We start from the raw sequence: 100,545 nt of genomic DNA on the forward strand, positions 1-100,545 counted from the left end.
CGGTGGAGGCGTACCAGTAGAAGCGGTCGCCGGGACCGACGTCGCCGTGCAGGGCGAGCTGCTTGCGCTCCTCGAGGGTGATCGCCCCGTGGCCGTGCACGATGCCCTTGGGCAGGCCGGTCGTCCCCGAGGAGTAGACGATCCACAGCGGGTGGTCGAACGGCACCTGCTCGAACTGCGGCTCCTGCTCGTCGGCGACGGCGTCGGCCCAGGGGAGGACGTCGTCCGGCAGCGCGTCGGGGTGCAGCCGCGGGACCGCGATCGTCGTCCGCACGGTGGGCAGCGCGGCGCGCAACTCGCGGACGACGTCGCGGCGGTCGTACTCCTTGCCGTTGAAGTGGTAGCCGTCGACGGCCACCAGCACGGTGGGCTCGATCTGGGCGAACCGGTCGAGGACGGCGCGGGTGCCGAAGTCGGGGGCGCAGGAGGACCACACCGCGCCGATGGCGGCCGTGCCGAGGAAGGCCACGACCGCCTCGGGCACGTTGGGCAGGTATCCGGCGACGCGGTCCCCGCGCCGGACGCCGAGCCGGCGCAGGGTGGCGGCGAACGCGCCGACCCGGGCGCGCAGGGCGGCCCAGCTGACCTCGACCGGGTCGCGGTCCTCCGCGACGGCGACCAGCGCCGGGGAGTCGGCGGGCACCGTGCCGTCGGCGCCGGCCCGCAACGCCTGCTCGGCGTAGTTCAGCGTGGTGCCCGGGAACCACTCGGCCCCGGGCATCTCCCGCCGGGTGAGGACCCGGTCGTCGGGGACGCCGGGGAGCACACCCGACCAGGTAGCGATGTCGCCCCAGAACTGGTCGAGGTGCTCGACCGACCAGCGCCAGATGGCGTCGTAGTCGAGCGGGTCGCCGAAGTCCAGGCCGCGCCGCTCGGCCACCCAGTCGGCGAACCGCCCGAGCTGCGTCGCGCGCGCCGACTCCGGGGTGGGACGCCACAGGACCGGTGGCTCGTTCGTCGTGTCGGCGCTCAGCTCGCTCACGGGGACCTCCTCGCTGGCGCTCGTCGGCCGCGTTCGCGGCGCTGCTCCGTCAACGGTGAGCTCGCCAGCTCGCTCACTGTGCGACCTTGCCACTGACCGGTGCTCGGCCGCTGCCGGTCCGGCTCCGGGCAGCGCCGTTCGGGACGGGCCCGCAAGATGGGCGGGTGAGCCGCTGCGCACCTCGCACGGGGATGGGGACCGCATGAGCGAGCCCGGCAACGTCGAGCGGAACGTCCTCGGCGGCCCGCTCGAGCCCTGCAGCACCGACCCGATGACCGGCTTCTACCGCACGGGCTCCTGCAGCAGCGGGCCCGAGGACATCGGCAGCCACACCGTCTGCACGGTGGTGTCGGCGGAGTTCCTCGCGCTGCAGCGCGAGCTCGGCAACGACCTGTCGACCCCGCGCCCCGAGTACGGCTTCCCCGGCCTGCGTCCCGGCGACCGCTGGTGCGTGGTCGCCGCCCGGTGGCTGCAGGCCTACCAGGCGGGCGTGGCGGCCGGCGTCGTCCTCGCGGCGACCAACGCCCGCGCGCTCGACGTCGTCCCCCTCGAGGCCCTGCGCCAGCACGCGGTCGACGTCCCCGACGACCTCACCGGCCTCGACTGAGCCCGGACCCCACGGAGGAGACCCATGAGCGACCTGCTGGACCTGCCGGTGACCACCCTCCAGGGCGAACAGACCACCGTCGGCGCCCTGACCGGGGGCGGCCCGGCGCTGGTGGTGAACGTCGCCAGCCGCTGCGGCCTCACCCCCCAGTACACCCAGCTCGAGGCGCTGCACCGGGAGTACGGCCCCCGCGGGCTCACCGTCCTCGGCGCGCCGTGCAACCAGTTCATGGGCCAGGAACCGGGCACCGCCGAGGAGATCGCCGGCTTCTGCTCGGCCACCTACGGCGTGACCTTCCCGATGACCGGCAAGCTCGAGGTCAACGGGCCCGGCGCGCACCCCCTCTTCCAGCGCCTGACCGAGGCTGCCGACGCCACCGGTGCGGCCGGCGAGGTGCAGTGGAACTTCGAGAAGTGGGTGGTCTCGGCCGACGGCGAGGTGGTCGCCCGGTTCCGCCCGCGGACGCAGCCCGACGCCCCCGAGGTCCGGCACGCCATCGAGCAGGTCCTGGGCCGGTGAGCGCCCCCGCGGAGCTGTCCTTCTGGTTCGACCCGGTCTGCCCGTTCGCCTGGATGACCAGCACGTGGGTCCGCCAGGTGTCCGCCCAGCGCGAGGTCGCGGTCGAGTGGCGGCTGATCTCGCTCCGGCTGCTCAATCGGCACGTCGACTACGACAGCCGGTTCCCGCCCGACTACGAGGCCGGCCACACCGCCGGCCTGTGCCTGCTGCGGGTCGCCGCGCGAGCCCGCGCCGAGCACGGCCCCGCCGTCCTGGGTCCGCTCTACGCCGCCATGGGCGAGCGGGTCTTCGAGGACCCCACCGGCCAGCCGGCTCCCGAGCGCGCCACGAGCCGGGCCTTCGTCGGGGAGGTCCTGGCATCCGCCGGGCTGCCGGACGACCTCGCCGGCGCCCTGGACGACGAGTCGTGGGACGCCGGGATCCAGGCGGAGACCGACGAGGCGCTGCGGCTGACCGGGAAGGACGTCGGGACGCCGATCCTCCAGTTCGGCCCGCCCGACGGTCCGGCCTTCTTCGGCCCGGTCATCAGCCGCCGGCCCAGCGACGCCGACGCCGTCGAGCTCTGGGACCACGTCGTCGCCCTCGCCCGCTTCCCGGGCTTCGCCGAGCTCAAGCGCAGCCTGCGCGAGCGTCCCCAGCTGCCCGCCTTCGGCGTCAGCCCGGGCGAGGTGGGCGCGCAGGAGGACTGGCACGGCGGCAGCCGCCGCCAGCACCGCTGAGCCGCCGGCGGCAGGCGCCCCCCGGCTACTCTCGTCGCCGGTGGCGACTCTGCGGCTAAGGTGAGGCTCACCTATCCCCTGCCGTCCGCCTCCGGGAGCCGCTCGTGTCCTCGACGACCGACGCCGCTCCCCCGGCGCCCGGCGGACTTGCCCCTCCCCGCCGTCGTGGGCTGCTGCGCGGGCCGGGCGGCCGGTCGCTCGCCGTCCTCGTGCTGCTGGTCCTGGTCGTGCTGGCCGCCGCCCTGAGCATCGCCGTCGGCACCCGCTCGATCGGCCTGGCCACCGTGTGGGAGGCCCTCACCCACCCGGGGCTGGCCACCGAGGAGGCGGTGATCGTCCACGAGCTGCGGCTGCCACGCACCGCGCTCGGGCTGATGGTCGGCCTGGCCCTCGGCGTCGCGGGCGCCCTCACCCAGGGCCACACGCGCAACCCGCTCGGCGACCCGGGGCTGCTCGGCGTCACCGCGGGGGCCTCGCTCGGCGTCGTCCTGGCGATCTGGCTGCTGGGCATCACCACGCCGGCCGGCTACGTGTGGTTCGCCTTCGCCGGGGCGCTCGCCGGCACGGTCCTGGTCTTCGCCCTCGGCTCCGTCGGCCGCGGCGGCGCCACACCGGTCACCCTGGCGTTGGCCGGCGCCGCGCTCTCGGCGCTGCTGTACGCGCTGGTCCGGGCGATCCTGGTCAGCGACTCCGACAGCCTCGACAGCTTCCGGTTCTGGGTCGTCGGGGCGCTGGCCGGCCGTGGCGCGGACATCGCCTGGCAGGTCGCGCCGTTCCTCGCCGCCGGGCTGGTCCTCGCGCTGCTCAACGCCCCCGCGCTGGACCTGCTGGGGCTCGGGGAGGACGTCGCCCGCGGGCTCGGCCAGCGGATCTGGCTGGCCCGCCTGGTCGGCCTGGCCGCGGTGACCCTGCTCTGCGGGGCGGCCACCGCCGCCTGCGGGCCCATCGCCTTCGTCGGGCTGGTCGTCCCCCACGTGGTGCGCGCCTTCACCGGCCCGGCCCACCGCTGGCTCATCCCCTGCTCCGGCCTGCTCGGGGCCGCCTTCCTGCTGCTCGCCGACGTGCTCGGGCGGGTGGTGGCGCGACCGGGCGAGGTGCAGGTCGGCATCGTCCTCGCCCTGCTGGGCGCGCCGTTCTTCATCGCGCTCATCCGCCGCCGCCGGCTGGCCGGACCGTGACCGAGCTCGCGAGGTCCCGCACGGGCACGGCACGGCCCGGCTCGGGGACGGCGAGCGCCGGCGAGGAGACACCGTGACGGCGACCCTCGAGCGGCCCGGGCAGACCGTCGTCCGCCTGGGCCCGGTGTCCGGCCGCATCCGCTGGCGGCAGCTGGCCGTGCCCGCCGCGGCCGCGGGCGTCGTCGTCCTGTTCGGCGCGCTGAGCCTGGGTCGCGGCGACTTCCCCATCGGCGTCGTGGACGTGCTGCGCACCCTCGTCGGCCTGGGCGAGGAGCGGCAGGAGTTCATCGTCCTGCAGCTGCGGGCGCCCCGGATCGTCGTCGGCGCACTCGTCGGGATCGCGTTCGGGGTGGCCGGCGCGCTGTTCCAGACCTTCGCCCGCAACCCGCTGGCCTCGCCCGACGTCCTCGGCATCACCCAGGGCGCCTCGGTCGGGGCGGTGGCGGCGATCGTGCTCGGTGGCAGCGCCGGCGCGTCGGGGCTGCTCGGCGGGCTGGGGGTCCCGCTGGCCGCCCTGCTCGGCGCCCTGGCCACCGGCGTCCTGCTGTTCGTCCTGGCCTGGCGCCGCGGCGTCGACGGCTACCGCCTGGTCCTCGTCGGCATCGCACTGTGGGCCGTCGCCTCGGCGCTCACCGACTGGCTGCTCACCCGCGCGGAGATCTACGACGCGGCGGCCGCCTACGTCTGGATCACCGGCTCGCTCAACGCCCGCACCTGGGGCCAGGCCGTGCCGCTCGCCGTCGCCCTCGCCGTCCTGCTGCCACTGGCCCTGGCCACCAGCCGGGCGCTGGGTGTGCTGCAGTTCGGCGACGACACCGCCCGCGGCCTCGGGCTGCGGCTGGGCGCCACGCAGGCCGGGGTCGTCCTCGTCGCCGTGGCGCTCACCGCGGCCGCCGTCTCCGCCGCCGGCCCCATCTCCTACGTCGCGCTGGTCGTGCCGCAGATCGCCGTCCGGCTCACCGGGGACTCGCGCCCGCCGCTGCTCGCCTCGGGGCTGCTGGGCGCGGCCCTGGTCGTGGGGGCGGACCTGCTCACCCGCACCGTCCTGCCCGACGCCCTGCCCGTCGGCATCCTCACCGCCATCGTCGGCGCGCCCTACCTGCTCTGGCTCCTCGTCCGCGGAAGGCGGCGATCCACGCTGTGACCACCGTCGAGCACCCCCCGGCCACCGAGGCCGGACCGGTCCGTCTCGCCGCCGAGTCGGTCAGCCTCGCCTACGACGACCGGGTCGTCGTCCGCGACCTGGACCTGGAGCTCACCGACGGCTCGTTCACGGCGATCGTCGGCCCCAACGGCTGCGGCAAGTCCACCCTGCTGCGGGCCCTGGGCCGGCTGCTGCGGCCGGCCCGGGGCCAGGTCCTGCTCGACGGGCACGCCATCGCGAGGACCCCGACCCGCGAGGTCGCCAAGGTGCTCGGCCTGCTGCCCCAGACGCCCGTCGCACCCGAGGGGCTCACCGTGGCCGACCTGGTCGCCCGCGGCCGCCACCCGCACCAGTCGTGGCTCAGGCAGTGGTCGCGGGACGACGAGGCCGCCGTCGCCGAGGCCCTGGCCTGGACCGACATGAGCGACCTGGCCGACCGCCCGGTCGACGCCCTCTCCGGCGGTCAGCGCCAGCGCGCCTGGATCTCCATGGCGCTCGCGCAGGGCACCGACCTGCTGCTGCTCGACGAGCCCACCACGTACCTGGACCTCTCCCACCAGATCGACGTCCTGGAGCTGGTCGGCCGGCTGCACACCGAGCGGGGCCGCACGGTCGCGGTCGTGCTGCACGACCTCAACCTGGCGGCGCGGTACGCCCAGCGGCTGGTGGCCATGAAGGACGGCGTCCTCGTGGCCTCGGGCACGCCGGCGGAGGTGCTCACCGAGCAGCTGCTCGCCGACGTCTTCGACTTGGAGTCGCGGATCGTGCCCGACCCGGTGGCCGGGACGCCGATGGTGGTGCCGGTCCGCCGCCTGCGCTGAGGGCCCCTCCCAGCCGCCGGCCCCCTCCAGAGGCTCGCCGCGAGCGTGCGAGCGGTGAGGAGGACGGGGCCCTCCTTCAGCCCGCGACGCCCTGCCGCCAGTAGCCCATGAACGCCACCGCGTTGCGGGGGACACCCAGATCGCCGACCAGGTGGCGGCGCAGCTGCTTGACGACGCCCGCCTCCCCGGCGAGCCACGCGTAGCAGCTGCTGGCGGCGCCCCCCTCCGGGACCTCCCACAGCAGCTCGGAGTCGACGTCGACGTCCTCCAGGTCGGCCGCGGGCCGCCCGGAGGCCACGCCCAGCTCGCACAGGGCGGCGTGCACCGCCGGCACCAGCAGCGAGCCCCGGGCCGCGCCCTCACGCGGCAGCCAGCGCACGGTGCCCCCGGCGGGGAGGGCGAGGTTCATCGCGTCCCCGGCGGTCGGCACCTCCAGCAGCGCGGTCACCGACCGCGGACCGTCGCCGAGCGCCTCCAGGATCGCGCAGACCGCGGGGACGGCGGTCTCGTCGCCGGCCAGCAGCAGCGTGCGGGCCGTGGCGGGCGGCGCCCACTCCACGCCCCACATCCGGCCGCGGCCGGGCCGGTCGGGGCCCAGCAGGACCACGCGGTCCCCCGGGACGGCCGAGGCCGCCCAGCGGGCGGCCGGGCCGGCGTGCCCGTCCTCGATGCCGTGCAGGACGAGGTCGACGTCGACCTCGCCGCGGTCGGGCCGGGCGGCGCGCACCGTGTAGGTGCGGATGTGCGGCCGCTGCTCCTCCGGCATGGCGCAGTACTCGGGGTACCAGGCCGACCCGCAGTCCATGAGCCGGCGCAGGCCGGCCGGGTCCTGGGCGAGCACCAGCTTGATCCGCTGGTCGTCGCCGGCGACGCCGAAGCCGGTGAGGTCCGGGCCGGCGAGGGTCAGCCGCACGAAGCTGGGCCCGAGCCGCCGCACGGCGGCGACGGAGGCCTGGAAGAAGGCCCACCCCGGGGCGGTCACGACCTCCTGCTGCGCGGTCACCGTCACGGCCGGCCCTCCGATCTGCGGCGGGCCAGCCCCTTGCGGCACCCGACTAAGGCAAGGCTAACCTGAGCCCCCGTTCCGGGGGAACACCCCCGGTCCGACCTGCGAGGAGAACCGTTGCCCCGTACGCCGCGCCGCCTGATCGGCGCCTCCCTCACCCTGGCCGCGCTCCTCGCCGCCACCGGCTGCGCGGGCGAGGACCCCGCCGGCACCAGCGCCTCGGGGGAGGGCGGCTGGGAGTTCACCGACGACCTGGGCACCACCGTCGAGCTCGACGAGGCCCCGACCCGCGTCGCCGGGCTCAACGACGTCGTCTCCTCGCTGTGGAACTACGGCGTCGAGCCGGTCGCCTCCTGGGGGCAGACCTCCGCCGCGGAGGACGTCGCCTTCGAGGGCAAGGACCTCGGCGACCTGGCGATCGTCGGCACCAGCTACGGCCAGATCGACCTCGAGGCGCTGGCCGCCGCCGACCCCGACCTCGTCGTGACCTCGGTGTACCCGGTGGACTCCGCCGGCACCATCGACGAGACCCAGCCCCTGTACGGCTTCGAGTCCATCGAGCAGCAGGAGCAGGTCGCCGCGATCGCGCCGGTCGTGGCCATCACCTGGGGCGGGTCGGCGGCCGACGTCATCGACCGCACCCTCGAGCTGGCCGAGTCCCTCGGCGCCGACGACGCGCTGGTCAGCGCCGCGCGCGAGGACTACGAGGCGGCGTCCACCGCCCTGACCGAGGCCGCGGCGAGCGGCGTCACCGTGCTGCCGGTGTACGCCACCCCCAGCGACGGCTGGTGGATGGGCAAGGCCGCCGACGACCCCTCCCTGCACCTCTACCAGGATCTCGGCGTGCAGTTCGTCGACCCCGGCGGCGACGGCTACTTCTGGCACAGCGTGGGCTGGGAGGAGGTCCCGAACCACCCCAGCGACGTCATCCTGTACTCGCTGCGGCTGAGCATGGCGCCGGAGGAGTTCGCGGCCCAGCCGACCGCCGCGCTGCTGCCCGCCGTCCAGAACGGACAGCTCTACCCGTGGAAGTACCTCGGCATGGACCACGCCGCCCAGGCCGAGTACATGCAGGAGCTGGCCGGCTACCTCTCCGAGGCCCGCAAGCTCACCTGAGCGACGGGGCGGAGGGGAACTGCGCGGGTGACCGGCACAGGTCCCCTCCGCTCAGGACGGGACGACGGTCTCGGGGACCGGAGCCCGGGCAGGCGCCGGGGCCGGGGACGCGGCGCCCCGGGCGGTCTGCGCCAGCCCGATGCCCACCAGGACGACGAACCCGCCGAGCACCTGCCACCCCGAGAGCACCTGCTCGACCCACAGCCAGGCCACGACCGAGGCGAACACCGGCTCGACGGTCGCCACCAGCCCGGCCGTCGTCGGCGACAGGTGGCGCAGTGCGGCGACCGAGAGCCAGAACGGCACCATCGCCCCGAGGACGACGATCCAGACGACCAGCACCCACAGCGGGACCTCGAGCGCGCCGACCGACACCGGGACCGGCTCGGCCAGCACGCCGGCCTCGAACGACCACCACGGCGCCGCGACCGACCAGAACAGCGCCGCGGCCACGAAGCTCCAGCAGGTCAGCGCCACCGGGTCGCGCGTGGCCGTCCCCCGCTCGCCCATCAGGTAGTACGTCGCCAGGCACACCGCCGCGGTCAGCGCCGCCGCGACCCCCAACGGGTCCAGCCCGCCACCGCCCTGCCACACCTCCGCCACGAAGACCAGCCCGGACAGCGACAGCAGCAGGGCCAGCCACAGCCGGCCACGCACCCGCTCGCCGCGGACCAGCCAGACGTACAGGGCGATCAGCACCGGCGCGGTCATCTCGAACACGAGCGCGATGCCCACCGGCAGCCGGCCGATCGCCACGTAGTACAGGAACTGGGTGAGCGCGACGCCGACCACGCCGAACCCGGCGAGGAAGGGGACCTCGCGCCAGGAGACCCGCAGCCGCCGCGGGGCCACGACGGCCAGGACGGCGAGCAGGCCGAGGGCCGCACCGGCGCAGCGCAGCGCGGTCAGCCGGGTCGGCGGGATGCCCGCCTGCAGCGCGAGCGTGGACACCGTGCCGTTGACCGCGAACAACCCCGCGGCGGCGACGGTGGCGGCGTATCCGAGGGCAGGCCGGCGCACGGACGCCCAATGTAGTCCCCGTCGGGGCTCGTGCCCCCTACCGACCCCCGGCGGCGGCGCGCGTCGCCTCGAAGCGCTGCCGCACGCGGAACCCGCGGCCGCCCTCGTCCTCCTCCGCGCGCCAGCGGAAGGAGCCCGGGCCGACCTCGGAGAAGACCCAGCGCAGCCGCGTCCCGTCCCGCTCCCCCTCCAGGGCCAGCCCGTCGGCGGTCGGGCGGGCGGTGAACGGGATGACCCACCCGCGCGCCGGGCCGTGCCAGGTGGAGCGGTAGGCGCCCAGCGCCGCGTCCCAGAACCGCAGGCTCAGCCCCCACTCGCCGTCGGGCGCACCGGCGGCGCGGGATGCCCGGGACGGGCTGATCCAGACGTCGGCCAGCGCCCGCCCGTCGAGCGCCCAGCCGAAGTGCCACTCGCCGTCCCGGACGCTCTCGGTGCCGTCCGGGGCGATGTCGACGACCCGCAGGTCCCAGCTGCCGACCAGCGGGGCGAACACCCCGAGCCGGTCGGCGAGCTCCGGCCGGGGCCCGGCCGCCGTGAAGACCCCGGCCAGCGCCTCCGCGGGGCTCACTGCACGGACGCCGGGTCCATCCACACGACCTCCCAGACGTGACCGTCCGGGTCGGTGAAGCTGGCGCCGTACATGAACCCGTGGTCCTGGGCCGGCAGCCATGGCTTGCCGCCGGAGGCGAGGGCGCGCTCGACGAGCTGGTCGACCTCCTCGCGGCTGCCGGCCGACAGCGCGGCCAGCTGCGTGGTCGCCGCGGACGGGTCGCCGACCTCCCCCGCCACGAAGTCCGCGAAGCGGTCCCGGGCGAGCAGCATCACGACGATGTTCTCCTCGATCACGACCGAGGCGGTCTTCTCGTCGGAGAACTGCTCGTTGAAGGAGAACCCGAGGCCGCCGTAGAAGGCCTTCGCGGCGGCCAGGTCGCTCACGGGCAGGTTCACGAAGATCATCCGCACGGTGGTCTCCCGTCGTCCGGGGGGCCCGGCCGGCCCCGTCGCGAGTAGGACGGGGCCGGCCGGCGGAACTCATCGCCCGGTGCGCTCGGGTACCGGGGAGCCGACGTCGCGCACGCCGCGGTCGCCGTCCTCCGCCCGGTGCTCGACGGTCCGCACCGGGCTGTCCGGCACGCCGTCCCCGTCGAGGTCCGGCGCCGGCTCGACGACGAGCACGAAGTCCTCGCCGTGCCGGGTGATGCCCTCGACGACGGCCTGCTCGACCGCCTCGACCGCGACCGTGCGGCGCAGCACCAGCGGGTCGGAGCGCACGTCCTTGGCCAAGGACACCGCGAGCCCGACCATCACCAGGGCGAAGGGCAGCGCGGCGATGATGGTCAGGTTCTGCAGGCCGGTGAGCGCCTCGTCCCCGCCGACCAGCAGCATGATCGCGGCCACCGCCCCCATGACGACGCCCCAGAACACCACGATGGTCCGGCTCGGCTCGATCGTCCCCCTCTCGGAGAGCGACCCCATGACGATCGACGCGGCGTCGGCGCCGGACACGAAGAAGATCGCCACGAGCAGCATGACCAGCACGGTCATCACCGTGGCCAGGGGGAAGGTCTCCAGGACGCCGAACAGCTGGCCCTCCGCCGTGGTCTGCCCGGCGACGTCGGCCCCACCGCGCTGCGCGGCGATGCCGGCGCCGCCGAAGACGGCGAACCACAGCAGGCTGACCACGCTGGGCACCAGCAGCACCCCGGTGACGAACTGCCGGATGGTGCGGCCGCGGCTGATCCGGGCGATGAACAGCCCGACGAAGGGCGTCCAGCTGATCCACCAGGCCCAGTAGAAGACCGTCCAGCCGCGCAGCCAGGCGGCCGTGGCGTCCCCGCCGCTGGCCTCGGTCCGGGCGGCCATCTGCCCCAGGTCGGAGAAGTAGTTGCCGATCGTGGCCGGCAGCAGGTTGAGGATGAACACCGTCGGGCCGACGACGAACACGAACGCGGCCAGGACGAGGGCCAGCACCATGTTGGTGTTGGCCAGCCACTGGATGCCCTTGGCGATGCCGGAGACCGCCGACACGACGAAGGCGGCGGTGAGGACCGCGATGATCACCACCAGGGCGCCGTTGCCCACGCTCCCCGCCCAGCCGAGGATCTCCACGCCGCTGCCGATCTGCAGCGCGCCCAGGCCGAGCGAGGCCGCCGAGCCGAAGAGCGTGGCGAAGATGGCCAGCACGTCGATGACCTTCCCGGCCCACCCCTCGGTTCGGCGGGTGCCGAACAGCGGGGCGAAGGCCGCGCTGATCAGCTGCCGGCGCCCGCGACGGAACGTGCCGTAGGCGATGGCCAGCCCGACCACGGCGTAGATCGCCCAGGGGTGCAGCGACCAGTGGAACAGCGTGGTGGCCATGGCCGTCTGCGCGGCCTCGGGCGTCTCGGCGGCCACGGTCCGCGGCGGCGGGGAGACGTAGTGGCTCAGCGGTTCGCTGACGCCGAAGAACATCAGCCCGATCCCCATGCCGGCGCTGAACATCATCGCGACCCAGGAGACCGTGCGGAACTCCGGCGCCTCGTCGTCCCGGCCCAGCGGGATCCGGCCGTACTTCCCGGCCGCCAGCCACAGCACGAAGACGACGAAGGCCGACGCGAGCAGCACGAACAGCCAGCCGAGGTTGGTCTCCACCCACTCCAGGGCGGTGCCGCTGGCCGTGCCGAGCCCCTGCGGGCTCCAGAAGCCCCAGGCGACGAAGGCCAGGGCGAGGACGGCGGCGACGCCGAACACGAGGCGGTCCAGGGAGCCACCGCGGTCGGCGGCCAGCGGGGGCGGTGGGGCGACGGCCGGGTGGGTCCCGGTGTCGGCGGACTGGCGTGGTGGTGCGGGTGTTCTCGTCACGGTGTGCGCGGCGCCGGGTTCGGCGCTCCTCCTCTGGATCGACGACGGACGTGCCGCCGCCCCCCGAGGAGGCAGTCGGCAACCCCTCCACCGTCCGCACGCGGGTCGGTGGGTGCAAACTCGCCGTGATCTGAGCGACGCCGCCACAGGGCGGTCAGCGGCTGTGTGCCCCCTCCGCCGCCCGGGCACACCCCCGAGGTGCCGCTGATGGAGCCGGGGAGGACAGCACCGTGACCGAGACCCGGCCCCCGTGGTCGTCCCGACGCCGGAAACTGCTGGTCTGGCTGGGGGTGGGCGCCGTCCTCGGCGTCCTGGGCTCGCTCGTGCTGCCCGCCCAGTACGGGGTCACGGCACTGTTCCTCGGCGGGCTCTGCGGCTTCCTGCTCGTCGCGGCGATCGTGGTGTTCCTCACCATCCCCGGTCCGGACACGCTCGCGCAGCTGTTGCGCCTGCCACCCCTGGCCGGCGCGGTGTTCGTCGTCGCGGTCCTGCTGGCGCTCTCCAACCCCGCCGGCGACCTGCGCTGGCTGTGGATCGTCACCGCGGGCGCGGCCGCGGCGTGGGCGGCCTTCGCCGTCTGGGAGACCCGCCGCACCGGCAGCTGACGGCCGCGCGGGCGCCGGCGGGCGAGGCGCGGCCGGCCGCCCGGGCGCACCGCCGCCGGGGCCGGCGGCGACACTGCCCGCATGGACCTGCCGACGCCGGACCTGCCCGCAGCGCTGTACGAGCCCGTCGACGGCGGGTACCGGGCCACCGCCCTGACCATCGGCCCCTGGGACCCCGGCCTGCAGCACGCCGGCCCGCCCGCGGCGCTGCTGGCCCGCGAGGCCGAGCGGGCCGGCGGGATCGCCGGCGGCCAGACCGTGCGGCTGGCCTTCGACATCCTCGCCCCGGTCCCGGTGGGGCCGGTCGCGGTGAGCGCGCGGGTGCTGCGCCCGGGACGGCGGATCGAGCTGGTGGAGGCCGCGCTGACCGCCGGTGACCCGACCCGGCCGCTCATGCGCCTGACCGCCTGGCGGATGCGCGCCGGGGAGTCCGCCGCCACGCCCCAGCCCGCCCCCGCCATCCCGGGCCCGGAGGCGAGCCGCGCGGAGACCGCGGACTTCTTCGCCACCGACGTCGCCTACCACCGGGCCCTGGAGTGGCGGTTCGCCTCGGGCTCGTTCAACGCCCCCGGCCCTGCGGCGGCGTGGACCCGGCCGCTGTGCACGCTGGTCGACGGCGAGCCGATGACGCCGCTGCAGCACCTGCTGGTGATGACCGACGCGGCCAGCGGCGTCTCCGCCGTCCTGGACTGGACCCGGGCCACGTTCGCCAACGTCGACCTCACCGTCGCGCTGGTCCGCCCGCCGTCCGGCGACTGGCTGGGCCTGGACGCGGCCACGACGATCGGGCCGGCCGGCGCGGCGCAGTGCTTCGCCGACCTCTACGACACCACCGGCCCGATCGGCCGCTCCGCGCAGTCACTGTTCGTCGAGTCACGTTGAGCGGGGGCGGGTTGGCGCGGCCGCCCGCGCTTGGGGAGGCTGGAGCCTGATGGCACCACTCGACACACTGCTCACCTGGCTCGCCGGCCGCGGGCTGGAGATCGTCCTCATCGTCCTCGGCTCGGTGCTGATGGCCCGCTTCGTCGCCTGGGTCGGGGAGCGGATCACCTCCCAGATCGACGCCCGGGCCACCGGCGGCGACGCGCTGGTCCGCTCCGAGGCGGCCAAGCACCGGCACTCGCTGACCCAGGTGATCACCTGGACGCTGATCGTGCTGATCTACGCGATCGCGGTGTTCTTCGTCCTGGACCGCGCCGGCATCCCCATCGGCGGCCTCGTCGCCCCCGCGACCGTGCTCGGCGTCGGGCTGGGCTTCGGCGCCCAGCGGATCGTCGGGGACGTGCTGGCGGGCTTCTTCATCATCACCGAGCGGCAGTACGGCTTCGGGGACGTCGTCGCGATCCAGGTGGTCGGCGGCGGCGACGAGGCCACCGGGACCATCGAGGACGTCACCCTCCGCGTCACCCGGCTGCGCTCCCCCAACGGCGAGGTGATCACCCTGCCGAACGGGCAGATCGTCAAGGTCACGAACCTCTCGCGCGACTGGGCCCGCGCGGTCATCGACGTCCCGGTGCCGACGTCCATGGACGTCAACCGGGTCAACGAGATCCTCCGCGAGGTGGGCGCCGAGGCCTTCCGCGACCAGCGGATGCGCCCCCTGCTGCTCGACCCGCCCAGCGTCATGGGCGTGGAGACCCTCGACCTCGAGCAGGTCAACGTCCGGATGGTCGCCCGCACGCTGCCCGGCAAGCAGTTCGAGGTCGGCCGCGACCTGCGCGCCCGCATCGTGCTGGCGTTCCACCGCGAGGGCATGAACCTGCCCGCACCGACCGCGAGCGCACCGTCGGGCGAGCTCTCCGGCGCCGGTGGGGACGGTGTCCGATGACCCCGCGGCACAGCGACGGCCAGGAGGGCACCCGCCAGATGCCCACGCTGAGCACGGGGCAGGCGCCCGCGGTGAGCACGGCACCGCCCCCGGGGCTCCGGCAGCGGTGGTGGTCGGCGGTGCCCCACCACCTCGGCCGGGCGCGCACCTCGACCGCCGTCCTCGCCGTCCTGTTCCTCGCGATCGGCACGCTGTACCTCTACGTGCGGCCCGAGACGACCGCCTCGACCTCCGTCGACCCGGCCGGCGGCACCAGCGTGCCGGCACCGGAGGAGTCCCGGCCCACCGAGACCACCGAGACCACGGTGCCGACGGAGACCTCCGAGCCGACGGAGACCAGCGAGCCCACTCCCGAGCCGGACACCCCGACCACGACCCCGTCCCGGACCCCCTCGGCACCGGCCACGACGTCGCAGCAGGCGCCGCGGCAGCAGCAGGAGGAGGAGCCCGAGCCGACGACCGAGGAGGACGAGCCGACGACGGCCCCGGACGAACCGGAGACCACGGAGGCGCCCGCCCCGACGGGCCGCCCGGTCCCGACCGCCACCACCGGGCCGTGACCGGGCCCACGCACCGTCCTCCGCAAGGGGCCTCGCCGCGCCACGCCCGCGCCGAGCAGGGCAGGATCAGCACCCCGCACCTCGAACACCCCGCACCTCGAACAGCCCCGCACCTCGATCAGCCCGCACCTCGAACACCCAGGTGCCCGTGGAGGGAGACACCCCGTGGCCATCCGACACCTGTCCCGGCGCGGACGGGCGGCAGTCGCTGCCGCCGCCGGCCTCACGCTCGTCCTCGCCGGGTGCGGGGACGACTCCGGCGGTGACGCCGGGAGCGGCGGAGGCGGCGGGAGCGGGGACGCGGCGGCGACCAGCGAGCCCCTGCCCAGCGTCGAGGCCGACCAGGCGCTGGCCGACCGGGTGCCCCCGGCGGTCGCGGAGGACGGCGTGATCACCGTGGGCAGCGACACGAGCTACGCACCCAACGAGTTCATCGCCGAGGACGGCGAGACGATCATCGGCTTCGACGTCGACCTGTTCACCCTCGTCGCGCAGAAGCTGGGCCTGGAGGCGCAGTTCGAGACCGCCCCCTTCGACTCGATCATCGCCGGGGTGGGTTCGGGCCGCTACGAGGCGGGCGTCTCGTCGTTCACGATCAACCCCGAGCGGCTGCAGCAGGCCAACATGGTCAGCTACTACGAGGCCGGCACCCAGTGGGCGACCAAGGCCGGCAACCCCGAGGGGGTCGACCCGGACAACGCCTGCGGGCTGACCATCGCCGTCCAGAAGGCCACCGTGCAGGTCGAGGACCTCACCGCCCGGTCGGACGCCTGCGAGGCCGCCGGCGAGGAGCCGATCACGATCAACCAGTACGACCTGCAGAGCGACGCCACCGCGGCGATCGTCTCCGGCGCCGCGGTCGCCGGCCTCGCCGACTCCCCGATCATGGCCTACGCCGTGCAGCAGACCAACGGCCAGCTCGAACTGCTCGGCGACATCTACGACGCCGCCCCCTACGGCTACGTGGTGGCCCAGGACCAGGCCGACTTCGCCCAGGCGGTCGCCGACGCCGTCCAGGCGCTCATCGACGACGGCACCTACACCGAGGTGCTCTCGCGGTGGGGCGTCGAGGACGGCGCCATCGACGACCCGACGGTGAACCCCACCGTCGGCTGACCCGGAGCCCCCGTCATGGCCGCCGACACGACGGCCCGGCCGGCACCGCCCGAGCAGATCCGGGCGGTGCCGGTCCGGCACCCCGGCCGCTGGATCGCCACCGCCGTCATCGCGGTGCTGGCGGCGATGTTCGTCCACATGCTGGTCACCAACCCGGTGTTCCAGTGGGGCTTCATGTTCGACAACATGTTCAGCCCGCCGGTGCTCCGCGGGGCCCGGACGACGCTGGTCATGACCGTGCTGGCGATGCTGCTGGGCGTCGTGCTGGGCATCGTCCTGGCGGTCATGCGGCTCTCGCCGAACCCGGTCGTGTCCGGCGCGGCCTGGACCTACATCTGGATCTTCCGCGCCATCCCGCGGATCGTGCTGCTGTTCTTCGTCGCCAACCTCGGCGCCCTCTACGCGACCTACGAGTTCGGTTTCCCCTTCGACCGGCAGCTGATGGACCTGTTCGGCTTCGACGCGGACCTGCGGCTGTTCGGCCTGGACGGCAACCAGATCTTCACCGGCTTCGTGGCCGGCCTGATCGGGCTGGCGCTGTCCGAGGGCGCCTACATGGCCGAGATCGTGCGGGCCGGCATCCAGTCGGTCGACCCCGGCCAGGCCGAGGCGGCCAGCGCGCTGGGCATGAGCCGGAGCACGACCCTGCGCCGGATCGTGCTGCCGCAGGCGATGCGGGTGATCATCCCGCCGACCGGCAACGAGACGATCGCCATGCTCAAGGACACCTCCCTGCTCATCGCCGTCCCGGTGAGCGCGGAGCTGAACTTCCAGCTGCGGGCCATCGGCAGCCGCACCTTCCAGATCATCCCGATGGCCGTCGCCTCGATCCTCTGGTACGTGGCCCTGGCCAGCCTGCTCATGGTCGGCCAGTACTTCCTGGAGCGGCGGTTCAGCCGGGGCGTCGGCTCGCGGGAGACCCGGGCACAGCGCGCCGCCCGCCGGGCGGCCGACGTGGGGAGCTCGAAGTGACCGGCGACGGGCAGGCCATGGTCCGGGCCGAGGGGGTGCACAAGTCCTTCGGCTCCGTCGAGGTGCTCCGGGGCATCGACCTCGAGGTCGCCCCGGGCGAGGTGGTCTGCGTCATCGGCCCGTCCGGCTCGGGCAAGTCGACGTTCCTGCGCTGCATCAACCACCTGGAGAAGATCGACGCCGGACGGCTGTGGGTCGACGGTCAGCTCGTGGGCTACCGCGAGCGCGGCGGCAAGCTGCACGAGCTCCGGGACAGGGAGGTCGCCGCGCAGCGCCGGGACATCGGCATGGTGTTCCAGCGGTTCAACCTCTTCCCGCACATGACGGCGCTGGAGAACGTCGTCGAGGCGCCGACGCGGGTGAAGGGCGTGCGCAAGGAGACGGCGCGGCAGCGGGGCATCGAGCTGCTGGAGCGGGTCGGGCTCGGCGAGCGGGTGCACAACTACCCGAACCAGCTCTCCGGCGGGCAGCAGCAGCGGGTGGCGATCGCCCGGGCGCTGGCGATGGAGCCCAAGCTCATGCTCTTCGACGAGCCGACGTCCGCGCTGGACCCGGAGCTGGTGGGGGAGGTCCTCGACGTCATGCGCGGCCTGGCCGAGTCGGGGATGACGATGGTCGTCGTCACCCACGAGATGGGCTTCGCGCGCGAGGTCGGCGACACGCTGGTCTTCATGGACGAGGGCGTGGTGCTGGAGGCCGGCGACCCCCGGCGGGTGCTCACCGACCCGCGGCACCCGCGCTGCCAGGCGTTCCTGTCCAAGGTGCTCTGAGCCACGGCCTCACCACGACGTCACCACCGCGACGCCGGGGGTGCGGCCGACCTCGGCCAGCGCCGCCCCGGCGTCGTCGAGGGTCAGCTCCCGGGTGACCAGCCGCTGCGGGGCCAGCCGCCCGGCCGCGATGAGGCCCAGCAGCCCGGGGTAGGCGTGCGCGGCCATGCCGTGGCTGCCCAGAACCTGCAGCTCCAGGGCGATCACCCGCTCCATCGGCACCGCGGGCCTCCCCTGGGCCGGTGGCAGCAGCCCGACCTGCACGTGCCGGCCCCGCGGGCGCAGGCAGCGGACCGAGTTCTCGCAGGTGACCGCGGCGCCGAGCGCGTCGAGGGAGACGTGCGCCCCGCCGCCGGTCAGCTCCGCGACCGCCGCCACGACGTCCCCTCCGCCGTCCACCGCGGACTCCGCGCCCAGCTGGAGCGCGAGCTCCAGGGCTCCCGCGGAGACGTCGACGGCGACCACGCGGGCACCCGCGGCGGCGGCGACCTGGACCGCGGAGAGCCCCACGCCGCCGCAGCCGTGCACGGCCACCCACTCGCCGGGGCGCACCGCGCCGACCTGCACGACCGCCCGGAAGGCCGTGGCGTACCGGCAGCCCAGGCTCGCCGCGGTCGCCTCGTCGAGCGCGTCGGGCAGTCCCACCAGGTTGACGTCGGCGGCGTCCAGCGCGACGTGCTCGGCCAGCGAGCCCCAGGAGGTGGAGCCGGGCTGGGTCTGGCGCGGGCAGACCTGGTGGTCCCCGGCGGCGCACTGGGCGCACCGGCCGCAGGCGTTGACGAAGGGCACGGTGACCCGGTCCCCCACCCGCCACCGGCGGACGCCGGCACCGACCGCGGCCACCGTGCCGGCCAGCTCGTGCCCGGGCACGTGCGGCAGGACGACGTCGGGGTCGTGGCCCTGCCAGGCGTGCCAGTCGCTGCGGCAGATCCCGCTGGCACCGACCCGGACGACGACGCCGTCCGGGGCTGGGTCGGGATCGGGCACCTCCCGCACGGTCAGCGGGCCGCCGAAGGTGTCGAAGACGAGTGCGCGCACGGCGCCAGCCTGCCGGACCGCCGCGGGACCGCCCTGGTGGCCGGGGGCCGGCCGGGCGCTCGCACAGGTGGGGGGCGTCTCCCCCGCCGACGCGACCTGCCTAGGATCACGCCTGGCTCACGAGAGGCAGTGCAAAGCACCTGGCTGGCTGCCCGGCAACCTCGACTCCGTCCGAGGTGCTCCAGGGGAAGAGCCGGCCGGACGGCGCCCGCCGTCCGGCAAGGACGGAGGTCCCCGTGCGCCGCGGGGTCTCCCGACGAGAGGAGACCGGCGCATGACCGACCCGCAGAGCTGGAGCTTCGAGACCCGGCAGATCCACGCCGGTACGAGCCCGGACCCGACGACCGGCGCCCGCGCCCTGCCGATCTACGCGACGACGAGCTACCAGTTCCGCGACGCCCAGCACGCCGCCGACCTGTTCGCGCTGGCCGAGATGGGCAACATCTACACCCGGATCATGAACCCGACGCAGGACGCGCTGGAGCAGCGCGTCGCCTCGCTGGAGGGCGGCGTCGCGGCGCTGGCCGTCTCCAGCGGGCAGGCCGCCGAGACCCTCGCGATCCTCAACATCGCCGAGGCCGGCAGCCACGTCGTCGCCTCCGCCTCCCTGTACGGCGGCACGTACAACCTGCTGCACCACTCGCTGCCGAAGCTCGGGGTCAGCGTCTCCTTCGTCGAGGACCCCGACGACCCGGAGAACTGGCAGTCGCTGGTGCAGGAGAACACCAAGGCCTTCTACGCCGAGTCGATCGGCAACCCGAAGGGCGACGTGCTCGACACCAGCGCGGTGGCGGAGGTGGCCCACCGCAACGGCGTCCCGCTGATCGTCGACAACACCATCGCCACGCCCTACCTGATCCGGCCGATCGAGTTCGGCGCCGACGTCGTCGTCCACTCGGCGACCAAGTACCTGGGCGGTCACGGCACCGCGATCGCCGGCCTGATCGTCGACTCGGGCAACTTCGACTGGCGGAACGGGAAGTTCCCCGGCTTCACCGAGCCCGACCCCACCTACCACGGCGTCGTCTACGCCGACCTGGGCGCCCCGGCCTACGCGCTCAAGGCGCGCGTGCAGCTGCTGCGCGACCTCGGCCCGGCCATCTCCCCGTTCAACGCCTTCCTGGTGGTCCAGGGCATCGAGACCCTGTCGCTGCGCATGGAGCGGCACGTGGCCAACGCCCAGCGGGTCGCGGAGTTCCTCGAGGGCCACGACGCGGTCGACCGGGTGAACTACCCCGGGCTGCCGTCGTCCCCCTGGCACGCGGCGCAGCAGAAGTACGCACCGCGTGGCGCCGGCGCCGTCCTCACCTTCGAGCTGCGCGGCGGGGTGGAGGCCGGCAAGCGCTTCGTCGACGCGCTGGAGCTGCACAGCCACGTGGCCAACATCGGCGACGTCCGCAGCCTGGTGATCCACCCGGCGTCGACGACGCACTCCCAGCTGACCCCCGAGGAGCAGCTGACCACCGGCGTCACCCCCGGACTGGTGCGGCTGGCCGTCGGCCTCGAGGGGATCGACGACATCCTCGCCGACCTGGAGGCCGGCTTCCGCGCGGCCAAGGAGGCCTGAGGTGGGCGGGGCCCGGGTCGCGTCCTGGGCCCCGCTCCGCCCCGGGGGCTGGCGGGAGGGGGACCCGGTCGGCGACCGGCTCTTCCTCTCCCTGCCCGGGCCGTTCCTGCTGGAACACGGCGGGCAGCTGCCGGCGGTGCGGGTCGCCTACGAGACCTGGGGGACGCTCGCGCCCGACGGCGGCAACGCCGTCCTGGTGGAGCACGCGCTCACCGGCGACAGCCACGTCGCCGGCCCCGCCGGGCCCGGCCACCCGACGCCGGGGTGGTGGGACGGGCTGGTCGGGCCCGGGGCGCCGCTGGACACCGACCGGTTCTTCGTCGTCTGCGCCAACGTGCTCGGCGGCTGCCAGGGGACGACGGGACCCTCGTCCCCCGCGCCGGACGGCGCCCCCCACGGCTCCCGCTTCCCGGCCGTCACCGTGCACGACCAGGTGCGGGTGGAGGCGGCGCTCGCCGACTCCCTGGGCATCGACCGCTGGGCGGCGGTGCTCGGCGGCTCGATGGGCGGGATGCGGGCGCTGGAGTGGGCCGTGGCGCTGCCCGAGCGGGTGGACGCGCTGTTCTTCCTCGCCTCGGCCGCCGCGGTGAGCGCCGACCAGCTGGGCACGCAGACCACCCAGCAGGCGGCGATCCTCGCCGACCCGGCCTGGGCCGGCGGGGACTACCTGCCCGGTCCCGGCCCCGTGGCGGGGCTGGGGGTGGCCCGCCGGATCGCCCACCTCACCTACCGCAGCCCCGGGGAGCTCGACGAGCGGTTCGGCACGGTCGTCCAGGACGACGGCCGCTACGCCGTCGCCTCCTACCTCGACCACCACGCGACCAAGCTGGCCCGCCGGTTCGACCCGGGCAGCTACGTGGTGCTGACCGAGGCCATGAACTCCTGGGACGTCGGCCGGGGACGCGGCGGGATCGCGGCCGCGCTGTCGCGGGTGACCGCACGCGCTGTCGTCGCCGGCGTCGACAGCGACCGGCTCTACCCACTGGGGCAGCAGGAGGAGGTGGCCGAGGGGCTGGGCGTGCCGCTGCGGGTCCTCTCCTCGCCGTACGGGCACGACGGGTTCCTCATCGAGATCGACGCCGTCGGCGCGCTCGTGCGGGAACTCCTGCGGACCTGATCACCCGACAGTGCGCGACCGATCGGACCGGCGCTCGTTGCGCCAGGTCGTGGGGACCCGCATCCGACCCTGGTGGGGGCTCCTCGTCGGGGCCACGGTCGGGGCCACGGTCGGCGCCGCCGTGCTGACCGCCGCGACGGGCGACGCACCCGAGCGCACCGAGCCCCTCGCCTTCGGGGTCACCACACCCGGCGGGGCGCGGGCGACCGGCGAGCTGGACGCGGTCGAGGCCGCCACCGGGGAACGACCCTCCCTGGTCGTGGTCTACGTCGACTTCACCGCTGCACCCCCGGTCGGCGACCTGGACGCCATCGCCGCACGAGGGGCCACTCCCGTCGTCACCTGGGAGCCGTGGGACGCCGACGATCCCGGGAACCGGGTCTTCTCGATGGCCGACATCGCAGCGGGTGCCCATGACGCGTACCTCCGGCAGTGGGCCGACGCGCTGCGCGACTGGGGACGCCCGGTGCTGCTGCGCTTCGCCCACGAACAGAACGGGGACTGGTACCCGTGGGCGGTCGGGGTGGGTGGCACCACCGCGGCCGACCACATCGCAGCGTTCCGTCACGTCACGGAGGTGTTCGAGGCCCGTCGGGCGGGAAACGTGCAGTTCGTGTGGAACCCGAACGTCTCTTTTGCGGGGTCGTCGCCACTGTCCGTGACCTGGCCGGGGGCTCGCTACGTCGACCAGGTGGCTCTGGACGGCTACAACTGGGGGACGAGCAGACCCGGCCACGCCTGGCAGGAGCCCGAGGAGCTCTTCGCCGACAGCGTCGAGGAACTGCGTGGCCTCGCACCGGGGGTCCCCATCACCATCGCGGAGGTGGCCTCGGCCGAAGAGGGCGGGGACAAGGCCGCCTGGATCCGCGACCTGGTCGCCTGGCTCGACGAGCAGCCCGACGTCGCGGCGTTCGTGTGGTTCGACCACGCCAAGGAGGCCGACTGGCGGATCGCCAGCAGCCCGGCCGGCGCGGACGCCATGCGGAGCGCCCTCGCCGGACGCCGGCTGGCGGGCCGGTGACCGCCGCGCCGACCCGCTCCGACGCCCGGGCGGCCCAGCCGACCGATCCCGCGGAGGCCCGGCGCCTGCGGGCGCTGGAGCGGCTGCAGCTGCTCGGGACCGGCCCCGAGGAGCGCTTCGACCGCATCACCCGGCTGGCGCAGCGGGTCTTCGACGTCCCCATCGCGACCATCACGCTCATCGACGAGCACTCGCTGTGGTTCAAGTCCGCGCAGGGGTTCCCCGGCGGGCGCGCGGACCGACAGGCGTCCTTCTGCGACCGCACGATGGCCCTCGGGAGGGTGCACGTCGTCCCCGACGCCGCCCTCGACCCGCGGTTCGCCGGCAGTCCGGCGGTCGTCGGTCCGCCGCACGTGCGCTTCTACGCCGGGCAGCCGCTGACCGGACCCGGCGGGCTCACCGTGGGCACCCTCTGCCTGTTCGACGTCCGCCCCCGGGCCTTCACCGACGAGCAGGTCGCCGCTCTCGAGGAGCTGGCGGGGTGGACCGAGTTCGAGCTCGCCCGCTCGGTCGAGATGGACCGCGCCCGGGAGGTCCAGCGGGCACTGCTGCCGGCCCGGCCGCCGGACGTCCCGGGCTACGCGGTGGCCGGCTCCTGCCAGCCCGCCTCCGCCGTCGGCGGTGACCTCTTCGACCACGACGTGGTCGACGGCGACCTCGTCCTGACCGTCGCCGACGTCATGGGCAAGGGCGCCGGCGCCGCCATCCTCATGGCGAGCGTCCGGGCGGTGCTGCGTTCGGTCGTGTGCGAGGCCGCACCGCCGGGCGGCCACCGCTCGGAGGGCGAGCTCCTCACCGCGGCGAACCGGGTGCTGCTCCCCGACCTGACCCGCACGGGTTCCTTCGTCACGGCCTTCCACGCCCGTCTCGACGCCGCGAGCGGGCGGGTCCGGTACGGCGACGCCGGCCACGGGATGACCCTGCTGCGGCGCGCGGGTGGCGGTGTCGTGCGCCTGGCCGGTGCCGACCTCCCCCTCGGCATCGACGCCGAACAGGAGTGGGCTGAGCACGAGGTGGTGCTGGAGCCGGGTGACAGCCTCCTGTGCTTCAGCGACGGGCTCCTCGACGTCCTCGGCGGCACCCACGAGGCCCTCGGCGAGGTGGGCCGACTGCTCGAGGACCACCCCGAACCGGACGACCTGTTGCGGGCCGTCCGGGCGCTGGCGTCGGCGGCCGCGCCCCTGGACGACGTGACGGCGGTGGCCGTGCGACGGCAGGCGGCGCCGTGAGCCGCCACCGCCGGACGGCCTGGACCGGGCCGGGTGCCAGCTCGGTCCGCCCGCTGGCCGACCGCGAGGTCGCCGCCGCGCTGTCCCCCCGCGTGCCGCTGACCCCGCGGCTGTTCGGCCTCCGGGTGCTGGTCCTGCTCACCGCGGTCCTCGGCGTGGACTACGTGGTGTGGCGGTGGCTGGAGAGCGTCAACTGGTCGGCCTGGTGGATCGCCGTGCCCCTGGTCCTCGCGGAGACCTACAGCCTCGTCGACTCGCTGCTCTTCGGCCTCACCATGTGGCGGCTGCGCCGGCGGCGCGAGCCTCCGCCGCCGCCCGACGGCGCGACCGTCGACGTCTTCATCACCACCTACAACGAACCCCTCGACCTGGTGATGGCCACGGCGGAGGCGGCGCAGCGGATCCGCCACCCGCACCGGACGTGGATCCTCGACGACGGCGCCCGCCCCGAGCTGCGTGAGCGGGCCGAGGCCGCCGGCATCGGGGTCATCACCCGCTCGGCGGAGTGGGCGGGCCGCCAGCGGCACGCCAAGGCGGGGAACCTGAACAACGCCCTGATGAGCACCGACGGCGAGTTCATCCTGGTCCTCGACGCCGACCAGGTCCCCGACCCGGCGATCCTCGACCGCACCCTCGGCTACTTCCGCGACCCGCAGACGGCCCTCGTGCAGACGCCGCAGGTGTTCGTCAACGTGCCCGACGACGACCCGTTCGGCAGCCAGGCGCCGCTGTTCTACGGCCCGATCCAGCAGGGCAAGGACGGCTGGAACGCCGCCTTCTTCTGCGGCTCGAACGCGGTCCTCCGCCGCGAGGCGCTCATGCAGCTGGGCGTCTCCCGGTACGTGACCGAGGTGGAGGTGGCTGTCGCCCGCACGCTCCGGACCGCGGACCGGGTGCTCGCCCGGGCCCGCAGGCGCCTCGACCCGACGCAGGTCGCCGCGCGCGCGGCCCTCGACGCGGTCGCCGAGGCCGTGGCCCAGGCCCGCGCGGAGCTGCGCGCCGGCGCGGCCCTGGCCGATGTGACGTACGGGTTCCAGAAGCGCGTCGACGAGGCCGGCCGCCGCCTGGTCGACGCGGACGTCACCGCGCTGGAGACCGACCTCGCCGAGATCGCCGCCCTCTCCGCGGAGCTGGACGCGGAGGAGGGCGGCCCGGCCGAGCTGGACCGGGCGGCGCTGAGCCGGCTGGCGCACCGGGACTGGTCACCACTCGGTGCCGTCGAGACGGTGCGCACGCTGGTGCGGGCCATCGACGTGGACCGGGACGACGAGGCCCAGCCGCTCATGCCGATGGCGACCATCTCGGTGACCGAGGACATGGCGACCTGCATGCGGCTGCACGCGCTGGGCTGGCGCACCGTCTACCACCACGAGACGCTGGCCCTGGGACTGGCGCCGGAGGACCTCGGCACCATGCTCACCCAGCGGCTGCGGTGGGCCCAGGGCACGGTCCAGGTGATGCTGCGGGAGAACCCGCTGGTGCAGCGCGGCCTCACCGTGGCCCAGCGGCTCATGTACTGGGCCACGATGTGGAGCTACCTGTCCGGCTTCGCGGCCGTGGTCTACTTCGCCGCCCCGGTCGTCTACCTGGTCAGCGGGGTCCTGCCGGTGCAGGCCCTGTCGGCCGACTTCTTCCTCCGCCTTCTGCCGTTCCTGGCGGTCAACCAGCTGCTCTTCTACCTGATCGGCCGGGGCAAGCGGAGCTGGCGCGGGCAGCAGTACTCCCTCGCGCTGTTCCCGGTGTGGATCCGCTCGGTGACCACGGCCGTCGGCAACGTGGTCCTCGGCCGGAGCCTGGGCTTCGCGGTGACGCCGAAGGAGCGGCAGTCGGTCGCCCGGCGCCCGTGGCACCTCGTCCGGCCGCAGCTGGCCGTCATGGGGCTGCTGTCGGCCGCCGCGGTCGTGGGGACCGTCCGGATGGCCACCGGTGCCGCGTCGGGGCTGGGCACGGCCGTCAACCTGGTGTGGGTCGCCTTCGACCTCGCCGTCCTCAGTGTGATCATCAAGGCCGTCCGCCACCGCGGACCCGAGGAGCGACCCGCGGAGGCGGCCGCATGACCGAGTTCGAGACCGAGACCACCGACAGCGGCATCGGCGTGGTGCGGCCCGTGGGCCGGCTCAACATGGTGGCTGCGCCCCGGCTGCGGTCGCTGGTGGGCGAGCTCGTTGCCGGGGGGACGCCGCGGATCGTCGTGGACCTCTCCCGGACCGAGTCGATGGACTCGTCGGGGCTGGGAGCGCTGATCGCGGGACTCAAGACCGCCCGTCAGGCCGGTGGCGACCTGCGCATCGCCGCGGCCGGCGAGCAGGTCGAGGCCGTGCTGGAGCTGACCAACCTCCGGAAGGTGCTGCGGCCCCGCCCGGACGTCGCCAGCGCCTTCGCCGGCGACTGAGGTGAGGGGCGGGGCGAGCCACCAGCTCCGGTCCACGGCCGGCCCGGAGCTGCTCGAGCCCGTGCACGCGCTGCTGGCCCGGTTGTGGGCCGACGAGCCGGACGTCGGGACGCGGGACCGGATCCGCTTCGAGACGGCGGTGGCCGAGGTCGCGGCGAACATCGCCGAGCACGCGGTGGCTGCCGGCGCCGCTCGGGTGTCCCTCCGGCTGTCCAGCAGCCCGCAGCGGCTGCGGGCCGTGTTCGAGGACGACGGCGCCCCGGTCGACCCCAGCGCCCTCGAGCGCCCGGCACCCGCCGGAGGAGCCGAGCGCGGCCGGGGGCTGTCGCTGGTCCGTGCCGCGGTGGACGAGGTCCGCTACGAGCGACAGGGGCCGATCAACCGCTGGGTCCTCGTCCTCGGCACCTGACCGCCGGGCCCTCAGTCGGCGAAGTCGTCCCCCGGCACCGCGCCCGCCGGCGGCAGCGGCTGGCGCACCACCGGCCGGACCCTCCGCGCCGCGGGCAGCCGCTCGGTGTAGCTGGCCGCGTTGCCGCGGATGTGGGCCATGTCCTCGTCGGTGGTCTGCCGGACCACCTTCGCCGGGATGCCGGCGACCAGCGAGCCCGGCGGCACCCGGGTGCCCTGGGTGACGACCGCACCCGCGGCGACGATCGACCCGGCGCCGATGTGCGCGCCGTTCATGACGACGCTGCCCATGCCGACCAGGACGTCGTCGTCAACCCGGGCGCCGTGCAGCACCACGCGGTGGCCGACGGTCACGCCGCGGCCGACGATCAGCGGGAAGCCCGGATCGGAGTGCAGGGTGCTGCCGTCCTGCACGTTGGACCCCTCACCGATCTCGATGACCTCGTGGTCGGCCCGGGCGACCGCGCCGTACCAGATGCTCGACCGCGGCCCCATCGTGACCGCCCCGACGACCACCGCCGTGGGGGCGACGAACGCGTCGTCGTCGATCTTCGGGGAGCCGAACTCCAGTTGCGCGATGTAGTTCTCGGCCACGAGGTCAGCACAGCACAGGAGGGGCCCGGGCGCACCGGTGCGGCGCACGGCAGACTCCTCGGCATGTCCGCGTCCCTGCCGCTGCTGCCCACCTCGATCGTCGGGAGCCTCCCCCAGCCGGACTGGCTGATCGACCGCGACCGGCTGGCCCATCAGTTCCCCCCGCGGGTCCGCGCGAAGGAGCTGTGGCGGGTGGCCCCGGAGTTCCTCGCCGAGGCGCAGGACGACGCCACGCTGCTGGCCATCCGGTCGCAGGAGGAGGCGGGGCTGGACATCCTCACCGACGGCGAGATCCGCCGGGAGTCCTACTCCAACCACTTCGCCACCGCGCTCGACGGGCTCGACCTCGACAGCCCGGGTCACGTGACGAACCGGTCCGGCAAGCAGATCCCGGTGCCGCGGGTGGTCGGGGACGTCGCCCGCCGGGAGCCGGTGCAGGTCGACGACGTCCGCTTCCTGCGCGCGCACACCGACCGGACGGTCAAGATCACCGTTCCGGGGCCGTTCACCATGGCGCAGCAGGCGCAGAACGACCACTACGCCGACGACCGGGCCCTCGCCCTGGCCTACGCCGACGTCGTCCGCGCCGAGATCGCCGACCTGTTCGCCGCCGGGGCCGACATCGTGCAGATCGACGAGCCGTGGCTGCAGGCGCGGCCCGAGGTCGCCCGCCAGTACGGCGCGGAGGCGGTCACGCGGGCCGTGGAGGGCGCTCCCGGGCCGGTGCACCTGCACCTGTGCTTCGGGTACGCCGCGATGGTGTCCGAGCGGCCGGAGGGCTACTCCTTCCTCCCGGAGCTGGCCGACACCCCGGTCGACACCGTCTCGGTGGAGACCGCCCAGTCGCACCTCGACCCGGCCCAGCTGCGGCCGCTGCGGGGCAAGGGCATCGCCCTCGGCGTCCTCGACCTGTCCACGCCGGAGGTCGAGACGCCGGAGGTCGTGGCCGACCGGGTGCGCCGCGCCCTGGACGACGTGGACGTCGCGCGGCTGGTGCTCACCAGCGACTGCGGCCTGAAGTACCTGCCGCGGGGGTCGGCCGCGGGCAAGATGCGCTCCCTCGCCCTGGCCGCCGAGGCGCTGCGCGCCGAGGTCTGAGCCCGACGCGGCGGGCCCCGTGCAAGGGCCCGCCGCGAGCCTGGTGACGTACTGGAACGGCCCCCATCCGGGCCCCGCCCTGAGCGTGCGAAGGGCGGGGAGGAAGGGGGGCCTCCTCAGATCAGCCCGTGGGCGTGGACGGCCTCCGCGACCTGGAGGAAGCCGGCCACGTTGGCCCCGAGGACCAGGTCGCCGGGCGACCCGTACTCCTCGGCCGTGGCGTGGCAGCGGGCGTGGATGTCCCGCATGATCTCCTCCAGCCGGGCCTCGGTGTGCTCGAAGGTCCAGCGGTCGCGCGACGCGTTCTGCTGCATCTCCAGCGCCGAGGTCGCCACCCCGCCAGCGTTGGCGGCCTTGCCTGGGGCGAAGGCGGTCCCGGCGTCCCGGAACACGCGCACCGCCTCGGGGGTCGTGGGCATGTTGGCGCCCTCCACCACGTACCGGCAGCCGTTGCGGACGAGGACGGCGGCGGCATCGCCGTCCAGCTCGTTCTGCGTGGCGCTCGGGATGGCGACGTCACAGGGGACGTCCCAGACGCTGCCCCCGGGCACGTACTCGGCCGACGGCACCCGGTCGGCGTAGTCGGCCACCCGGCCCCGCTCGACCTCCTTGACCTGCTTGAGGACGTCGAGGTCGATGCCCTTCTCGTCGACGACGTAGCCGGCGGAGTCGGAGCAGGCCACCACCGTGCCGCCGCGCTGGTGGACCTTCTCGATGCCGTAGACGGCGACGTTGCCCGAGCCGCTGACGACCACGCGCTTGCCGTCGAACGACTCCCCGGCCGCCGCCATCATCGCCTCGGCGAAGAAGGCCGCTCCGTAGCCGGTGGCCTCGGTGCGGACCAGCGCGCCACCCCAGCCCAGCCCCTTGCCGGTGACGACGCCGGACTCGTAGCGGTTGGTGATCCGCTTGTACTGGCCGAAGAGGTACCCGATCTCCCGCGTGCCCACCCCGATGTCCCCGGCCGGGACGTCGGTGTACTCGCCGAGGTGGCGGTAGAGCTCGGTCATGAACGACTGGCAGAAGCGCATGACCTCGGCGTCCGACCGCCCCTTGGGGTCGAAGTCGGAGCCGCCCTTGCCGCCGCCGATGGGCATGCCGGTCAGCGCGTTCTTGAACACCTGCTCGAAGCCGAGGAACTTGACGATCCCCAGGTTGACCGAGGGGTGGAAACGCAGGCCGCCCTTGTAGGGGCCGAGCGCGGAGTTGAACTCGACGCGGAAACCGCGGTTGATGTGCACCTCGCCGCGGTCGTCCTGCCACGGCACGCGGAAGATGATCTGCCGCTCCGGCTCGCAGATGCGCTGGACGGTCTTCATCTCGGTGTACTCGGTGTGCCGGTCGAGCACGACGGCGAGGGACTCGAGGACCTCCCGCACCGCCTGCAGGAACTCCGTCTCCCCGCGGTTGCGCCGCAGCACCTCGTCGTAGATGCCCTGCACCGTCGCAGGAACCTCGCCGCTCATCCCGGCACCTCCTCGTGCACGTCGATCACCGAACGCTACGGAACCGGATCGACTGCCCTGGACGGCGGGGGCCCCCGGAGGCACCATGCCCGCCGTGACGCTGCCGACCGACCTGCCCGTGCTGCGCTTCCCCGACCAGGCCGCCCTGGAGGCCTGGCTCGAGGCCGAGCACGCCACGGCGCCGGGTCTGTACGTGGAGCTGGCCAAGAAGGGCGCCGGCGTGCCGTCGGTGACCTACGCCGAGCTGGTCGAGTCGGTGCTGTGCTTCGGCTGGATCGACGGGCGCTCGCAGCGGCTCGACGACACGTCCTACCTGCAGCGGATCACCCCACGCCGGCCGCGCAGCATCTGGTCGCAGAAGAACGTCGCGGCGGTCGAGTCACTGACCGCGGCCGGCCGGATGCGCCCGGCGGGCCTGGCCGCGGTCGAGGCGGCGAAGGCCGATGGTCGCTGGGAGCGGGCCTACGCGGGGCCGGCCTCGGCGACGGTGCCCGACGACCTCGCCGCCGCGCTCGCCGCCGAGCCGGCCGCGCAGGCGCAGTTCGACGCGCTCGACGGGCGCAACCGCTACGCCGTCCTCCACCGCGTGGCGACGGCCGCGACGCCGGCCACCCGCGCGAAGCGGATCGGCGCCCTGGTGCAACTGCTCGCCGAGGGCCGCCGGCTCCACTGAGGGAGGGCCCTCCTGCCCCCCACCAGAGCAGGACCCCGTCCTCCTCGTCTCTCGCAGGCGCGGGACGAGCCTCTGGACGGGGCCGGCGGCGGGACCCTGCAGGAGGGCCGCAGGCCCTACTGGCCCAGGATGCGGCGGGCGCCGGAGTAGCCGCCCATGTCGACGCTGGTCACCGCGACCGGCTGGCCGAAGGTGCGCGCGTGGACCATCTTGCCGCCGCCGACGTAGATGCCCACGTGGTAGACGGGCGAGCCGAAGAAGACCAGGTCACCGGGCTGGAGCTGGCTGCGGGAGACCGCCGCCCCCATGCCCGACTGGGCGCGGCTGGAGTGCGGCAGGGAGACCCCCGCCGCCCGGAAGGCGAAGCTGGTCAGCCCGGAGCAGTCGAACCCGTTGGGGCCGGTCCCGCCCCAGACGTAGTCGTCGCCGACCTGGGCGAGCGCGGCCTCGAGCACCTCCGCGACCTGCGCGCTCGGCGCGGCGGCCACCACCGACGCCGTGGACGGCGCCGCCAGCGACGGCCCGGCCAGCCGGGTGGTCACCGCGGCCTGCTCGGCGGCGGTCAGGCGGCTGAAGTCGGCCTCGTAGGCGTCCACCCGGGCCTGCACCTCGCCCTGCTGGCGCTCCAGCTCCGCGAGCGCGGCGGTGGCCTGGGTCGCCGCGGCGTCCGCCTCGGCCTGGGCCCGCTCGGCGGCGTCCTGGACGGCGGCGACCTCGGAGATCAGCCCCTCGGTGTGGGCGGCGATGACGTCGAGCGTGGTCATCTGCTGGACGACGTCGTCCGCCGAGTCCCCGGTGAGGAAGGCCGCCATGCGCGACTGGGTGGTCCCCGCGCTCTGCGCGATCGCGCGCAGCTGCGGCTCGTAGGCGGCCAGGGCGGCCTGGGCCCGGGCTGCGTCGGCCGCGGCGTCCTCCGCGGCCCGCTGCTGCTCGGCCACGGTGACCTCGGCCTGGTGGACCTGCTCGTCGAGAACGCTCAGCTGTTGGCCGGTCTCGGCGACCAGTCGCGCGGCCTCGGCGGCGGTCGTGGGCCCGGCGGTCGTGGGCTCGGCGCTCGCGGGAGCCGGGGTGAGGAGGACGACCCCCGCGGCGGGCAGGGAGAGCGCGGCGCCGAGCCAGCGTCGCCTCGTCGTCCGGTCGCGCCGCATCGCCGGCCCCCTCTCGCCGCGCCCCGCCCCGGGAAGTGGGCGGTGTTCCGAGCGCGTCTGCACGCACCGTAAGGAGGCGTTTGCGGCTCGTAGGGGGCGGCGCGCGGGGGTCGAGGCGGGGGTGACGCCTCAGCAGTCACACCCGTCCCAGCGGGCTCCGGTGTCCCGGGGAGGTGTCGGTCCTGTCGGACCCGGGGGCTAACGGCGGCGCGGCGGGGCCGAGCCGGACGGGGTGCGGTCCGGCGCGAGGGGGACCAGCCGGTCGGCGACCGCGCCCGTGACGAAGGAGTAGAGGGCCTTGGCGGCGATGTCGACGGCCTGGTCCTGCCGGGACCAGGTCCACGGCGGCGCGCCGACGCCGGTGGCGTTCTCCAGGGTCTGGTCGGTGGCCAGCCGCACCGAGGTGTGCCAGGCCGAGGCGCGCCAGCCACGCAGACCACTGGCCGCCCAGATGCCGCGCAGCGCTCCGACGGCCGCGCCGGTCCCCCAGTGCATGAGGTGGTTGCGCACCGGGGGGCGTGCGGACTCGGGGAGCCGGCGTCGCGTGGTGAGCGCGGTGAGGGTGCGCGCGGGTACGTAGGAGTCCGGCCGGTGGGTGACGGACTGCTCGACCTTCTCGCCGAGGGTCATGGCCGCGGTGCCGGCCAGCCCGGCGAGGGCTCCGCGGAGGGCGGCTCGTCCCAGCATGGGGGCAGCCCTACCCGGAGTACGACCCCCGGCAACCGCGCGGCGGCGGTCCCCGTGCAGGGACCCGCCGCGAGCCGGTGGCTGGCGGGAGGCGCGGGGTCCCCCGTCAGCCGGCGAGGGGCTCCTGGGCGTCGAGGCCGGAGACCATCTCCAGGTCGCGGAGGATGCCGGAGAGCTCGTCGGCGGTCCACGGCTCGCAGCAGTCGCAGCCGCCGTCGCGGTGGCTGACCAGGCCCAGCAGACCGTGGGCGTGGTCCTCGTCGATGGTGAGGTGCCCGGCCACGGGATCGCGGTGGCAGGCGCAGGCGGAGGCGCACAGGCCCAGGCCCCAGCCGGACACGACGACCGTGCTCCCGTCGTCCCAGATCTGGCCCACCTGGAACACCGACGGCTTCTGACCCCTGGTCATCGGACTCCCCCTCACCCGCCCTGGCCGGGCCTGCGTGCGGCCGGGCGAGCGGTTCCGCTCGGGCCACGTCTCGGTCGTACGGCGACCGGGTAGTCGTGGATGCTTCCCGTTCGCTGCACCCACGGTAGGGGGCTGGACGCGGAGCGTCACGGGAATCAAATGACAACGATGTGACGAACCGGTTGGCACACCGCCACGGACGGGGGTGTGCACCGGCGCGTCGCGGCGCGGGGCGGAGCGGTCGATGCTCCCGGCGGGCGTCAGCTGGCGGGCGACACGCTGCTCATGTTGAAGTCCGGCACCCGCACCGGGGGCATCGCCGCCCGGGTGAACCAGTCGTTCCACTCCCGCGGCAGCGTGCGCCCGGTGCGGCCGGCCTGGGTGATCCGCGCCAGCAGGTCGACCGGGGACTCGTTGAACCGGAAGTTGTTCACCGCGCCGGTCACCTCCCCGCCCTCGACGAGGAAGACGCCGTCACGGGTCAGGCCGGTGAGCAGCAGCGTCTGCGGGTCGACCTCGCGGATGTACCAGAGCGTGGTGAGCAGCAGCCCGCGCTCGGTGGCGGCCACCATCTCCTCCTGGGTCGCGGTCGCCTCCGGGACCTCGAGGACGAGGTTGTCCACCGCGGCGGTGGCCGGCGCGGTGGTCTTGAGGGCCCACGCCCGCGGACGGATGAGGTTGGTCAGGACGCCGTCCCGGATCCAGTCCACCGCGGGCGTGGCCATGCCGTTGTCGAAGACCGAGGCGGCGCCGGAGGAGCCGCTCACCACCTGGAACGGGCAGGCCTCGAGGCCGGGCTCGAACGGGTCGCTACGCAGGGTCAGCGGCAGCGCCGCGAGGCGCTCGCCGATCCGGTTGCCGCCGCCGGCCTTGGCGTAGACGTTGCGACCCTCGTCGGCGTCGCGGGCCTCCATGGTCCAGTAGGCGTAGATCATCAGGTCGCTGACCGCGGACGGCGGCAGCAGCGTCTCGTACCGCCCGGCCGGCAGGTCGACCCGGCGGCGGGACCAGCCGAGCTTGCGCTCCACCTCCGCGGCCAGCGCCTCCACCGAGACGTCGGTGAAGTCACGGGTGCCGGTGCCGGCCCACACCGAGCGGCTCATGTCGGCGCTCTTGCCGTTGAGCTCGACGCGGCCGGACGGCTGGTCGTGCCGCAGCCGCAGCCCGGTCGAGGTGCCCAGGTAGGTGCTGGTCATGGCGTGCTCGACGTAGCCGAACAGCAGCTCGTCGCGGCCGCGCGCCTCGCCGAAGGCCTGCCCCAGCGCGGGGGCGAAGTCGGCGAACACGCCGATCGAGGTCTCGGCGGGGTCGGCGTCCCAGTCCCCCGAGCCGGGCGGGGTCTCGGCGACCAGCGGGACGGCGTCCTCGGCCGGGCCCGCGTCGCGGGCGGCCTGCTCGCTCGCCGCGACGAGCTCCTCGACGTCCGGGTTGCCGGTGCGCGCGACGGTGCCGGCCGCCATGCCCGCGCCGCCGTCGACGAAGGAGACGACGACGACCTGCCGCGAGCGCATGGACCCGTTCGTGGTCAGGCTGTTGCCCGCCCAGCGGAGGTTGGCCTGCGAGCTCTCCACCACGAAGGCGACCTGCCCGTCGGCGGTGGAGGCGGCCAGCGCCTTCTCGACGACGTCCTGCGGTGTCGGGTAGCTCATCGGCCGGCCTCCTGCACCGTGTTGAGGATGTTGACGTTCTCGAACAGGGCGACCGGGCAGCCGTGGCTCACCGGGGCCACCTGACCGGGCTGGCCCTTGCCGCAGTTGAGGGCACCGCCGAGCACGTAGGTCTGGGGACCACCGACCACGGCCATCGACCCCCAGAAGTCCGTCGTGGTCGCCTGGTAGGCCACGTCGCGGAGCTGCCCGGCGAGGCGGCCGTTCTCGATCTTGTAGAACCGCTGGCCGGTGAACTGGAAGTTGTACCGCTGCATGTCGATCGACCAGCTCTTGTCACCGACGACGTAGATGCCGCGCTCGACGCCGGCGACGACCTGCTCGGTGGAGGGCCCCCCGGGCGCCGGCTGCAGCGAGACGTTGGCCATCCGCTGGATCGGCACGTGCTGGGAGGAGTCGGCGAAGGCGCAGCCGTTGGACCGCGGCAGGCCCCGCAGGCGCGCCATGTTCCGGTCGACCTGGTAGCCGACCAGCACGCCGTCCCGGACGACGTCCCAGCGCTGGCCGGCGACGCCCTCGTCGTCCCACCCGACCGTGGACAGCCCGTGCGGCGCGGTCCGGTCGCCGGTGACGTGCATGACCGGTGAGCCGTACTGCAGCGTGCCGAGCTTGTCGACGGTGGCGAAGGAGGTCCCGGCGTAGGCGGCCTCGTAGCCGAGCGCCCGGTCCAGCTCGGTGGCGTGGCCGATCGACTCGTGGATGGTCAGCCACAGGTTCGACGGGTCGACCACCAGGTCGTAGCGGCCGGCCTGCACCGACGGGGCCTTGGTCTTCTCCCGCAGCAGCTCGGGGATCTCGGCCAGCTCGCCGCGCCAGTCCCAGCCGGTGCCGGTCAGGTACTCCCAGCCCCGCCCGACCGGCGGCGCCAGGGTGCGCATGCTCTCGAAGGCACCGGTGGTCCGGTCGACGGTGAGCGCGGTGAGGTCGGCCTGCAGGCGCACCCGCTGCTGCCGCGTGCGGGTGCCGGCCGTGTCGGCGTAGTACTTCTGCTCCTTGACCACCGTGCAGCCGGTCTGCACGTGCTCGACCCCGTCGGCGGCCAGCAGCTGCTCGGACAGCTCGGTGAGCAGCCCGGTCTTCTCGGCGTCGGGCACCGCGAACGGGTCGACGTCGTAGTCGGAGACGTAGACGGCGTCGGCGTACACCGGCTCGGGGGCGAGCTCCACGCGGTCGCTGTTCACCGCGGCGGACACCTGCGCCACCGCGACGGCCTCCTCCGCCAGCCGCACGGCCTCCGCGGCGGTGAGGACGACGCCGGCGGCGAAGCCCCAGGTCCCCTCGTGGACCACGCGCACGGCGAGCCCGAGGTCCTCACCGTCGGCCAGGGACTCCAGGCGGGCGTCGCGGAGACTGATCGTCTGGGTGCGGATCCGCTCCACCCGCAGGTCGGCGTGCTCGCAACCGAGGTCGAGCGCGCGGGTGAGCGCCGCGTCGGTCAGTGCGGAGAGCGGGAGGGCGAGGAAGGACGCGTCCACGTCGCGGGAGGCAGCCACCCGCCCTGTCTACCAGCCGGGCGGGGCACACTCCTCCGGGCGACCGACCGCCGCGGCACGCACCGAGTCCTGCGCACTCGTGGCGATCGGCCGCGGATGGCCACGAGTTCGCAGGTCTCACGGCGGCGTCACCGGTCGGCGGGATAGGTCCCGGCACCGGCCGGGTAGTCGCCCGGCATGGCCGTCGACCAGCCCGCTCCCGCCGACGTCACGCTCACCTTCGGCGGGAACGCCACCACCCTGCTGCGCATCGGCGGGTTCACCCTGCTCACCGACCCGAACTTCCTGCACCGCGGGCAGCGCGCCTACCTCGGCAAGGGGCTGTGGACCAAGCGGCTCACCGAGCCGGCACTGCTGCCCACCCAGCTGCCCGCGCTCGACGCGATCGTCCTGTCGCACCTGCACGCCGACCACTGGGACCGCATCGCCACCCGCACCCTCGACAAGGACACGCCGGTGGTGACCACGCAGGCGGCGGCCAAGGCCCTGGACCGCCGCGGCTTCCGGGAGACCCTCGACCTGGAGCCCTGGCAGCGACACGAGCTCACCGGGGACGGCGAGGCGCTGCGGATCACCTCCGTCCCCGGCGTCCACGGTCCCGGACCGCTGGCGAAGGTGCTGCCGCCGGTGATGGGCAGCGTGCTGGAGCTGGTCCGCGGCGGCGAGGTGTCGTGGCGCGGCTACATCAGTGGCGACACCCTCTACCGCCCGTGGCTCGGCGAGGTGCTGCAGCGCTGCGGCCCGCTCGACGTCCTCATCCCGCACCTCGGCGGCACCAAGGCGCTCGGCGTCACCGTCACCATGGACGGCCGCCAGGGCGCCGACCTCGTCGAGCTGTTGAAGCCGCCGGTCACCGTGCCGGTCCACTACGACGACTACGACCGGTTCGCCTCGCCCCTGGGGGACTTCGTCCGGGAGGTCGCCGAGCGCAAGGTGCCGGGGGAGCTCCGCCCCGTGGTGCGCGGCGAGACCATCAGCCTGCGCCCCTGAGGGGAGGAGATCCGCCCGCGTGACCGGACGGATCTCCTCCCCTCAGCGGGCGGGCGGCGACCAGCCGGCCCGCACGGACCGGCCGGCGCGCTCGGGGTCGTCCCCGGCGGCGACGCACAGGGCGGCGACCATGGCCGGCGCGTGCGCGTCCAGCGCCTCGGCCGGCAGCGGGCCGGTGAGCACCAGCATGGCCAGCCCGTGCCCGGCCGCCCAGACCCGCGTCGCGACGGCCTCGGGGTCGCTGTCGGCCGCGAACCGCCCCTCGCGGCGGGCCCGCGCCGCGCTCTCCACGAGCGACTGGAAGGAGGCGTCCGCGGCCGCCGGGTCCTCGAGGTCGGCCGCGGCGTCGAACATCGCGCGGTAGAGGGCCGGGCCGGCCAGGGCGTTGGCGACGTAGGCCGCCCCGAGCGCGGCGAGGTCCCGGACCGGGTCCTCGGTCCTGGGCACGGTCGCCAGCCGGGCGGCCAGCCGGGTGAAGCCCTCCTGGCGCACCGCCCGCCACAGCCCGGGCATCCCGCCGAAGTGCGTGTAGACGGCCATCGTCGACGCGCCGGTGCCCTCGACCAGCGCCCGCAGGGTGACCGGCTCGCGACGGGCCAGCATCTCCGCCGCCCGCTCGACGAGGGCGGCGCGCACGGCAGGGGAGGCGGTACGCGGCACTTGCCCAGGATGCCATGGCAGCGCTATACATAGCAGCGTCATGGGACGATGGAGGAGGACGGGATGAGCGTCGAACTGATCGACCCCGCGGGCCTGCTGGCGCCGCAGATGTACCGCCACATGGCCGTGGCGTCGGGGAGCCGCACGGTCCATCTGTCGGGGCAGGTGGCCCGGGACGCCGAGGGGCGCCCGGTCGGGGCCGGGGACCTCGCCGCACAGGTCGAGCAGGCCTACCGGAACGTCGCCACCGCCCTCGCCGCGGTCGGCGCCACCTTCGACGACGTGGCGAAGCTGACCGTGTACGTCGTCGACTGGTCGCCGGAGAAGCTCGCCGACCTCGGTGCCGGCGTCGGCCGGGCCGCCGACGCCATCCAGGGCGACCCGGTGCGCCCGACCACCCTGCTGGGCGTGGCGGCGCTCGGCGAACCGGACCTGCTGGTGGAGGTCGAGGCGGTCGCCGTCCTCGACTGACCGGTCCGGTGGCCGGCCGGGCTCAGGCGGTCGCCAGCCGCCGCGCGCGCTCGGCGACGTCGGCCCGCAGCGCCTCGGCGTCGACCGTCGTGCAGACGCCGTCGCGCACGACCTGCCGGCCGCCCACCCAGGTGTCCCGCACCAGCCGGGAGACGCCGGACCACACCAGGTGGGTGAGCACGTCGGGCGGGCTGAGCACCGGCTCGAACAGCAGGTCGGTCATGTCGACGTGCACCAGGTCCGCGCGCCGGCCGGGCGCCAGCTGCCCGAGGTCGGGCCGGCCGATGGCGTCCGCGGCACCGCCGGTGGCCAGCCAGAACGCCTCGGCCGCGGTCAGCGCGGTCGCCGAGGACCCGCGCAGCCGGGCCAGCTGCGCGGCCAGCCGGACGTCGGCGAGCAGGTCCAGCCCGTCGTTGGACGCCGGCCCGTCGGTGCCCAGCCCGACCCGGATGCCGCGGTCGAGCATCGCCCGCACCGGCGCGATCCCGCTGGCCAGCTTCGCGTTGCTGGCCGGGCAGTGGGCGACCGCGACGTCGTACTCGCGCCACAGCTCCAGGTCGCCGTCGTCGAGGTGCACGCAGTGCGCGGCGAGCACCCGGCCGCCGAGGACGTCGTGGGCGGCCAGCAGCGCCGGGACCGACAGCCCGTGGGTGGCCAACAGGTCGGCGTCCTCGGCGACGGTCTCGGCGACGTGCAGGTGCAGGAGCAGCCCGTGCTCCCGGGCGGCCGCCGCGGCGTCCCGGAGCAGCGGCAGCGGCAGCGTGTAGGCCGCGTGCGGGCCGATCCCGTACTCCACCGTGCCGTCGCCGGGCGCGCGGGCGGCCAGGGCGACGGCGTCGCGCAGCTGCTCGGCCAGCGGCGGCATCCCGGGCAGCGGGATCAGCGGGGTGGCGACGATCGCCCTGGCGCCGGTGCGGCCGACGGCGGCGGCGATCTGCTCGGGGGAGAAGTACATCTCGACGCTGGTGGTGACCCCGCCGCGCAGCATCTCCGCCGACGCGGCCTCCATCGCGACCTCGACGTCCTCGGGGGTCAGCCGGGCCTCCCGCGGCCAGATCACCTCGCGCAGCCACCGCTCCAGCGGCAGCCCCTCCGCCTGCCCGCGGAAGAGCACCATCGGCGCGTGCGAGTGGGTGTTGACCAGCCCCGGCGTCAGCACCCCGGGGAGGGCGACGACCTCGGCGTCCCCGGCGGGCGGGGCGTCGGCGGCCGGGCCGACCCAGCTGATCTCGCCGTCCTCGACGTCGACCACGGCGTCGAGGACGACCGTGCCGACGCGGTCCCCCACGACGACGGCCCGAGCGGTGAAGCGCTGCCGCATGGAGGGCGAACCTACCCCCGCCGCCTCCGGGTCCCGTCCAGACCGCGCCGTTACCGTGGAGCGCATGTCGTTCCTCGCCGCCGCCGCGTCCGACGAAGGCGGGATCACCGGCTTCCTGCTCGACATGGTGGAGAAGCTCGGCCCGATCGGGGTGGGGCTCTCCATCCTGCTCGAGACGGTCGTGCCGCCCATCCCGAGCGAGGCCGTGCTCGGCGCGGCCGGCGTGCTGATCAACGACGGCCGGATGGACGTCGTCCCGGTGGTCCTCTGCGCCACCGTGGGGTCGATCCTCGGCGCCATCTTCTTCTACTACGTCGGCCGGGCGCTGGGCCCCCGCCGCTCGCACGCGTTCCTCGACCGGCTGCCGCTCGTGGAGACCGAGGACGTCGACCGCACCTTCGCGTGGTTCGAGCGGCACGGCCGGTCCGCGGTGTTCTTCGGCCGGATGGTGCCGATCGTGCGCAGCTTCATCTCCGTGCCCGCCGGCGTGGTGCGGATGCCCTTCGGCCAGTTCCTCCTCTTCTCCGCCGCCGGCAGCCTGATCTGGAACAGCGTGCTCATCGGGCTGGGCGTGGCGGCCGGCGACTTCGTGCAGGCCAACCTCAAGTACCTCGACTACGCGGTCGTCGCGGTGGTCGTGCTCGGCCTGGCCTGGCTGGTCTACAAGCGGGCCAAGGACGTGCGGCGGCACCGACGTGAGCGGGCAGCCTCCCGCGACAGTGACGTCGACGGCGCCGACCGGCCCGTCGCGTGAGCGCCGTCCGCCCGGAGGTCGTCGCGTTCGACGTCAACGAGACGCTGCTGGACCTCGCTCCCGTGCAGGCCGCGCTCGTCGAGCACGACCAGCCCGCCGACCTGCTGCCCGCCGTGTTCGCCCGGACCCTGCTCACCGGCTTCGCGACGGCCGCGGCCGGTACCTGGATCCGCTTCCGGGAGGCCTTCGACGCCGCCCTCGCCCAGGTGACCCCGCTGTCGGCCGCCGACCGGTCCCGGGTCGCCGACGCCTTCCTCGAGCTCGCGCCGCACCCCGACGTCGAGCCCGCGCTGCGCCGGCTCGCGCAGGCCGGGGTGCGGGTGGTGACGCTGACGCACGGCGCCCCCGGGGTCGCCGAGGCCGGGCTGGAGCGCGGCGGCGTGACCCCGCTGGTGGAGCGGTCGCTGTCCAGCGAGGCGATCCGCGCGTGGAAGCCGGCCCGCGAGGTCTACCTGTGGGCCGCCGGCGTCTGCGACGTCGCCCCGGAGCGGATGGCGCTGGTCGCCGCCCACGGCTGGGACGTGCACGGCGCGCTGCGGGCCGGCCTCGCCGGCGCCTGGTTCCCCCGCGCCGAGCGCAGCTACCCCGCCGTCTACGACCCGGCCGCGCTCGTGGCCCGCGAGCTGGCCGGCGCCGTCGACGCGCTGCTGGCCCTGCCCGGCGCGTGACCGAGTTCGCCACCCCGCTGGGCCCGGCCCGGGTCACCGCCACGGAGCCGCCCGACGACGTCCGCGGCACGCTGGTCCTCGGGCACGGTGCAGGCGGGGGGATCGGGTCGGCCGACCTGGTGGCGGTCACCACGGCGGCCGCGGCGGCCGGCTGGCGGGTGCTGCGGGTCGAGCAGCCGTGGCGGGTGGCCGGCAAGCGGATCGCCCCGGCCCCGCCGCGGCTGGACGTCGGGTGGGCGGCGGTGCTCGACGGCCTGCGGGACGCCGGCCGGCTGAGCGGCCCGCTGGTGCTGGGCGGGCGCAGCGCGGGCGCGCGGGTGGCGTGCCGCTCGGCGGCGGAGCAGGACGCGGCCGCGGTGCTGTGCCTGGCCTTCCCGCTGCACCCGCCGGGCCGGCCGGACCGCAGCCGCGCGGCCGAGCTCACCGGGGTGCCGGTCCCGCTGGTGGTGGTGCAGGGCGAGACCGACGCCCACGGCCGCCCGGAGGAGCTCGCCGCCGTCCTGGCCGGCCAGCCCGGCGCCTCGCTGTACGGCGTTCCCGGCGACCACGCGCTCACGGCGAACCCGGACGTCGTCGCCGCGGCGGCGATGGACGGGCTCGCGGCGGTCGGCGAGCCCGTCCGGTGACCCGCCGGACCCGTGCCGCCGGGCACGGGTCCGGCGGGAGCGGCCTCAGCGCCGGCGGCGCCGCCGGACGACGAGGCTGACCAACAGCAGCACCGCGGCCACCACGCCGAGCGGCTTGGCGTAACGGGTCAGCGCCGCACCCCCGGCGACCTCGAGCAGGTCGATCGGCTCGGGCTCGGCCGCCGCGACCGGCCGGGCCGGGGTGCTCGCGGGGGTCGCCGCCGGGCCGGCCGGGGTGGTCGTGGGGGTCGCCGCCGTCGTCGGGGTGGTGACCGGGGCCGCGGCGCCCGGAGCGGCGGTGGCCGGCTGCGCCGGGGTGGAGGCCGGCGTCGCGGCCGGGCCGGCGGGGGTCGTGATCGGCTGGGTGGCCGTCACCGACGGGGCGGTGTCGGCGGCAGCCGGGGCCGTGTCGCCGGCCGCGGGGGCGCCGGCCTTGTCCGCGGCGGCCGCGGCGGTCTTCTTCGCCGCCGTCGCCGCCTTGCGGGCCGCCGTGGCCGCGGCGCCGTCACCCGGCACCTGCTCGGCGGAGGCGGCGACCTCCTCGGCCACGCCGGCCGCCGTCGCGGCGGCACCGGCCGCCGGCGGGGTCGCAGCGGCCGCCGGCGGGGTGGCAGCGACCCCCTCGTCGCCCGCGGAGAGCTGGGCGGCGAGCTTGTCGGCGAACTGGCCGAGCAGCTTGTTCCCGACGTCGGTCATCACGCCGCGGCCGAACTGGGCCGGCCGGCCGGTGATGTTCAGGTCGGTGAGGACGTCGACCCGCGTGGTGTCGCCCTCGGCCTTCAGCTGGGCGGTGATGAGCGCGGCCGCGGTGCCGTTGCCGCGCTGGTCCTTGCCGCGGCCGTCGATGACCGCCCGGTGCGCGGCCTCGTCCTTCTCCACGAAGGACGCCTTGCCCTGGTAGGTGAGGTTGATCGGGCCGAGCTTGACCTTCACCCGGCCGGTGAAGTCGTCGCCCTCCACCGAGTCCAGGGCGGCGCCGGGCATGCACGGCGCGATCCGCTCGATGTCCAGCAGCACCCGCCAGGCCTCGTCGATGGGCACGGGGACGGTGAACGAGTTCTCCAACTGCACGGTGCGACCTCCTGGGCTACGTGGCTCGGCCGGCCCACCCGGAGGGGCGGGCCGGCCGAGCTGGACTGGCGGGTTCCGGGGGTTGGTGACCGACGCTACAACCCCGCGGCGGCGGTGACCGCCCGGCGAGTCAGCACCTGGGCCAGGTGCTCGCGGTAGTCGGCCTGGGCGTTGAGGTCGCTGCTCGGGCTGGTGCCCTCGGCAGCGGCCCGCGCAGCGGCCGCGATGGCGTCCGCGCTGGCATCCGCGCCGGCCAGGGCGGCCTCGACCGCCCTCGCGCGCAGCGGTGTCGGGCCCATGTTGGTCAGCCCGATCCGGGCCTCCGCGATGCGCCCGTCCTCCCGGCGGACCGCCGCGGCCACCGCCACGATCGACCAGGCCTGCGCCACCCGGTTGAACTTCTCGTAGTGCATGCCCCACTGACCGGCCAGCTTGGGGATCCGGATCTCGACGAGCAGCTCCCCCTCCTCCAGGACGGTCGTGAGGTAGTCGACGAAGAAGTCCGTCGCGGGCACGGTGCGCCGGCCGTTGGGGCCGGCGAGGACGAACTCGGCGTCCAGGGCCAGCGCCACGGCCGGCAGGTCCCCGGCGGGGTCGGCGTGGACCAGCGCACCGCCGAACGTGCCCCGGGCCCGCACCTGCCGGTCGGCCACTGTCTCGGTGGCCTCGGCGATCAGCGGCGCGTACTGCTGGACGAGCGGGTCCTTGAGCACGTCGGAGTGCGTCGTCATGGCGCCGATGACGATCGCGTCGCCGTCCTCCCGGACGCCGCGCATCTCGCTGACCCGGCCGAGGTCGACGACCGTCTCCGGTGCCGCGAGCCGCAGCCGCATGACCGGGATGAGCGACTGGCCGCCGGCGAGGATCTTGACGTCCTCGCCGCCCTCGGCGATGGCCTGCAGCGCCTCGTCGACCGTCGTCGGCCGGGCGTACGCGAACGGAGCGGGGATCACCGGTCACCTCCGAGGGACGACTGCGGGGTGGAGACGCCGGCGGTGGTCTCGGTCTGGGCGCCGCCCCAGGCGACGGTGCCGGCGGTGGCGCGGTCGCCGCCGTCCCCGCCCCCGTGCAGCGCCCGCCACACCCGCTCGGGGGTCAGCGGCATCCGGATGTCGCTCACCCCCAGGTGACGGACGGCGTCGAGCGCGGCGTTGACGACCGCCGGGGTGCTGGCGATGCACCCGGCCTCGCCGACGCCCTTGGCGCCGATCGGGTTGCCGGGTGCGGCGTGCACCGTGTTCCCGGTGTCGAAGTGCGGCAGGTCGGCCGCCGACGGCACCAGGTAGTCGACGAAGGTCCCGGTGGTGAGGTTGCCGTCGGCGTCGTAGACGGCCTCCTCGTACAGCGCCTGGGCGATGCCTTGCGCCAGCCCGCCGTGCACCTGGCCCTCGACGATGAGCGGGTTGACGATCGTGCCGACGTCGTCCACCGACGCATACTTGCGGATCTTCACCATGCCGGTCTCGGTGTCGACCTCCATCGCGCAGATGTGCGTGCCGTGCGGGAAGGAGAAGTTCACCGGGTCGAAGGTGGCGTCCGCGTCGATCGAGGGCTCGGTGTCCTCCGGGTAGTTGTGCGCCGCGAACACCGCCAGCGCGATCTCCTGGATGCCCATCGACGTGCCGGGCGTGCCGCGCACCGAGAACTTCCCGTCGGCGAACTCGAGGTCGTCCTCGCTGGCCTCCAGCAGGTGCGCCGCGACCTTGCGGGCCTTGGCGATCACCTTCTCCGCGGCCCTGACCACCGCCGTCCCGCCGACGACGAGCGAGCGGGAGCCGTAGGTGTCCATGCCGCGGGGGGACACCGCGGTGTCGCCGTGCAGCACCTCGACGTCCTCGAACGGGACGCCGAGCTGATCGGCCACCAGCTGGCTCCAGGCGGTCTCGTGGCCCTGCCCGTGCGGCGTGGAGCCGGTGACCACCTCGACCTTGCCGGTGGGCAGCATCCGGATCGACGCCGCCTCCCAGCCGCCGGCCCCGTAGGACAGCGACCCGAGCACCCGGGACGGCGCCAGGCCGCACATCTCGGTGAAGGTGGAGAACCCGATGCCCAGCTGCACCGGGTCGTTCGACTCCCGGCGCCGCCGCTGCTCCTCGCGCAGCTCGTCGTAGCCGATCAGCTCCAGCGCCTGGCGGGTGGCGGCGTCGTAGTCGCCGCTGTCGTACTCCAGGCCGGCGACCGTGGTGAAGGGGAACTCCTCGGCCTTGATCCAGTTCCGCCGGCGCAGCTCCAGCGGGTCCATGCCGAGCTCGACGGCGAGCTCGTCCATGGCCCGCTCGACGGCGAAGGTCGCCTCCGGCCGCCCGGCGCCGCGGTAGGCGTCGGTCGGGACCTTGTTGGTGAACACGCCGTCACACTCGAAGCGGTAGGCGGGGAACTTGTAGATGCCCGGGAACATGAAGGCGCCCAGCGCCGGGACCCCGGGGGTGATCAGGCGCAGGTAGGCGCCCATGTCGGCCAGGATCCGCACCCGGAGGGCCTTGAGGTTGCCCTCGCGGTCGGCGGCGATGTCGACGTACTGGATCTGGTCGCGGCCGTGGTGGGCCGCCATCAGCGACTCGCTGCGGGTCTCGGTCCACTTGACCGGCTTGCCCAGCCGCCGGGCCACCAGGAGGGCGATGACCTCCTCGGGGTTGACCTGGAGCTTGCCGCCGAAGCCTCCGCCGACGTCGGGGGCGATCACCCGGAGCTTGTGCTCGGGGATGCCGGTGACCATCGCCAGCATGACCCGCAGCACGTGCGGGATCTGGGTGGCCGACCACATCGTGAAGTTGTCGCCCTGCGGCTGGACGACGACCGAGCGCGGCTCCATGAACGCGGGGATCAGCCGCTGGTTGACGAACCGGCGGCTGACCACGACGTCGGCGTCGGCGAAGGCCTGGTCGGTGTCGCCTCCCGTGCCGGCCTCGCCGGCGTCGAAGACGAAGTGGTAGGCGGTGTTGGACTCGATGTGGTCGTGGCAGAGGTCGGCCTCGCCCTTGACCGCCTGCTCCATGTCCAGCACGGGGGGCAGCAGGTCGTAGTCGACGTCGACCAGCTCGACGGCGTCGGCGGCGGCGGTCCTGCTGCGGGCGACGATGACCGCGACGGCCTCGCCGACGTGGTTGACCTCCTCGACCGCGAGCGAGGGGTGCCCGGGATTGACCATGTCCGGCGTCACCGGCCACGCGCAGGGGATGGAGCCCTGCTCCTCGGCGAAGTCGCGGCCGGTGAACACGGCGACCACGCCGGGCGCCTGCTGCGCGGCACTGACGTCGACGTTGGTGATCTTGGCGTGCGCGACCGGGCTGCGGACCACCGAGAGGTGGAGCATCCCGGGCAGGACCGTGTTGTCGGTCCACGTCGTCCGGCCGGTGATCAGCCGGGCGTCCTCCTTGCGCCGGCGGGCCTTCCCGACCTCCTTGGCCGGGCCCAGGTCGGCGGCGTCCTCGGTGACCGTCATGCCTGCACCACCACGTGGTCGGCGGCCGCCGTGTCCACGACGGCCGGCTGGGTGGACGAGTCGTCAGTGGCGCGACCGCTCATCTCCGCGGCGGCGTGCCGGACGGCGCGGACGATGTTCTGGTAGCCGGTACAGCGGCAGAGGTTGCCCTCGATGCCCTCGCGGACCTCGCTCTCGCTGGGGTCCGGGTTCTCCTTGAGCAGGTCGATCGAGGCCATGATCATCCCCGGGGTGCAGAACCCGCACTGCAGGCCGTGCATCTCATGGAAGGCCTTCTGCACCGGGTGCAGCTCGCCGTCCTGCGCCACGCCCTCGATGGTCGTGACCTCGCTGCCGTCGGCCTGGACGGCGAACACGGTGCAGGACTTCACGGCCGCGCCGTCCAGGTGGACGGTGCACGCACCGCAGTTGCTGGTGTCGCACCCGACGACGGTGCCCACCTTGCCCAGCTGCTCGCGCAGGTAGTGGACGAGCAGGGTCCGCGGTTCGACGTCGTCGGCGTAGGTCACCCCGTCGACCCGCACGTTGATCTGTGTCACGGATCCTCCGCTTCGTTGCAGGGGTTCTGTGGCGTCGCCACCTGAGCCGGAGTCTGTCAACGGGGGAGTGACTTAGGCCACGCTTACCTGCCCGGTGCGAGGGGAGGGATCCGCGGCCGCGACGGACCAGCGCCGTTTACATCCGCATCTGCGGAGGCCGTACCGCTGGTCCGGGCCGGAGTCGCGCGGTGGGGCAACGTTGCAGCGGCGTTGCAGCAACGCTCGGCGGACCCCGGTGACCCGTCCGTGACCTGCGGGTAGTTAGGTGAGCCTCACCTGTTGTTCGAAGGAGTCGCTCATGACCGTCCGCACCGCCCTGCGCGGCGCCGCCCTGCTGGCCGCCGCCGTCCTCGTCACCAGCTGCAGCTCCGGGTCGTCGGACGACGGGAGCGACCCGGGAGCCGCCGCGCCGAGCGGCTCCTCCTCCGACGCCTTCCCGGTGACCGTGCCGACCGCCTTCGGCGACGTCACCGTCGAGGAGGAGCCGGTCCGCGTGGTTGCCCTCGGCTGGTCGGACGCCGAGACGGCACTCGCGCTCGGCGTGCAACCGGTGGGCGCCAGCGACTGGCTGGGCTTCGGCGGCGAGGGTGTCGGGCCGTGGGCCGAGGGCCGCTACGACCAGGCCCCGGAGATCATCGAGACGCTCGAGCCCAGCCTGGAGGCGATCGCCGCGCTGGACCCCGACCTGATCCTGGACACCCGGTCGGACGCGACCCAGGAGCGCTACGACTCGCTGCGCGCGATCGCCCCGACCATCGGCCAGCCCGAGGGGGTGGGCCCGTACCAGACGACCTGGCAGCAGCAGCTGGAGATGGTCGGCCAGGCCCTCGGCCGCAGCGAGGAGGCCACGGCGCTGGCCGACGAGGTCGAGCAGCAGTTCGCCGACGCGCGGGCCGCGAACCCCGGGTTCGCCGGCACCGAGGTCGCGGTCGGCGCCTACACCTCGGAGGGGTTCGGCGCCTACGTCCGCGGTGACGCCCGCGTCGACTTCATGGAGGCCCTGGGCTTCTCCAACAAGCCCGCGATCCAAGACCTGGCGGGGGAGAACTTCTTCGTCTCCGTCAGTGACGAGCAGCTGCAGTTGCTGGACGCCCCGCTGACCGTCGTCTTCCCGATCTTCGTCGACGCCGCGGAGATCACCGGCAACCCGCTGTGGCAGACCCTGCCGTCGGTGCAGCAGGGCCACGCCGTCGTCCTCGAGGACCAGACGCTGGTCAGCGCCTTCTCCAGCGGCTCGGCCCTGGGGATCCAGTACGCGCTGGACAACGCCGTCCCGCAGTTCGCCGAGGCGCTCGCCGGCTGACAGCCCGGGGAGCATCGCAGCGAGCGCCAGCGAGCGAGGAGCGGACCTGGGCGCGGAAGCCGGCCGGTGTGCTCGCCGGCTGAGCGGGGACCTCCGCCAGGTGAGCGCTACCGGGCCGGTGCGGGCGCCGTCCGCACCGGCCCGGCGCGCAGCTCGCGGCGCCGGAGCACCGCGGAGGCGGTGAGCGCGACCAGGCCGACGGCGGCCAGCCCGGCCCCGACGAGGGCCGGCGCGGTCCAGCCGAGGCCGGCGGCGATGACCACCCCGCCGAGCCAGGCGCCGAGGGCGTTGGCGGCGTTGAGGGCGGAGTGGTTGAGCGCCGCGCCGAGCATCTGCGCCTCCCCCGCGACCTCCATCAGCCGCATCTGGAGGCAGACGACCAGCACCGAGGCGGTCATCGACAGCAGGAACACGGCGGTCAGGAACGACGGCGCCCACCCGGCGGCCGCCGGGACGACGGCGAGCAGCAGCCCGATCGCGACCACGGCCCCGACCAGCGAGCGGAACAGGGCGAGGTCGGCGAGCCGGCCGCCCAGCGCCGTCCCGGCGACGCCGCCGACGCCGAAGGCCAGCAGCACCCACGGCACCGCAGCGCGGGTCAGGCCGGTCACCTCGGTGGTGATCGGCGCGATGTAGCTGTAGACGGCGAACATCCCGCCGAAGCCGACGGTCGCCACGGCGAGGGTGAGCAGCACCTGGGGACGGCGCAGCGCGGCGAGCTCGGTCGCCACGGTGGCCTCCGCGCGGCCGGGGGACGACGGCACGACGGCGAGCACGGCCAGGACCGTGACCACGGCGAGGACGCCGACCGCCCAGTAGGCCGACCGCCACCCCAGGTGCTGGCCGAGCCAGGTGGCGGCGGGCACCCCGGCCACGTTGGCCGCGGCCAGGCCCAGCATCACCGAGCTGACCGCCCGGCCGCGCAGCTGCGGGCGCACCAGCGCGGCGGCGACCAGCGAGGCGACACCGAAGTAGGCCCCGTGCGGCAGGCCGCTGACGAACCGGGCGACCAGCAGCGCGGACGAGCCGGACGCCAGGGCGCTGCCGACGTTGCCGAGCAGGAAGGCCGCCATGAGGCCCACCAGCAGGCCGCGCCGGGGCAGCCGCGCACCGAGGGCGGCGATGACCGGCGCGCCGACCACCACGCCCAGGGCGTAGGCGGAGATGACGTGGCCCGCGGTCGGGATGTCGACGCCCACCCCGACCGCGATGTCGGGCAGCAGGCCCATCGTGACGAACTCGGTGGTGCCGATGGCGAAGCCGCCGAGGGCCAGGGCCACGACCGCGGCGACGACCCGCCGGGTGCTCAGGGCGGGGACGTCCTCGCTGGTCACGCTCACGGAGTGGTGGCAAGTCGGCTGGAACGGACCGCATTCCTGCCGTCCCGCCCAGTGGACGAGGGCAGGGGTCCTTCGTCAGTGGACGCGCAGCGGTCCTCGGGGCGCGCGGCGCAGCCGGTGGAGGTGGGCGGCGACCGCGGGCCGGCTCGGCGCCCCGGGCGGGAGCCACTCCAGGCAGGCCTGCCAGACGGCGACGTCGTCCTGGGCCTCGGGCAGCCGGCTGTAGCGCAGCACCAGCTCGGGGCGGCGGCTGGCGAGCACCGCCTGGCGCAGCTGCGCGGCCAGCCGCTGCCGGGTCGCGACGACGCCGGGCGCGGTCGAGGGCGGCAGCGCCGCGCCGGCATACCGCTCCAGGGCCGGCCCGACCGCACCGCGACCCAGCAGCCGGCGCACCTGGTCGAGGTCGGTCTCGAGGGGGGCCAGCAGCCGGTAGGGCCGGGAGCCGACGAGGTCGGTGCCGACCAGCCGGCGCAACCGGGAGAGCTCGGCGCGGACGGTCACCGCCGCGGCGTCCCCGGCGTGGCACTCGGCGGCCAGCTGCTCGGCGGTGCGCCCGCCCCCGGCGACGGCGGCCTCGGCGAGGAGCAGCAGCAGCTCGGAGTGGCGCAGCGACAGCTCGACCGGCCCGGCGGGCAGCCGCAGCCGGGCCCGCTCGCGCCCGAGGACCTCCAGCCGCGGCACCGGTGGGGCGGAGGGAACGGCCCGCCGGCCCGGCACCTGTTCGCGATGCAGCCAGCGCAGCTCGGCCTCCACCGCCGCGACCGTCGCGCGGACCAGCGTGAGCACGTGCGGGCTGGCCACGTGGTCGCCCCCGGTGACGTCGATCGCGCCGAGCAGGACCCCGGTCACCGGGTGGTGGACCGGCGCCGCCGAGCAACTCCAGTTCTGCACCGGCCGGCGGTAGTGCTCGCTGCCGTAGATCTGGACGGCGTGGTCGACGGCCAGCGCGGTGCCCGGGGCGTTGGTGCCGGCGACCTCCTCCGACCAGCGCGCGCCCTCCACGAAGTTCATCCCCTCCGCCCGGGAGCGCAGCCGCCGGTCGCCCTCCACCCACAGCATCCGGCCCGCCGCGTCGGTGACCGCGACGATCATCTGGTCGGCCTCGGCGTCCTCGACCAGCAGCCGCCGGATCACCGGGAGGACCGGTGCGAGCGGGTGGGCGGCGCGGTACGCCAGCAGGTCGTCGTCGAGGAGGTCGACGGGGGGCGCGCTGCCGTCGGGGTCCACCCCGCTACCCAGGCAGCGCCGCCAGGAGTCCCAGACGACGACCCGCACCGAGTCGCGCACCGGCGCCCCGCCGCGGGTGACCAGCGCCTCGTGGGCGGCCCGCAGCCGCCGGGTGATCGCGGGGTCGGGGCGCCCCTCGGGCAGGGCCAGCCACGGGTTGACCGTGGTCACGACGTCGTCCGCGGGCTCGGGCTCATGTCCCGCCCATCGTGGCCCCTGTCCACCGTTTCCACCAGGCAACGCCCGCCCGGCCACGATCAGGTGCCCTGATCGTGGCGCGTCCTCCCCCACCGTGGACGGCGAGGGAGGACGCGGTGCGACGAGGGAGGACGTCACCGTGGACGGAGGACGTCACCGTGGACGGAGGGCGTCACCGTGGACGGAGGGCGTCACCGTGGACGGAGGGCGTCACCGCGGACGGGCGGGCGCACCGGGCCGGCCACGGACGGCGCGGCCGGGAGCAGCGCCCTCGCGTCGCGGGCCCGCACGGCGCCGTGCCACAGGCCGGCGCCGTAGGCGAGGTCCTCGAGCCGGCGGGCGGCGGCGAAGCGCAGCGGGCCGACCTGCCGGCGGTGCGGCCACCAGGCGAGGACGGCGTCGACGACCGCGGCTCCGGCGATCCAGCGGCGAGCCCGCCGGCTGACCGCCGCAGCGACCAGCGCCAGCGGCCAGTGGTGCCGGGTGACGCCGCGGGCCAGGGTGCGCCCGGCGGCGGCGCTCCCCCGCAGCACCAGGACCGCGGCGAACCCCACCGGCGGGCGCTCCCCCGTGCGGGCCAGCCGACGGGCCAGCCGCCCGGTCGCGACGACCAGCACCCCGGCGGCCGCGACCACGGCGCTCCGGCGTCCGGACAGGGCCAGGCCCCAGGCCAGCGCCGACCACGGCGAGAGGACCACGGGCGCGACCGCGGGGCCGTGCCGGGCGGCGAGCAGCGCGGCGCCGGTCCCGTAGTAGGCGCGTCGGCGCAGCCACTCCGCCGTCCCCGCGGGGTGCTCGTGGGCGACCGTCGCCGACGGCTCGTACCGCACCCGCCAGCCGGCCGCGGTCAGCCGCCAGACCAGGTCGACGTCCTCGGCCACCCGCATCGCCTCGTCGAAGCCGTCGCCGAGGGCGCGCCGGCGGGCGAGCAGCGCCGCGCTGGGCACGTAGGACACAGCTGTCCCGGCCCCGACCGGCGCCGGGTCCGGTCCCATGTCGAGGGCGCTGAGGGCGGTCTCGTAGCGGTCCACCCAGCCGGCGGCGCGCGGGGGGAGGGCGGTGATCCGCGGGGCGACCAGCGCCAGCCGGGGGTCGGCCGTGTGGCCGGCCAGCACCCGGGCCCAGCCCGGCGGTGGCACGCAGTCGGAGTCGAGGAACGCCAGGAGCTCGGTGACCGCCGCCCGCAACCCGGCGTTGCGGGCGGCGGCCGGCCCGCGGGAGGTGGGGTGGCGGAGCACCCGGGCACCGTGCCGGCCGGCGGTCGCGGTCACCGCGGCGGGATCGGCCGAGCCGTCGTCCACGACGAGCACCGGGACGGCGGCGGTGTCCGGATCGGCGCGCAGCGCGGCCAGCAGCCGGTCCAGTTCGGCGGGGCGGTCCCGGACCGGGACGACGACGGTGAGGGCCACCGCCCCCGGCGCGGTGAGGTCCGGGTGCGCCAGGCCCGCGTCCAGCAGGCGCGCGGCCAGCGCGGCGGTGGCGGGGTCCCGGACGACGAGCCGGTCCCCGCGCAGCAGGTCGCGGGCGCGGGGCAGCAGGCGCACCAGGCGCAGCGGGGATCCGCCGAGCAGCGCCGTCCCGCCGTCCCGCCGTCGCGTGCGCGGGTCCAGCCGGACGGCGAACCCGTCGGGCAGCCGCTCCGCCGGCGCCGGGGGGACGGCCGGACCGGCGCTCATCCCTCGCCCAGGACCTCGGCCGTCGTCGTGACCTCCACCAGCGGGGCGTAGCAGCCGAAGATCCGCAGGGTGTCCTCGTGGGCCTCGTCGCTCGCGCCGGCACAGGCGTCGGCGACCACCCGCACCCGCACCCCGGCGTCGGCCGCGGGCAGCACGGTGGAGAGGACGCAGCAGTCGGTGGCGACACCGGCGACGGTCAGCGGCCCCGCACCCACGAGGTCCGCGAGCTCGGGGACCCACTTGCCGAAGGTCGGGGCGTCGACGACGGGACGGCCGCCGGGGTCCTCGGAGAGCTGGAACAGCGGGATCGCGTGCTCCTGGCGGAAGTAGTCGTACGTGGCGTAGTAGTCGGCCCAGGCGCCCACCGGTTGCTCGGGCACGACGAAGCGGGTGAACACGGCGCGGTCCCCGAAGGCCTCGGCCAGCGACCGGACGCGCGGGCGGATCTCGTCGAAGCGCGGCGTCGTCCACGGCGAGGTGGGGTCGCGGAAGACCTCCTGGTAGTCGACGACGACCAGCCAGCCGGACGGAGACCCCATGCGCGGACCATAACCCCCGGTCAGGAGCGCAACCGGCCGGTGGGGTCGACGTCCCAGGCCCGGACGGCGCCGGCCAGCCGCCCGGCCATGTCGGCGAGCAGGTGCGCCCCCTCGTTCGCCGACGCGCCGGCCGGGTCGCCGAGCACGCCCGTGGGGCTGACCGCCCGCACACCCTCGGCCCGCAGCCGCGGCAACAGCTGCGCGAGCGGCGTCGTCTCCCCCGCTACGGCGCGGTCGGCGAACACCTGCTCGGGTTCCACGTGCAACACCAGGGACGTCTCGGTGCGGCCGGCGTGCGCGTCGGCGTCCGGGACGCCGCAGGGGAACCAGGCGACGTCGCGGCCCTCGCTCCGCAGCAGCCCGATCGCCGTCCGCAGCGCGTCGAGGTTGCCCCCGTGGCCGTTGACCAGGACCAGCCGGCCCACCCACCGGCAGGCGGAGCGGCCGTACTCGACGAGCAGCCCGGTCAGCGCCTCGGTCCCGATCGAGATGGTGCCCGGGAAGTCCTCGTGCTCCCCGCTCGCGCCGTAGGCCAGGGCCGGGGCGAGCAGCACGCCGTCCAGGGCGTCGGCGGCCGCCTCGGCGACCGCGCAGGCCACCGTGGTGTCGGTGCCCAGCGGCAGGTGGTGGCCGTGCTGCTCGACCGCGCCCAGGGGGACGAGGAGGAGCGGGCGCTCGGGCAGGTCGGGCCAGGCTGCCCCGGCGAGGGACGTCACCGGGGCAGCCTAGGGAGCCGTGGGGCCGGACGTGAGCGGCGATCCGGTGCGTACGGCCCGGACGACGTCCTCGATGGCGCCGACGGAGATGCGGGCGCCCTCAGCCTCGTCCAGCAGGCCGACGTGCGTGGCGTCCACGAAGCGGTGGCTGCTGCTGCGGGACAGCGCGGCCATCCGGTCGTGCGCGGCGGTGAAGCCCGGCGCGTGCGGCGAACCGGTCGTGGTGAGGACGACCAGCGGGGTGCTGCCGAGGTGGGACAGCGACCTCGCCTGGGCGAAGAGCGCGGGCATGGCGGCGTACTCGTCGCGCTGGTTGCGCCAGCCGCGGGGGCCCGCGGCGAACGCCTGCACCTGTCCGGCTGCCGGCTCGGGCAGCCTGGACCAGGCCGAGGTCGGGAGCAGTCGCCCGAGGCCCAGCCGGGCCAGGCTCGGCAGGAGCGCGATCTCGGCCGGAGCGCCGGCCTCTACCGAGCCGTGGCCGGCCGAGGACCTGTAAGGGTCGGACGGGTCTAGGAGGACCACTCCGGTGACCTGGTCGGGGTACTGCGCGGCGTAGACCATCGCGTAGGAGCCACCGGTCGAGTGCCCGACGAGCACGTGGGGACCGGCCTCTCCGGCGCGGTCGAGCAGGGTGTGCAGGTCCGCGGCGGCCTGCCGACCGTCCTGCGGGGCCGGCGCGTCGTCGCTCCAGCCCTGCCCGGCGCGGTCGTAGGCGCACACCCGGGTGGTGCGGCCGACCGCCGGGGCGATGCGGGCCCAGTGCGGCGACATCTCGCCGAGCCCGCTCTGCAGCACCACGGTGGGGCTGCCCGAGCCGGAGCAGTCCAGGTGCAGCCGGCGGCCGCCGACGTCGTAGGACTGCCCGGGCACGGCGTCGTCGCGCTGGTCGGAGACGCGCGCGACGGTCTCCGTCATCCCGCCGGCAGCGGCGAGGACCATGGCCACCACGACCGGGTAGAGCAGCCAGCGACCGCTCCCGGCGGCCAGCGAGCGGCGCACGCGGCGCCCCGCCCAGACGGCGAGGGCGAGCAGGAGCGGGGGCCAGCACCACCCGGCAGCGGTCAGGCCGCGGTCACCCGGCGCGAGGACCAGCAGGCCCAGCCCGGTGACGGCCATCCCGGCAGCCGGCACCAGCGCCCATCGCTGCGGCTGGCGGGTCAGCCAGGAGGAGAGGACCGCCAGCAGCGCCCATCCGGTCGCGAAGCCCAGCAGCGCCGACCCGGTGATGACGTGCTCGGACGCGCCCGCGACGACGACGAGGGTGAGGACGGCGGCGCCCGCCGACCCTCCCAGCATCGAGGCCAGCACGACCCGGCGGATCGGGCCGGTGCGGGACCCGCCGTCACCGCCGTCGGGGGTGGGCGGCCGTCGGGCGCGGTCCGCGGCAGCCGTGGTGACGGACCGCTTCATCGTCGGCACGGCGCGCATCGTGGCACGCCGGCGGTCGCTATTCCGTCGTCTTGAAGACCCGCGCGGCGACGGTCACCAGGCCCAGGGTGATGACGGCGACCGTCAGCAGCTGCACCCCGACCGGCACCTCCCAGCCGAACCAGGTGAGCACCGGCAGCAGCCGCTCGCGCTCCTCACCGGTGAGCGCCAGGTGCTCCAGCGTCAGGTGCCGCATCGGCTGGACCACGTAGGTCAGCGGGTTGAGCCGGGTGAGGACGGCGAGCCAGTCCGGCAGCCCGGACACGGGGAACAGCGCCCCGGACAGGAACATCATCGGCATGATCAGCAGCTGGCTGACCGGCATCGCCGTCTGGATGGTCTTGATGCGGGTGGAGAGCAGCACGCCGAGCGCGGTCAGCAGCAGCGACCCGAGGAACAGGCAGCCGACCAGCGCCAGCAGCAGGGGCGGCGAGTAGGGGATGCCGACCGTCCCGACCAGGGCCAGCAGCACCAGGCTCTGCACGGTGGCGACGACGGCGCCGCCGAGGCACTTGCCCCAGATGATCGAGCCGCGCGAGATGGGGGCGACCATCATCTCGCGGAGGAAGCCGAACTCCCGGTCCCAGACCAGGGAGATCCCGGCGAACGCGGCGGTGAACAGCACCGACGTGGCCAGGACGCCGGGGAAGAGGAAGGCCTGGAAGCTGGTGCTGCCGCCGGTGTCCACGATGCTCGACAGGCCCGTGCCCATCACGAAGATGAACAGCAGCGGCTGCAGCAGCATGGTGAGCATGCGGGCCTTGTCCTGCCGGAGCCGGAGCAGCTCGCGGCGCATGACCACCCAGATGGCGCGCAGCTCGTGCGCCAGGTCGCTGCGGACCTCGGGCAGCCGGTCGCGTGCGGGGGCGGGCGGGACGGCGGTGTCGCGGGTCGTCATCTGTCAGCGCCTCCCGGCGAAGGGGAACGCCGGCGCGCCGGGCCCCTCGGAGTCTCGGATCGTGCGGCCGGTGTAGGTCAGGAAGACGTCGTCGAGGCTGGGCCGGGTGACGGTGACCGAGCGGATGCCGACGCCCAGTTCGGTGAACAGCCGTGGCACCACCTGCGCGCCCTCGGCGACGGCGAGGGTCACCTGGCCCTCGTGGACGCCGGCCTCGATGCCCAGCCGCTCCCGGACCCGGGCGATCGCCAGCTCGTCGTCGTCGGTGCGCAGCGCGATCCGGTCGGTGCCCACGCTGGACTTGAGCGCCTCGGGGGTGTCCTCCACGACGATGTCGCCGTGGTCCATGATCGCGATCCGGTCGCAGTGCTCGGCCTCGTCCATGTAGTGCGTGGTGACGAAGACGGTGATCTCCGTCGTCCGGCGCAGGTCGTGCAGGTACGCCCAGATCGCGGCGCGGGTCTGCGGGTCCAGCCCGATGGTGGGCTCGTCGAGGAACAGCACCTGCGGGGCGTGGACCAGGCCGCGGGCGATCTCCAGGCGTCGCTTCATCCCGCCGGAGAAGCGCTGCACGGTGTCCGACCGGCGGTCGGCGAGCGCCACCATCTCCAGCACCTCGTCGATGCGGCGGTCGGCCTCGGGCCGGGAGAGCCCGTACAGCTCGGCGTGGAAGCGCAGGTTCTGCTCGGCGGTGAGCTGCAGGTCCAGGGTCTGCTGCTGGAACACCAGCCCGATCCGCCGGCGCACCTGGTCGCGCTCGGAGACGACGTCGTACCCGGCCACCCGGGCGGTGCCGGACGTGGGGTTGCGGATGGTGCAGAGCATCTCGATGGTCGTGGACTTCCCCGCGCCGTTGGGCCCGAGGAAGCCGTAGGTCTGCCCGGCCTCGACCCGCAGGTCGATGCCCTTGACCGCCTCCACCGTGGTGTCACCGGTCTTGTAGGTCTTCGTCAGGCCGGCCACCTCGATGGCCGGGCCTCTAACGGCGTTAGACACGGCGGCAACCGTCCTCTAACACCGTTAGGCTGTCAAGCGTGAAAACCGTGGAGCGCTCGCCGGTGTCCCGCGAGGCGGTCGTCGACGCCGCGCTGGCCCTGCTCGCCGAGGGCGGGCTCGACGCGGTCTCGTTCCGGCGGATCGCCGCGCGGCTGGGCGTCTCGGGGCCGACGCTCTACTGGCACGTGGAGAACAAGCGCCAGCTCATGGACCTCATGGCCGAGGAGCTCCTGCGGCGCAGCGGCCGGGCCTACGCGGGGCCCGACGAGGGCCAGCCGTGGTGGGAGTGGCTGCGCGAGGACGCGCGGCGGCTGTTCGAGGCGCTCACCACGACCCGGGACGCGCCCCGGGTGCTCGCCGGCAACCGGCCCAGCCCGGAGAACCTCCCCGGCATCGAGCGGGTGCTCGGCGTGCTCGTGGACGCCGGGCTCACCCCGGGCCAGGCGCAGCAGACGTTGTTCGCGATCGGCGCCTACGTCATCGGCAGCGCCATCGAGTGGCAGGCCGAGGCCGAGCGGGGGCGCAGCCAGCCGCTGCCGGCCGCGGACGACGAGGAACTGGGCGACCTGCGGGCCGACCTGCTGTCCGACCAGCCCGTTCTGCTCGCCGCCATCTCCGAGCTGCTCGAGCGCCCGCACTCGGCCGCGTTCGAGTTCGGCCTCGACCTCATCCTCGACGGCCTGCGGGCGCGCTACGCCCCCTGAGCGGAGCAGCTCCGTGCGGGTGACCCGCGCGGATCTCCTCCGCTAGATCGCCGCGCCGACCCGGTCGCCGTCCAGGGTGGCCGCCCCGGCCCGACGCGGGGCGAGGCAGTCCCCGACCCGGTGCACCTCCAGGCCGCTGTCGCGCAGGGCGCGCCACAGGTCGTCGTCCGCCCGGGCGTGCGCGGCGACCACCACCCAGTCGACGCGGCGCTGCTCCGCTCCGCCGGTCGGGTGGTGCAGCAGCCGCACGACCGGCCCCTCGACCCCCTGGACCACCAGGTCGGTGCTCTGCCGGATGCCCAGCTCGGCGGCCCGGCGCTGCCACCGCGGCCGGTCGAGGGTGAGCCCGAGGTCCTGCCCGACGACCATCGCCGCGGTGACGACCTCGACCGAGCAGCCACGGACGGCGAGCAGCTCGGCGACCGACGGCGCGGCGGCGGTCCCGAGGTCGTCGACGACGAGGACGTCACCGGCCGGGGACACCGCGCCGGTCAGCACCTCCCGGACGTCGACCACCCGCACGCCGTCTCCCGCCCACGCGGGCCGGGCCGGCCGCGCCCCGGTGGCGAGGACGACGACGTCGGGAGCCCGCGCCCGGACGTCGTCGGCGGTCGCGCGCACCCCGGTCCGGACGTCGACCCCCGCCCGCGCGCACTCGGCGGCCAGGTCGTCGACGAGCGGCAGCAGCCCGTCCCGGCCCGGCGCGGACGCGGCGACCCGGATCGCCCCGCCGGTGCGCGCGTCCTGCTCCAGCAGGGTGACCGCGTGCCCGCGCTGCGCTGCGGTGGCTGCGGTCCGGAGACCGGCCGGCCCGCCCCCGACCACCAGCACCCGGCGCCGGCGGACCGGGACGGGCAGCGCGGCCTCCCGGCCGGCCCGCGGGTTGGCCACGCAGCCCAACGGCCGGTTGCGGCCCACCCGGCCCACGCAGTCCTGGTTGCAGCCCAGGCAGTGGCGGATCTCCTCGGCCCGCCCGGTGAGCGCCTTGGCGGCCCACTCGGGGTCGGCGACCTGCCCGCGGGCCACGCCGACCAGGTCGCAGTCGCCCTCGGCGAGGGCCCGCTCGGCCTGCGCCGGGGTGAGGAACCGGCCGACCCCGATCACCGGGACGTCGGCCACCGCCCGGACCTGCGCGCGGATCGCCGCGGCGACGTACCGGGCGTACCCGGGCGGCGTGGTCATGGGCGGGACGACCCGCTCCAGGGTCACGGTCGCGACGCCGACGGTGGTGCTCACGGAGTCGACCAGCCCCGCCGCGGCGAGCAGGCGGGCGACCGCTCCGGCGTCGGCGAGCGTCGCCCCGTCGTCCACCCCCTCCTCGCCGGCCAGCCGCACACCGACGGCACGGCCGGGTCCGACCGCCTCGCGGACGGCGGTGAGCACCTCGACGAGGAAGCGGACGCGGTGCTCCAGCGGGCCGCCGTAGCCGTCGGTGCGCCGGTTGGTCGCCGGGGACAGGAACTGGCGGACCAGCGAGGACTGGGAGGCCTGCACCTCCACGCCGTCGAAGCCGGCGGCGGCGCAGCGGGCGGCGGTGTCGGCGTAGCCGGCGACCAGCCGGGCGAGGTCGGCGACCGACGCCTCGCGCGGCACCTCGCCGAACAGCGGGTCGGGCACCGGGGACGGCGCGGTCACCGGCGCGCGGGTGTGGGTGGGGTCGGACTGGCCGCCGTTGTGGTTGAGCTGGGCGAACACCGGCACGCCGTGGGCGTGGACGGCACCGGTGACCAGCCGCCAGCCGGGCAGGACGGCGTCGTCGTACCCGCGGACGAGCTGCTCGTAGGGCCGGTCGGCCGGGTCGACGGTCGACTCCTCGGTGACCACCAGCCCGGCTCCGCCGGCGGCCCGGGCCGCGTAGTAGGCGGCGTGCCGGGCGGTGGGCAGCCCGTCGACGGCGAAGTTCGTCAGGTGGGCCGGGAAGACGACCCGGTTGGGCAGCGTGACCGGCCCGACGCGCAGGGGCGACGCGAGCCGCTGGTACCCCACCGCCCACCTCCTCCCGGCCGCCGGGGCGACCCTAGACACTGCCGGGCATGGCCCCTCGACGCTGCCCCTGCGGAACCGGGCTCCCCTACGACGAGTGCTGCGGCCGGCTGCACACGGGCACCGCCACGGCGTCCACCGCCGAGCAGCTCATGCGCTCCCGGTACAGCGCCTTCGCCGTCGGCGACCCCGCGTACCTGCTGGCCACCTGGCACCCGGCGACCCGCCCGCGGTCGCTGGAGCTCGACCCGGCCGTCCGCTGGACCGGGCTGGACGTGCTCGGCACCACCGGCGGCGGGCTGTTCGCCGACGAGGGCACCGTCGAGTTCCGGGCCTGGTACCGGCACGCCGGCGAGACCGGCAGCCAGCACGAGGTCAGCCGGTTCGTCCGGGACGGCGGAGCCTGGCGCTACCTCGACGCCGTCTGACCGGATGCTTCGGCTGCGGGCGCCCAGGGCACTCCCCGGTCATGACTTCCGACGACACCCGCAAGGTCGCCGACCTGATGAAGGGGGAGCGCTTCGGCTTCCTCACCACGACCGCGCCCGACGGGAAGCTGACCAGCCGCCCGATGACGCTGCAGGAGGTGGAGTTCGACGGCGACCTGTGGTTCTTCGCCGAGCGGGGCACCGAGTGGCTCACCCACATCGCGGCCGCTCCGCAGGTGAACGTCGGGATCGGGTCCGGCGGCACCTGGGTGTCGCTGACCGGGTACGCCGCGGTGGTCGACGACGTCGCCAAGAAGAAGGAGCTGTGGAACTCCGGCGTCGAGGCCTGGCTGCCGCAGGGTCCGGAGGACCCCGCCACCCTGCTGGTCAAGGTCGACGCCGACTCGGCGGAGTACTGGGACGCCCCCGGCGGCCGCCTGGCCACCGCGTTCAGCTTCGTGAAGGCCAAGGCGACCGGGCAGCGCATCGACGCCGGCGACAACGCGAAGGTCGACCTCTAGGCGGCCGGCTCCCAGGCGACTCCCAGCGGGGGCGGGCCCGGCACCCAGGCCGCGGCGGCACGGTGGGGACACGTCCCCGCTGGAGGTGCCCCCGTGCTCACCGTCGCCGTCCTGCTCGTCTTCCTCGCCGCGCTCACGCTGGCCGACCTGCTGCCCGACCTGCTGCCGGAGGGGGGCCTCAGGTCGGCCGGCTGAGCAGCTCGACCGCCGCGCGCCGCCCCTCGAGCACGGCCTCGAGGACGGTCCGCGGCGCGACGGCGTCACCGGCCGCGAGGACCCCGGCCGGCACGTCGCCGGGCCGGCCCGGACCGGCCTCGACGAGGACGGCGCACGGCATGCGGCTCTCCGCGCCGGTCCAGCGGTCGGCCAGCACCGCCGTCCCGCCGGCCACGGCCCGCAGCACCACCCCGGTGCGCCGGCGCACTCCCGCCCGCAGCAGCCGGGTGTTGGCCGGGGCCAGGTCCTCCCCCAGCCGCACGCCCACGACGTCGTGCGGGGTGACCACGGTGACCTCGCGCCCGGCGCCGGCGAGCAGCTCGGCCACCCCGGCGCCCGCCGGGCCGCCGGCGGGGTCGTGCACCACCACCGGGCCGGGCGGCAGGTCGGCTCCGGCGAGGACGTCGGCAGCGGTCAGCGCGCCGGCGACCGCCGGCGGCCCGGGCCGGGCGCCGGTGGCGACCAGGTCGGCCGCCGGGGTCTCCGCGCCCAGCTCCACGCGCACGCCCAGCCGCTCGACCTCGGCGACCAGCCAGCGGGCGAGGTCGGCGAACCGCTCCCGGCCGGGCAGCGCCGCCACCACCGCCAGCGCGCCGCCGAGCCGGTCGCCGCGCTCGACCAGCCGCACGTCGGCGCCGGCTCCGGCCAGCACCCGTGCGGCCTCCAGGCCGGCCGGCCCGCCGCCGGCCACGACCACCCGGCGCCCGGCGCCGTCCGGCGGCTCGGCGGGGTCCTCGGTCTCGTGGCCGCTGCGGGGGTCGGCCACGCAGCTGACCAGCGGGTTGCGGACGTCGCGCACCCGGCAGGCCTGGTTGCACAGCGTGCACGGGCGCACCGGCACCCCGGCGCGGGCCTCGACCACCAGGTCGGCGTCGGCGACCTGCGCGCGGGTCATCTCGACGGCGTCGGCGGTCCCGTCCGCGAGCGCGGCCTCGGCCGCCCCGACGTCCACGACCGAGCCCTGCAGGACCACCGGCGTGCCGCCGACCGCCGCCCGCACCGCGCGGGTGAGGTCGGCGTTGAACCCCGGCCGGACGTGCCCGCCGGGGCGGTAGGACGAGAGGGTGAGCCCGCTGCCGCGGACGACGACGAGCAGGTCGAGCAGCGGCGCGAGCTCGGCGACGTACCCGGCGGCGGTGCCGGGCGTGATCCCGGCCCAGGGGGCTCCCTCGTCGCAGGACAGCCGCAGCGCCAGCACCCGGCCCGGTCCCAGCTCCGCCCGGACGGTGGCCGTCACCTCGCGCAGCAACCGCAGCCGGTCGGCGCCGTACGCGTCGGAGCGGGTGTTGGTCAGCCCGGAGGCGAACTGGCGCAGCAGCGACCGCGGCCCGGCGTCGACCTCCACACCGTCGACGCCGGCGGCGACGGCGGTCCGGGTGGCCGCGACGAAGCCGTCGACCAGGGCGCCGACCTCGGCGGGGCCCATCTCCGCCGGGACCTCGCGGGTGACGACGTCCGGCACGGGGGACGGCGCCCAGAGTGCGGACCGGGTGTGCGCGCTCGTCCCCTGCGCCCCGGTGTGCCCGAGCCCGGCGAGGACCAGCGCGCCGGAGGGCCGGCAGGCGGCGACGACCGCGGCCCAGCCGGGGCCGCAGTCGGCGGCCAGCGGCGCCCGCTCGTAGGGCTGGTCGCTCTCGTGCACCGACGCGGTCTCGGTCACGACGACCCCGCAGCCGCCGCGGGCGCGACGGGCGTAGTAGGCCACGTGCCGCTCCGACAGCGCCCGCCCGCGCCCGAGGTTGGTCGCGTGCGGGCCGAACAGCACCCGGGAGGGCGCCGTCCGGCCGGCCAGGACCAGCGGCTCGAGCAGCCTCAGCGCAGGTCGAGCCCGGCCAGGGGCGACTCGTCGCAGGCCCTGGCGGGGATCGAGGGCATGCCCAGCAGCGTGGGCTGGCCACGGACCGGGCCGGTGTGGGAGTGGTCGACGGAGCTCTTGGGCATGACCGCCGCCGCGTCGCGTGCGGCCAGCGCGCTCTCGCCGTGGCCCTGGACGCACTCGGGGTCGGGGCCGTCCAGCGGCAGGCCGGTGAAGAACTTGGCCGCCATGCAGCCGCCCCGGCAGGCATCGAAGTGGGCGCACTTCGTGCACGCACCCCCGGTCTGCGGGCTGCGCAGCTCGGCGAACAGCTCGGAGTGCTGCCACACCCGCTGGAAGCCGCCCTCGTCGCGGACGTTGCCGGCGAGGAACTGCTCGTGGATGGCGAACGGGCAGGCGTAGACGTCGCCCACGGGGTCGATCAGGCAGACCACCCGGCCGGCGCCGCAGAGGTTCAGGCCCGGCAGCGCCTGGCCGTAGGCCGACAGGTGGAAGAAGGAGTCGCCGGTCAGCACCCGGTCGCCGTTGGCCAGCAGCCAGGCGTACAGCTCGCGCTGCTGGGCCTGGGTCGGGTGCAGCTGGTCCCACACGTCGGCGCCGCGGCCGGACGGGCGCAGCCGGGTGATCCGCAGCTGGGCGCCGTAGCGGTCGGTGAGGGCCGTGAACTCGTCGAGCTGGCCGGCGTTCTCCCGGGTGACGACGACGGACACCTTGAAGTCGCGCATCCCGGCCTCGGCCAGGTTCTCCAGCGCCCGGACGGCGGTGGCGTACGAGCCGGTGCCGCGGACCCGGTCGTTGACCTCCGCGGTGGCGCCGTCCAGGGAGATCTGCACGTCGACGTAGTCGGTGGCCGCCAACTGCGCGGCGCGGGCCTTGTCCAGCTTGACCCCGTTGGTGGAGAACTTGACGCCGACGTCGTGGCCGATCGCGTAGTCGAGCAGGTGCCAGAAGTCCGGCCGCACGGTGGGCTCGCCGCCGCCGACGTTGACGTAGAAGACCTGCATCCGCTGCAACTCGTCGATGACCGCCTCGGCCTCGGCGGTGGACAGCTCGCGCGGGTCCCGCCGTCCCGAGGAGGACAGGCAGTGCGCGCAGGCGAGGTTGCAGGCGTAGGTGAGCTCCCAGGTCAGGCAGATCGGCGCGTCCAGGCCGTACTCGAACTGGTCGATCAGCCGGCCGCCGGTCGGTCGGGGTGGGGCGGCGGGTCGGGACGGCAGGACAGCGGTCACCGCGGGGTCCCCGCGGCGTCGTGGAGCGGAGCGGGGCAACGTCGTGGGGTGCTCATGCGGGTGACTCCCGGAGCTCGATCATCTGCGAACGCGCCAGGTCGCCCAGCGCTCTGACGTAGGCCGGGCGCTGTCCCTCGGGGACGCCGCACGCGACCAGGGTGGCCTCGGCGCTGGGGTGGTCGGCGAGCGTCTCCACGACCGCGACCAGGGTCTTCGACTTGAGGAAGGAGAGCTTCCGGTTGCCGAAGTGGTAGACCAGCGCGCCGAACGGTTCGGGACGCAGCGCCACCGAGCGGGCCCGCCGCCAGGGCAGCGACGGGTCGAAGGCGGAGCCGGGCGGAGGACCCGGCGGCGGTGCGGCGCCGGCGTTCCCCATCGGCCCGGCCGGCGCCGCGACGGGGGCGTCGATCAGTACACCCCGCACATGCCGTCGATGGAGACCTCCTCCACGAGGGACTCCTCGACCAGCGCCTCGTCGGCGGCGGGCGCCACGCCCTCGGTGCTGTCGACCTGGGTGTCGGTGGGCTCGGGCACGGGGCCTCCTTGTGATCGCGGTCACGACGTGGGGTGGACGCTAGTGACACCCAGTGCCACCGGCAACACCGACCACGGCATCGGTCCGGCGGGACGAACACCCAGCCTGCCGGTCGGCGGTGGCGCCGGCCCGGCAGCCCGGTGTCCGGCGGAACTCGTGCTCTGCCTACCGGGGGCACGCAGAGCACGAGCACCCGCAGGGCACCGTGCCACGGGCGGCCGGCGGACAGCAGACTGCGGCCGGCGGCCGGCGGCCGGCGGTCCGGCCTGCCCCGGACGGGGCAGGCCGGGCTCCCACACAGCGCGAACGGGCGGGGCGCGGCGTCGCGTGCCGCAAGATGGGACGCGTGACCGCGGTGGTGGGGGACGTCCGGGCCGACACCCGCGCCCGTATCGAGCGCGCCGCCCTGGACCTGTTCACCCAGGAGGGGTTCGAGCGGGTCACGGCGGACGAGATCGCCGAGGCGGCGGGGACCAGCCGGCGCACGTTCTTCCGCTGCTTCGCGACCAAGGCCGACGCGGTCTGGGGCGACTTCGCCTCCCACGTGCGGCGGCTGGACGACCTGCTGGCGGCCACCCACCCCGGCCAGCCGGTGCTCTCCTCGATCTGCGCGGCCTACGTCGAGGTCAACGACTACGCCGCCGCGGACCTCCCGATGCTCCGCCAGCGGATGGCGCTGATCCTGGGCGAGCCGGCGCTGCAGGCGCACTCCCAGGTCCGCTACGCCGACGTCGACCGGGTGGTGGCACAGCACGTCGCGCAGCGCACCGGTGACCACCCCGGGGCGCTCCTCCCGCGCCTGGTCGCCACCACCACGCGGGCGGCGGCGACGACGGCGTTCGAGGTCTGGCTCGCCGACGGCACGACCACGCTCGCCGACGACCTGCACGCGGCGTTCGACCAGCTCATCACCGGCTTCCCGACCCTGCGCGCCCCCTGACGTCGCCGTTCCACGTGGAACGGCGGGCTGCCGCGGCGTGCGCCACGGCAGCCCGCCCCCGTCAGTCGTCCGGCTCGGCGAGCCACTCCTCGAGCCCGGTCAGCAGCCGGTCGACGTCGCGGTCGTCGTTGTAGGGGGCCAGGCCGACCCGGAGCCCGCCGGTGTCCCCCAGCCCGAGCCGGCGGGAGGTCTCGATGGCGTAGAAGGAGCCGGCCGGGGCGTTGACCCCGCGCCCGGCGAGGAACCGGTACGCGTCGGCGGCGTCGCGGCCGGCGAAGGTCATCAGCAGGGTGGGCGTCCGCCGGCGCGCCCGCGACCACACCGTCACCCCGGGCAGCCCGCGGACGCCGTCCTCGATGCGCTCCCGCAGCCGGTCCTCGTGCTCCTCCAGGGCCGCCATGCCGGCTTCGAGCCGGGCGCGCCGGTCCCCCTCCGGGCCGCCGAGCCCGGCGAGGAAGTCGACCGCCGCGGTGGTGCCGGCCAGCAGTTCGTAGGGCAGGGTGCCCAGCTCGAACCGCTCGGGGACGGCGTCGGTGGAGGGCAGCAGCTTGTCCGGTCGCAGGGTCTCCAGCAGAGCCGGCGCAGCGACCACGCAGCCGCAGTGCGGGCCCAGGAACTTGTACGGCGAGCAGGTGTAGAGGTCGGCACCGAGCGCCGCCACGTCCACCGCCACGTGCGCGGTCAGGTGCACGCCGTCGACGTGGGTGAGCGCTCCCGCGTCGTGCGCCAGGGCGCTGATGGCGGCGACGTCCGGCCGGGTGCCGATGAGGTTGGAGGCGCCGGTGACGGCCACCAGCCGGGTGCGGCGGGAGAGCACGGCGGCCACGGCCTCGGGGGCCAGCTCGCCGGTCGCCGGGTCGAAGTCCGCCCAGCGGACGGTCGCGCCGCGCGCCCCGGCGGCCTGCACCCACGGCCGGACGTTGGCGTCGTGGTCCAGCCGGGTCACCACGACCTCGTCACCCGGGCGCCAGCCGGCCGAGAGGGTGCGGGAGAGGTCGTAGGTGAGCTGGGTCGCGCTGCGCCCGAACACGACGCCGCCGGGGTCACCGGCGACCAGGTCGGCGACCGCCCGCCGCGCCGCGAGGACGACGTCGTCCGCGGCGCGCTCGGCCCGGGTCACCCGCCCCCGGTTGGCGATCGGCGAGGTGAGGGTGTCGGCGACCGCCGCGGCCACCGAGTCGGGGACCTGCGAGCCGCCCGGGCCGTCGAAGTGGGCGGCCCCGGCGCGGAGGGCCGGGAAGCGGGCACGGACGGCGTCGACGTCATAGCTCACGCCCGCCAGCATGCCCAGGTCACCGGCGCGGGCCGCACCCGGGCGCCGGGTGTGCACGCGTCGTCGTCCCGGCGGCCCGGAGCCCACGCTGGGTGCACACCGCGGGGTCAGGCGCGGTCAGCCGGCCGACGCGACGATCCGGTCCGGGCGGACGACGACCGTCGAGGCCCCGGCGCGGCGCAGCCACGCGGTGAGGACGCCCTCGACGTCGGCCACCGTCACCTCGGCACCGCCCTGCGGCCGCACCGCCACCCGCCCGGGCGCGAGCAGCCGCAGCCGCGCCGCCCCCGGGCCCAGGACGTCGTCCACGGGGCAGGTGCGCCCACCGGCGCGGACCGGCGCGCGGGGCAGCAGCGTCCCGGCCAGGCGCCGCCCGGCCCGGCCGCGGCGCGCCACCAGCGACCCGCGGCGCAGCGGCGGGGTCCGGCTGTCGGTGGCGAACGCCGCGACCGACGGCAGGCGCGCCACGACCGCGAGGACCCCGCGGCGGACGGCCGACGCGGCCGCGCCCCCGCCGGTCATCAGCCGGCCCACCAGCAGGGCCAGCCGCACCAGCGCGCGGGCGTGCGGCTCCCGCTCGGCCTGGTGGGTGTCGAGCAGCGCCTCGCCGGCCGCGCCGGTCAACACCGCGGCCAGCTTCCAGGCCAGCTGGTGCACGTCGCGCAGGCCCAGCCCGAGCCCCTGGCCGATGAACGGCGGGGTGAGGTGCGCGGCGTCACCGGCCAGCAGCACCCGCCCGTCGCGCCACCGGTCGGCCACCTGACCGCGGTAGACGTACTCGGCCACTCGCACCACCTCGGCGTCGGCCGCCCCGTACGCGCCCAGCAGCGCGGGCAGGTGCGCGGTGAGCTCCCGGGGCGTCTCTCCCGGCCGCAGGCGGGACTCCCAGCGGTAGCGGTCCCCGGCGACGGGCATGAACGTGGCCGGCCGGACCGGGTCGCAGACCTGCTGCACGCCCGGCCAGACCGGCAGCGGCGACGCCGAGCGCAGGTCGGCCACCAGCCAGCGGTCGGCCGGGCCGAGATCGCGCATGCGGGCCCCGATCAGCCGGCGGACCGTGCTGTTCGCCCCGTCGCAGCCGAGCACCGCCGCCGCGGGGACCGGCGAGGAGGTGCCCGCGGTCCGGTCGAGCACGGTCAGCGTCACCCGTCCGCCGTCCCGGGTCAGGCCGGTGACCTCCGCACCGAGGCGCAGCTCGACCGCCGGCGTGCCGCGCACGGCGGCGAGCAGCACGCGCTCGAGGTCGGGCTGGTGGAACATCGAGCCCTGCGGCCAGCCGTGCACGCCCGCACCGGACGAGCGGCCGAACTCGGCCAGCGTGCGTCCCCGGCCGTCGAGCAGCCGCAGCCCGCTCATCGGCCGGCTCAGCCGCATGAACTCGTCGGCGACCCCGGCGTCGGCCAGGGCGCGCAGCGCCTCGTCGTCGAGGTGGACCGCCCGCGGGCCCCCGTACGGAGCCGGCTGCCGCTCCAGGACCAGCACCGCGAGCCCGCGGCGGGCCAGCAGCAGCGCGGCCGTGAGACCCACGGGCCCGGCTCCGACGACCACCACGGGGTCTCCCGACACGGGCGCCACTCTCCCAGCGTGCGGGAGCCGGGGTAGCGGGAACGTTGCAGCGCCCTTCCCCCGGTGTGACCCGCGCCATACCGTGCTGTCACGGTCATGCGCTGGTGCATGCAGGCGAGCCCTCAGCGGTGAGGGCGACGAGGAGGTCACTGTGCCCGTGAACACCCGCGGCGCGATCTTGCGCTCCGCTCCCGGCACGTGGGAGGTCACCGACCTGGTGGCGGACGACCCACGACAGGGCGAACTCCAGGTCAAGCTGGCGGCGTCCGGGCTGTGCCACTCGGACGACCACATCGCCAGCGGCGACATGCAGGTCGGCCACTACCCGTTCCTCGGCGGCCACGAGGGCTCCGGCGTCGTCACCGCCGTCGGCCCGGGCACGCCCGGGTTCAAGGAGGGCGACCACGTCGTCTTCTCGTTCCTGCCCGGCTGCGGCCGCTGCCGATACTGCGCCAACGGCCAGCAGTACATCTGCGACTCCGGCGCCAACCTGCTGGTCGGCTCCCGCTGGGACGACGCGGAGAGCTTCCGCTTCCAGACCTCCGACGGCACTCCGGTCGGCCAGATGTGCGGCCTGGGCACCTTCGCCGAGGTGACGACCGTCGACGTCCGCTCCACGGTGAAGATCCCCGACGACATCCCGCTCGACGTCGCCTGCCTGACCGGCTGCGGCGTGGGCACCGGCTGGGGCACCGCGGTGCAGGCCGGCGAGGTCAAGGCCGGTGACACGGTGATCGTCATGGGCATCGGCGGGATCGGCATCAACGCCGTCCAGGGTGCGGCGCACGCCGGCGCCAGCCACGTCATCGCCGTCGACCCGATCGCCTTCAAGCGCGAGAAGGCGCAGGAGCTCGGCGCCACCCACGCCTTCGAGAGCATCGAGCAGGCCGCCGACTTCGCCCGCAGCGTCACCAACGGGCAGGGCGCGGACAAGGCGCTGATCACCGTCGGGGTGCTGAAGGGCGAGCACGTCGCCCAGGCCTTCGACGCCATCGGCAAGGGCGGGCGCGTCGTGATCACCGGCCTCGGCGACCTCACCGACGTGGGCATCCCGATCAACCCCAGCATGCTGGCGCTGTTCACCAAGGAGATCCGCGGCGCGCTGTTCGGCGACCAGAACCCGAGCGCCGACATCCTGAAGATGCTCCGCCTCTACCAGGAGGGGAAGCTCAAGCTCGACGAGCTGATCACCAACCGGTACAAGCTCGACGACGTCAACCAGGGCTACGAGGACATGAAGGCCGGGAAGAACATCCGCGGCGTGATCATCTACGACTGAGGAAGGACCCCGTCCCCCACCCTCCGCAGGCTCAGGGTGGTGCCCTGGACGGGGCCATGGCCGGGGCGCCCCTGCGGGGCGCCCCGGTCGCACGTCCACCTCCGGAGGAGCACCGTCGTGAGCACCGCCACCGCCGCCCGGCGGCTCGACGTGACCGGCATGGTCCGGGTCGCCCGGGAGCGGGTGGTCGCCCGCATCCGCGAGGCCGAGGTCGTCGCCGCCGCGCTGTCGGCCGGCCGGAACGTCCTGCTGGAGGGCCCGCCGGGCACCGGCAAGACGACGCTGCTGCGCTCGCTGGCCGACGGCGCGGGCGTGCCGCTGGTGCTCGTCGAGGGCAACGCCGAGCTGACCCCCACCCGGCTGGTCGGCCACCACGACGCCTCGCGCGTGCTCACCGAGGACTACCGCGCCGAGAACTTCGTCCCCGGACCGCTCACCCGGGCCATGACCGACGGCGCGATCCTCTACGTCGAGGAGTTCAACCGGGTCCCCGAGGAGACGATGAACGTCCTCCTCGGGGTGCTCTCCGAGCGGGAGATGCACGTGCCCCGCTTCGGCCGGGTCGCCGCCCGCCCCACCTTCCGGCTGGTCGCGGCGATGAACCCGTTCGACGCCGTCGGCACCGCGCGCGTGACGCCGGCGCTCTACGACCGGTCCTGCCGCGTGGCGATGGGCTACCAGGACGAGGACGCCGAGCTCGCGGTCGTCTCCGCCGCGACCGGGAGCCCGGCCGACCTGGTCGCCCGGGCGGTCCGGACCGTGCGGATCACCCGCGACCACCCCGAGCTGCGCATCGGCTCCTCGGTGCGCGGGGCCATCGACACCGTGCTGATCGCCGCGGAGCTGGCCACCGTCCGCGGGCAGGAGGCCGTCGAGGACGCCACCGGCCTGGACGCCGCGCTGGCCGCGCTCACCGGCAAGGTCACCCTCGCCGACGGCACCGCGCGCCCGGTGGAGGACGTCGTCGCCGACATCTGGCGCCGGGCGGGTGAGGAGCTGGGAAAAGCCTGACGCCCGAGGAGCCGGGCGACCCCGAGCCACCGTCACCTCCGCCGGGGGACGGCGGGCTGAGCGCGCCCCCGGGGCGCCGTCCGCCGCGGCCGGCGCCCACGGAGGACCCCGACGACGTCGAGCAGCTGCTCAGGCAGCACCAGGCCCGCCGCGCCGGCCGCGACGAGCTGTCCTGGGCGCACCCGGAGTTCCAGCAGGTCTCCCCGCAGCTCGGCGAGCTCGACGAGGACGCGCTGGCCGAGCTCACCGCCCGCGACCCCGACGCGGCCAACCGGCTGCTCACGGCCATGGGCCGGGCGTTCGACCCGACGCTGCGCGCCGCCGCCCGGGCGCTGGCCTGCCGGCTGCCGGTGGGGACGCCGCGGGCCGGTGTCCCCGACCGCCCGGGCACCCGACGGGTGGTCACCCGCCGCGACGACACCGGCAGCGACATCGACCTGGACGCCACCCTCGCCGCCCGCGGCGCCGAGCCGCACTGGCGCGCCGAGCACCTGCACACGCGCGGCTGGCGCTCCACCGGCCGGGCCTGCGTGCTCCTCGTCGACGCCTCCGGCTCGGTCGCCGGCGACGAACTGGCCGTCGCCGTCCTGACCGCCTCGGCGCTGGCGCAGCGGATGCGGCCCGGCGACGAGCTCGCCGTGGTGGCGTTCTGGTCGCGGGCGGTGGTGCTGCGGACGCTGTCGACCGACCCGCGGACCGACGTCGTCATCGACCGGCTCTTCGACCTCGACGGCGGCGGGACGACCGACCTCGACCTCGGTCTGCGCACGGCGGCGGCCCAGCTGGCGGGTTCCCGCGCGGCCGCTCGCGACGTGCTGCTGCTCTCCGACGGGGTGCCGACCGACAGCCCGGACCCCCTCCCGGCCGCGGCGGCGCTGGCCCGTGCCGGTGCGCACCTGCACGTGCTGTCGCTGTCGGAGGAGCCGGAGTCGGTGGCCCGCTGTGCCGCGCTGGCCGCCGCCGGCGACGGCCGGGTCGCGCCACTGCTCAGGCCGACGCAGGCCCCCGCGGCGGTGCGGACCCTCCTGGGCTGAGCGGCGCGCGACCCGGTCAGCGGCGGAGCACGGCCTCCCCCGCGCGGGCGGGGTCCAGGGGGACGGCGGTGGCGAGGACGGCGGGCCCCAGCCGCAGCACGCCGTCCGACAGCGCGGCGCAGCGCACCCCGCTGCGGCCGCGCAGCCCGCGGTGGGCGCCGGGCGCGAGGACGACGTCCATCCAGGCACACGGGTGCGCCGGCCGGCCACCCCCGAGCCGCACCGGGCCCGCGCCGCTGTCGAGGGTGAACTCCTGACCGCGCAGCGCCTCCACCTCCGCGCCGCGGAGGACGACGGTGCGCCGGGTGAGCAGCGGGTCGAGCGGCGGCACGCCGAGATCGGCGGCCAGGGCCTCCAGCGCCTCGACGGCGACGACGGTGAGCTGGGCGTCCCGGTGCGCGGGCCGGCCCGCGTAGCGGTCGCCCACGACGCCGTGACCGGCGCGCACCTCGATCTGCAACCGCCGGTCGCCGTCCATCGCCGGGACGGGGCCCGCGGCCGCCCGCCGTACCGGTGCACCGGCGAGGCCAGCAGCCCGACGACCTCGACGTCGTACGAGTGGGTGCGATCGCTCAGCGGACCGACCCGGCGTCGAGCAGGCCGTAGGTGCGGGCCTCCTCGGCGGTGAGGACCCGCCCGGCCCGCATGTCGGCGGCGACCTCCTCGACCGGCCGGCCGCACGCACCGGCCAGCCGCTCCTGGAGGCGGCGCAGCTGCCGGGCGTGCTCGGCGGCCCAGGCCTCCACCTCGTGGCCGGGCACCCCGCGTGGAGCCCGGGGCTCGCACAGGTGGAAGCTCGCGTGCGTCCCGGCCTGCCGGCGGTCGGCGACGGCCAGCACGGCCAGCGCGGCGCCGGTGAGCGTGCCCAGGGAGGTCGCGTGCACGGGCGCACCCTCGAGGTCGAGGGCGTCGACCAGGGTGAGCGCGCCGTCCAGGTCCGCGCTGACCCCCGACAGCTGCAGCCGGACCGGTCCGTCCCCGGTGGCGTCGAGCAGCGCGAGCTCGGCCACGGCCCGGTTGACCACCTCGGCGTCCAGCTCGCCGGCGAGGGTGACCACGCGCTGCTCGAGCAGCCGCTCGGCCAGCCAGTCGCTCGCACCCACCACCACCGCGGCCGACGCCGAGGACGGGGCCGGCCCCGGCGGGCGCGGCTCGGGCCGCCACGGGGTGCGCGGCCACTCCGGCGTCCGCGGCGGGAACGGCGGCTCGGGAGGACCGGGCGGCACGGGTGGCCAGGTTGCTCGGGTCATGACGACTCCTCGGACGGTCGGACCTGCCAGTCGACGGTGCGACCCAGGGCGGCCGCGTAGCGCTCGAGAGTGGACAGCCGCGCGTCGAGCTCACCGCTCTCCAGCCGGGCGACGGCGGACTGGGAGGTCCCCATGCGCGCGGCGAGCTCGGTCTGGCTCAGGTCGCTCTCCTGGCGGAGGCGGACCAGCTCCTCGATGAGCCCGCGACGGCGGTCGGCCAGGTCCTCCAGGCCCGGGAACCGGCTGCGGCGCGACGGCGACATAGCAGCAACGGTATACCTGATCCGCTATGGAAAGGGTCTATGGCCCCCGCCACTCGCGAGCTCGCGGCGGCCCCTGCAGGGGGCCGGGAACGTCGCGCCTCAGCGTTCGGCGGTCTTGTGGATCGGGCCCTCGATGCCGGTCAACCGCTCCCCCGAGCCGCCCCAGCGGCCCGCGATGATCTCCGCCGCGATCGAGATGGCGGTCTCCTCGGGGGTGCGGGCGCCCAGGTCCAGGCCGATCGGCGAGGAGAGCTTGGCCAGCTCCTCCTTGGCCAGCCCGGCTTCCGACAGCCGCGCGAGCCGTTCCTCGTGCGTGCGCCGCGACCCCATGGCGCCGACGTAGGCCACCGGCAGCCGCAGCGCGACCTCCAGCAGCGGGACGTCGAACTTCGGGTCGTGGGTGAGCACGCAGAGCACGGTGCGCTCGTCGATGCGTCCGGCGTCCACCTCGGCCTGCAGGTAGCGGTGCGGCCACTCCACGACCACCTCGTGGGCGTCGGGGAAGCGCTTGGGCGTCGCGAACACCGGGCGGGCGTCGCAGACGGTGACCCGGTAGCCGAGGAACGCGCCGACCCGGGCGACCGCGGCGGCGAAGTCGATGGCGCCGAACACGACCATCCGGGCCGGCGGGGCGAAGGAGTTGACGAACAGCGTGAGGTCGTCGCCCCGGCGCTCGCCGTCGTGCCCGAAGTGCATCTGCCCGGTGCGCCCGGCCGCGAGCATGCCGCGGGCGTCCGCGGCCACGGCGTCGTCCAGCCGCTGCAGGCCCAGGGTGCCGGAGGTGCGGTCGGGCCAGATGACCAGCCGCCGGCCGACCCGGTCCTCGGGGCCGGCGACGCAGGTGACGACGGCGACCGGCTCGTGCGCCGCGACCGACTCGGCGATCTCCCCCAGCTCGGGGAAGGACTCGCGGGACACCCGCTCGACGAAGACGTCGAGGATGCCGCCGCAGGTCAGCCCGACGGCGAAGGCGTCGTCGTCGCTGACGCCGTACCGCTCGAGGGTCGGGACGCCGGTCTCGACGACGTCCTTGGCCTCCTCGTAGACCGCGCCCTCGACGCAGCCGCCGGAGACGCTGCCCACGGCGGTGCCGTCGGGGCCCACCAGCATGGACGCGCCGGCCGGGCGCGGTGCCGAGCGCCAGGTGGCGACGACCGTCCCCATCCCGACGGTCTCGCCCGCCTGCCACCAGCCGACCAGGTCGTCGAGCACGTCACGCATCGCTACCTCTTCTCCCAGCGGGGTGTGGAGGTGCAGGGGACCCGCACCGTGGCACTCCGCTCAACACCTCAGGCACGGGAGATCACTCCCGCGAGCTCCTCGAACGCCGCCATGCTGTGCCCGGCCACGAAGGCGTCGATGAACGGCAGGGCCGCCTGCATGCCCGCGGTCAGCGGCTCGTACCCCTCGCGGCCCTTGTGCGGGTTGACCCACACGACCGCGTGCGCCAGCCGGTGCAGCCGGGCCATCTGCTCGGCGAGCACGTCGGTGCCGCCCCGCTCCCACCCGTCGCTGCAGAGGACGACGACCGCACCGCGGGCCGTCCCGCGCTGGCCCCACCGGTCGAGGAAGGCCTTGAGCACCTCCCCCAGCCGGGTGCCCCCGGACCAGTCGGGGATGGCGGTGCCGCTGGCGGCCAGCGCCTTGTCCGGGTCGCGCAGCCGCATCTCCCGGGTGACGCGGGTCAGCCGGGTGCCGATGGTGAACACCTCGGTCGCGGCCGGGTGGGCGCGCACCGCCGCGTGCGCGAACCGCATCAGCGCGTCGGCGTAGGGGCTCATCGACCCGGAGACGTCGATCAGCAGGACGACGCGGCGCGGTCGCGGCCGGGCCCGGCGGTGGAGCAGCCGGGTGACCTCCCCGCCGTCGTGCAGGGCGTGGCGGACCGTGCGGGACGCGTGCACCGGGCCGTGGGCGCTCGGCCGCCGCCGGCGGGAGGCGCGCATCGGGGAGGCCGGCACCAGCAGCGCGAACAGCCGGCGCAGGTGCTCGCGCTCGGCCACGCTCATCTCGGCGACGTCCCGGTGCCGGAGCACCTCGTCGGCGCTGGCCCGGCCGGCGAGCTCCGGCGGCTGCTCCCCCTCGTCGCCCTGCCCGGAGCCGGCCTCCAGCGGGGCGGTGGTGGCCAGCACGCGCTCCGGCTGCGCCGCCGAGCGGGTCGCGCGCGGCGCCTCGCCGCCGAAGTAGGCGGCGAAGGCGGCGTCGTAACGGTCCAGGTCGTCGGGGCCGGCGCACAGGGTCAGCCGCCCGGCCCAGTAGACGTCGGTGGCGTCGAGGACGTCGAGCGCGCCGGTCGCGGCCAGCATCGCCTCCACCCGGTCGGGGCTCGCGGCGACCCCGGCGTGGCGCAGGGTGCGCGCGAAGCCCAGCACCGTGTCGACGACGTCCCGGTCCCGCCGGTGCGCGGTATCGGGTGCGACACCGCCGCGTTCGCGGCCCCCGACACGGGTGTCGCTCCCGACACCGGCGGACTCAGCCACCGAAGAGCGCCCCCCTCGCCAGCGCGTGCACCCGGTCGGTGTCCTCGCGGTACTTGAGGACCGCACCCAGCGTGCGCGCGGCGACGTCGGGGTCGAGGTCCCGGGCGCCCAGGGTGTGCAGCGCGGTCGCCCAGTCCATCGCCTCGGCGACGCCGGGGGGCTTGAGCAGGTCGAGCGTGCGCAGCTTCGCCGTCGCCCGGGCCACCTCGCGGGCCAGCTGCTCGGTCACCTGCGGCAGCCGGGTGCGCAGGATGGCGACCTCGCGGTCGAAGTCGGGGTGCTGCAACCAGTGGTAGAGGCAGCGCCGCTTGAGGGCGTCGTGCACCTCGCGGGTGCGGTTGGACGTGAGGACGACCAGCGGCGGGGTGACCGCGCGGATCGTGCCGAGCTCGGGGATCGAGATGGTGAAGTCGGACAGCACCTCGAGCAGGAAGGCCTCGAACTCGTCGTCGGCGCGGTCGACCTCGTCGACCAGGAGCACGCTCGGGGAGTCCTCCAGCGCCTGCAGCAGCGGGCGGGCCAGCAGGAACCGCCGGTCGTAGAGGGAGGCCTCGAGGGTCTCGGTGTCGCCGGTGGCGTGCGCGGCCTCGGCGGCACGCAGGTGCAGCAGCTGCCGGCCGAAGTCCCAGTCGTAGAGCGCCTGACTGGCCTCCAGGCCCTCGTAGCACTGCAGCCGGTAGAGCGGCCGCCCGGTCACCTGCGACAACGCCTGCGCCAGCGCGGTCTTGCCGACGCCGGCCTCCCCCTCGAGGAACAGCGGGCGGTGCATCGCCAGGGCCAGGTAGGCCGCCGTGGCCAGCCCTTCGTCGGGGAGGTAACCGGTGCCCTCGAGGGCCGCGGCCAGCTCGTCGGGGCCGGCGAACCCGTCGCCCGAGGCGGACACCGGCTCCAGCGTGGTCTCACTCACGTTCTGAGCATCCCACCTGCCCGGTGGGGACGGCGGCCCCCGTCCGGACGACGACCCCGTCCCGGCGGCGTCCTCGGATGCGACGGTGCCGCCCCCGGACGCGACGGCGCCCGCCCGGACGAACCGGGCGGGCGCCGTGGAGAGCGGGTGCGGTCAGCCGATCCGCCCGTCCCGGTCGCGGTCCAGGACATCGCGCCGGCCGGTGCCCTGCGCGTCGTCCACGTCGATCTGCTCCTTGCGGACGTCGGCGGAGACGGTCTCGGTGTCGGTCACCGTCTCGGTGTCCAGGCGCACGCGCTCGACGGGGACGGCCTCCTTCTCCACCACCGGGCGCTCCGCGTGGAGGGTGACCTCGTGCTCCTCCTCGGAGATCGCCGGGCCGTCCATCGCGTTGCCCACGTTGGCGTCCGTGATCGGCTCGCGCTCGACCCGGACCTCCTCGCGGGAGACCGGCACCGTCTCGGTCACGGTCTCGTTGACGACGTACTTGCGCAGCCGGGCGCGGCCGACCTCCTCGCTGCGGGTACCGACGTTGACCTGCTCCTCGGAGCGGGTCATGGCGTTGTCCGTCGTGGGGCCGGAGGTGTCGCGGCCGACGACGCCGGGTTCGCCGGTGCGGTCAACGCGACCCGTGGTCCCGGCCGTGCCGGTCAGGTCGCGGTCCCGGTCGGTCAGGTCGCGGTCCCGGTCGGTCAGGTCGCGGTCGGCGGCGCCCTGGCCGGCCATGCCCGTGGTCGCCATCCCGGTGGTCGACTCGGTGCCGGTCGTCGTGCCGGTGGTGGTGTCGCGGTCGACGCGGCCGACGGTGGTGTCGGTGCGGCCCATGGACCCAGACCCGAAGTCCATGCCGTAGTAGCGGTAGAGCTCCTGCTCCTCCTGCGGGGACAGGTGACCCTCGGTGTCGATCTTCGGGGCGTCCTTCACCGCGGCCTTGCTCACCGGTACGCGGAGGCCGTCGTCGGTGAGGTCGGCCTGCCGGATCGGCACGAACGACTCCTTGGTGCCGAACAGGCCGGTGCGGACGGTGACCCACTCCGGCTGACCGGTCTCGTCGTCGAGGTAGACCTCCGAGGCCGAGCCGATCTTGTCTCCGGACTCGTCGTACACGTCCTTGCCGATCACACGGCTGATGGCGTCGGTACCGATCATCGTCGTCGTCGCTCCCATCTGAGCACTGGCGGAAAGGTCGACTGCTTGGGTGACCAGGAGTCAGGTCACGAAACGGACAAGCCGGTCCGACACGCCCGGGACGGCCCCGACCCGGGAGCTGAGGACGAGGACCGCCGGCGGCCACGATCGGCGTTCGCGCAGGTCGCACGGCGTGTCGATCGTGCGCAACTGATGTTGCCGATCACCTCGGGGAGCGCGGCTACGCAACGTCACGGCGTCACCGCCGGGCGTGTCGCGGTCGGCCGGCCCTCGGCGCGTCGCCTCCGTCAGGGGACCCGCTGCTGCTCATCCTGGAGGGCGTGCCTCCCCGCTCGCCGTACGACAGCCTGGTCCACCCGCGCACCGTCAAGAAGCCCACCCCGCAGGTCGAGGCCGAACGGGACCTCGTCGTCGAGGACCCGAGCTCGGGTTTCGTGGGCGCCGTGGTGCGCTGCGAGAAGGACGTCGTCCACCTCGAGGACCGGTTCGGGAAGGTCCGCGCCTACCCGCTGGGCCCCGGGTTCTGGGTCGACGGCCGCCCGGTCGTGCTGGTGCGGCCGAAGCCGCAGGCGCCTTCGGCCCCCACGCGGAGCGCGTCCGGGTCCACCTACGTCGCCGGCGCCCGCGCGCGGGTCGCCCGCGAGGGGCGGATCTACGTCGAGGGCAAGCACGACGCCGAGCTCGTCGAGAAGGTCTGGGGCCACGACCTGCGCATCGAGGGCGTCGTCGTGGAGCCGCTGCACGGCGTGGACGACCTGCCGGCGATCGTGCGCGAGTTCCGCCCGGCGTCCGGACGGCGGCTCGGCGTGCTGGTCGACCACCTGGTGACGGGCTCCAAGGAGTCGCGGATCGCCGACCAGGTGACCGGCGCCCACGCTCTGGTCGTCGGCCACCCGTTCATCGACATCTGGCAGGCGGTCAAGCCGCAGGTGGTCGGCATCCGCGCCTGGCCGACGGTGCCCAAGGGTGAGTCGTGGAAGGAGGGCGTCTGCCGCCGGCTGGGCTGGGAGGACGACACCGGCTACGTCTGGGCGCAGCGGATCCTCGCCCGCGTGCGGACCTGGACCGACCTGGAGCCGGCGCTGATCGGCCGGGTCGAGGAGCTCATCGACTTCGTCACGACCGACTGAGCGGAGCAGATCCGCCGGCACCCCCGCGCGGGGGCTTGCCCGACGACGCGGCACCGACCATTGTGTCAATCTCTTGACTCATTGGGGCAGTGGAGGACGTCGTGGCGCTGGTGCCGCTCCTGCTGGTGGTCGTCCTCGTCGGCGCGGTGGCGGGAGGCGCCGCGGTCGCCCGGCGGAACCCGCCCAGCCGGGAGGCCGCGGTCGCCGCCGCCCGCACGCACGCCGTCCGCACCGGTGGTGCCGCGCTCTTGCTGGGTGCCGCCGCGGCGGTGGCCGTGGGCCAGGCCGGGCTGGGCTCCAGCTCCCCGGGCAGCCTGGGGGTGACCGCCTTGCTGGTGCCGGTCGCCGCCGGGGTGGTGCACACCGCCGTCCTGGCCCTGGGCGAGCTCACCTGGCCCCGGCCGAGCGGTGGGGTTCGCCGCGCCCGGCTGGTGCGCCGTGGGCTGCTGGACGCGGGCCCGAGGTGGCTGGTCCGGACGACGGCAGCAGCGTCGGTCGGCGCCGTCGCCACGATCGCCCTCGGCGCCGCGCTGGCCGCGCCGGACGGCCGCAGCCTGACCCTCGAGGTCCCGCCGGTCGAGGCGACGGCCGGCCCGTTCCCGGGGCTCGTCTACGGCCGTCCGGCCGGGCTCGGGCTGCTCGTGCTGGCCGTCGTGACCGCGGCGGCGCTGTGGGTCGTGGCCACCCGTCCGGCCGTGGCGACCGAGGACGAGCGCGCCGAGGCGGCCCTGCGGCGGGCCTCGACCCACCGCGTGCTGCGCGCGGCGGCCGCGACGACCCTCGTGGTGACCGGCGGGCTGCTGACCGTGGCCGGCCACGCGGTGTGGAGCGTGGGCTCCTCCACCGGGCAGGACCTGACGGCGGCCCTCGGCGTCGCGGGGGCCGGGTGCGGGATCGCCGCCCTCCTGGCCGGCGTCGTGGTCGCCGCCGTCCGCGCGCCCGGCGTGCCGGCCGGCGAGCCCGCCGTCCCGGCCTGACCGCGGTGGCGCTCGACATCACGGTGGACGTCCGCGCCGCGACGCCGCCCTACGAGCAGATCCGCGGTCAGATCGCCGCCTACGTCGACGGCGGGCTGCTGCGGGAGGGCGATCGGCTGCCCACGATGCGGGCCCTGGCGGCCGACCTCGGCGTGGCGACCGGCACGGTGGCGCGCGCCTACGCCGAGCTCGAGGCGGCCGGGCTGGTGGCCAGCCGGCGGCGGACCGGCACCGTCGTCACCGGCCGGCCGGCCGCGCCGGCGGAGGAGCAGTTGCGGCGGACGGCCGCCGAGCTCGCCCTCCAGGCCCGGGGTCTGGGGGTGGACGGCGAGACGGTGCTGGCCATCGTGCGGGCGGCCCTGCTGCAGACCCGCTGAGCGGAGTGCCAGGGACGCGTCCTCCGCGCCCTGGCACTCCGCTGGGCGTCAGCCGGGGATGTAGTCGAACGTGTCCGGGTCGGGACCGGTCCGCTCGCCCCGGTCGAGGCCGGTGATGGCCGCCATCGCGGACTCGTCGAGCTCGAAGTCGAAGATCGCGAAGTTCTCCTCGACCCGGCTGCGGGTGACCGACTTGGGGAAGACGACGTCCCCCCGCTGGACGTGCCAGCGCAGGGTCACCTGCGCCGGGGTCCTGCCCAGCTGCTCGGCGATCTCCTTGATCGCCGGGTCGTCGGACACCGCACCCTTGGCGATGGGCGCCCACGCCTCCGTGACGATCTCGTGGTCGGCGCCGAAGGCCCGCGCCTCCTCGTTGCCGAGGTAGGGGTGCACCTCGATCTGGTTGACCGCGGGGCGGACCTCGGTGTCCGCGAACAGGTTCCGCAGGTGGTGCGGCTGGAAGTTGGAGACGCCGATCGCGCGGGTCCGGCCGCTGGCGTAGATCTCCTCCATCACCTTCCAGCGGGCCACGTAGTCGCTCACCGTGGGCAGGGGCCAGTGGATCAGGAAGAGGTCGAGCTGGTCGAAGCCGAGCTCGGACAGACTCTGGTCGAACGACCGGAGGATCTCCTCGCGCGTCTGCCGGTTGTTGTTCAGCTTGCTGGTGACGAACACCTCCTCGCGGGGGATCCCCGAGCTGCGGACGGCATCGCCGACGCCCTTCTCGTTCCCGTACATCTGCGCGGTGTCGATGTGCCGGTAGCCGACCTCCAGCGCGGTGCGCGTCGCGTCGGCGGTCTGGTCCGGCGGGATCTGGAAGACGCCGAAGCCGAGCTGGGGGATCTCGACGCCGTTGTTCAGGCGGATGGTGGGCACGGTGGCCACGGGCATTCGTTCCTCTCGGTCGGGAGGGGCGGCACTCACGACGGGGCCACCCGCGGAGCGCCTACCCCTTGACGCCGTCGTCAACCCGCGCGGCCGGCTGCACCCTTCCCACCGGGACCTCCGGACGACGGCGCAGCAGCGGCGCCCCGGTCAGCGCGAGCAGCCCGGCCAGCGCCGCGGCCAGGGCGGGGACGGCGAACGCGCTCTCCGCCCCCCACGCGTCGACGGCCGCGCCGGCCAGCGCGGAACCCGCCGTCACGCCGAGCGTCAGCCCGGTCGTCGTCCAGGACAGCGCCTCGGTGAGCGCGGTCCGAGGCACGCGGGACTCCACCAGCGAGGTCCCCGACACCAGCACGGGGGCGATCGTCAGGCCGGCGAGGAAGCCCGCGCCGACCAGGACGACCAGCGAGCCGACGCCCCACATCAGCTGGGCGGCCACCCCGAAGGCGACGGCGGTGGCCAGGAACCGGGTGGTCAGCGTGCCCGGCAGCCGGAGGACGCCGTAGAGCAGGCCGGCCACGAGGCTGCCGCCCGCGTAGACCGCGAGCGCGACCCCGGCCAGCGCCGGCGCACCCTCGGCGGCGGCGAAACCCACGACGACGACGTCCATCGCCCCGAAGACCGCGCCGACGGCCACGTAGGCCGCCGCCACCACCAGCACGGTGGCGTTGAGGGCCGCCCACCGGCGGGGAGGCGCGGCGGGGTCGGGCACGTGCAGCGCAGGCTCGGTGGCACGCTGACCGGCCAGCCAGAAGCCGCCGACCGAGCCCAGGACGATCCCGGTGAGGAAGCCGACGGGCGGCGCGATGAGCGTGGCCAGCAGCGTGACCAGCGGCGGGCCGACGACGAAGACGACCTCGTCGACGACGGCCTCCAGGGCGAAGGCGGTCTGCCGTCCGCGGGCGTCCTCGAGGGCTGCCGCCCAGCGCGCCCGCACCAGCGAGCCGATGTTCGGCCCGCTGGCCCCGCAGACGGCGGCCAGCACGAACCACGACCAGCGCGGCGCCCCGGCGGTCACCGCGGCCACGAAGCCGACGCCGGAGACCAGGTAGGCCGTCATCGCCCAGCGCAGGACGACGCCCTGGCCCCGACGGTCCATCGCCCGGGCCCACTGGGGGCTGGCGAGGGAGAAGCTCAGCGCCAGCGCCCCGGAGACCGCGCCGGCCAGCCCGTAGCTGCCGGTCTCCCCGGCGACGAGCAGCACGGCACCGAGGCCGAGCATCGGGATGGGGAGGCGGGCGACCCACCCGGCGAAGGAGAACGCCACCGAGCCGGGCACGGCGAAGAGGCGGACGTAGGGACTGAAGACGGTGCGGGGTGACACGGACTTCTCGCGCTTCCTGGCCACAGGCGAGTGCGGGGCTGCCCGCCGGTCTCTCGGGTGGCACGCCGACCGTAGCAACGACCTCGGACCCTCCGGCACCGCTTTCCGGGCCGGCCGGGCGCGTCATCGTGACGCTGCATGAAGGTTCATGCACTCTGTGTGAGCTACCGCACACGTGACGCATCCCCTCCCGAAGGAGCCCCGTGCCTCCCACCTCCCGCTCCCGCCTCCTGCCGGCTCTCCTCGCGGCACTCGCCGTCCTGTTCGTCCCCGCCACCGCCGCAGCGAAGGGCGGCGACGACCCGACGTCGGCCGACGACGGGGGCGGGACCTCGGCCTCCGCGACGGGAGGCGACTTCGCCGTCGTCGTCAACGGGCGCACCACCGACCCCGGGGCCGGCCGGGAGGCCCGCCTGCGCGACGTCACGCCCGCCGGCCCGATCGGCGTCCACGGCCGGCACGTCACCTTCACCATCGACCCGGCCACGCTCGGCGTCCACGGCTACACGCTGACCGGCGCTCCCGACCCACAGCGCATGGTGACGACCCCGACCGTCGTCTTCGCGTCGAAGGTGCCGCAGCTGACCGCTGCCCAGCTGCGCGGCGTGCGGATCAGTGAGCTGCGCCTGCGCGACGGCGTCCTGGTCGCGGAGTTCGCCACCGCGGCGGGCAAGCTCAAGATCCAGGCCAAGGACGCTCCGCAGGGCGGGATCTTCCAGATGGAACAGGAGTTCGGCACCCCGGTCGAGTACGTCCACACCCTCGGCCCGGGCCTGTTCTACTTCGTGAACGAGTTCACCGGGAAGGTCAACTTCGGCGACGGCGTCGCCGGTGACGCGACGCACCAGATGCTGCTCGGCAAGGACAGCCCCCAGGTGGCGACCAGGCTCTCCCAGGACGGGACGACGACCCGCTGGTCGGTGGCCTCCGGTGGCCGGATGGGTGGCGTGCTCGGCGAGGACGCGATCGAGCTGTCCGCCGGCGCCACCAACTGCACCAGCGACTGCCAGGCCCGCAACCGCATCCAGGGCTCGGTGCCGGTGCCGCCGGACCCGGTGGCCCCCACCCCCATCGCCTGACGCCCGGACGGGGGCGACCGGGACTCCGGTCGCCCCCGTCGCACGTCCGGAGGCGGCACAGGGTCGTCCTCCGCGATTACATTCAGGGGCGTGACCTCGACGACTCCGCTGCCCGACCCGGTCGTGCGCCGCCCGGATCCGGTGCCCGGCACCGGCGGGCTGGTCGACCGGCACGGCCGGGTCGCCACCGACCTGCGGGTCTCCCTCACCGACCGGTGCAACCTGCGCTGCACCTACTGCATGCCGCCCGAGGGGCTGGACTGGCTGCCCAAGGTCGAGGTCCTCACCGACGACGAGGTCGCCCGCCTGGTCCGCATCGGCGTCGAGCAGCTGGGCATCCGCGAGGTCCGGTTCACCGGCGGGGAGCCGCTGCTGCGCCCCGGCCTGGTCGGCATCGTGCAGGCGGCAACGGCGCTCACGCCGCGGCCGGAGGTCAGCCTCACCACCAACGCGATCGGCCTGGCCCGGGTCGCGCCCGCGCTGGCCGAGGCCGGCCTGGACCGGATCAACGTCAGCCTCGACACCCTCGACCGCGACCGGTTCAAGCAGCTGACCCACCGCGACCGGCTCGACGACGTGCTCGCCGGCCTCGCCGCGGCGCAGGCGGCCGGCCTGACGCCGGTCAAGGTCAACGCCGTCCTGCTGCGGGGGATGAACGAGGCCGACGCCGTCCCGCTGCTCGACTTCTGCCTCGAGCAGGGCTACCAGCTGCGGTTCATCGAGCAGATGCCGCTCGACGCCCACCACGCCTGGACGCGCGGGGAGATGGTCACCGCCGAGGACATCCTCGAGCGGCTCTCCCGGGCGCACACCCTGACGCCCGACACCGAGGAGCGCGGCTCGGCTCCGGCCGAGCGCTGGCTGGTCGACGGCGGGCCGGCGACCGTCGGGGTGATCGCCTCGGTGACGCGGTCGTTCTGCGGCACCTGCGACCGCACGCGGCTGACCGCCGACGGCCAGGTGCGCAACTGCCTGTTCGCCCGCGAGGAGTCCGACCTGCGGACGCCGATGCGCGAGGGCGCCACCGACGCCGAGCTGGCCGACCGCTGGCGGATCGCGACGCTGGCCAAGCTGCCCGGGCACGGCATCGACGACCCCAGCTTCCTGCAGCCCTCCCGGCCGATGTCGGCCATCGGCGGCTGACCGTGAGCGAGCGCGGAGGAGGACCATGAGCACGGCCGCCGTCACGGTGCGGTACTTCGCCGGAGCGCGGGCCGCCGCCGGGGTGGACAGCGAGACGCGCACCGCGGGCTCCCTGGAGGAGCTCGTCGGACAGATCGTCGACACCCACGGCGAGAAGCTGGAGCGGGTGCTCACCGCCTGCTCGTTCCTCGTCGACGGGACCCAGACGCGTGACCGGTCGCTGGCCCTGCAGCCCGGGGCGGTCGTCGACGTGCTGCCCCCGTTCGCCGGAGGATGACCCCGGCGCACCGCTGACCACGCCTCGGGACGGCGGACGGTCGAGAATGGGCGCATGAGCATCTGGGACAAGGCCAAGGCGAAGGCCGAGGAGCTGATCGGCCGGGCCGAGGAGGTCTACGGCGAGTCGCACGGGGACGCCGCGGCGCAGGTCGCCGGCGAGGCGCGGCGTCTCGAGGGCGAGGCCGAGGAGGAGGCCGCCGACCGCGAGGAGGCAGCCCGGCAGCACCCGGACGAGGGCGCGGCCCCGATCCGCTGAGCCTGCGCCCGATCCTGTTCCGTAACCGGCGCCCAGCGAGGACGATGGGGACATGGCCGCTCCAGCCGTCGCGGACGTCGTCCCGTGGCGGGACTTCCACGCCGCGGCCTGCGGGGCGCTGGCCGCCCTGCACGAGCGCCTCGGCTGGGACGTGTGGGTCGTGACCCAGGTGGTGGACGAGCGGCAGGTGGTGCTGCACGCCCACCCTCCGGACGTGATCCGTCCCGGGACCTGGCTGCCGTGGGCGGACACGTTCTGCCGTTCCATGATCACCGGGGAGGCCCCACGGGCGGCCACGGTCACCGCGGCCGTCCCGGCGTACGCCAAGCGCATGACCGGACCGGTCTCGCGGATCGCCGCCTACCTCGGCGTCCCGCTCGTCACCCCTGACGGGGAGGTGTTCGGCACGCTGTGCGCCTGGGGGTTCCGCGCCCGTCCACGCAGCGCCGCACGGGACCTGCCGCTGGTCGAGTCCGTGGCGCGCCTCCTGAGCACCCTCATGGCCTCCGGGATGACGCCGGTCGCGCCGCCTCCGCCCGAGCGGGAGGCAGGGGAGCTCTGACCGCAGGCCCTTCCCGTCGTCAGCGGGGGGTGCCATCGTGGAGCGCCCGGGCCGGTGCGCCCCGCTCGGCCCGACCGTGCCGACGCGGCCGCGACCAGGAGGCACCATGCCCAGGTCCGCTCTCCCCCGCTCCCCGACTCTTCCCCTGGCCGCCGTCCTGGCCCTCGTGGCAGGGGCGGCCGGCCCGGCCACGGCCGCCCCGCCGGACGGCGTCATCGTCCTGCCGGGTGCGAGCTCGGCCGAGGGGATCGCCGAGGGCCGGGGCGCCACCTTCTACGCCGGCGACCTGTACCGCGGGGACGTCTTCCGCGGCGACCTGGAGGCGGGGACGGCCGAGCTGTTCATCGACGTCCCCGACCAGCCCGCACGGATGGCCGTCGGCATGGACACCGACCGCCGGCACCGGCTGCTGTTCGTCGCCGGCGGGCCGGGTGCCGCCCACGTCTACGACACCCGGACCGGCGACACGGTGGCCACCTACCAGCTCGGCGACCCCGCCACGTCGTTCGTCAACGACGTCACGGTCACCCGCGAGGGCGCCTGGTTCACCGACAGCTTCCAGCCCCAGCTGTACTTCGTGCCCGTGGAGGACGGTGTCCCCGGCGAGGCCGAGGTGCTGCCCCTGAGCGGCCCCGCGGCCGACACCAGTGGGGAGTTCGACCTCAACGGGATCGCCGCGACCCGCTCCGGGGAGACGCTGGTCGTCGCGCACTCGGGCACCGGGGAGCTGGCCACCGTGGACCCCGCGACCGGGCAGAGCGCGCGGGTCGAGGGGGTCAGCGTGCCGGGCGCCGACGGCATCGTCCTGGCCGGCGACCGCGGCTGGGTGGTCCGCAACCCGGCCAACACGGTCACCGAGGTGCGGCTGGACGACGACCTGGCATCGGGGACCGTGGTGGAGGAGATCACCGACCCGCGGTTCCAGTCGCCGGCGACCGCGATCCGCTCCGACGGCGTGCTCGCCGTGGTCAACGCCAAGTTCGACACCGGCATCCCGCCGACCGCCGACCAGTACGAGGTCGTGCTGGTCGACGACTGATCGAGGGCCCCGTCCCCCTCACCACTCGCAGGCTCGCGGCGAGCCCCTGGACGGGGCCGGGACGCGGCCCTCAGGGGCAGGCGACCCACTCCTCCTCGCCGTCGGTGAAGACCTGCCGCTTCCAGATCGGCAGCCGCTTCTTCACCTCGTCGACGAGCTCGGCGCAGACCGCGAAGGCCTCGCCGCGGTGGGAGGCGCTGACCGCGCAGGCCAGGGCGACGTCGCCGATGCCCAGCATCCCGATGCGGTGCGACACCGCCACGGCGTGCACCTCGGGCCGGGCGGCGAACTCCTCGGCCAGCTCGACGATGACGTCCTGCGCGGTCGGGTGGCCGACGTACTCGAGCTCGGTCACCGACCGGCCGCCGTCGTGGTCGCGCACCACGCCGGCGAAGGAGACGACCGCACCGGCGGCCTTGTCCGCCACGGCGTCCTCGTGCTCGGCGACCGACAGCGGCGTGTCCACGACCCGGGCGATCACGGCGCCGACGGTACCCCGGAGGCGGAGCCCGGAGGCGGGACGTCGAGGTCGGTGGGGTCGGCCAGGCCGGTGCAGTCCACCTCGGTGACCGGGTGCGTGGCCAGGTAGCGGCGGGCGCCCTCGTCGCCGGTCGCCGTCTCCGCCACGCCGGCCCAGTGGTCGCGGCCGAGCAGCACCGGGTGCCCGCGGACGCCGTCGTAGGTGGCGACGGCGAGCGCGTCGGGCGCGGCGTGCTCGGCCATCCGGGACAGCGCGACCGGGGTCATGCCCGGCATGTCGACCAGCAGCACGAGGGCGGCGTCCACCCTCCCCGGCCAGCCCCGCAGCCCCTCCAGCCCGGTGCGCAGCGACGAGGCCATGCCCGTCTCCCAGTCGCGGTTGGCCAGCACCATCGCGCCGTCGAGGTCGGCGGTCCGCCAGACGTCCACCGCGCGGGCGCCGAGCACGACCAGCACCGGGTCGCACACCTCCCGCGCCGTCCGGACCGCCCGCTCGACCAGCAGGCTGCCCTCGTACTCGGCCAGGGCCTTGGGCATCCCGTAGCGGCGGCCGCCGCCGGCGGCGAGGACCAGACCCGCGACTGCGCTCATGGGGTCCAGCCTCTCAGCGCGCGTAGACCGCGACCTCGGAGGCCTTCACCGTCGCCCACACCGCCGACCCGGGCGCGAGGCCCAGCTCGGCGAAGGCGGTCGCGGTGACGTCGGCGACCAGCGGCACCTCGCCGTCCAGCTCGCAGCGCACCGTCGCCCCGTGCGGCGTGGCCGACACCAGCCGGGCGGGCCAGACGTTGCGCGGGCTGCCGTGCGGCGCGCTCAGGTACAGCGCCACCGACTCGGGGCGGACGGCGACGAACACCGGCCCCGCGGTCTCCTCGGCCACCGCCACCGCGCCCCCGCCGTCCAGCCGTACCGACGTGCCGGCCCCGGTGCCCGGCAGCAGCGCCAGCCCCACCAACCGGGCGACGTAGTCCGTACGCGGGTGCCGGCTGACGTCGGCCGGCGTCCCGCTCTGCACCACCCGGCCCTCCTCGACGACCACGACCCGGTCGGCCAGCGCCATGGCGTCGACCGGGTCGTGGGTGACCAGGACCGTGCTGCCCCCGAAGCCGGCCAGGTGCCGGCGCAGCTCGGCGCGGACGGTGAGCCGGGTGCGCGCGTCCAGCGCCGAGAGCGGCTCGTCGAGCAGCAGGACGGCGGGGTCACCGACCAGCGCCCGGGCCAGCGCCGCCCGCTGCGCCTGCCCGCCGGAGAGCTGCCCGGGCCGGCGGTCGCCGAGGCCCTCGAGCCCCACCCTCACCAGCCACTCCCCCGCCGTCGCCCGCGCCGCGGCCTTGCGCACCCCGCGCGTGCGCAGGCCGAAGGCGACGTTGTCGGTGACCGACAGGTGCGGGAAGAGCAGGTGGTCCTGGAACACCATCCCGAGCCGGCGCCCGTGCGCGGGAACGTGCACGCCGGCGGCGACGTCGTCCCAGACCTCACGGCCCTCGACCACCACCCGGCCGTCGTCCGGGCGCACCAGACCGGCCAGCACCCGCAGCAGCGTGGACTTGCCGGCCCCGTTCGGCCCGAGGACAGCGAGCACCTCGCCGTCGGCGACCTCGACGGCCACGTCGACGGTCGTGGTGCCGCGGGTCACCCGGACGTCGGCCGCGAGGGTCATGCCCCCGCCCGCGACAGCCAGCGGTCCCGCAGCAGGAGCAGTGTGGCCAGCGAGACGACGAGCAGCACCAGGGAGAGGACGATCGCCGCCTCGGGGTCCTGCTGCAGCGCCAGGTACACGGCCAGCGGCATCGTCTGCGTCGTCCCCGGGAAGTTGCCGGCGAAGGTGATCGTCGCGCCGAACTCGCCGAGCGCGCGGGCCCAGCAGAGCACCGCGCCGGCGGCGATGCCCGGGGCCACCAGCGGGAGGGTGACCCGGCGGAACGTCGTCCAGCGGTCGGCCCCGAGGGTGGCCGCGGCGTCCTCGAACCGGGCATCGGCCGCGCGCAGCGCCCCCTCCACGCTGATGACCAGGAACGGCATCGCCACGAACGTCTCGGCGATCACGACCGCCGTCGTGGTGAACGGGATCGTGACGTCGAAGGCCTGGTCCAGCCAGCGGCCGACGATCCCCTGCCGGCCCAGCACGAGGAACAGCGCGACCCCGCCGACGACCGGCGGCAGCACCAGCGGGACGGTCACCAGGGCGCGCAGCACCGACCGGCCCCGGGCACGCGAGCGGGCCAGCACCCAGGCCAGCGGCACGCCGAGCACCAGGGAGACCGCGGTGGCCAGCGTCGCCGAGACCAGCGAGAGCCGCAGCGCCTGGCCGACGGCCGGCGAGGTCAGCTGCGGCCACAACACACCCCACGGCGCGCGGACGAGGAGGCCGACGAGCGGCAAGACGAGGAAGGCGACCCCGAGCGCCGCCGGCACCAGCAGCGGCAGCGGGACGCCGGCCTCCCGCCGCTGTCCGCTCACGGGGTCCGGAAGCCGGCGTCGGCGAGCGCCTGCTGACCCTCCTCGGACCGCACGAGGTCGACGAAGGCGGCCGCCGCCCCGGGGTTGGGCGCCTCGGCCAGGGCGACGATCGGGTAGTCGTTGACCGCGCCCTCGGCCTCGGGGAACGCGATGCCCTCGACCGCGTCACCCGCGGCGGCGACGTCGCTGGCGTAGACCAGGGCGGCGTCGACCTCGCCGAGCTCGACCTTGGTCAGCGCGGCGCGGACGTCCTCCTCCAGCGTGTCGGGCGCGGCGGTCACGCCGGCGGCGGCCAGGACGTCCTCGGCCGCGGCGCCGCACGGCACCTCGGGGGCGCAGAGGGCGACGGCGAGGTCCTCCCGCGCGAGGTCGGCCAGCCCGGTCACGCCCGCCGAGTTGCCCGCGGGGACGGCGATCTCCAGCACGTTCGACGTGAACACCACCGGGTCGCCCTCGGCCAGCTCGGCATCGGTCACCACGGTCATCTGCGCCTGGTTGGCCGAGGCGAAGACGTCCGCCGGCGCGCCCTGCGTGATCTGCGTGGCCAGCGCGGAGCTGCCGGCGAAGTTGAACTGCACGTCCAGGCCGGGCTGCTGGTCCTCCAGTGACTCCCCCAGCCCGGTGAAGACGTCGGTCAGCGACGCCGCGGCGAAGACGGTGAGGGTGCCGGTGAGCCCGTCGCCCGTCTCGCCCGTCGCACCGTCGTCCGGCGAGCCGCCGCAGCCGGCCAGGAGGAGCACCGCCGCGAGCAGTGGGGTCCGTGTCCGCACCTGCGGGACTGTAGCCGTTCCACCAGCGCAGGTGCGGATCCCGTACCCGGTGCGTCGCCGAGGGTGCGGCTATGGGACGTCGACGCTGACCTGGGTGGCCTTCACCGTCGCCACCGCCCGCACGCCGACGTCGAGGCCGAGCTCGTCGGCCGCCTCGCGGGACATGAGCGAGACGACCCGGAACGGCCCGGCCTGGATCTCCACCTGGGCCATGACGGTGTCCCGGACGACGCGGGTGACGATGCCGGTGAGCCGGTTGCGGGCCGACGAGTGCCGTGTGGTCCCGGGCTCGGGGGCCTCGTGCAGCCGGGTGGCGACCCGGGCGAGGTCCGCGCCGTACACCTGCGCCGGGCCGCTCCCGTCGCGGCGGGCCGGCAGCCGGCCGCTGTCGATCCAGCGGCGCACCGTGTCGTCGCTGACGCCGAGCAGCTCAGCAGCCTCGGCGATGCGGTAAGAGGCGGCCACCGACCGAGCGTAGCCGCAGCCGCGGCGGTTCCCGGTCGCCCGAGGCGCAGCTGCGGAGTCGTGGGACCGCCCGGCGTCCTCGGTCGACGGGACGGCGCCGCCCACCTCGCCGCGTGGCCGCCGACCACGCCGTGTACCGCGGAGTCGGCGACGGCACCGCGAGTCTCGAACTGCGCAGGCCTCCCCCGCGGGGAGGCCTGCGCGAGAGAGCACACCGGCGTTCCGTTTGCCGGTCCCGGCCCACGGGCAGCGGGAGCCGGTGCCCCGCAAGAACGAGGACCACCCCGCCGGGGCGTCCGCCTCCGTCCGCACCCGCCGCATCCGCGAGGTGGCCCGCGACCTCCTCGGCATCGAGGAGTTCCGGCCCGGCCAGGAGGAGGCGATGCAGGCCGTCGTCTCCGGGCGGGACACCCTGGCCGTGCTGCCCTCGGGCGCCGGGAAGTCCGCGGTCTACCAGGTCGCCGGCCAGCTCGCCGGCGGTCCGGTGCTGGTCGTCTCCCCGCTGATCGCGCTGCAGCGCGACCAGGTCGACCGGCTCGAGGAGCTCGACGGCCTCGACGGCGAGGCCGCGCAGCTCAACTCGGCCCTGACGGCCGGCGACCAGCGCGCCGCCCTCGAGGGCCTGGCGGACGGAACGGTCCGCTACCTGTTCCTCGCCCCCGAGCAGCTCACCAAGCCCGAGGTGGTGGAGGCCATCGCCGAGGCGCGCCCGGCGCTGTTCGTCGTGGACGAGGCGCACTGCGTCTCAGCGTGGGGGCACGACTTCCGGCCCGACTACCTGCGGCTGGGCGCGGTCGTGGAGCAGCTGGGCCACCCGACCGTGCTCGCCCTCACCGCGACCGCGGCGCCGCCGGTGCGGGCGGAGATCCTCGAGCGGCTGGGCATGCGCGACCCCCGCACCGTCGTCGCGGGCTTCGACCGCCCGGAGATCCGGCTGGAGGTCGACCAGCACCCCGACGCCCACGGCAAGCAGCCGGCCGTGCTCGACCGCGTGCTCGCCGAGGTCGGGGAGGGCCGCACGCCGGGCATCGTCTACAGCGCCACTCGCAAGGGCACCGAGGAGCTCGCCGCCGAGCTCGGGGAGCGCGGGCTGCGCGCCGCCGCCTACCACGCGGGGCTGCGCAAGGCCGAGCGCGAGGAGACCCAGCGGGCGTTCATGGACGACGAGCTGGACGTCGTCGTCGCCACGACCGCCTTCGGCATGGGCATCGACAAGCCCGACACCCGCTTCGTCGTCCACGCCGAGCCCGCCGACTCCATCGACAGCTACTACCAGGAGATCGGCCGCGCCGGCCGCGACGGGCAGCCGGCACTGGCCGTGCTGGTGTACCGGCAGGAGGACCTCGGCGTGCGGAAGTTCTTCGCCGCCGGGATCCCGCCGGAGGAGGAGCTGCAGCAGGTCGCCGGCCTGGTCGCGGCCGCGGAGGCGGCGGGCATCGACGACGGCGTCCACGTCAAGCAGCTGCGCGAGGAGACCGGCCGGGCGGCCACCCCGCTGGCCCGCGACCTGAACCTGCTCGAGCAGGTGTCGGCGGTGGTGCTCGACGAGGAGGGCGCCGCCCACCCCGCCGCGGACGCACCCGACCCCGGCGAGGCCGCGGCCGCCGCCCGCGAGCTGGCCGAGCACCACGAGCGGGTGGACCACAGCCGGGTCGAGATGATGCGGGGCTACGCCGAGACCACCGAGTGCCGGCGGCAGTTCCTGCTCGGCTACTTCGGCGAGCAGCTCGAGCAGCCCTGTGGCAACTGCGACAACTGCTCGGCGGGGCTCTCCCAGGAGCAGCCGGCCGCCGACGACGACACCCCCTTCCCCGCGCAGACACCGGTCGAGCACGCCGAGTGGGGCCCGGGCGTGGTGATGCGGGTGGAGGACGACCGGGTCGTCGTCCTCTTCGAGGAGGTCGGCTACAAGACCCTGGCGCTGGCCGCGGTCACCGAGCACGACCTGCTGCGCCGCCGCGACTGAAGGAGGACCCTGCTGCCCCACGCCCCGCGAGCTCGGCGCGGGTCCCTGCAGCAGGGCCGATGCCAGGCCTCGCGGGGGCACGAGCGGGTGACCGTGCGCCGTTCGCCATGCAGCCCGAGGTCTTCGGCTCGATGATCAAGCACGAGACCGGGCGGTCCCTGCCCGGCGGGAGGAGTACACGGGTGAAGGTCCTCGGCATCAACGCGATCTACCACGACCCCGCGGCGGCGCTCGTCGTCGACGGCCGGGTCGTGGCCGCCGCGGAGGAAGAGCGCTTCAGCCGGCGCAAGCACGGCAAGCGCCCGCTGCCGTGGAGCGCCTGGGAGCTGCCCGAGCTGTCGGCGGCGTGGTGCCTGGCCGAGGCCGGCATCCACCCCGAGGAGCTCGACGCCGTCGCCTACTCCTTCGACCCCGCCCTCATGGGGACGCCGGAGGAGTCCGGCCTCTTCGACGAGGGCGACGTGATGCGGAAGATGTACGCGCAGAAGGCACCCGAGTTCCTCGCCCACGCCCTGCCCGGGCTCGACCCGGCGAAGGTCCGCTTCGTCAAGCACCACGTGGCGCACGCCGCGTCCGCCGGGCTGGCCGCCCCCACGCCGACCAACGCGGTGCTCGTGCTCGACGGGCGCGGCGAGGCGCACAGCCACCTGGCCGGCCGCTACGTCGACGGCCAGCTGGAGGTCCTGGCCGGCCAGGCGCTGCCGCACTCCCTCGGCCTGATGTACGAGGACCTCACCGACCACCTCGGGTTCCTGCGCAGCAGCGACGAGTTCAAGGTCATGGCGATGGCCTCCTACGGCAAGCCGCGCTTCCTCGGCGACCTGACCGAACTCATCCGGGCCACCGACGACGGCGGTTTCCGCACCGAGGAGATCGACTTCTCCGAGTTCGCGCCCCGCCTCGGCAAGGGCGACGACTGGACCCCGGACCACGCCGACCTCGCCGCCTCGGTCCAGCAGCGGCTGGAGGAGGTCCTGCTCGACCTCGCCCGCTGGCTGCACGAGCAGACCGGCGAGCGCACGCTCACCCTCGCGGGCGGCACGGCGCTGAACTGCGTGGCCAACACCCGCATCTACGCCGAGACCCCGTTCGAGGACGTGTGGGTGCAGCCGGCCGCCGGGGACGCCGGCACGGCGCTGGGCAGCGCCCTGCACGTGGCCCGCGTGCTCGGCGAGCAGACCGAGCCCATGCCGGGCGCCGACCTCGGCCGCGGCTGGTCCGACGACGAGATCGAGCAGTGGCTGCGGACGGCGGCGATCGACTACGAGCGCCCGCGCGACGTCGCCGACGCCGTGGCCCAGGTGCTCGCGGACAACGGGATAGTGGCGTGGTTCCAGGGGCGCAGCGAGTACGGTCCCCGGGCGCTGGGCCACCGGTCGCTGCTGGCCCACCCCGGGTACGAGGCCAACCTCGAGCGGATGAACGACGTGAAGGGCCGCGAGCAGTTCCGTCCGGTCGCGCCGATGGTGCTCGCCGAGCGGGCGCCGGAGATCTTCAGCCGCGGCCCCATCCCCTCCCGCTACATGCTGTTCGTGCACGACGTCGCCCCCGAGTGGCGCGAGCGCATCCCGACGGTCACCCACGTCGACGGGACGGCGCGGATCCAGACCGTCGACCGCGTCGAGGAGCCGCTGGTCGCCCGCATGCTGGAGTGCTTCGAGCGGCGCACCGGGCTGCCGGTGGTGGTCAACACCAGCCTGAACACCGCCGGCCGACCGATGGTCGACGACCCGCGCGACGCCCTGGAGTGCTTCGGCTCGGCCCCGGTGGACCTGCTCGCGATCGGCCCGTTCGTCGTCCGGCGTCCCGTGCCCACGCCGCGCTGAACCGCCCGGCGGCCCCGCGTCGAACACCAGGTGACGGAGCCGGGCCCGCCCAGGTGACGGTCCGGTAACGGTCGCCCCCCGAACGGGGGACAGCCGTTACCGACCTCCGACCAGGGGGTATTCCGGCTCCGGACCGTCCAAGACAGGGCGGGCCCGTAGCACCTGGGAGGACCACCATGTCCGCAGTACCCGGCGACGCCGGCACCGGCCGGGGGGCCATGACCTGGCCCCAGATGCTGGCGCTGGCCTTCGGGGCGATCTACCTGATCGTCGGCATCATCGGCTTCTTCATCACCGGCTTCGAGGGCTTCTTCGCCCACGACACCGGCAAGACCCTGCTCGGCTTCGAGATCAACGGCATGCACAACGTCGTGCACATCGTGATCGGCGTGGCGGGCCTGCTCCTGGCCCGCACCCTGGCCGGGGCGCGCACCTACGGCTGGCTGCTCGCGGTCGGCTACGGCGCGGCCTTCATCTACGGCCTGATCGCGATCGGGGAGACCTGGGACTTCCTGAGCATCAACGCCGCCGACAACGTGCTCCACATCCTGACCGCGGTGGTCGGCCTGGTCATCGCGCTGGGTCCGGTGCGCTCCGCCGTGGGCGGGCGCTCCACCCGCGTCTGAGGGAGGACGCCGGCCCGGAACGGGGTCGTCGCAGCACCCGGAGGCCGGGTCCCGAGCCGGGACCCGGCCTCCGGCCTGTCCGGGGGCCACCGCCCGAGGTCCCTGCCGGCACGGTGACCAGGGACCCTCGACGGCGGGCGCATCCGGTCCTCTACTGGCGCGCGCACCGCCGCAGGCCCCCGCTCCCCGGAGGGCAGCCCCGTGGACGACGACCCCGTGCTGCGGGCCCTGGGTGAGGACCTCGCCCGCGAGGACCCCGACCTGGCCGCCCTGCTCACCGTCGGCCCGCTGCCGGTGGGCCGGCTCCCCGCCCACCGGAGGGTCCTCCCCTGGCTGATGTCCGCCGTCGTCCTGGCCGCCGCGCTCTCGCCGGTGCTGCTGGGGCCGGTGGCGTTCGGCCTGCTCGGCCTCGCCGTGCTGGCCTCCCCGTTGGTGGTGTGCCACTGGCTGCTGCCGCCGTGCCCACCGGAGGACGACCACCCGCCCCGGTGACCCACGCCCGCGGGCCCCTCTACGTTGCCGGCATGGACTTCGCCCTCTCCGCCCGAGCCGAGGACGTCTGCGGCCGGATGTGGGACTTCATGCGTGAGCAGGTCTTCCCTGCCGAACCCGTCTACGCCCGGTGGCGCGCCGAGCGCGGCCACGACGACCACACCCACCCGCCGGTCCTCGAGGACCTGAAGGTCGAGGCCCGCAAGCGGGGGCTGTGGAACCTGTTCTCGCCCGAACTCGGGGAGCTGACCAACCTCGAGTACGCCTCCGTCGCCGAGATCATGGGCTGGAGCCCGACGATCGCCCCCGAGGTCACCAACTGCGGCGCGCCGGACACCGGCAACATGGAGACGCTCATGCTGTTCGGCACGCCCGAGCAGAAGGAGCGCTGGCTCGCGCCGCTGCTCGAGGGGGAGATCCGCTCCGGGTTCGCGATGACCGAGCCGGACGTCGCGTCGTCCGACGCCCGCAACATCCAGACCTCGATCGTCCGGGACGGCGACGAGTACGTCGTCAACGGCCGGAAGTGGTGGACCAGCGGCGCCGCCGACGAGCGCTGCCAGGTCTTCATCGTGATGGGGAAGACCGATCCCGACGGGCCTCCGCACCGGCAGCAGTCGATGGTCCTGGTGCCTCGCGACACCCCGGGACTGGAGATCGTCCGGCACCTGCCGGTGTTCGGGTACCAGGACCAGCACGGCCACTCGGAGCTGGTCTTCACCGACGTCCGGGTGCCGGCGGCCAACATCCTGGCGGGCGAGGGCGACGGGTTCATGATCGCCCAGGCCCGGCTCGGCCCCGGGCGCATCCACCACTGCATGCGCGCGCTGGGCATGGCCGAGCGAGCCCTGGCGCTGATGGTCGACCGGGCGCAGAACCGGGTGGCCTTCGGCCGGGCGCTCGCCGAGCAGGGCACCGTCCGCGAGCTGATCGCGCTGTCCCGGCTGGAGATCGACCAGGCCCGGCTGCTGGTGCTCAAGACCGCCGACCTGATCGACCGGTACGGGGCCAAGGGCGCCCGCACCGAGATCGCCGGCATCAAGGTGGTCGCGCCACGGGTGGCCTGCGAGGTCATCGACCGGGCGATCCAGGTGCACGGTGGCGCCGGTGTCAGCGAGGACACGGTGCTCGCCCGCTTCTACGCCTCGGCGCGCACGCTGCGCATCGCCGACGGCCCGGACGCCGTCCACCTGCGCTCCGTGGCCCGCGAGGAGCTGGGCCGGGAACGCCCCTACGTGGGCTGAGCGGCCAGCGGAGTGCGGGGAGCGAGGGATGTCCTCGCTCCCCGCACTCCGCTGGCCGTCGGGACCGTCCGACCCCCGTGCCAGGGTGCGTCCGTGCCCAGAGACCCGGGAGCAGACGACCTGCTGGCCGAGCACACCGAGGCCGTGGCCGCGACCGCCCGGCGGCTGCGCGCGGTGCTCCTCGACGCCCACCCCCAGCTCGAGGAGCGGGTGCGGCTGGGCTGGCACTCGCTCAACTACCGCGATCCCGTGGCCGGTTTCGTCTGTGCACTGTTCCCGGCGGCCGACCGGGTCCACCTGGTCTTCGAGCACGGCGCCCGGCTGCCCGACCCGGAGCGCCGCCTGTCCGGCACCGGCCGGCAGGTGCGCACGCTCGACGTCTCCGACCCGGCGGACGTCGACGCGGAGGTCGTGACCGCGTTCCTCGACCTCGCCGTCGAGCTGGGGGCTGCAGGGCGGGCCCGGTGACCGGACCGGTCCTCGTCCTCGGCGGCACCGGGATCACCGGCCGGCGCGTGACCCGAGTCCTGCGGGAGGCCGGGCACGCGGTGCGGTCGGCGTCCCCCAGCAGCGCCACGCGGTTCGACTGGTCGGCACCGCAGACCTGGGAGCCCGCGCTGGACGGCGTGCGCGCCGTGTACCTCATGGCGCCCGACGGCGTCCCGGTCGACCCCCGCTTCGTGGCGCTGGCCGTCGACCGTGGCGTGCGCCGGATCGTGCTGCTGTCCAGCGGCGCGGTCGAGGAGATGGGCGACGCCCGCCTCCTGGACGCCGAGCGGACGGTGCGCGGCTCCGGGGCGGAGTGGACGGTGCTGCGGCCGAGCTGGTTCGACCAGGACTTCGACGAGGGGGTCTTCCGCGAGGCCGTGCTCGCCGGAGAGCTCGCGCTGCCCGTCGGCGACCTGCGCCAGGCCTTCGTCGACGCCGGCGACGTCGCCGCGGTCGCCGCCGTCGCGCTGACCACCGATGGGCACGGCGGCCGGACCTACGAGCTGCACGGCCCGCGGGCGCTCTCCTTCGCCGAGGCACTGGCGGTGGTCGCCGAGGCCGGCGGCCGCCCGGTGCGGTTCGCCGGTGACCCCGCCGAGTACCGCCGCGCTCAGCTGGCCCTCGGCCGGGACCCGGGCGAGGTCGAGGCCGAGGTCGCCGCGTTCACCGCGCTGCGCGCCCGGGGGGACGACGAGCCGGGCGACGCCGTCCGCCGGGTCACCGGGCGGGCGCCGACGCCGTTCGAGGACCATGCGCGGGCCGCCGCCGCCCGGGGAGCCTGGCGCGGCTGAGCCGACCGCCGGCGGGGTGCCGGGAGCGAGGACCCCTCGCCCCCGGCACTGCGCTCAAGGGGTGAGCGTCGAGCCGAACCCGCCCCCGGCCAGCTTCGCCATGAGCTGGGTGCGGTCCAGGCCGACGGCGCCCAGCGCGTCGCCGTCCCGGTCGGTGTCGATCTCGTCGGGCAGCTGCGCCTCGACCTTCTCCGCGGTGTGGTTGTCGCCCTCGGTGCGCAACAGCCTCAGCAGCTCCTGCTTGTCCAGCTTCACGCCTGACCTCCGCTCGGTCGCCGACAGACGCGGTCCAGCGTGGGCCGGGTCACCCGTGACCGCAACGTCGGCGACGCGGGGCGTGCTCCGGTCCCGGTGGCGGGCGCCGGCCAGCCGCCCCGGCCGCCGGCGCCGGTCAGCGACGCTGCGCGCGCCGGTACAGGAAGGCCGCGACCCCGGCGAGGACGACGGCGAGGAACAGCTGGGCGACGCCGACGCCGGCCTGGTCGCTGGCGAACCAGGTCGGCGAGGACACCAGCAGGACGACGGCGACCCCCGCGACCAGCAGGGCCACCTGTCGCTCGCGGCGCGCCGCCGGTCGGGGTGAGCTCATGCGCTCGACCCTAGGACCCCGTCCGGCGGGGCATGGCGGGCACGTCGTCCCGCCCCGGGGCCACGGCGTGGGGGCGGCGACCGCGCCGCTCGGCCGTGGGCGTCACCCGGCCCGGTTCGGCGGCTCCCCCGCGTCCCGGGCGGCCTGCGCCTGTACAGGGTCGTAGGCGCAGGCGTCCCCGACGTCGGTCACCGCCTGGGCGTCGCCCTCGGGCGTCCCCGGGGGCGGTGGGGTCTGGGTCGCCGGCGCGTCCGTGGCACCGCCGTCCGCGGCGTCCCCGTCCGTCGCGTCGTCGGGGGCCGGGGCGGGGGCCAGGGCGTCCTGCACGATCTGCCGCATGAGGTCGTAGTCGGGGTAGGCCGGGCTGATCACGCTGTCGTCGAAGACGACGCTGCGGATCTCGGCGTCCTTCACCAGGAAGCCCAGGTCGACGAAGTCGCCCAGCGCCGACCGCGGGATGTCGGTGCTCACGATGTCCTGCGTCGTCGCCGCCAGCTCCTGGTAGCGCTCCAGCAGGGTGACCGGGTCCGCGGCCTCGATGATCGCGTTGATGGTGCAGCGCTGCCGGGCCATGCGGTCGTAGTCGGTGAGGCCGTAGCGGCCGCGGGCGAACTGCAGCGCGGTGAACCCGTCCATGTGCTGGTTCGGCCCCGGCTCGATGTAGTCGTCCGGCAGTTCCTGGCCGGTGATCCCGTTGATCGGCACGTAGTAGTTGACGTTGACGGTGATCCCGCCGAGTGCGTCGACCAGCCGGCTGAACCCGTCGAGGTTGACCAGGACGAAGTAGTCGATGTGCAGGCCGAGGGCCTCGCCGACGCCGAGCTTGAGGAAGTCCGCACCCGGGTCGTCGGTCGGGCCCAGGATGTCGGGGTGGGCGGCCGGGCCGTTGCGGTAGATGGCGTTGAGCAGGCTCTCGCTCTCGCTGCCGCCGTCGAAGCCGTCGGGGTAGACCTCAGCCAGCGGGCTGTCCGCCGGGAAGGGCAGGTCCTCGAGGTTGCGGGGCAGGCTGAACAGCGTCGTGTCACCGGTGTCGGTGTCGATGCTGGCCACGATGACGGTGTCGGTGCGGACGCCCTCGCGGCCCACCCCGCCGTCCCCTCCGAGCAGCAGCACGTTGACCCGCTCCTGGTCGCCGAACGGGTCGGGGGTGTCCTCGACCGTCGCCGACCGCCGGTCGTCGGCGAACACGTCGTCGAGCAGCCCGCGCTGGGCCATCGCGACCTCGGTGACCTTGAACGCCGGGTAGCCGATCCCGGCGACGAGTGCCAGGACGACCACCGCGCCGAGGAACTTCCGGCCACCGGAGGTGCGCTCCGGCAGCAGCGACCGGTAGCCGGCGACGACGACGACCATCCACAGCAACGCCACCGCCACGACCCCGGCCAGCACCCAGGTCAGGGAGGCCGAGTCGACGGCGATCTGCACCGCGGTGCGCCGTCCGGTGGTGGCCAGCCAGGCGGCCGCGCCGACGAGGAGGACGAACAGCACGAGGACGACGGCGCCGAGCTTGCGCCGGCCCGCCGCGAGGAACGCCGTCCCCGGCAGGATCGCACCGAGGACGGTCAGGCCCAGCACGGACCGGAAAGGGCGCCGATCCTCGCCCTGACGGTCGTAGACCGGCCCGCGCGGCGGCGGGAGGGGTCTCGAGGGCCCGATCGGACGGGTCGCGTCCTCGTGCTCGCTCACGCGCACGCCTCCGCAGGACGGATCCGGGTCATCCGGCCATGGTCCCACTCCAACCCCACGTGTACCGCCTCTCGCTCGCGCCCCACTCGGGCAGCACCTGGTCGGGGACGCGATCGAGTGACGAGACGCAGGTCGAGGGGCGCCTGGCCGCGGTGTCGGCCCAGGGACGAGCAGGGCCCGCAGGGTCCCCGAGGAACGCAGGTCCGCAGGGCTCCCCGCAGGTCGAGGGGCGCCTGGCCGCGGTGTCGGCCCAGGGACGAGCAGGGCCCGCAGGGTCCCCGAGGAACGCAGGTCCGCAGGGCTCCCCGCAGGTCGAGGGGCGCCTGGCCGCGGTGTCGGCCCAGGGACGAGC

The 100,545-nt window shown here is 75.3% G+C and carries 105 protein-coding genes, 1 pseudogene and 1 riboswitch (1 of these 107 cut by a window edge); of the genes and pseudogenes, 52 read left to right on the forward strand and 54 right to left on the reverse strand.

Features of this window, described 5'->3' with window-relative positions:
- Positions 1–982 carry the 5' end (the start) of an acetoacetate--CoA ligase gene (locus tag ACI79C_RS11540; RefSeq protein WP_456945798.1) on the reverse strand. The gene continues 1,028 nt to the left of window position 1, outside the view, so the window shows 982 of its 2,010 coding nt (coding positions 1–982); the start codon lies at positions 980–982; its stop codon lies beyond the left edge, outside the window.
- Between the two features lie 202 nt (positions 983–1,184).
- Here ACI79C_RS11540 and ACI79C_RS11545 point away from each other — a divergent pair, with 202 nt between their 5' ends.
- The 6 genes from ACI79C_RS11545 to ACI79C_RS11570 all read left to right on the forward strand — a co-directional run bounded on the left by ACI79C_RS11545 (position 1,185) and on the right by ACI79C_RS11570 (position 5,970).
- Positions 1,185–1,589: a DUF2237 family protein gene (locus ACI79C_RS11545; protein WP_456945799.1), complete on the forward strand. Its 405-nt coding sequence runs from the start codon at positions 1,185–1,187 to the stop codon at positions 1,587–1,589.
- A 24-nt stretch (positions 1,590–1,613) separates the two neighbouring features.
- Positions 1,614–2,108 (forward strand): glutathione peroxidase, encoded by a 495-nt coding sequence (locus ACI79C_RS11550; protein ID WP_456945800.1) that lies wholly within the window; start codon positions 1,614–1,616, stop codon positions 2,106–2,108.
- Positions 2,105–2,827: a mycothiol-dependent nitroreductase Rv2466c family protein gene (locus ACI79C_RS11555; protein WP_456945801.1), complete on the forward strand. Its 723-nt coding sequence runs from the start codon at positions 2,105–2,107 to the stop codon at positions 2,825–2,827. Before ACI79C_RS11550 ends, ACI79C_RS11555 begins: the two co-directional genes overlap by 4 nt.
- A gap of 104 nt (positions 2,828–2,931) precedes the next feature.
- Positions 2,932–4,005 carry a FecCD family ABC transporter permease gene (locus ACI79C_RS11560; protein WP_456945802.1) on the forward strand — a complete coding sequence of 358 codons (1,074 nt, stop codon included), beginning with the start codon at positions 2,932–2,934 and terminating at the stop codon, positions 4,003–4,005.
- Between the two features lie 73 nt (positions 4,006–4,078).
- On the forward strand, positions 4,079–5,149 hold the full coding sequence (locus ACI79C_RS11565; RefSeq protein ID WP_456945803.1) for a FecCD family ABC transporter permease: 1,071 nt from the start codon (positions 4,079–4,081) through the stop codon (positions 5,147–5,149).
- Positions 5,146–5,970 (forward strand): ABC transporter ATP-binding protein, encoded by an 825-nt coding sequence (locus ACI79C_RS11570; RefSeq protein ID WP_456945804.1) that lies wholly within the window; start codon positions 5,146–5,148, stop codon positions 5,968–5,970. The genes ACI79C_RS11565 and ACI79C_RS11570 overlap by 4 nt, the downstream gene beginning before the upstream one ends.
- 76 nt (positions 5,971–6,046) lie before the next feature.
- Here ACI79C_RS11570 and ACI79C_RS11575 read toward each other — a convergent pair whose 3' ends face one another.
- Positions 6,047–6,979 carry a siderophore-interacting protein gene (locus tag ACI79C_RS11575; RefSeq protein ID WP_456945805.1) on the reverse strand — a complete coding sequence of 311 codons (933 nt, stop codon included), beginning with the start codon at positions 6,977–6,979 and terminating at the stop codon, positions 6,047–6,049.
- 114 nt (positions 6,980–7,093) lie between these two features.
- On the opposite strand from ACI79C_RS11575, the gene ACI79C_RS11580 reads away from it, so the two are divergent.
- A complete protein-coding gene (locus ACI79C_RS11580) occupies positions 7,094–8,092 on the forward strand; it encodes an ABC transporter substrate-binding protein (protein WP_456945806.1) in 999 nt (332 codons plus the stop codon).
- A gap of 51 nt (positions 8,093–8,143) precedes the next feature.
- On the opposite strand, the gene ACI79C_RS11585 is transcribed toward ACI79C_RS11580, so the two are convergent.
- The 4 genes from ACI79C_RS11585 to ACI79C_RS11600 form a co-directional block, all read right to left on the reverse strand.
- A complete protein-coding gene (locus tag ACI79C_RS11585) occupies positions 8,144–9,112 on the reverse strand; it encodes an EamA family transporter (protein ID WP_456945807.1) in 969 nt (322 codons plus the stop codon).
- Positions 9,113–9,149: 37 nt separating this feature from the next.
- Positions 9,150–9,680, reverse strand: a complete 531-nt coding sequence (locus ACI79C_RS11590) for a hypothetical protein (RefSeq protein ID WP_456945808.1) — start codon at positions 9,678–9,680, stop codon at positions 9,150–9,152.
- Positions 9,677–10,069 (reverse strand): VOC family protein, encoded by a 393-nt coding sequence (locus ACI79C_RS11595; protein WP_456945898.1) that lies wholly within the window; start codon positions 10,067–10,069, stop codon positions 9,677–9,679. The genes ACI79C_RS11590 and ACI79C_RS11595 overlap by 4 nt, the downstream gene beginning before the upstream one ends.
- 75 nt (positions 10,070–10,144) lie before the next feature.
- Positions 10,145–11,953 (reverse strand): BCCT family transporter, encoded by a 1,809-nt coding sequence (locus tag ACI79C_RS11600; RefSeq protein WP_456945809.1) that lies wholly within the window; start codon positions 11,951–11,953, stop codon positions 10,145–10,147.
- Positions 11,954–12,183: 230 nt separating this feature from the next.
- Between ACI79C_RS11600 and ACI79C_RS11605 the strand changes: the two genes are divergently transcribed.
- The 7 genes from ACI79C_RS11605 (at position 12,184) to ACI79C_RS11635 (ending at position 17,804) form a co-directional block, all read left to right on the forward strand.
- Positions 12,184–12,558, forward strand: coding sequence for a hypothetical protein (locus ACI79C_RS11605; RefSeq protein ID WP_456945810.1), 375 nt, complete (start codon positions 12,184–12,186; stop codon positions 12,556–12,558).
- Positions 12,559–12,639: 81 nt separating this feature from the next.
- Complete coding sequence (locus ACI79C_RS11610; RefSeq protein WP_456945811.1) at positions 12,640–13,440, forward strand: thioesterase family protein; 801 nt, start codon at positions 12,640–12,642, stop codon at positions 13,438–13,440.
- Between the two features lie 49 nt (positions 13,441–13,489).
- Entirely contained in the window at positions 13,490–14,386 is an 897-nt protein-coding gene (locus ACI79C_RS11615; protein ID WP_456945812.1) for a mechanosensitive ion channel family protein, read from the forward strand.
- Positions 14,383–14,946, forward strand: a complete 564-nt coding sequence (locus ACI79C_RS11620) for a hypothetical protein (RefSeq protein WP_456945813.1) — start codon at positions 14,383–14,385, stop codon at positions 14,944–14,946. Before ACI79C_RS11615 ends, ACI79C_RS11620 begins: the two co-directional genes overlap by 4 nt.
- Before the next feature lie 165 nt (positions 14,947–15,111).
- Complete coding sequence (locus ACI79C_RS11625) at positions 15,112–16,062, forward strand: ABC transporter substrate-binding protein (RefSeq protein ID WP_456945814.1); 951 nt, start codon at positions 15,112–15,114, stop codon at positions 16,060–16,062.
- Positions 16,063–16,077: 15 nt separating this feature from the next.
- On the forward strand, positions 16,078–17,034 hold the full coding sequence (locus ACI79C_RS11630; protein ID WP_456945815.1) for an amino acid ABC transporter permease: 957 nt from the start codon (positions 16,078–16,080) through the stop codon (positions 17,032–17,034).
- A complete protein-coding gene (locus ACI79C_RS11635; protein WP_456945816.1) occupies positions 17,031–17,804 on the forward strand; it encodes an amino acid ABC transporter ATP-binding protein in 774 nt (257 codons plus the stop codon). The genes ACI79C_RS11630 and ACI79C_RS11635 overlap by 4 nt, the downstream gene beginning before the upstream one ends.
- 9 nt (positions 17,805–17,813) lie before the next feature.
- On the opposite strand, the gene ACI79C_RS11640 is transcribed toward ACI79C_RS11635, so the two are convergent.
- On the reverse strand, positions 17,814–18,842 hold the full coding sequence (locus tag ACI79C_RS11640; RefSeq protein ID WP_456945817.1) for a zinc-dependent alcohol dehydrogenase family protein: 1,029 nt from the start codon (positions 18,840–18,842) through the stop codon (positions 17,814–17,816).
- A 115-nt stretch (positions 18,843–18,957) separates the two neighbouring features.
- Positions 18,958–19,073, forward strand: a riboswitch (SAM riboswitch).
- 43 nt (positions 19,074–19,116) lie between these two features.
- On the opposite strand from ACI79C_RS11640, the gene ACI79C_RS11645 reads away from it, so the two are divergent.
- Genes ACI79C_RS11645 through ACI79C_RS11675 form a run of 7 tightly spaced genes read left to right on the forward strand, consistent with a single transcriptional unit; the run spans position 19,117 to position 26,577 of the window.
- Positions 19,117–20,409, forward strand: a complete 1,293-nt coding sequence (locus ACI79C_RS11645) for a bifunctional o-acetylhomoserine/o-acetylserine sulfhydrylase (RefSeq protein WP_456945818.1) — start codon at positions 19,117–19,119, stop codon at positions 20,407–20,409.
- A gap of 1 nt (position 20,410) precedes the next feature.
- Complete coding sequence (metX, locus tag ACI79C_RS11650) at positions 20,411–21,526, forward strand: homoserine O-acetyltransferase MetX (RefSeq protein ID WP_456945819.1); 1,116 nt, start codon at positions 20,411–20,413, stop codon at positions 21,524–21,526.
- A 49-nt stretch (positions 21,527–21,575) separates the two neighbouring features.
- Complete coding sequence (locus tag ACI79C_RS11655) at positions 21,576–22,547, forward strand: glycoside hydrolase family 26 protein (protein ID WP_456945820.1); 972 nt, start codon at positions 21,576–21,578, stop codon at positions 22,545–22,547.
- The gene (locus ACI79C_RS11660; RefSeq protein ID WP_456945821.1) at positions 22,544–23,776 is read left to right on the forward strand and encodes a PP2C family protein-serine/threonine phosphatase; all 1,233 of its coding nucleotides are present in this window, start codon (positions 22,544–22,546) and stop codon (positions 23,774–23,776) included. The genes ACI79C_RS11655 and ACI79C_RS11660 overlap by 4 nt, the downstream gene beginning before the upstream one ends.
- Complete coding sequence (locus tag ACI79C_RS11665; protein ID WP_456945822.1) at positions 23,773–25,833, forward strand: glycosyltransferase family 2 protein; 2,061 nt, start codon at positions 23,773–23,775, stop codon at positions 25,831–25,833. The genes ACI79C_RS11660 and ACI79C_RS11665 overlap by 4 nt, the downstream gene beginning before the upstream one ends.
- Positions 25,830–26,168, forward strand: a complete 339-nt coding sequence (locus ACI79C_RS11670) for an STAS domain-containing protein (RefSeq protein ID WP_456945823.1) — start codon at positions 25,830–25,832, stop codon at positions 26,166–26,168. The genes ACI79C_RS11665 and ACI79C_RS11670 overlap by 4 nt, the downstream gene beginning before the upstream one ends.
- A 1-nt stretch (position 26,169) precedes the next feature.
- Positions 26,170–26,577: an ATP-binding protein gene (locus ACI79C_RS11675; protein ID WP_456945824.1), complete on the forward strand. Its 408-nt coding sequence runs from the start codon at positions 26,170–26,172 to the stop codon at positions 26,575–26,577.
- 11 nt (positions 26,578–26,588) lie between these two features.
- Here the strand turns inward: ACI79C_RS11675 and ACI79C_RS11680 are convergent, their stop codons facing one another.
- Positions 26,589–27,218, reverse strand: a complete 630-nt coding sequence (locus ACI79C_RS11680; protein ID WP_456945825.1) for a gamma carbonic anhydrase family protein — start codon at positions 27,216–27,218, stop codon at positions 26,589–26,591.
- A gap of 15 nt (positions 27,219–27,233) precedes the next feature.
- Here ACI79C_RS11680 and ACI79C_RS11685 point away from each other — a divergent pair, with 15 nt between their 5' ends.
- Positions 27,234–28,268, forward strand: coding sequence for a uroporphyrinogen decarboxylase family protein (locus ACI79C_RS11685; protein ID WP_456945826.1), 1,035 nt, complete (start codon positions 27,234–27,236; stop codon positions 28,266–28,268).
- A gap of 116 nt (positions 28,269–28,384) precedes the next feature.
- Here the strand turns inward: ACI79C_RS11685 and gdhA are convergent, their stop codons facing one another.
- Positions 28,385–29,734 carry an NADP-specific glutamate dehydrogenase gene (gene gdhA, locus ACI79C_RS11690; protein ID WP_456945827.1) on the reverse strand — a complete coding sequence of 450 codons (1,350 nt, stop codon included), beginning with the start codon at positions 29,732–29,734 and terminating at the stop codon, positions 28,385–28,387.
- Positions 29,735–29,828: 94 nt separating this feature from the next.
- On the opposite strand from gdhA, the gene ACI79C_RS11695 reads away from it, so the two are divergent.
- Positions 29,829–30,407, forward strand: coding sequence for a YdeI/OmpD-associated family protein (locus ACI79C_RS11695; RefSeq protein ID WP_456945828.1), 579 nt, complete (start codon positions 29,829–29,831; stop codon positions 30,405–30,407).
- A gap of 116 nt (positions 30,408–30,523) precedes the next feature.
- Here ACI79C_RS11695 and ACI79C_RS11700 read toward each other — a convergent pair whose 3' ends face one another.
- The 5 genes from ACI79C_RS11700 to ACI79C_RS11720 form a co-directional block, all read right to left on the reverse strand.
- A complete protein-coding gene (locus ACI79C_RS11700) occupies positions 30,524–31,555 on the reverse strand; it encodes a C40 family peptidase (RefSeq protein ID WP_456945829.1) in 1,032 nt (343 codons plus the stop codon).
- Positions 31,556–31,753: 198 nt separating this feature from the next.
- Positions 31,754–32,242, reverse strand: coding sequence for a hypothetical protein (locus ACI79C_RS11705; protein WP_456945830.1), 489 nt, complete (start codon positions 32,240–32,242; stop codon positions 31,754–31,756).
- A 106-nt stretch (positions 32,243–32,348) separates the two neighbouring features.
- The gene (locus tag ACI79C_RS11710; RefSeq protein WP_456945831.1) at positions 32,349–32,651 is read right to left on the reverse strand and encodes a hypothetical protein; all 303 of its coding nucleotides are present in this window, start codon (positions 32,649–32,651) and stop codon (positions 32,349–32,351) included.
- A gap of 260 nt (positions 32,652–32,911) precedes the next feature.
- A complete protein-coding gene (locus tag ACI79C_RS11715) occupies positions 32,912–34,300 on the reverse strand; it encodes a metallopeptidase TldD-related protein (protein ID WP_456945832.1) in 1,389 nt (462 codons plus the stop codon).
- A complete protein-coding gene (locus ACI79C_RS11720) occupies positions 34,297–35,811 on the reverse strand; it encodes a TldD/PmbA family protein (protein ID WP_456945833.1) in 1,515 nt (504 codons plus the stop codon). Before ACI79C_RS11720 ends, ACI79C_RS11715 begins: the two co-directional genes overlap by 4 nt.
- A 177-nt stretch (positions 35,812–35,988) precedes the next feature.
- Between ACI79C_RS11720 and ACI79C_RS11725 the strand changes: the two genes are divergently transcribed.
- Positions 35,989–36,801 carry an MBL fold metallo-hydrolase gene (locus ACI79C_RS11725; protein ID WP_456945834.1) on the forward strand — a complete coding sequence of 271 codons (813 nt, stop codon included), beginning with the start codon at positions 35,989–35,991 and terminating at the stop codon, positions 36,799–36,801.
- A 42-nt stretch (positions 36,802–36,843) separates the two neighbouring features.
- Here the strand turns inward: ACI79C_RS11725 and ACI79C_RS11730 are convergent, their stop codons facing one another.
- Complete coding sequence (locus ACI79C_RS11730) at positions 36,844–37,461, reverse strand: TetR/AcrR family transcriptional regulator (RefSeq protein WP_456945835.1); 618 nt, start codon at positions 37,459–37,461, stop codon at positions 36,844–36,846.
- A gap of 63 nt (positions 37,462–37,524) precedes the next feature.
- Between ACI79C_RS11730 and ACI79C_RS11735 the strand changes: the two genes are divergently transcribed.
- The gene (locus ACI79C_RS11735; protein ID WP_456945836.1) at positions 37,525–37,932 is read left to right on the forward strand and encodes a RidA family protein; all 408 of its coding nucleotides are present in this window, start codon (positions 37,525–37,527) and stop codon (positions 37,930–37,932) included.
- Positions 37,933–37,954: 22 nt separating this feature from the next.
- On the opposite strand, the gene ACI79C_RS11740 is transcribed toward ACI79C_RS11735, so the two are convergent.
- Positions 37,955–39,253, reverse strand: a complete 1,299-nt coding sequence (locus ACI79C_RS11740; RefSeq protein WP_456945837.1) for an amidohydrolase family protein — start codon at positions 39,251–39,253, stop codon at positions 37,955–37,957.
- Between the two features lie 64 nt (positions 39,254–39,317).
- On the opposite strand from ACI79C_RS11740, the gene ACI79C_RS11745 reads away from it, so the two are divergent.
- From ACI79C_RS11745 to ACI79C_RS11755, 3 genes are read left to right on the forward strand one after another with little or no spacing between them, the layout of a single operon-like run.
- The gene (locus ACI79C_RS11745) at positions 39,318–40,007 is read left to right on the forward strand and encodes a DedA family protein (RefSeq protein WP_456945838.1); all 690 of its coding nucleotides are present in this window, start codon (positions 39,318–39,320) and stop codon (positions 40,005–40,007) included.
- Positions 40,004–40,675 (forward strand): HAD-IA family hydrolase, encoded by a 672-nt coding sequence (locus ACI79C_RS11750; protein WP_456945839.1) that lies wholly within the window; start codon positions 40,004–40,006, stop codon positions 40,673–40,675. The genes ACI79C_RS11745 and ACI79C_RS11750 overlap by 4 nt, the downstream gene beginning before the upstream one ends.
- A complete protein-coding gene (locus ACI79C_RS11755; protein ID WP_456945840.1) occupies positions 40,672–41,301 on the forward strand; it encodes an alpha/beta hydrolase family protein in 630 nt (209 codons plus the stop codon). The genes ACI79C_RS11750 and ACI79C_RS11755 overlap by 4 nt, the downstream gene beginning before the upstream one ends.
- A gap of 45 nt (positions 41,302–41,346) precedes the next feature.
- On the opposite strand, the gene ACI79C_RS11760 is transcribed toward ACI79C_RS11755, so the two are convergent.
- The 4 genes from ACI79C_RS11760 to ACI79C_RS11775 form a co-directional block, all read right to left on the reverse strand.
- On the reverse strand, positions 41,347–42,372 hold the full coding sequence (locus ACI79C_RS11760) for an SRPBCC family protein (RefSeq protein ID WP_456945841.1): 1,026 nt from the start codon (positions 42,370–42,372) through the stop codon (positions 41,347–41,349).
- A 95-nt stretch (positions 42,373–42,467) separates the two neighbouring features.
- Positions 42,468–43,325, reverse strand: a complete 858-nt coding sequence (locus tag ACI79C_RS11765) for an FAD binding domain-containing protein (protein ID WP_456945842.1) — start codon at positions 43,323–43,325, stop codon at positions 42,468–42,470.
- Positions 43,322–45,814 carry a xanthine dehydrogenase family protein molybdopterin-binding subunit gene (locus tag ACI79C_RS11770; RefSeq protein ID WP_456945843.1) on the reverse strand — a complete coding sequence of 831 codons (2,493 nt, stop codon included), beginning with the start codon at positions 45,812–45,814 and terminating at the stop codon, positions 43,322–43,324. The genes ACI79C_RS11765 and ACI79C_RS11770 overlap by 4 nt, the downstream gene beginning before the upstream one ends.
- Positions 45,811–46,353, reverse strand: a complete 543-nt coding sequence (locus ACI79C_RS11775) for a (2Fe-2S)-binding protein (protein ID WP_456945844.1) — start codon at positions 46,351–46,353, stop codon at positions 45,811–45,813. Before ACI79C_RS11775 ends, ACI79C_RS11770 begins: the two co-directional genes overlap by 4 nt.
- A 298-nt stretch (positions 46,354–46,651) precedes the next feature.
- Here ACI79C_RS11775 and ACI79C_RS11780 point away from each other — a divergent pair, with 298 nt between their 5' ends.
- Positions 46,652–47,656 (forward strand): iron-siderophore ABC transporter substrate-binding protein, encoded by a 1,005-nt coding sequence (locus ACI79C_RS11780; protein WP_456945845.1) that lies wholly within the window; start codon positions 46,652–46,654, stop codon positions 47,654–47,656.
- Positions 47,657–47,763: 107 nt separating this feature from the next.
- Here ACI79C_RS11780 and ACI79C_RS11785 read toward each other — a convergent pair whose 3' ends face one another.
- From ACI79C_RS11785 to ACI79C_RS11820, 8 genes are all read right to left on the reverse strand, one after another.
- Positions 47,764–48,996 carry an MFS transporter gene (locus tag ACI79C_RS11785; RefSeq protein WP_456945846.1) on the reverse strand — a complete coding sequence of 411 codons (1,233 nt, stop codon included), beginning with the start codon at positions 48,994–48,996 and terminating at the stop codon, positions 47,764–47,766.
- A gap of 75 nt (positions 48,997–49,071) precedes the next feature.
- On the reverse strand, positions 49,072–50,394 hold the full coding sequence (locus tag ACI79C_RS11790) for a GAF domain-containing protein (protein WP_456945847.1): 1,323 nt from the start codon (positions 50,392–50,394) through the stop codon (positions 49,072–49,074).
- A 218-nt stretch (positions 50,395–50,612) separates the two neighbouring features.
- Positions 50,613–52,097 carry a mycofactocin biosynthesis glycosyltransferase MftF gene (mftF, locus tag ACI79C_RS11795; protein WP_456945848.1) on the reverse strand — a complete coding sequence of 495 codons (1,485 nt, stop codon included), beginning with the start codon at positions 52,095–52,097 and terminating at the stop codon, positions 50,613–50,615.
- On the reverse strand, positions 52,094–52,636 hold the full coding sequence (locus tag ACI79C_RS11800) for a cysteine hydrolase family protein (RefSeq protein ID WP_456945849.1): 543 nt from the start codon (positions 52,634–52,636) through the stop codon (positions 52,094–52,096). The genes mftF and ACI79C_RS11800 overlap by 4 nt, the downstream gene beginning before the upstream one ends.
- Positions 52,637–52,656: 20 nt before the next feature.
- Complete coding sequence (gene mftE / locus ACI79C_RS11805; protein ID WP_456945850.1) at positions 52,657–53,352, reverse strand: mycofactocin biosynthesis peptidyl-dipeptidase MftE; 696 nt, start codon at positions 53,350–53,352, stop codon at positions 52,657–52,659.
- A gap of 9 nt (positions 53,353–53,361) precedes the next feature.
- Positions 53,362–54,762, reverse strand: a complete 1,401-nt coding sequence (locus tag ACI79C_RS11810) for an alpha/beta fold hydrolase (protein ID WP_456945899.1) — start codon at positions 54,760–54,762, stop codon at positions 53,362–53,364.
- 37 nt (positions 54,763–54,799) lie between these two features.
- Positions 54,800–55,678, reverse strand: a complete 879-nt coding sequence (locus ACI79C_RS11815; RefSeq protein WP_456945851.1) for an ABC transporter permease — start codon at positions 55,676–55,678, stop codon at positions 54,800–54,802.
- A 3-nt stretch (positions 55,679–55,681) separates the two neighbouring features.
- Positions 55,682–56,674 carry an ATP-binding cassette domain-containing protein gene (locus ACI79C_RS11820; protein ID WP_456945852.1) on the reverse strand — a complete coding sequence of 331 codons (993 nt, stop codon included), beginning with the start codon at positions 56,672–56,674 and terminating at the stop codon, positions 55,682–55,684.
- 38 nt (positions 56,675–56,712) lie between these two features.
- Between ACI79C_RS11820 and ACI79C_RS11825 the strand changes: the two genes are divergently transcribed.
- Entirely contained in the window at positions 56,713–57,378 is a 666-nt protein-coding gene (locus ACI79C_RS11825) for a TetR/AcrR family transcriptional regulator C-terminal domain-containing protein (RefSeq protein ID WP_456945853.1), read from the forward strand.
- A 42-nt stretch (positions 57,379–57,420) separates the two neighbouring features.
- On the opposite strand, the gene ACI79C_RS11830 is transcribed toward ACI79C_RS11825, so the two are convergent.
- Positions 57,421–59,364: a mycofactocin system FadH/OYE family oxidoreductase 2 gene (locus tag ACI79C_RS11830; RefSeq protein ID WP_456945854.1), complete on the reverse strand. Its 1,944-nt coding sequence runs from the start codon at positions 59,362–59,364 to the stop codon at positions 57,421–57,423.
- Between the two features lie 47 nt (positions 59,365–59,411).
- On the opposite strand from ACI79C_RS11830, the gene ACI79C_RS11835 reads away from it, so the two are divergent.
- A complete protein-coding gene (locus ACI79C_RS11835; protein WP_456945855.1) occupies positions 59,412–59,789 on the forward strand; it encodes a YchJ family protein in 378 nt (125 codons plus the stop codon).
- A 41-nt stretch (positions 59,790–59,830) separates the two neighbouring features.
- On the forward strand, positions 59,831–60,310 hold the full coding sequence (locus ACI79C_RS11840) for a pyridoxamine 5'-phosphate oxidase family protein (RefSeq protein ID WP_456945856.1): 480 nt from the start codon (positions 59,831–59,833) through the stop codon (positions 60,308–60,310).
- Positions 60,311–60,488: 178 nt separating this feature from the next.
- Here ACI79C_RS11840 and ACI79C_RS11845 read toward each other — a convergent pair whose 3' ends face one another.
- From ACI79C_RS11845 to mftA, 4 genes are read right to left on the reverse strand one after another with little or no spacing between them, the layout of a single operon-like run.
- Complete coding sequence (locus tag ACI79C_RS11845; protein ID WP_456945900.1) at positions 60,489–62,378, reverse strand: mycofactocin system FadH/OYE family oxidoreductase 1; 1,890 nt, start codon at positions 62,376–62,378, stop codon at positions 60,489–60,491.
- On the reverse strand, positions 62,339–63,571 hold the full coding sequence (gene mftC / locus ACI79C_RS11850) for a mycofactocin radical SAM maturase (RefSeq protein WP_456945857.1): 1,233 nt from the start codon (positions 63,569–63,571) through the stop codon (positions 62,339–62,341). The genes ACI79C_RS11845 and mftC overlap by 40 nt, the downstream gene beginning before the upstream one ends.
- A 52-nt stretch (positions 63,572–63,623) precedes the next feature.
- Entirely contained in the window at positions 63,624–63,995 is a 372-nt protein-coding gene (gene mftB, locus ACI79C_RS11855; RefSeq protein ID WP_456945858.1) for a mycofactocin biosynthesis chaperone MftB, read from the reverse strand.
- Positions 63,980–64,105, reverse strand: a complete 126-nt coding sequence (mftA, locus tag ACI79C_RS11860) for a mycofactocin precursor MftA (protein WP_456945859.1) — start codon at positions 64,103–64,105, stop codon at positions 63,980–63,982. The genes mftB and mftA overlap by 16 nt, the downstream gene beginning before the upstream one ends.
- A 347-nt stretch (positions 64,106–64,452) precedes the next feature.
- Here mftA and mftR point away from each other — a divergent pair, with 347 nt between their 5' ends.
- Entirely contained in the window at positions 64,453–65,046 is a 594-nt protein-coding gene (gene mftR / locus ACI79C_RS11865; RefSeq protein WP_456945860.1) for a mycofactocin system transcriptional regulator, read from the forward strand.
- 61 nt (positions 65,047–65,107) lie between these two features.
- Here mftR and ACI79C_RS11870 read toward each other — a convergent pair whose 3' ends face one another.
- Positions 65,108–66,319, reverse strand: coding sequence for a cysteine desulfurase-like protein (locus ACI79C_RS11870; protein ID WP_456945861.1), 1,212 nt, complete (start codon positions 66,317–66,319; stop codon positions 65,108–65,110).
- A 117-nt stretch (positions 66,320–66,436) separates the two neighbouring features.
- A complete protein-coding gene (locus ACI79C_RS11875; RefSeq protein WP_456945862.1) occupies positions 66,437–67,870 on the reverse strand; it encodes a bifunctional 3-(3-hydroxy-phenyl)propionate/3-hydroxycinnamic acid hydroxylase in 1,434 nt (477 codons plus the stop codon).
- A 166-nt stretch (positions 67,871–68,036) separates the two neighbouring features.
- Here ACI79C_RS11875 and ACI79C_RS11880 point away from each other — a divergent pair, with 166 nt between their 5' ends.
- The 3 genes from ACI79C_RS11880 to ACI79C_RS11890 all read left to right on the forward strand — a co-directional run bounded on the left by ACI79C_RS11880 (position 68,037) and on the right by ACI79C_RS11890 (position 71,209).
- Positions 68,037–69,164, forward strand: coding sequence for an NDMA-dependent alcohol dehydrogenase (locus ACI79C_RS11880; protein WP_456945863.1), 1,128 nt, complete (start codon positions 68,037–68,039; stop codon positions 69,162–69,164).
- A 117-nt stretch (positions 69,165–69,281) separates the two neighbouring features.
- Positions 69,282–70,175, forward strand: a complete 894-nt coding sequence (locus ACI79C_RS11885) for an AAA family ATPase (protein ID WP_456945864.1) — start codon at positions 69,282–69,284, stop codon at positions 70,173–70,175.
- 287 nt (positions 70,176–70,462) lie between these two features.
- Positions 70,463–71,209 (forward strand): vWA domain-containing protein, encoded by a 747-nt coding sequence (locus tag ACI79C_RS11890; RefSeq protein WP_456945865.1) that lies wholly within the window; start codon positions 70,463–70,465, stop codon positions 71,207–71,209.
- A 16-nt stretch (positions 71,210–71,225) separates the two neighbouring features.
- On the opposite strand, the gene ACI79C_RS11895 is transcribed toward ACI79C_RS11890, so the two are convergent.
- The 7 genes from ACI79C_RS11895 to ACI79C_RS11925 form a co-directional block, all read right to left on the reverse strand.
- Complete coding sequence (locus tag ACI79C_RS11895; RefSeq protein ID WP_456945866.1) at positions 71,226–71,687, reverse strand: MOSC domain-containing protein; 462 nt, start codon at positions 71,685–71,687, stop codon at positions 71,226–71,228.
- A gap of 94 nt (positions 71,688–71,781) precedes the next feature.
- Complete coding sequence (locus ACI79C_RS11900; RefSeq protein ID WP_456945867.1) at positions 71,782–72,459, reverse strand: ATP-dependent Clp protease proteolytic subunit; 678 nt, start codon at positions 72,457–72,459, stop codon at positions 71,782–71,784.
- Entirely contained in the window at positions 72,456–72,722 is a 267-nt protein-coding gene (locus ACI79C_RS11905; protein ID WP_456945868.1) for a helix-turn-helix domain-containing protein, read from the reverse strand. Before ACI79C_RS11905 ends, ACI79C_RS11900 begins: the two co-directional genes overlap by 4 nt.
- A gap of 99 nt (positions 72,723–72,821) precedes the next feature.
- Positions 72,822–73,943 carry an XdhC family protein gene (locus ACI79C_RS11910; protein ID WP_456945869.1) on the reverse strand — a complete coding sequence of 374 codons (1,122 nt, stop codon included), beginning with the start codon at positions 73,941–73,943 and terminating at the stop codon, positions 72,822–72,824.
- Between the two features lie 68 nt (positions 73,944–74,011).
- A complete protein-coding gene (locus ACI79C_RS11915) occupies positions 74,012–75,202 on the reverse strand; it encodes a vWA domain-containing protein (RefSeq protein WP_456945870.1) in 1,191 nt (396 codons plus the stop codon).
- The gene (locus ACI79C_RS11920) at positions 75,195–76,109 is read right to left on the reverse strand and encodes an AAA family ATPase (RefSeq protein ID WP_456945871.1); all 915 of its coding nucleotides are present in this window, start codon (positions 76,107–76,109) and stop codon (positions 75,195–75,197) included. Before ACI79C_RS11920 ends, ACI79C_RS11915 begins: the two co-directional genes overlap by 8 nt.
- A 153-nt stretch (positions 76,110–76,262) precedes the next feature.
- A complete protein-coding gene (locus ACI79C_RS11925) occupies positions 76,263–77,258 on the reverse strand; it encodes a DUF2382 domain-containing protein (protein WP_456945901.1) in 996 nt (331 codons plus the stop codon).
- A 320-nt stretch (positions 77,259–77,578) separates the two neighbouring features.
- On the opposite strand from ACI79C_RS11925, the gene ACI79C_RS11930 reads away from it, so the two are divergent.
- The 3 genes from ACI79C_RS11930 to ACI79C_RS11940 all read left to right on the forward strand — a co-directional run bounded on the left by ACI79C_RS11930 (position 77,579) and on the right by ACI79C_RS11940 (position 79,742).
- Complete coding sequence (locus ACI79C_RS11930) at positions 77,579–78,388, forward strand: DUF3097 domain-containing protein (RefSeq protein WP_456945872.1); 810 nt, start codon at positions 77,579–77,581, stop codon at positions 78,386–78,388.
- Between the two features lie 101 nt (positions 78,389–78,489).
- The gene (locus ACI79C_RS11935) at positions 78,490–79,365 is read left to right on the forward strand and encodes a hypothetical protein (protein WP_456945873.1); all 876 of its coding nucleotides are present in this window, start codon (positions 78,490–78,492) and stop codon (positions 79,363–79,365) included.
- 5 nt (positions 79,366–79,370) lie between these two features.
- Positions 79,371–79,742 (forward strand): GntR family transcriptional regulator, encoded by a 372-nt coding sequence (locus tag ACI79C_RS11940; RefSeq protein WP_456945874.1) that lies wholly within the window; start codon positions 79,371–79,373, stop codon positions 79,740–79,742.
- Positions 79,743–79,790: 48 nt separating this feature from the next.
- Here ACI79C_RS11940 and ACI79C_RS11945 read toward each other — a convergent pair whose 3' ends face one another.
- Together ACI79C_RS11945 and ACI79C_RS11950 are read right to left on the reverse strand one after the other, a co-directional pair.
- Positions 79,791–80,633: an aldo/keto reductase gene (locus ACI79C_RS11945; RefSeq protein WP_456945875.1), complete on the reverse strand. Its 843-nt coding sequence runs from the start codon at positions 80,631–80,633 to the stop codon at positions 79,791–79,793.
- Between the two features lie 55 nt (positions 80,634–80,688).
- Positions 80,689–81,951: an MFS transporter gene (locus tag ACI79C_RS11950; protein WP_456945876.1), complete on the reverse strand. Its 1,263-nt coding sequence runs from the start codon at positions 81,949–81,951 to the stop codon at positions 80,689–80,691.
- A 203-nt stretch (positions 81,952–82,154) separates the two neighbouring features.
- On the opposite strand from ACI79C_RS11950, the gene ACI79C_RS11955 reads away from it, so the two are divergent.
- The 6 genes from ACI79C_RS11955 (at position 82,155) to ACI79C_RS11980 (ending at position 86,309) form a co-directional block, all read left to right on the forward strand.
- Positions 82,155–83,030, forward strand: coding sequence for a hypothetical protein (locus ACI79C_RS11955; protein WP_456945877.1), 876 nt, complete (start codon positions 82,155–82,157; stop codon positions 83,028–83,030).
- Positions 83,031–83,120: 90 nt separating this feature from the next.
- The gene (moaA, locus tag ACI79C_RS11960) at positions 83,121–84,173 is read left to right on the forward strand and encodes a GTP 3',8-cyclase MoaA (protein WP_456945878.1); all 1,053 of its coding nucleotides are present in this window, start codon (positions 83,121–83,123) and stop codon (positions 84,171–84,173) included.
- Positions 84,174–84,198: 25 nt separating this feature from the next.
- A complete protein-coding gene (locus tag ACI79C_RS11965; protein WP_456945879.1) occupies positions 84,199–84,450 on the forward strand; it encodes a MoaD/ThiS family protein in 252 nt (83 codons plus the stop codon).
- 54 nt (positions 84,451–84,504) lie between these two features.
- Complete coding sequence (locus ACI79C_RS11970; protein WP_456945880.1) at positions 84,505–84,708, forward strand: hypothetical protein; 204 nt, start codon at positions 84,505–84,507, stop codon at positions 84,706–84,708.
- A gap of 52 nt (positions 84,709–84,760) precedes the next feature.
- Positions 84,761–85,270: a GAF domain-containing protein gene (locus ACI79C_RS11975; RefSeq protein ID WP_456945881.1), complete on the forward strand. Its 510-nt coding sequence runs from the start codon at positions 84,761–84,763 to the stop codon at positions 85,268–85,270.
- Positions 85,271–85,376: 106 nt separating this feature from the next.
- Entirely contained in the window at positions 85,377–86,309 is a 933-nt protein-coding gene (locus ACI79C_RS11980) for an SMP-30/gluconolactonase/LRE family protein (RefSeq protein WP_456945882.1), read from the forward strand.
- 70 nt (positions 86,310–86,379) lie between these two features.
- On the opposite strand, the gene ACI79C_RS11985 is transcribed toward ACI79C_RS11980, so the two are convergent.
- The 7 genes and pseudogenes from ACI79C_RS11985 to ACI79C_RS12015 all read right to left on the reverse strand — a co-directional run bounded on the left by ACI79C_RS11985 (position 86,380) and on the right by ACI79C_RS12015 (position 90,484).
- Positions 86,380–86,790: a molybdenum cofactor biosynthesis protein MoaE gene (locus tag ACI79C_RS11985; protein WP_456945883.1), complete on the reverse strand. Its 411-nt coding sequence runs from the start codon at positions 86,788–86,790 to the stop codon at positions 86,380–86,382.
- Entirely contained in the window at positions 86,787–87,380 is a 594-nt protein-coding gene (locus ACI79C_RS11990; RefSeq protein ID WP_456945884.1) for a nucleotidyltransferase family protein, read from the reverse strand. Before ACI79C_RS11990 ends, ACI79C_RS11985 begins: the two co-directional genes overlap by 4 nt.
- A gap of 13 nt (positions 87,381–87,393) precedes the next feature.
- Positions 87,394–87,849, reverse strand: a complete 456-nt coding sequence (locus ACI79C_RS11995; protein ID WP_456945902.1) for a TOBE-like domain-containing protein — start codon at positions 87,847–87,849, stop codon at positions 87,394–87,396.
- A 120-nt stretch (positions 87,850–87,969) separates the two neighbouring features.
- Positions 87,970–88,434, reverse strand: a pseudogene (locus tag ACI79C_RS12000) (ATP-binding cassette domain-containing protein); the annotation flags it as partial.
- A gap of 11 nt (positions 88,435–88,445) precedes the next feature.
- Positions 88,446–89,249 carry an ABC transporter permease gene (locus ACI79C_RS12005; protein WP_456945885.1) on the reverse strand — a complete coding sequence of 268 codons (804 nt, stop codon included), beginning with the start codon at positions 89,247–89,249 and terminating at the stop codon, positions 88,446–88,448.
- Entirely contained in the window at positions 89,246–90,019 is a 774-nt protein-coding gene (gene modA, locus ACI79C_RS12010) for a molybdate ABC transporter substrate-binding protein (protein ID WP_456945886.1), read from the reverse strand. Before modA ends, ACI79C_RS12005 begins: the two co-directional genes overlap by 4 nt.
- Positions 90,020–90,088: 69 nt before the next feature.
- On the reverse strand, positions 90,089–90,484 hold the full coding sequence (locus ACI79C_RS12015; protein ID WP_456945887.1) for a TOBE domain-containing protein: 396 nt from the start codon (positions 90,482–90,484) through the stop codon (positions 90,089–90,091).
- 259 nt (positions 90,485–90,743) lie between these two features.
- On the opposite strand from ACI79C_RS12015, the gene ACI79C_RS12020 reads away from it, so the two are divergent.
- From ACI79C_RS12020 to ACI79C_RS12050, 7 genes are all read left to right on the forward strand, one after another.
- Entirely contained in the window at positions 90,744–92,450 is a 1,707-nt protein-coding gene (locus ACI79C_RS12020; RefSeq protein WP_456945888.1) for a RecQ family ATP-dependent DNA helicase, read from the forward strand.
- 59 nt (positions 92,451–92,509) lie between these two features.
- Positions 92,510–94,276: a carbamoyltransferase family protein gene (locus tag ACI79C_RS12025; RefSeq protein ID WP_456945889.1), complete on the forward strand. Its 1,767-nt coding sequence runs from the start codon at positions 92,510–92,512 to the stop codon at positions 94,274–94,276.
- Positions 94,277–94,452: 176 nt separating this feature from the next.
- Positions 94,453–94,902 carry a DUF4383 domain-containing protein gene (locus tag ACI79C_RS12030; RefSeq protein ID WP_456945890.1) on the forward strand — a complete coding sequence of 150 codons (450 nt, stop codon included), beginning with the start codon at positions 94,453–94,455 and terminating at the stop codon, positions 94,900–94,902.
- Between the two features lie 201 nt (positions 94,903–95,103).
- Positions 95,104–95,394 (forward strand): hypothetical protein, encoded by a 291-nt coding sequence (locus tag ACI79C_RS12035; protein ID WP_456945891.1) that lies wholly within the window; start codon positions 95,104–95,106, stop codon positions 95,392–95,394.
- 32 nt (positions 95,395–95,426) lie between these two features.
- On the forward strand, positions 95,427–96,638 hold the full coding sequence (locus tag ACI79C_RS12040; RefSeq protein ID WP_456945892.1) for an acyl-CoA dehydrogenase family protein: 1,212 nt from the start codon (positions 95,427–95,429) through the stop codon (positions 96,636–96,638).
- Between the two features lie 93 nt (positions 96,639–96,731).
- A complete protein-coding gene (locus ACI79C_RS12045; RefSeq protein WP_456945893.1) occupies positions 96,732–97,106 on the forward strand; it encodes a DUF1801 domain-containing protein in 375 nt (124 codons plus the stop codon).
- Complete coding sequence (locus ACI79C_RS12050) at positions 97,103–97,918, forward strand: NAD(P)H-binding protein (RefSeq protein WP_456945894.1); 816 nt, start codon at positions 97,103–97,105, stop codon at positions 97,916–97,918. The genes ACI79C_RS12045 and ACI79C_RS12050 overlap by 4 nt, the downstream gene beginning before the upstream one ends.
- Positions 97,919–97,972: 54 nt before the next feature.
- Here ACI79C_RS12050 and ACI79C_RS12055 read toward each other — a convergent pair whose 3' ends face one another.
- The 3 genes from ACI79C_RS12055 to ACI79C_RS12065 form a co-directional block, all read right to left on the reverse strand.
- A complete protein-coding gene (locus tag ACI79C_RS12055; protein ID WP_456945895.1) occupies positions 97,973–98,173 on the reverse strand; it encodes a hypothetical protein in 201 nt (66 codons plus the stop codon).
- Between the two features lie 136 nt (positions 98,174–98,309).
- The gene (locus ACI79C_RS12060; protein WP_456945896.1) at positions 98,310–98,507 is read right to left on the reverse strand and encodes a hypothetical protein; all 198 of its coding nucleotides are present in this window, start codon (positions 98,505–98,507) and stop codon (positions 98,310–98,312) included.
- A gap of 102 nt (positions 98,508–98,609) precedes the next feature.
- Positions 98,610–100,082, reverse strand: a complete 1,473-nt coding sequence (locus tag ACI79C_RS12065) for an LCP family protein (protein ID WP_456945897.1) — start codon at positions 100,080–100,082, stop codon at positions 98,610–98,612.
- Between the last annotated feature and the right edge of the window lie 463 nt (positions 100,083–100,545).

Source organism: Geodermatophilus sp. SYSU D00697 (assembly GCF_054050175.1).

What these genes read in the sequence shown, in the direction of transcription:
- ACI79C_RS11545 (WP_456945799.1), top strand. Translation starts at nt 1,185, where the DNA reads ATGAGCGAGCCCGGCAACGTCGAGCGGAACGTCCTCGGCGGCCCGCTC.
- ACI79C_RS11550 (WP_456945800.1), top strand. Translation starts at nt 1,614, where the DNA reads ATGAGCGACCTGCTGGACCTGCCGGTGACCACCCTCCAGGGCGAACAG.
- ACI79C_RS11595 (WP_456945898.1), bottom strand. Translation starts at nt 10,069, where the DNA reads ATGATCTTCGTGAACCTGCCCGTGAGCGACCTGGCCGCCGCGAAGGCC.
- ACI79C_RS11610 (WP_456945811.1), top strand. Translation starts at nt 12,640, where the DNA reads ATGGACCTGCCGACGCCGGACCTGCCCGCAGCGCTGTACGAGCCCGTC.
- ACI79C_RS11615 (WP_456945812.1), top strand. Translation starts at nt 13,490, where the DNA reads ATGGCACCACTCGACACACTGCTCACCTGGCTCGCCGGCCGCGGGCTG.
- ACI79C_RS11620 (WP_456945813.1), top strand. Translation starts at nt 14,383, where the DNA reads ATGACCCCGCGGCACAGCGACGGCCAGGAGGGCACCCGCCAGATGCCC.
- ACI79C_RS11630 (WP_456945815.1), top strand. Translation starts at nt 16,078, where the DNA reads ATGGCCGCCGACACGACGGCCCGGCCGGCACCGCCCGAGCAGATCCGG.
- ACI79C_RS11645 (WP_456945818.1), top strand. Translation starts at nt 19,117, where the DNA reads ATGACCGACCCGCAGAGCTGGAGCTTCGAGACCCGGCAGATCCACGCC.
- ACI79C_RS11670 (WP_456945823.1), top strand. Translation starts at nt 25,830, where the DNA reads ATGACCGAGTTCGAGACCGAGACCACCGACAGCGGCATCGGCGTGGTG.
- ACI79C_RS11685 (WP_456945826.1), top strand. Translation starts at nt 27,234, where the DNA reads ATGTCCGCGTCCCTGCCGCTGCTGCCCACCTCGATCGTCGGGAGCCTC.
- gdhA (WP_456945827.1), bottom strand. Translation starts at nt 29,734, where the DNA reads ATGAGCGGCGAGGTTCCTGCGACGGTGCAGGGCATCTACGACGAGGTG.
- ACI79C_RS11700 (WP_456945829.1), bottom strand. Translation starts at nt 31,555, where the DNA reads ATGCGGCGCGACCGGACGACGAGGCGACGCTGGCTCGGCGCCGCGCTC.
- ACI79C_RS11705 (WP_456945830.1), bottom strand. Translation starts at nt 32,242, where the DNA reads ATGCTGGGACGAGCCGCCCTCCGCGGAGCCCTCGCCGGGCTGGCCGGC.
- ACI79C_RS11710 (WP_456945831.1), bottom strand. Translation starts at nt 32,651, where the DNA reads ATGACCAGGGGTCAGAAGCCGTCGGTGTTCCAGGTGGGCCAGATCTGG.
- ACI79C_RS11715 (WP_456945832.1), bottom strand. Translation starts at nt 34,300, where the DNA reads ATGAGCTACCCGACACCGCAGGACGTCGTCGAGAAGGCGCTGGCCGCC.
- ACI79C_RS11725 (WP_456945834.1), top strand. Translation starts at nt 35,989, where the DNA reads ATGGCCGTCGACCAGCCCGCTCCCGCCGACGTCACGCTCACCTTCGGC.
- ACI79C_RS11735 (WP_456945836.1), top strand. Translation starts at nt 37,525, where the DNA reads ATGAGCGTCGAACTGATCGACCCCGCGGGCCTGCTGGCGCCGCAGATG.
- ACI79C_RS11740 (WP_456945837.1), bottom strand. Translation starts at nt 39,253, where the DNA reads ATGCGGCAGCGCTTCACCGCTCGGGCCGTCGTCGTGGGGGACCGCGTC.
- ACI79C_RS11745 (WP_456945838.1), top strand. Translation starts at nt 39,318, where the DNA reads ATGTCGTTCCTCGCCGCCGCCGCGTCCGACGAAGGCGGGATCACCGGC.
- ACI79C_RS11770 (WP_456945843.1), bottom strand. Translation starts at nt 45,814, where the DNA reads ATGACGGTCACCGAGGACGCCGCCGACCTGGGCCCGGCCAAGGAGGTC.
- ACI79C_RS11780 (WP_456945845.1), top strand. Translation starts at nt 46,652, where the DNA reads ATGACCGTCCGCACCGCCCTGCGCGGCGCCGCCCTGCTGGCCGCCGCC.
- mftF (WP_456945848.1), bottom strand. Translation starts at nt 52,097, where the DNA reads ATGAGCGCCGGTCCGGCCGTCCCCCCGGCGCCGGCGGAGCGGCTGCCC.
- ACI79C_RS11800 (WP_456945849.1), bottom strand. Translation starts at nt 52,636, where the DNA reads ATGGGGTCTCCGTCCGGCTGGCTGGTCGTCGTCGACTACCAGGAGGTC.
- ACI79C_RS11810 (WP_456945899.1), bottom strand. Translation starts at nt 54,762, where the DNA reads ATGAAGCGGTCCGTCACCACGGCTGCCGCGGACCGCGCCCGACGGCCG.
- ACI79C_RS11815 (WP_456945851.1), bottom strand. Translation starts at nt 55,678, where the DNA reads ATGACGACCCGCGACACCGCCGTCCCGCCCGCCCCCGCACGCGACCGG.
- ACI79C_RS11835 (WP_456945855.1), top strand. Translation starts at nt 59,412, where the DNA reads ATGGCCCCTCGACGCTGCCCCTGCGGAACCGGGCTCCCCTACGACGAG.
- ACI79C_RS11840 (WP_456945856.1), top strand. Translation starts at nt 59,831, where the DNA reads ATGACTTCCGACGACACCCGCAAGGTCGCCGACCTGATGAAGGGGGAG.
- ACI79C_RS11890 (WP_456945865.1), top strand. Translation starts at nt 70,463, where the DNA reads ATGGGCCGGGCGTTCGACCCGACGCTGCGCGCCGCCGCCCGGGCGCTG.
- ACI79C_RS11895 (WP_456945866.1), bottom strand. Translation starts at nt 71,687, where the DNA reads ATGGACGGCGACCGGCGGTTGCAGATCGAGGTGCGCGCCGGTCACGGC.
- ACI79C_RS11900 (WP_456945867.1), bottom strand. Translation starts at nt 72,459, where the DNA reads ATGACCCGAGCAACCTGGCCACCCGTGCCGCCCGGTCCTCCCGAGCCG.
- ACI79C_RS11905 (WP_456945868.1), bottom strand. Translation starts at nt 72,722, where the DNA reads ATGTCGCCGTCGCGCCGCAGCCGGTTCCCGGGCCTGGAGGACCTGGCC.
- ACI79C_RS11910 (WP_456945869.1), bottom strand. Translation starts at nt 73,943, where the DNA reads ATGCGTGACGTGCTCGACGACCTGGTCGGCTGGTGGCAGGCGGGCGAG.
- ACI79C_RS11925 (WP_456945901.1), bottom strand. Translation starts at nt 77,258, where the DNA reads ATGATCGGTACCGACGCCATCAGCCGTGTGATCGGCAAGGACGTGTAC.
- ACI79C_RS11945 (WP_456945875.1), bottom strand. Translation starts at nt 80,633, where the DNA reads ATGCCCGTGGCCACCGTGCCCACCATCCGCCTGAACAACGGCGTCGAG.
- ACI79C_RS11965 (WP_456945879.1), top strand. Translation starts at nt 84,199, where the DNA reads ATGAGCACGGCCGCCGTCACGGTGCGGTACTTCGCCGGAGCGCGGGCC.
- ACI79C_RS11970 (WP_456945880.1), top strand. Translation starts at nt 84,505, where the DNA reads ATGAGCATCTGGGACAAGGCCAAGGCGAAGGCCGAGGAGCTGATCGGC.
- ACI79C_RS11975 (WP_456945881.1), top strand. Translation starts at nt 84,761, where the DNA reads ATGGCCGCTCCAGCCGTCGCGGACGTCGTCCCGTGGCGGGACTTCCAC.
- ACI79C_RS11980 (WP_456945882.1), top strand. Translation starts at nt 85,377, where the DNA reads ATGCCCAGGTCCGCTCTCCCCCGCTCCCCGACTCTTCCCCTGGCCGCC.
- ACI79C_RS11990 (WP_456945884.1), bottom strand. Translation starts at nt 87,380, where the DNA reads ATGAGCGCAGTCGCGGGTCTGGTCCTCGCCGCCGGCGGCGGCCGCCGC.
- ACI79C_RS11995 (WP_456945902.1), bottom strand. Translation starts at nt 87,849, where the DNA reads ATGGCGCTGGCCGACCGGGTCGTGGTCGTCGAGGAGGGCCGGGTGGTG.
- ACI79C_RS12025 (WP_456945889.1), top strand. Translation starts at nt 92,510, where the DNA reads ATGCCAGGCCTCGCGGGGGCACGAGCGGGTGACCGTGCGCCGTTCGCC.
- ACI79C_RS12030 (WP_456945890.1), top strand. Translation starts at nt 94,453, where the DNA reads ATGTCCGCAGTACCCGGCGACGCCGGCACCGGCCGGGGGGCCATGACC.
- ACI79C_RS12040 (WP_456945892.1), top strand. Translation starts at nt 95,427, where the DNA reads ATGGACTTCGCCCTCTCCGCCCGAGCCGAGGACGTCTGCGGCCGGATG.
- ACI79C_RS12060 (WP_456945896.1), bottom strand. Translation starts at nt 98,507, where the DNA reads ATGAGCTCACCCCGACCGGCGGCGCGCCGCGAGCGACAGGTGGCCCTG.